Origin of the sequence: Streptomyces sp. NPDC006208 (assembly GCF_040613775.1) — a bacterium.
Lineage (GTDB): Bacteria > Actinomycetota > Actinomycetes > Streptomycetales > Streptomycetaceae > Streptomyces.
Window position 1 is genome coordinate 1 of the sequence record NZ_JBEXSW010000008.1, and the last position, 112,275, is coordinate 112,275.

Below are 112,275 nucleotides of genomic sequence, written 5' to 3' on the forward strand. Positions count from 1 at the left end.
CCGGACGCCGCGCCCGCGCCGGACGCCGCGCCCGCGCCGGACGCCGCGCCCGCGCCGGACGCCGCGCCCGCGCCGGACGCCGCGCCCGCGCCGGACGCCGCGCCCGCGCCGGATGCCGCGGCCGGGCCCGGAGCCCCCCGGCCACAGGCCGGGTCCACGGACGGATCCGGCGACCCGGGATCCGACACCGATGAGCCGAACCGACCCGATGGAGGCGACCCCGCGTGAACGACGCTCTCGACGTCGCCTTCCGGCTTCTCGTCGTCTTTGCCGTGTTCATGGTCTTCCCCCTGGTCATCGGGCAGACCGAGCACAAGGTGATGGCCCATATGCAGGGCCGCCTCGGCCCCATGTACGCGGGCGGCTTCCACGGCTGGGCCCAGCTCGTCGCCGACGGCGTGAAGTTCGCGCAGAAGGAGGACGTGGTTCCGGCCGCCGCCGACCGCCGCATCTTCCAACTCGCGCCTGCCGTCGCCCTTCTTCCGTACCTCCTCGTACTGGTCGCGATCCCGATCGGCCCGAGCGAGGGCGCGGTCGGTCAGGTCGTCGACGCCGGCATCTTCTTCGTGCTCGCCGTCATGGGCGTCGGGGTGCTCGGCTCGCTGATGGCAGGCTGGGCCTCGGCCAACAAGTTCTCCCTTCTCGGCGGACTGCGCACCGCCGCCCAGCTGCTGGCGTACGAGCTGCCCATGCTGCTCACCGCCGCCTCGGTCGCGATGGCGGCCGGCACGGTCTCGCTCCCCGGCATCCTGAACGCCTTCGAGTGGTGGTGGCTGCCCTGGCAGATCGTGGGCGCCATCGTCTTCTTCGTGGCCGGCCTCGCCGAACTGCAGCGTCCGCCCTTCGACATGCCGGTCGCCGACTCCGAGATCATCTTCGGTGCGTACACCGAGTACACCGGCCTGCGCTTCGCGCTGTTCCTGCTCGCCGAGTACGCGGGCATCGTCGTCCTGTGCGGTCTGACCACCGTGCTCTTCCTGGGCGGCTGGCACGGCCCGTTCGGGGCCGAGGGCCTCGGCTGGGTGTGGACCCTGCTCAAGTCGGCCGTACTCGCCTTCATCGTCATCTGGCTGCGCGTCACCTATCCCCGGATGCGTGAGGACCAGCTGCAGAAGCTCGCCTGGACGACGCTCGTCCCGCTCGCCCTCGCCCAGATCGCCCTCACCGGCGTCGTCAAGGTGGTGATGTAGACATGGCTCCGATCCCCGGATCCGGCCTTGCCAAGGGCCTGGCCGTCACCCTGCGGACGATGACGAAGAAGACCGTCACCCAGCAGTACCCGGACGTCCTGCCCGAACTTCCGCCCCGCACCCGCGGCGTGATCGGCCTGTTCGAGGAGAACTGCACGGTCTGCATGCTCTGCGCCCGTGAGTGCCCGGACTGGTGCATCTACATCGACTCCCACAAGGAGACGATGCCGGCGGCCACCCCCGGTGGCCGGGAGCGCAGCCGCAACGTCCTCGACCGCTTCGCCATCGACTTCTCGCTGTGCATGTACTGCGGTATCTGCATCGAGGTCTGTCCTTTCGACGCGCTGTTCTGGTCCCCGGAGTTCGAGTACGCGGAGACGGACATCCACGAACTCACCCACGAGCGCGACAAGCTCCGCGAGTGGATGTGGACGGTCCCGGCCCCGCCCGCGCTCGACCCCGGCGCCGAGGAGCCGAAGGAGATCGCCGCGGCCCGCAAGGCGGCCGAGAAGCTCGTCGCCGAGCAACTCGCCGCCGAGGAGCCGGCTGGTGAAGCGACCCCGCCCGCCCCTGGAGCCACGTCGCCTGCAGGCGACAGCGGCCCCGCGTCGGGCGAGGGGGGTCCGGCATGACGCTCGCCGCAGCCGTGTCGCACGGCTTCCTCTCCCCGACCGGTGTCGAGATCGCCTTCCTGCTCGTCGGAATCGCCACCCTCGGCGCGGCGGTCATCACCGTCACGACCAAACAGCTGGTGCATGCCGCCCTCTGGCTGGTCGTGGCGCTCGGCGGGATCGCCGTCGAGTACCTCCTGCTCACTGCGGAGTTCATCGCCTGGGTGCAGGTCCTGATCTACGTCGGCTCCGTCGTCGTCCTCCTTCTCTTCGGGCTGATGCTCACCAAGGCCCCCATCGGCCGTTCCCCGGACGCCGATTCCGGCAACCGCTGGGTCGCCCTGGGGGTGGCCCTCACGGCCGCGGCCGCACTGGTCTGGGTCGTCGTCGACGCGTTCCGTACGACCTGGATCGACCTGGACGGAGTGCCCCTGGGCTCCACCAAGGTGTCCGGCGAGATCCTGTTCCGGCACTGGGTCCTGCCGTTCGAGGCGCTCTCCGTCCTGCTGCTCGCGGCGCTCGTCGGCGCGATCGTCCTGTCCCGCAAGGACCCTGAGGGGTCCGGCACGGGACGAGAGGGGGAGAACTGATGCACCTCGCCTATCCCGCTGTGCTCGCCGTCCTGCTGTTCAGCGTCGGGCTGTACGGGGTGCTCGCCCGGCGCAACGCGATCCTCGTCCTGATGTCCGTCGAGCTGATGCTCAACGCCGTCAACCTCAACCTGGTCGCCTTCGACGTCTGGCTGCGCGACACCGTGCACGCCGGCCAGGCGCTCACCCTTTTCACCATCGCCATCGCCGCCGCGGAGATCGGCATCGGTCTGGCGATCGTCCTGATGGTCTACCGCAACCGCGGCACCTCGGACGTCGACCGGCTCCGTGACACCGCAGAGACGGCGGACGGCGACGCACCCGCAGACCGCGAGGAGAAGGCCGAGGCCACCGCGTGACCACCACGACCCTCGCCGTCCTCGTTCCCCTCCTTCCGTTTCTCGGCGCTGTCGCCGGACTGCTGCTCGGCCGCACCGCCCCCGGGTTCGTACGCCCCCTCGCGGTGCTGCCCGCGCTGACCGCGGCCGCGCTCGCGATCGTCGTCGCGGTACGCCAGGACGGCGGCCGCGCGATCGACGCCTCGACCGAACTCACCCCGACCGGCTCGGTCCCGATCGACCTGGCCCTGTACATCGACGGCTTCGCCGCCCTCACCGCAGTCCTCGTCGGCATCATCGCGTCCTGCGTGCAGATCTACTCGACGGCCTACCTGCGCGACGACCCGCGCTATCCCTCCTACGCGGCACTGGTCTCCCTGTTCACCTCCGCGATGCTGCTCGTCGTCTACTCCGGCGACCTGATGGTGCTGCTGGTCGGCTGGGAGATCATGGGCATCTGCTCGTACTTCCTCGTCGGCCACTACTGGGAGACGCCCGAGGCGCGCGCCGCCTCCCTCAAGGCGTTCCTGGTCACCAAGCTCGGTGATGTCCCCTTCCTGATCGGTCTGTTCGCGCTCGCGGCCGACGCCGGCACGTTCAACATCCGCGGGATCCTCGGCGCGGTCGCGGCCGACAGCATCGAGCACCCCACCCTGATCGCGCTCCTGCTCCTCGCGGGCGTGGCGGGCAAGTCGGCGCAGTTCCCGCTGCACACCTGGCTGCCCGACGCGATGGCGGGTCCCACCCCCGTCTCCGCGCTGATCCACGCCGCGACGATGGTCGCGGCCGGTATCTACTTCGTCGCCCGGCTCCTTCCCGTCTTCGCCGCCTCCGCGGCGGCCCTGATCGTCCTCGCGGTGATGGCCGCGATCACGATGGTCGGATCGGCGCTCGCCGCCCTCGCCCAGGACGACATCAAGCGCGTCCTCGCCTACTCGACCATCGGCCAGCTCGGCTACATGTCCGGTGCCCTCGCCGTCGGCGACCGCGGCGCGGCCGTCTTCCACCTCGTGTCCCACGGCGCCTTCAAGGCACTGCTCTTCCTCGCGGCGGGCGTGATCATCCACGCCGCCGGCACCAACTCGCTCGCCGCCATGTCCCGCATGAGCGGCCTGGCCCGGCGCATCCCCGACGCGTACTGGACGATGACGATCGCCCTGCTCGCGCTCGCTGCCATCCCTCCCTTCGCCGGCTTCTTCTCCAAGGAAGCAGTCCTGGTGGCCGCCGAACACACCGCTCTCGGCGACTCCGACATCGCACCCGTGGCAGCCGGCTGGGCGGTGCTCGTCTCCGGCCTGCTCACGGCGCTGCTCACGGCCGCTTATGCGATGCGGCTGTGGCTGCTCACCTTCCGGGGCCGTGGCGCCGAGGCCCCCGACCACGGTCGCCAGCCCCTGGCCATGACCACCGTGCTCTGGGTGCTCGCCGTACCGTCACTCGCCTTCGGCCTGACCATCGGCCGCCTGCCCCGCTGGTTCGACGGCAACGACCTCGCCCCCACACTCACCACCGCCGTGCTCGGCACCGGCGTCGCCCTCGTGGGCGGGCTGATCACCTACGCCACCTGGCAGCACACGACAGCCCTCGCCGCACGCGCCCGGACCGGTCCGGCCGTCGCCCCCGTCGTCGTGGCACACCCCGACGCCGAGCCGGCGCTGGTCGAGGCGGAGGCGCTCCACCTGCCGCACCCTGCCGCGGCCCCGTACGACCCCGCCCGCCTGCTGCTCGGCCCGCTCCACCGCCACGCCGCCGCCGGGTTCCATGTGGACGCCCTCTACTCCGCCCTGTTCGTGCGCCCCGTGCGCGCGGCAGCCGAGCTCGTCCGCTTCCTCGACCGCGAGGTCGTCGACACGTATGTACGCGGCTCGGGCACCGGGGCCCGCTGGCTGGGTGCCGCCGTGCGCCGCGCCCAGACCGGCAATGTGCAGACCTATCTGAGCGTGCTGCTCGCGGGCACGGTCGTGCTGGCCATCGCCGCCGTCGTCCTGTCCAACGTCAACGCGGGGTCGTGAGCCGTGATCGATATCAGCGAGTCCGTGATGCAGTTCCTTCTCGCGTTCATCGTCGTCGGCCCGCTCATCGGCGCCGCCGCCGCGCTGCTGCCCGCCCCGCCCGGGCTGCGCGGCAGCAGCCCCGAGCAGGCCGTGCTGCGCCACGGCGTGACGGTCACCGGCGCGATTCTGCTCGCCGCGGTCGTGCTGGCCCTCGGCTTCGACCATGACAGTCCGTCGAAGATGCAGGCCACGACCGACATCAGCTGGATCCCCGCACTCGATGTGCGCATCCACATCGGTGTCGACGGCATTTCGCTCCCCCTTGTGGTCCTGACGGCGTTGCTGACCTTCCTCTGCGCGCTCTACAGCTACTTCAAGATGCCCTCCGGCCCGTCCCCGAAGGCGTTCGTCGCTCTGCTGCTCGTCCTGGAGTCCGGCACCCTCGCGACCTTCGCCGTCCTCGATCTGCTGCTGTTCTTCCTGGCCTTCGAGATCGTGCTCATCCCGATGTACTTCCTCATCGCCCGCTGGGGCGGCGAGGCGAGGCAGCCCGCCGCCTGGAAGTTCATCCTCTACACACTGCTCGGCTCGGTCGTCATGCTGCTCGGCCTCCTGCTGATCGGGCTGAAGACCGGTACCTTCGACATGGTGGCACTCGCCACTGACAACGGCCGCGATCTGACCGCATCCGTGCAGGTCATCGCAGTTCTGGCGATCGGGATCGGCCTCGCGGTCAAGACCCCGATGTGGCCGCTGCACACCTGGCTGCCCGACGCCCACACCGCTGCACCGACGGTCGGTTCGGTGCTCCTCGCCGGCGTTCTGCTGAAGATGGGTACGTACGGTTTCGTCCGTATCGTCCTTCCGATCGCACCCGACGGCATGCAGACCTTCGCCCCGTATCTCGCCGCGTTCGCCGTCGTCGGCATCATCTACGGATCCCTGGCCTGCCTCGCCCTCGCCAAGCAGGGCGCAGGCGGCGACCTCAAGCGTCTGATCGCGTACTCCTCGGTCGGCCACATGGGCTTCGTCCTGCTCGGCATCGCGACGATGACCCCGACCGGCGTCAACGGCGCGCTGTTCGCCAACATCGCCCACGGCCTGATCACCGGCCTGCTGTTCTTCCTGGTCGGAGCGGTCAAGGACCGTTACGGCAGCTCCGATCTGGACACCCTCGCCGGGGCCACCGGAGCCGCCCTGTACGGCCGTGCCCCGCGCCTGGGCGCCCTGCTCGCATTCGCCGCCGTCGCCTCGCTGGGACTGCCCGGTCTCGCCGGCTTCTGGGGTGAGATGCTCGCGCTGTTCGGCGCGTTCGACCCCGCCGAGGGTCTGAGCCGCCCGGCGTTCCTCACCTTCATGACGATCGGCGCCTTCGGCACCCTGCTCACCGCCGCGTATCTGCTCGTCGTCGTGCGCCGTGTCTGCATGGGCGCACTGCCCGCGGCCCGGGCGGCGTACGCAACCGAAGCGGCGGACGAGAAGGGGACAGCAGCCGCCCCGAGGGTCGCCGATGTCCAGGCCTACGAATTCGCCGCCTGGAGCCCGCTCGTGGCACTCACCGTTCTCGCCGGACTGTGGCCCGCGGTTCTCCTCGGCCTCACGAACCCGGCCGTGCAGAAGCTCCTCGCAGGAGGCAAGTCGTGACCGTGGCAGCCGACAGCGTCGCCAGCCTCGTCCAGTCCGTCGACTGGCTCGCCATCGCGCCGCCCACCATCACCGCGGTGGTCGCGCTCGTGATCCTGGTCGCCGACCTCTTCGTCGCCGAGCAGCGCAAACCGCTGCTGGGCGCCGTCGCGCTCGCCGGTCTCGCCGCCGCACTCGTCTCCCTCGTCCCCCTGCGCAACGGCGACCGGGAGACGTTCTGTCTGACGACGGCCCCCGATGCCTGCAGCTACACCGCCGACCACTTCACGCTGGTCATCCAGTTCCTGGTGCTCGGCGGGGCGCTGCTGACCGCCCTGCTCTCCCTCACCGACACCCGCAGGAAGCTTCCGGCGGGAGAGTTCTGGTTCCTGCTGTTGTCGTCCGCCGCCGGGGCGGCCCTGCTGCCCGCGTCCCGTGACCTCGCCACCCTCGTCGTCGCGCTCGAAGTCGCCTCCCTGCCCGCCTTCGCGCTGGTGGGCCTGCGACGCGGCGACCGGCTCTCCAGCGAAGCCGCCCTGAAGTTCTTCCTCTCCTCCGTCACCGCGACCGCCGTCACGCTGCTGGGCGTCAGCTTCGTGTACGCCGCGACGGGCACGCTGCACCTCACACAGATCGCCGCCGCGCTGCAGGACGTACCCGGTCAACTCGACACGCTCGCCAAGGCGGGCGTGGTGCTCACCCTCGTCGGCTTCGCGTTCAAGACGGCAGCAGTCCCCTTCCACTTCTGGGTGCCGGACACCTATGTGGGCGCGCCGCTGCCCATCGCCGGCTATCTCTCCGTCGTCGGAAAAGCGGTCGGTTTCACCGGCCTCATCCTGGTGACTGTCGTCGCGTTCCCCGCCTACGCCGACATCTGGGGCCCGACGATGGCCGTGCTCGCCGCCGCGACCATGACCGCCGGCAACGTCGCGGCGCTGCGCCAGTCGGCCACGCGCGAGTGGAGCGCGGTCCGGCTACTGGCCTGGTCCTCCGTGGGGCAAGCGGGATACCTGCTGGTGCCGATCGCTGCCGCCGCGTACACCAGCGACGACCAGATCGGTGCGACGGTCGCGTACGCCCTCATGTACGGCGTCGTGAACCTGGGCGCCTTCGCGGTGGCGGCGCTCGTCGCCCGTACACACCCGCTGAACCGGATCGCCGACTACCGCGGCCTGTACGCCACCCGCCCGCTGACCGCTCTGGCCATGGGCTTCTTCCTGCTCAGCCTGGCGGGTCTGCCGCCCGGCATCATCGGTCTGTTCGCGAAGGTCACCGTCTTCTCGTCGGCGGTGGAAGCGGGCCTCGGCTGGCTCGCCGTGATCATGGGCGTCAATGTCGTGATCGCTCTGTACTACTACCTGAAGTGGACGGCGATCCTCTTCCGCGCCCCGCAGCCCGCCGGGGCGGAAGCGGACGCGGAACCGCAGCCGTCCGCCCGACGGCGTGCGCCCGCCCCGGTCACCGTCGCCATCGCCCTGACGGCCGCCGCCGGTGTGGTCCTGTCCGGCTATCCCCAGCTGGTGCTGCGTTTCGCCGCGAACAGCCTGTTCTGAGTCCTCGCGGCCCGCTCACCCGAACGGCCCAGTCCGGGGTCGGGTGGGCAAGGGAACCAGCGTCCTTCGCCTGGCGTTGACCAGTACAGAAGGGTCCACTGGAAAGTGGAGCACCACGCAAAGGGTTCCCCTGCCGCACCATTTGGAGGGCGTACCGTGCACCGCCGGCACAACGGGCTGAGGACCGCCGTACTCCTCGGCGGGCTGTCCGCACTCATCCTCCTCATCGGCAGCTTCTTCGGCCGTGCGGGGCTGATCGTCGCGCTTGTCGTGGCACTCGGTACGAACGCGTACGCCTACTGGAACAGCGACAAACTGGCCCTGCGGGCCATGCGCGCACGTCCCGTCAGCGAGTTCGAGGCGCCGGCGCTCTACCGCATCGTCCGCGAGCTCTCCACCGACGCCCGTCAGCCCATGCCCCGGCTGTACATCTCGCCGACCCAGGCGCCCAATGCCTTCGCCACCGGCCGCAATCCGCGCAACGCGGCAGTGTGCTGCACCGAGGGCATCATGCGGATCCTGGACGAGCGCGAGCTGCGCGGAGTCATCGGTCACGAGCTCAGCCATGTCTACAACCGCGACATCCTCATCTCCTCGGTCGCAGGAGCCCTCGCCTCGGTGATCATGTTCCTGGTGAACTTCGCCTGGCTGATCCCCATCGGCCGTTCGGACGACGACGACGGCCCGGGCCTGCTCGGCATGTTGCTGATCATGATTCTGGGCCCGCTGGCGGCGTCCCTGATCCAGCTCGCCGTCAGCCGCTCGCGGGAGTACGAGGCCGATGCTTCGGGCGCCCAGCTCACCGGCGACCCGCTCGCGCTCGCGAGCGCGCTGCGCAAGTTGGACGCAGGCACCAAGCAGTTGCCGCTGCCTCCCGAGCCGCGCCTGGAGACGGCAAGCCATATGATGATCGCCAACCCGTTCGGACCGGGTCGTGGTCTCTCCAAGATGTTCTCCACCCACCCGCCCATGGCGGAACGTATCGCCCGCCTTGAACAGATGGCAGGTCATCGCCCGTGAAGACAATTCTGAACGTCATCTGGCTCATCCTGAGCGGCTTCTGGCTCTTCCTCGGCTACATGCTGGCCGGCCTGATCCTGTGCATCACGATCATCGGCATCCCGTTCGGCCTGGCAGCGTTCCGGATCGGCGTCTATGCCCTGTGGCCCTTCGGCTACACCACTGTGGAGCGCCTCGACGCAGGCGCACCCTCGTGCGTGGGCAACGTGCTGTGGCTGGTCCTGGCCGGCTGGTGGCTCGCGCTGGGCCACATCGTCACGGGGATCGCGCTGTGCATCACGATCATCGGCATCCCGTTCGGCGTCGCCAACTTCAAGATGATTCCGATCTCGTTGATGCCCCTGGGCCGGGAAATCGTCCCGACGGACCGCCCGTTCGCCTGACGCCGGACCACGTGGGGCGCCGCTGCCCGACGTGCTGTGGGCCCTGTTGAATCGGTGCACGGTACGGCGTCAGCCAACAGCAGCGCTCCTCCGTCGCAGGGCGTACAGTGCCGCGCCCCCCGCGATCACCCCCGCTCCCGCCACCACCGAGGACAGCGGCAGCGCGAAGGCCAGCACCAGGCAGCCCACCAGCCCGCAGCCGGCCACCACTCGCACGCGGCGGGAACTCAGCGTCCAGGCCGAGACGTTGGCAATGGCGTAGTACAACAGCACTCCGAACGACGAGAAGCCGATCGCCCCGCGTACGTCCGCCGTCGCCGCCACCACCGCGACGACGGCTCCCACAGCCAGTTCGGCGCGGTGCGGCACCTGGAACCGCGGATGCACGGCGGCCAGCGCACCCGGCAGATGGCCGTCCCGGGCCATCGCCAGCGTCGTGCGGGAGACGCCGAGAATCAGCGCGAGCAACGAACCGAGCGCCGCGACCGCGGCGCCGGCCCGCACCACCGGCACCAGCCAGGACGCGCCCGCAGCCCGGGCGGCATCGGCGAGCGGTGCCGTCGCGTGGCCCAACGCGACAGGGCCCAGCACGGAAAGGACAGCGACAGCCACACACGCATAGACCAGCAGCGCGAGACCGAGCGCCACGGGCACCGCCCGCGGGATCGTACGGGCCGGGTCCCGTACCTCCTCGCCCAGCGTGGCGATCCGTGCGTACCCGGCAAAGGCGAAGAACAACAGCCCGGACGCCTGGAGCACCCCGCCCACCGAGACGTCTTTGCCCGGCGCGAGCCGTCCCGCGTCGGCGGCGTCCGACCCGAGGCAGACCACCACGACCGCCGCCAGAACCGCCAGTACCACCGCCACGATCGCCCGCGTCAGCCACGCCGACTTCTGAACTCCCCCGTAGTTCACGGCAGTCAGCGCGACCACCGCTGCGACCGCGACGGCGTGTGCCTGTTCCGGCCATGCGTACGCCCCGACCGTCAGGGCCATCGCGGCGCACGACGCGGTCTTGCCGACGACGAACGCCCAGCCGGCCAAGTAGCCCCAGAACGGGCCCAGTCGCTCCCTGCCGTACACATACGTGCCCCCGGACGCCGGGTAGAGAGCGGCGAGCCGGGCCGACGACATGGCGTTGCAGTACGCGACGGCCGCGGCCGTCGCCAGGCCGAGCAGCAGCCCGGACCCGGCCGACCGGGCCGCCGGGCCCAGCGCCACGAAGATTCCCGCCCCGACCATCGAACCCAGACCGATCATGACCGCGTCGAAGACTCCGAGTGATCGCCGCAGCTCCCGCGTCATGGGATGCACCTTACTGTCTCCGCAACCGCGTCCGGTCCGCGCGTCGTCCTGAAGGACAACACCGTTCGAAAGGCAGGTTCACGGCATGACCTTCATCGGTTGGATCGTTCTCGGGCTGGTGGCCGGAGCCATAGCCAAGATCCTGCTGCCCGGACGCGACCCGGGCGGGCTCATCGGCACCACGGTCATAGGCGTGATCGGCGCGTCCGTCGGCGGCTGGATATCAGCGCGCTGGCTGGACCGGCCGATCACCAACGACTTCTACGACGGGGCCACGTGGGCCGCGGCCATCGGTGGCTCGCTCGTGCTGCTGATCGCGTACCGGCTCCTGTTCGGACACTCGCGCTCGCGCTGAGCCGGGCACGGTGCCGGGATCTACAGTCCGGTCTCCCGCAGGGTGATGTTCAGCCGCCCGCTGCTCATCCCCGCATCGGGATCGGCCGTCCCCGGCACCACCTTCGGCACGCCGTGAAAGGCGAAACGGGCGGGCCCGCCGAAGACGAACAGGTCCCCGGACGCCAGCTCCACGTCCGTGTACGGCCGTCCCCGCGTCTCGGTGTTCCCGAACCGGAAGACGCAGCTGTCGCCGATGCTCAGCGACACCACGGGCGCAGCGGACCGCTCCTCCTTGTCCTGATGCATCCCCATCCGCGCCGCGCCGTCGTAGAAGTTGATCAGCGCGGTGTCGGGGGTGTACTCCTGACGGCCCTGCTCCTGCCCGTACGCCGCGACCAGCGCTTCCCGCCCCAACTCCACCAGCCAGTCCGGGAATGCGGCCACCCGCGCGCCGTTCACATCGTCCGCCGTGCGGGAGTACCGGTACGGCCGCCAGTGCCAGCCGACGCACACCGTCTGTACGGACATCACTCCGCCGCCCGGCAGCACCGTGCGGCGGATCGGTACGGGCCCCCGCGCCCAGGCCCGGCAGGCCTCGACGAGCTCCCGCCGACGCTCGACCGGCAGCCAGCCGGGCACATGCACGGCGCCCGGTGCGACGACCACGCGCTCCCTGGGAAACAGGGTCCCGCTCATGACCGGGTTGTCACGAGGCCTGCGTGCCCTCGAGCTCCAGGAGCCGTTCCTTGCGCTCCAGCCCTCCCGCGTATCCGCGCAGCGCACCGTCCGCACCGATCACGCGATGGCACGGCCGGACGACCAGGAGCGGATTGCGGCCGATCGCGGTCCCCACGGCCCGGACCCCGGCCCCCGGCGTGCCGACGCGTTCGGCGATCTTCCCGTAGGTCGTCGTCTCCCCGTACGGAATCTCCTCCAGAGCCAGCCACACTCGCCGCTGGAACGGGGTTCCGCCGTCGACGTATTCGATGTCGAACCGGGTCAGCCGCCCTTCGAAGTACGCCGTCAGCTGCCTGCCGATCTCTGTGAAGGCCGCCGGATCGTCGCGCCAGCCGCCTTGGACGGCGACGCCGCCCTTCTGCCCGGGCACGGAGAGCGAGGCGAGCGCGGTACCGCCGTTCGCGGTGGCGGACTTCTCGCCCACCAGCAGCAGTGCGCCCAGCGGACTGTCGACGACCGCATACACAGTGGTCATGGCTCCGTTCCCCTCCTCGGGGTGCTCCGTGTGTCCTGACGGTCCTGTACGTCTTCTCCGTCTTCCTACGTGTCCGAGTCTGCGGCGACCTGCCGACGTAAGCTGGCGGATTTCCGACATGACGTCCAACAGGGCGGGGGCGGAGCGACCGATCCGCTCCGCCCCCGGCCGCCCCGGCGCGCCCGTCGAGATCAGCGGTAGTTCACGAACTGCAGGGCGAAGTCGAAGTCCTGCCCCTTCAGCAGCGCCTGCACGGCCTGCAGGTCGTCGCGGCTCTTCGAGCTGACCCGCAGCTCGTCGCCCTGGACCTGCGCCTTGACGCCCTTGGGGCCCTCGTCGCGGATGATCTTCGCCACCTTCTTGGCGTTCTCCTGCGAGATGCCCTCCTCGATCGAGGCGAAGATCTTGTACTCCTTGCCGGAGAGCTGCGGCTCTCCCGCATCCAGAGACTTCAGCGAGATCCCGCGCTTGACCAGCTTCGTCTGGAAGACGTCCAGGATCGCGTTGACGCGGTCCTCGGAGTTCGCCTGCATCAGGATCTTCTCGCCGGACCAGGCGATCGACGCCCCGACGTTCTTGAAGTCGTAGCGCTGCGAGATCTCCTTCGCGGCCTGGTTGAGGGCGTTGTCGACCTCCTGCCGCTCGACCTTCGAGACGATGTCGAAACTGGAGTCGGCCATGTCCTGTGGCTCCTTGTATCGGGTGCGTGAAGGCGCGGCCGGTCTGACCGGACCGCTCGGCCAAGCCTAGCCATCCCCGCGCGCCCGAAGTGCTGATCAATCCGGTGGCGGAGCACCCCCGGGCATCAGGTATCGTTTACGTCGTTGCCACGGAGCACCGCCCACAGCGGATCTGCTTCCGGCAACGCCCCATGGCGGTGTGCCCGAGTGGCCAATGGGAGCGGACTGTAAATCCGTCGGCTTAGCCTACCCAGGTTCGAATCCTGGCGCCGCCACGCTTAGAGAACCCCCTCGGACCTGCGGAAACGTAGATCCGAGGGGGTTCTGCGTTGTACGCCGCACGATCCCCGCTCAGGGTGATCTGCGGCGACTGGTAGCACCTTGTCGCGAGGGTGTCCCGGCTTTGATCAGCCTGTGTCCCCCACCTGTCCCCCGGGGGGCGGTTCCGGCGTGTGCCACTCCCTCGGCGCTGCATCGATCCGTAAGTGGACGCTGGGTTCGGCAGAGGACCTGCCTGGCATGGAGTGGGTTGCCGGCAGGTGGGGCAGGTGCCATCCGGCCCTACTGACCCGTGCGGGCCTTGCGCGCCTTGCGCCGCAGTCGGGTGAAGTGGACGGCGGAGGTGAAGGCGTGGGTGAGGAAGGTCATGGGGCCGGCTTCGGGCGAGGGCATCGCGCCGAGCTGGACCAGCACCTCGATGTTGTCGGCCTCCTGGTGCAGGGAGACCAGCCGGCCCTGGCCGTCCCAGCGCAGCAGGGTCATCTCCTCCCGGTCCACCTTGAGGCCGGTGGGCGGGACGTCGTGCAGGTCGCCGGTCTGGGTGCCGAGGAGCCGGGCCCGGCAGGCGACCTCGTTCCCTTCGGTGATCACGTCAAGGAGCTCGACCCGCAGATCCGGCATCGCCTGCCAGAGGTGCCGGAGGTGCTCCAGGAACTCCCGGTTCCCCATCACGGGGAAGTCCGGCACGTGGTACGCACAGTCCGGGACGGCCATCTCGACGAGGACGTCGGCGTCCTTGAGCTGCCAGGCGCGCTCGAAGAACTCGTACGTGGCGCTGCGCGCGTCGGGGTGCGTTGCCTGTGTGGTCATGCGGTGGTCCTCTCCTTGCTGCGGGCCGCCTTGATCTGGAGTACCGCGAACCGGCCCATCAGCTTGAAGGTGTGCGCGATCCGGCCGAGTTGACTCGCCCCCTGCGGCGGGACGACCCCGAGCTGTCGCATGACGCCGAGATAGTCGATCTGCTGCCACAGCTCGACGACCTTGCCCTGCTCGAACCGGTAGATGAAGGTCTGGTTCATCCGGATCGGCGTCCCGGTCGGCGGCAGGTCCATCATCTCGCCGAGGTGGGTGCCGGTGAGGATGGATCGGATGAAGACCCGGTCGCCCTCGCCCAGAACGCTCTGCACCTGCTCGCGGAGGTCGGGCAGCCCTGCCCGCAGGTCAAGGGAGAGCTGTTTGAACTCCTCGGGCCCGTGCACATCGGGGATCACCGGCATATGGCCGTGGAAGTCCGGCGCGAAGAACTCGTCCACCACGTCGAGCCGGGCGTGGTTCCACACCTCGTCCGACAGGTACGCCGCCAGTGCCTTGAGGCCGCGGCCGTCGGGGACTTGGGTGCCGTAGGGGCCGTGGTTCACGTCCGTTGTGTCGCCCGCGGGGCTCCTATGGTTTCCGTGGTTCCCGTGAAGACTCTGCTCCGGCATCGGGGACTCCTTCCTGCGGCTGCGCGTTCGGGGATCGGACGGCCCTGGTCGCCGGAGATCCGGTACGGCGCCGCCGGGGCGGAGGCGGCGAACTCCCGCTCGTGCACGGCCGGTTCGGGCCCCGCTGGTGCCGTACGTCGCACCAAGGACACGGACGGGCGGACTTGCGACAGAGTCGGCCTCCCCCTAGATCCGTCCGCCCCGCCCCTGGATACACCTGCGGCCGAATCCGCCGCCCTTTCCCGCCTCACCGCTATAAGGCTCCCCCGCCGCGCTCCGGCCGCCCGCGCATGATGACCGTATGAGCTGCCAGGATTCGCCCTCTCCCGAGGAAGGGCCGGCGTCCGGCCACGACCAGGTCGCCCTCGGGCCTCCGCTGGGTCTCTGTCTCGGGGTGGCGCTCGGCCTGACGCTCCGAGGGCAAGGAACGCAAGCTGCGCGGATGCATTGCGAAGGGCGGCTCCAGGACTGCTCTCCTTGGTACCCGGTCCACGCCTGATCCGCGCCGGGCGCGCGGCGTGTTTTCCCTTGCCGCGGCCTGGCCAAGGCCCAGGGTGTCCCACTCGCGGGGCGGTTGCTGTTGCGTCGGTTGAGGCGCTCCGAACTGATTTTCCGGGACTCGGCGTTGCCGGCCGTAGGTGCGGTGGAAGGCCTGCACTGCGGTCAGTCCGAGGCGGCGGGACCGGGAGACGGCTGCGTGGCGGGGGTCGAGGGCCATCAGCTCTCGGGCGGGGGCGATGCGCTCGGGGTGGAGGGTGGAATATACGTGCCACCTGCGGCCTTTCGGCCCATGACCGTCGCCTCGGCCGCGTCGTGTGGACCGTTCGGGGCACGGTGACGCTCACCTGAGTGACGGCGCGGAGTGGCGTTGCACGCCCTTACGGCGCCCTGGAAATGCCAGTATGAGGAAGCTCGCTTGGGCCGCCAGGGTCGTTTCAGCAGTGACCGGGGTCGTGCTTGCCGGGGCTGTCCTGGTCCCGTCCGCGGCCGCGGACGACGGCCCGGATGTGAGCACGCTGGGCCAAGAGCTGTCCGACAGCATCGGAGTCATGTACGGGTACGGGAAGCGGTGCAAGCCCACGCAGCGCGACGTCAGCTCCGCCCTCGCGGACGACTCGGAAAGCGGTTCGTTCGAAACGATGTTGCGCGCCACGACCGACCGCCGGGGCAACGCCTACCTCAACGACTTCCGGAATCCTGGTGACTGGATCGACCTCAAGCTCGTTCCCGGGGCTCCGGAGTGCACGGAGGATCTCGCCGTCTCCGTCACCGAGGACGACCCCGGAACCCTCTTCATCACCCTGCTGGCCGGCGATGGGTGATCCACCGGGCCCGGTGCGCGGTCTCGTCCGGAACGCCCCTGACCTCGGCGAACATTGCGACGGCGTGTGCCCCCGGGTTCACGCCCATTCCGGGCACGCCCGTCTGACAGCTCGCTGAGGTTCGGCTCCGGCAGATGCGGCGAGCCGAAGGGACAGAGATGCAGTAGGGGCCGGTCGCCCGCAGGGGACCGGCCCGTCGCATGTCTCGACTCGGTGATGGCGAGCGGGCTCCGCGAGCCGCTGCCCGGGCCTCGACCGTGGACGCACACCGGCAGGTCGCCGGCGCCCCCCACGAGAGGGGGACACTCCACAGCACTCCCGAGCGGGTCGGACTGCACCCGGACCGGTCGCCGGTCGTGCGGCTCTTCGCCCGGACGTGAGGATGTCCGATCCAGCGCATGGCATCAGAATTGGCGCTATCTACTGTTTCTGTCAGATCGGAGACAGCCCATGAGGGACCTCAAGTTTGAGCAGAAGCGCTCGCTGTCACGCCTTGAGGCGGCTGATCAGCTGACGGCGCTGGCGGCCGCGCTGAGGCAAGGTGGGGACGCCGAACTGGACCTCGGCCCCGCGAGGCTGAGCCTGCGGATTCCCGACGACCTCCGCAGTGAGGTAGAGGTCGAGGTCGGTGACGGGGAGATCGAGCTGGAGATCGAGTTCAAGTGGCCGACCGCACCCACCCGGACAGCGCCATCGCAAGCGGTGGCAGGCACAGAAGAGGCCCCGAGGAGGCGGAAGAGTGCGCCCGCCAAGCCCGGGCGGAGCAGCACCGGCACCGCCAGGAGCAGAACCGCGAAGCGGGCCGCCACAAAAGCGCCCTGAGCCGCGCCAAGGCCCTTGGGCCCAGCCGCCACGGCCCAGAACCAGGCCCGTGCTCAGAGCGATGAGCTCGGCGGGCCGAGGCGGACCGCATCGCCCGGCGTCCTCAGGTCACGGCCGCAGTCCTGCCTTGCCCGCGAGCCCGCAAGCGGCTCGAGCGCAGAGCGCTTGCGCCGAGCCGGACCTCGTGACACGGATCGTCAGCCCCACCATGCGCGCGGACCTGGCCCAGCGCCGCGGGCTTGCCCATGCCTTCTACGGGGCGGCTTGCCTCACCGGCCGACGCCTGTGCACGGGCGCATGGCGGGCGAGTGCGAGTGGGCCCGACCGGTGGGTGAGGCTGCCCCACCGCGCACTCGGACGCGGGCCGCCGCTCACCCGGCTCTCACTGACGGCCGGACCGAGCTCGGGCTGCTGTGACCGACGATCTGACGGAGGCTGGTCTCATGGCTGGATTGCCCGTGATCATTTACCCGCCATCGCCGATGGGCGGCCGCCAGGTGCGCGTGAACGGCGAGATCCTCGGACTGGCGCACAACCTCGCGGACGTGGCGGAGTTCCTGCGCCGAGCGGGGATGGTGGGACTCGACGCCGATGATGTGGCCCGGTCCGATCTGATCGATTGGCAGGGTGGCGGCCCGCTGGTGTGGGCCGAGTCACCGCCGTGACGCGACGCCGCAGCACTCCGAGAGGCCGTACGGGAGGCACGGTCCGGGCAGCGGGTGTGGAGAAGGCCCCTGCCGGGCCTTCCCATGGGACGGTCGGGCCGGCGAACGTCCACGTGGTCGCCCTGGGCCCAGGCCTGCATGATGACCGAACCCGAGCTTTCAAGGCCTGCCAGGCGCCGGCCGGCGGTGCCGCGCCCTGGGGAAGCGGTGAGCGGCGGTGTCGCCGCGCGCACCCCGTTCCGATGTGGTCCGGCGACAGACCGTAGGCTCTGCCGCATGGTGGGTACACAGCCGCGCGGGGCGGAGCGGGGGCCGGGGCGGCCGCGGGAGGAGCGGGTCACCGGGGCGGTGCTGAACGCGGTCGTCGACATGGTCACCGAACAGGGGATCGGGGCCGTCACGATGGACGCCGTCGCCGCACGGGCCGGGGTGAGCAAGCCCGCCATCTACCGGCGATGGCCCACCAAGCAGGACCTGATCATCGCTGCTGCCGAGACCCGAATCGGCGTGCTGTCGGTGCCTGACCTGGGCGACTTCCGCGCGGAGATCCGTTTCGTACTCACCTCTCGTATGGAGGCGTATCGGCTGCCGGGATCGGACCGGCTGATCGCCGGCCTGATCGGAGCGGCGGCCGAGACGGGTGCGAAGCGGGGCCAGTACGCGGAGTACACCGAGCGGATCACGAGCGAGACCAGGCGCATCCTCGAGCGCGCGATCGCCCGTGGTGAGGTGCGGCCGGACACCGATGTCCGGGGCGCGGCGACCCTGGTGGCCGCACCGCTGCTCTTCCGGTTGATCGTCGAGCAGGAGCTGCCCGACGCCGCGCTGGTGGACACACTGGTGGACCTCGTCGCCCGCGCTGTCGGTTCGGCTTCCTGACGGCTCCGGCCGCGGATTTCCGGCTCCAAAATTCATGCTGTCAGGCCCTTGCCCTGCCACACCTCAATAACGATACTTCCGGTAACGATTTTCCGGCCCCCGTTGTGGAGGACCCATGGACAGCGTCGTCACCACCCCCGCCCCCACGCTCGACAAGCCCCTGATGCACTACGGGAAGCGCACGCTCGAGCGCATCGCGCCGGGCATGAACCAGCCCGACTACCGGCTCCTGGACATCTGCCCGCTCACCCCGCACATCGGCGCCGAGGTCGAAGGCGTCGACCTCTCGCTCCCGATCGGCGAGGACCTCGCGGACGAGATCAGGCAGGCCCTGCTGGAGTGGAAGGTGCTCTTCTTCCGCGATCAGCACGCCTTCGACCCGCAGTCCCAGCTCGCGTTCGCCGGCCTGTGGGGCGTGCCGGAGTCCAACCCCTTCTTCCCCAAGGCCGAGACCGCCGGCGTCTCCCGTCTGGCCAAGGACGCCATGGCCATCGGCACCGAGAACATCTGGCACAGCGACCACTCGTTCATGGCCGCGCCGGCTCTCGGCTCCGTACTGCGTGCCGTCGAGGTCCCGTCCGCGGGCGGCGACACCATGTGGGCGGACATGTCGGCCGCGTACGACAACCTCTCCGAGTCGATGAAGTCCCGCATCGAGAACCTCACCGCGGTGCACGACTGGGTGCCGAGCTGGGGCTCGATGATGACCGAGAGCCAGATCGCCGCGCACCGTGAGAACCTGCCGGCCGTCGAGCACCCCGTGGTCGTCCGCCACCCGCGCACCGGTCGCAAGCTGCTCTACGTCAACGAGCCCTTCACCACCCGGATCGTCGGCCTGTCGGACCCCGAAGGCCGTGAACTGCTCGACGAGCTCGTCCTCCAGGCCCGTGTCCCCGAGTACCAGGTGCGCTTCCGCTGGCAGCCGGGATCCGTCGCGATCTGGGACAACATCGCCACCCAGCACTACGCGATCAGCGACTACTTCCCGCAGCGCCGTGTCATGGAGCGCATCGCGATCGCCGGCGTCCCGCTCTCCTGAACCGGCCCTTCCCCTCCCCATCCAGTCTCCGCGGAGTCCCTGTGACCGACACCGATGTCGCACCCGCTGTGCCCGCCGGCCTCCCGAAGCCCACGAGCGGATCGAGGCGCCGCGCGTGGATCGTCACCGCGCTGCTCGTCGTCTTCATGATGATCAATTTCGCCGACAAGTCCGTGCTCGGTCTTGCGGCCGATCAGATCCGTGAGGACCTCGGCCTGTCCGCGTCCGCCTTCGGACTCGCCAGCAGCGCGTTCTTCCTGCTGTTCTCGATCTGCGGTGCCACGGTGGGGCTGCTCGCCGACCGCATACGGCCCAAATGGCTGCTGCTGGCCATGGCCCTTCTGTGGTCCGTCGCCCAGGCCCCGCTGGCCGTGGGCGGAGGACTCGCGGTGCTCATCGCCTCACGTGTTCTCCTCGGCGCCGCCGAGGGGCCCGCCTTCCCCGTCGCGCAGCAGGCCACCCTGTCCTGGTTCCCCAACCACCGACGCAACCTGCCCGGGGCGCTGATCGTCCTGGGGATCACCCTGGGAGTCCTGGTCGCCGCCCCCGTACTGACCTGGGTGATCCACCACCACGGCTGGCGCTCGGCCGTCGCCGTGGTGGCCCTTGCCGGTGTGGTGTGGGCACTGCTGTGGATCCCGCTCGGCGGCGAGGGACCGTACGCGGCCACGCCGGACACCGGCTCCGGCGACGGTACGGACAACGAGGCGGGGGCCGGAACCGGGACGGGCCCGGCCCAGCGCAAGACGCCCTACCGCCGGATCCTCGCGACCCGCACCTGGATCGGTGTCACGACCGCCTACTTCGGCACCTACTGGGTCATCGCCTTCGCCCTGGTCTGGCTCCCCTCCTACCTCCAGGACGGGCTGGGCTACTCCTCGGCCGCGTCCACCCAGCTGCTGATGCTGTTCTGGGGTCTGAGCGGCGTCGTGGTGCTCGGGCAGGCGGGCCTGACCGGATGGCTGCTGCGTCGCGGGATCGCCAGCCGGTGGGCCCGCGGCGGGATCGGCGGCATCTGTCTGCTCATCGGCGCCGCGGCGTGCCTGGCCCTGCCGTCGGCACCGGCCGGTGCCGCGACCGCCGTGCTCCTGGTCGCCGGATTCGGGCTCGCCGGAGTGATGGCCAACATCGCTGTCACCACCGTCATGGAACTGGTCCCGGCCGATCGCCGCGGCGGCGCCCTGGGCATCATGAACGCCGTGGTGACCACCGCCGGTCTGATCGCCCCGACGTTGATAGGGCGCTTCGTGGACACCCATGGAAACGGGGGCTACCAGCACGCGGTCCTGATCACCGGTGGGCTGCTCCTGCTCGGCGGGATCGCCGCCCTCACCCTGATCGACCCGGCCCGCGACGCGCGCCTGCTGTCCGCGTGACGATGCGCCCTCGTCCGGTCCTTCCGGGCCCCGGGTCGTGCTCTCCGCACAGTGCGGAGCACGACCCCGCCCGCCCGACACCCGACCTTCCGCAAAGGGATGACGTGAACACCAGCGCCCTCGACACCTCCTTCCTCGACCGGACCGTGACCGAAGTTCGCCGCAAGGCCGAGTCCTGGTCCGCCACCCCGCCCACCGAGCGCATCGCCCTTTTGGAGCGGCTGCTGCCCCGCGTGGTCTCCAGAGCTCCCGAGCTGGCCGCAGCCGGCGCCCGCGCGAAGGGCTACGCGCCCGAGTCCCCGTGGGCCGCCGAGGACTGGATCGGCGGTCCGTGGGCCCTGGCGCAGAACGCCGCGGCGTATCTGCACGTCCTGCGGCGCATTGCCGCGGGCAAGGAACCGGTCGACGCCAAGGCCGTCCACGAGGAGTCAGGCCGCACCTGGGTCGACGTCTTCCCCGCCACCGGCTGGGACAGACTCCTCCTCAACGGCTTCACGGCACAGGTGTGGATGCGCCCCGGCATCTCCGCGGAGCAGGCACGCAGCCGTGCCGCGGGCGAATACCGGGGCCGGCCGGGGCGTCCGGCCGTCGCGCTGGTGCTCGGCGCCGGCAACGTCGCCGCCATCACCGCGCTGGACATCCTGCACAAGCTCTTCGCCGAGGGCCAGGTCGTCATCGCCAAGATGAATCCGGTCAACGCCTATCTGCGCCCCCACTTCGAGTACATCTTCGACGAGTTCGTCGAACGCGGCTGGGTGCGCTTCGTCGACGGCGGTGCGGCCGAGGGCGGTCATCTCGCCGGCCACGCGGACGTGGACGCCATTCATGTCACCGGCAGCGACCGCACCCACGACGCCATCGTCTGGGGCACCGACGAGGACGCCGAGCAGCGCCGCCGCGACGACCGGCCGCTCCTGGACAAGCCCTTCAGCAGCGAGCTGGGCGGCGTCAGCCCGTGCATCGTGGCGCCGGGGCCGTGGAGCGACGCCGACTTCCGCTTCCAGGCCGAACACATCGTCACCAGCAAGATGAACAACTCCGGCCACAACTGCATCGCCAGCCAGATCCTGGTGCTGCCCCGCGACTGGGACGGCACCGAGCGGCTGCTGGACGAGATCCGGCGGGTGCTGCGCGAACTGCCTCCGCGCACCGACTACTACCCGGGCGCCGCCGGGCGCCTCGCATCCGTCCTCGCGGCCCACCCGGAGGCGGAGGCCCACGGGGACGGCTGCCGGCTGCTCGTCCCCGACATCACCGACCACGACGACGTTCTCGTCACCGAAGAGGTCTTCGGCAGTGTGCTGGGCGTCGTACGCCTGCCCGGACAGGCTCCGGCCGAATTCCTGCGCCACGCCGTCGACTTCGCGAACAACACCCTCCCCGGCACCCTGGGCGCCACCCTGATCGTCCACCCCAGGACCGAGAAGACCCACCGCGACGCGGTGCGGACCGCCATCGCCGATCTGCGCTACGGCACCCTGGGCGTCAACTGCTGGTCGGCAGTCGGCTTCCTGCTCGGCTTCACGCCCTGGGGCGCCTACCCCGGGCACACCCGCCAGGACATCGGCAGCGGCATCGGCTTCGTGCACAACGCCTTCATGCTCAAGGACATCGAGAAGACCGTGCTGCGCGCGCCGTTCACGCCCGCCCCGCGCGGCCTGGTCACCGGCGACCCGTCACTGTCCCCCCGCCCGCCGTACTTCGTCACCAACCGCACCGCACTGACCACGGTGGAACGCGTCACCCGTTTCACCGCCGCACCGAGTCTGACGAAACTGCCGGCCCTCTTCGCCTCCGCGCTGCGAGGCTGAACCCCGTCCGCGCGAGGCACACGCGCGGACGCACCGCTGCGCACCGAAACTCCCCAGACCGCCCACCGCACAGCCGTGATGCTGCCGTTCCACGGCTGCGCTCCGGCGGCCACACCCTGCGATCCGTGGCTCCCACCGACACACCTACGGAGATCCCATGCTCAACCTCGCCGTCATGCTGGAGACCAGTGCCCGTGCCGTGCCCGACCGCGTCGCGGTCGTCCTGGGCGACCAGGAGCTGACCTACGCGGAGCTGGACGCCGCCGCGTGCCGCGTCGCCGGCCTGCTCCGCTCGCGCGGCATCGAGTCCGGCGACAAGGTCGCGGTGTCCTGCCCGAACCTCCCCTGGTTCCCGATCGTCTACTACGGCATCCTCAAGGCCGGCGCGGTGGTCGTCCCGCTCAACGTTCTGCTCAAGGGCCGGGAGATCGCCTACCACCTGGCCGACTCGGAGGCCAAGGCCTACTTCTGCTTCGAGGGCAGCGCCGAGCTCCCGCTCGGGCAGGAGGGCTGGTCCGGCTTCGGCGAGACGCCCGGCTGCGAGAACTTCTTCCTGATGACCGCCGCCCCCACCGAGGACTCCCCGATCACGGGCGCCGAGACCCTGACGGCGGCACTGGCCGGCCGGAGCGCCGACTTCGAGACGGTCACCACCGAGGCCGGCGACACCGCTGTCATCCTCTACACCTCCGGCACCACCGGCCGGCCCAAGGGCGCCGAGCTCACCCACTCCAATGTGACGCTCAACGTGCTGACCTGCCACAAGCTGCTCGGCGAGATCGAGCACGACGTGCATCTGATCACCCTGCCGCTGTTCCACTCCTTCGGCCAGATCGTCCAGATGAACGCCGGCCTCGCCTCAAGAGCAACACTGGTGCTGCTGCCGCGCTTCGACGCCCGATCGGCCCTGACCCTGATGCAACGCCATGCCGTCACCCTCTTCGCGGGCGTCCCCACCATGTACTGGGCCCTGCTCGAAGCGGACGCGCCCGATGTGGACCTGCCGCAGATCGCCAAGAACCTGCGGATTGCCTGCTCGGGGGCCTCGGCACTCCCGGTCGAGATCCACCGCCGGTTCGCCGAGCGGTTCGGCGTCACGATTCTGGAGGGGTACGGCCTCTCGGAGACCAGCCCGGTGGCCACCTTCTCGCCGCGTGGCGAGGAGGTGCGGCCGGGCTCCATCGGACGTCCGGTCTGGGGCGTGGAGGTGGACCTGGTCGCCAAGGACTGGACACCGGTCCAGGGTGCCGACGCGATCGGCGAGATCGTCATCCGCGGGCACAACGTGATGAAGGGCTACTACCGGCGGCCCGAGGCGACGGCCGAGGTGATCCGCAACGGCTGGTTCCGCACCGGCGACCTGGCCCGCCGGGACGCCGACGGCTGGTTCTACATCGTCGACCGGGCCAAGGACATGATCATCCGCGGTGGTTTCAACGTGTACCCGCGGGAGATCGAGGAGGTGCTGCTCACCCATCCTGCCGTGAGCATGGCCGCCGTCATCGGGGTGCCGCACGAGCGCCACGGTGAGGAGATCAAGGCCTGCGTGGTCCTCGCCCCGGGAGCCGCTCTCGCCGAGGACGAGCTGATCGCCTGGTGCAAGGACGAGATGGCGGGCTACAAGTACCCGCGCCTGGTCGAGTTCCTCAAGACCCTGCCCACCAACGCCACCGGGAAGATCCTCAAGCGCGAGCTGCGGGACGCCGGTACCGCGGACGCCGGCGCGATCGAGGGGGCCCGATGAGCACCTCGTCCGACAGCGTCGACTACGTCGTTGTCGGAGCCGGCTCGGCCGGCGCCGCGCTCGCCGGCCGGCTGACCGAGAAGGGCACGGCCTCGGTCGCCCTCCTGGAGGCGGGCGGCCCGGACAAGAAGGCGGCGGTCCACATCCCCGCCGCCTTCTCCCAGCTCTTCAAGACCGAGCTCGACTGGGACTACACGACGGTCCCGCAGACCGAACTCTCCGGGCGCCCCGTCTACTGGCCCAGGGGCCGTATGCTCGGCGGCTCCTCCTCGATCAACGCCATGATGTGGGTGCGCGGGTTCGCCGCCGACTACGACGAGTGGGGCGACCTCTGCGGCTCCGACTGGTCATGGAAGGGACTTCTTCCCTACTTCCGCCGCACGGAAAGAATCGCGGGGGCCACCGACCCGGACCACGGACGCTCCGGCACGATGAGCATCGAGCCGCAGCGCGACCCGAACCCGCACACGGCCGCCTTCCTCGACGCCGTCAGGGATCTCGGTCATGCAGTCGAGCCTGCCAACACCGCGACGCCCACCGGGTTTTCGCAGACCATGGTCAGCCAGCGGCGCGGCGCGCGGTTCAGTACCGCGGACGGTTACCTCAAGCCCGCCCGTCGCCGCTCGAACCTGCACGTCATCACGGACGCGCAGGCCACCCGTGTGCTTTTCGAGGGGCGCCGGGCAGTGGGCGTCGAGTACCGCACCGGGGGTGTCACGCGCAGGGTGCTGGCGCGCCGCGAGGTCGTCCTCTGCGGAGGCGCGGTCAACACCCCCCAACTGCTCATGCTCTCCGGCATCGGAGACGCCACCCACCTGCGTGACAGGGGAATCGACGTCCTCGTGGACGCCCCGCAGGTCGGCGCCAACCTCACCGACCACCTCATCAGCGGCCTCACCGTCGACGCCTCGGACCGGACCCTGTTCGCCGCCGAGCGTCCCCTCGAGCTCCTGAACTACCTCGCCCGCCGCCGAGGGATGCTGACGTCGAACGTCGGCGAGGCGTACGGATTCGTCCGCAGCCGGCCGGAGCTCGAACTCCCCGACATAGAAATCATCTTCGCCCCGGTGCCCTTCATCGGCGAGGGTCTCGTCAAGCCGTCCGGACACGGTGTGACGGTGGGCGCGATCCTGCTCCGGCCCCAGAGCACCGGATCGATCACCCTCGCCTCGCCGGACCCCCTCGACAAGCCGGTCATCGATCCCCGCTATCTCACGGACCCGGACGGGACCGACCGTGCGGCCCTGCTGGCGGGGCTCGACGTCTGCGAACAGATCATCGGCCGGCTCACGGCCCGCGGACTGTCATCGGGCCGCTTCCTCATGCCCTCCGGGGCCGAGCTCCTGTCCCGTGACCGGCGTGTCGCGCTCGCACTGGCCGATCATTCCCACACCCTCTACCACCCTGTCGGAACGGCACGGATGGGCCGCGACGACGCCGCCGTCGTGGACCCGCAGCTCCGGGTACGGGGGGTGGAAGGCCTGCGGGTCGCGGACGCGTCGGTCATGCCGACGATCATCCGCGGCCACACCAACGCCCCCGCCATCGTCATCGGAGAGAGGGCGGCAGATCTGCTCGGAACGAGCTGAGGCCGCCCGGTGAGTCGGGGTGCCGGTACGCGACCCGGCACCCCGGCAGGCGGACATCGTCCGGCGAAGGACAGGGCCATGTGTCGACGTCTGAGCACACCACGACGTGCGGCGGTCGGCGGAGAGGACGTGGGCGGGTCACAGCGCCGGGCGGGCCGGGGGATGGGCAGCGAGCGCGTCCGTGTGCCCGGGGCCAGGGATCGGCAGTTCGAACCACATGGCCTTGCCCGTGCCTGTGTCGGTGCTTCCCCAGTGCTCGGCCAGCATGTCGACAAGTTCTATGCCACGCCCGCCCTCCGCCTCGGCGTCGGCGATGCGGCGTGCCGGGCCGGCCGAGTCGGCATCCTCCACTTCGCAGCGGAGATGGAATCCGCGCACGCGGAGATTGAGTCGCACGGGGCCGCGCGTATGGCGCAGGGCGTTGGTGACCAGCTCGCTGACCAGGAGCTCGGCAGTGTCGGCCAGGTCGGTCATGCCCCAGTCGCCCAGTCGGGCGGTCACCACCCGTCGCGCACGGCCGACCGAGGCCAGTTCACGAGCCACGTTCCAGGACTCGTGCCGGTACCGGGCGCAGAGGGCGGGCGCGCTCAGCGGCCGCAGGGGCCCGAGGGTTCGTGACCAGAGAGTCAGATGCCGGGCGAGCCAGGACATCGAGGGGTCGTGGGCGCCCTGCCCCTGCGCGAGCGCGGATCCAGGGACACGGGTCCGCTGCCGGCGCAGCGAACGGCATGCCTTCCTGAGGCCGTCGTCCTGGGCGGCCATGCTGATCAATCCCTTCCGTGCGGCGTCCGTCCCCTCGGGGTGACAAGGATCCGTCCGTGATCGGGCCGGGTGCGCCGCTGGACCCGGCATTCATGTAGCGGGTGCTACATACCTAAATATACATGTAGCGGGTGCTACAGTAAAGGGGTGACCAAACGTGCGTAATCGGGCATGATCTGCCTGTGGGCGGAACCGGGAGTTCTCATGGCGCGCTCGGCTGACCTGGACAAGCGTGCAGATCTGCTGCACCAGGTCCGCGAGTATGTGGCCCGCAACGGGTTGGTGGACCTCTCCTTGCGCCCGCTTGCGCGGTCGCTGGGCACCAGCGACCGCATGCTCCTCTACTACTTCGGCAGCAAGGAACGACTGGTCACCGAGGCGCTGGCCGTGGACGAGCGGCGTCCTCTGCTGCGCTTCCGTGAAGTGCTTGACAGTTCCGGCGCACCTGAGGACGCCGCGGGTCTGCGGCGCTTCATGGAGAGGCTGTGGCAGCAGTTCACTGCTCCGGACCGCCGCGTCATGCTCCCCGTCACCTTCGAGGTCATGACCGCCAGCCTGCTGAACCCCCGCCGGTACGGCCCGGTCATGCACGACGTGCTCACCGAGTGGACGGACCTGCTCACCTCCGTCTTCGTCGGCATGGGCGTGCCGCACGAAGCGGCCCGCACCGAGGCCACCCTTCTGGTCGGCGCCGCCCTCGGACTGCTCCACGCGACGCTGGCCGACGGTGACTGGGACCGGGCGGACGCGGCCTTCAGTACCTTGCTGGACCGTCTGGAGCCCGGTTGGCGAGCTGCGCAGTGAAGCACGGTCGACCGAGTCGCCGGGAACACCCCACCGGGCGACCATGGAGGCAAGGCGCGGCACGCGAGAGGATCCTGCTGGAGCTGCCGGTGGTGCACACCGATGTACTGATCGTGGGCGCCGGCCCGGTCGGGCTGACCGCGGCCGCGGAACTGAGGCGGCGCGGCGTCGACTGCCGCATCATCGACAGGCTCCCCGCCCGGATGCCGTACGCGAAGGCCGTGGGAGTCCAGCCCAGGACCCTGGAGATCTGGGACCGGATGGGCATGGTGCGCACCGCCCTCGAGGCCGCCGTGCCGATGCGCGGGCAGTTGCTGTACGTCAACGGCGCCCAGCAGGCGCGTATCGACCTCAAGCTTCCGCCCGACGTCCCCTACGGCTTCGCCGCCCTGCCCCAGTACGAGACCGAGCGCGTCATCGAGGAGCACCTCGCCCTCTTCGGCACCCGGATCGAACGCGGCACCGAACTGGTGTCGTTCGCCCAGGACGGCGAGGGGGTCACGAGCCGGCTCACCACGTCCGCTGGCGGTGAGCAGGAGCTCCGGTCCCGCTTCCTCATCGGCTCCGACGGAGCGCACAGCATCGTGCGCAAGACGCTCGGGCTCACCTTCGGAGGCGGCGCCTTCCCGGACGAGTACATGCTCGCGGACGTCGAGGTGGACTGGGACCTGCCGCAGGGCTACGGCGTACGCGCCATGCACCGGAGCGACGGCACCGTCGACGACCTGCTCGTGTGCATTCCGCTGCCCGGCCGCTCCCGCTACCGCATGTCCATGCTCGTCCCGCCCGAGCTCTCCGCCGGGCGAGGGCAGGGCGAGCGGGACGATGTCGCCCATGGACTGGAAGGCAGCCGCAAACCCGGAATCGAGCACATCCAGGCGGTTCTCGACCGGCTCTCCCCGCAGCCGACCACCGCTTCGGCCATGCGCTGGTCGTCCGTCTTCCGCATCAGCCACCGAATCGTGGACCGCTACGCCGACGGGCGGGTCTTCGTCGCCGGAGACGCCGCGCACATCCACCCACCGACCGGCGCGCAGGGCATGAACACCGGCATCCAGGACGCCTACAACCTGGCCTGGAAGCTCGCTCTCGCCCTGGCGGGCACCGCGCACCCCCGACTGCTCGGCAGCTACGACGCCGAACGGCGGCCCGTCGGCGAGGAAGTCGTCGGCCGCACCGTCCGGCACGCGACCGAGGGCATCCAGGCCGACCCGGACGACCCCGAGACGATCATGATGCGTGAGGCCCAACTCCTCGTCGCCTACCGCGACAGCCCCATTGTGGGACCGGGCACCCCCGGGCTGGGCGGCCCCGACGCCGGCGACCGCGCGCCCGACTGTGGTGGCCTCACCGGCACCATCGCCACCTTCCCCATGCGGCTGTACGACGTGCTCCGCGAACGCGGCCATCTGCTGCTGCTCTACGCGGACACGGACGGGCCGGTGGCCGAGTTCGACGAACTTGCCGCGACGGCCAGGAACCTGGGCCATGGCCAGGTGGACGCGTGTGCCGTACGTGCGGCCGATGTGGATGCCGACCGCGTGCAACTGCCGGTCCTGTGTGACAGTCGGGGCGAGTTCCGGCGCGGTTACCGTGCCGAGGGTCCGACGGCGTTCCTGATCCGCCCCGACGGCTACCTGGGTGCCCGCATCACCCCTGCGGCCGGTCCCGGACTGTCCGCCCATCTCGAGCGGATCTTCCGCACCTGAGCGGCTCGGGTGCCGGTCAGGTGTGGAAAACCCAGCGGTCTCGGACCCTAGTCCGCCAGCCGGAACGCCAGCTCCATCTCCCACTTCGACATGTCCGGCTCCTCCCGCGGGTCGGTCAGATACGACTCGATCCGTCCGGCCCAGTGCTCGACCCCGTCGACGACGGTCATGTCCCATTCCAGGCCCTTGCGTTCCACCCAGACGTGCATCGCGCTGATCACGTCGAACAGCTGGTCCGGGTGGCCGATGTGCAGGACCGTCACATAGCGCCCGGCGGGCAGCACCGCGATACCGATGTCTCCCTCGGGTTCCGGTGCCGAGACGACGGGTACGCCCGCCTCGATCACCGACTCCCCTTCCATGTCGATGGTGTTGTAGCGGAAGAACGGGGGTCCTGCGAACTCCGCCCCGCGCGTGGTGAGCCAGCCGACCAGCTCGGGGAGCCGGTCGGCGATCGTGGCGAAGGCGTCCATCCGCACGGAGCCGCGGACGTAGGCGTACAGCTGTTCCCCGCGTTCGACGATCGCGGGCTGGATCTCCTGCATGGCATCCCTCATGACATCAAGGACCGTACGGCCGCCGGGAATTCATCGGTCACAACGGTGGAGGAGCGGGGGCGGTGGAAGAGCTGCAGATACGTGGGCGACGGCACGGCAACTGGCCGGAGAAGGAGGCCGGTTCAGTTGCCGGCGACGTCCTTCACGGCGACCACGACCGGGACCGAGCCGCTGATCAGTTCCAGTGTCAGCCCCACGGCGCCCGGCGACTCCACCATCTCCGCCAGCACGGCAGCGACATCGTCACGCGGCACGGTTCCGGGGCCCGTGGACGCCGCCAGTCGTACGAGTCCGGTGCCCGCGTCGTCGATGAGCCTGCCCGGGCGCAGAATCGTCCAGTCGAGGTTCGTGCGGGAGCGCACGTAGTCGTCCGCGGCGCCTTTGGCGCGCAGATAGGCGTCGAACACCTCGTCGCCCTCGTGACCGGCGTCGGCACCCATGGCCGACACCACGATGTGGCGCCGTACGCCCGCCCGTTCCGCCGCGTCGGCGAAGAGCACCGCGGCGCCCCGGTCCACCGTGTCCTTGCGTTCCGCACCGCTGCCCGGGCCCGCGCCCGCCGCGAAGACCGCCGCGCCCGCGCCCTGCAGTACCGCGGCGACCTGCTCCACCGATGCCGACTCCATGTCCATGTAGACGGGTTCGGCGCCCGCCTCCCGCAGATCGTCGCCCTGGTCCGGGCTTCGGATGATGCCCACGGCCTCGTGTCCGCCCGCCGAGAGCAGCCGCTCGAGACGGCGCGCGATCTGTCCGTGTCCTCCAGCGATGACAATGCGCATGCATACGACGGTACGTCCGAACCGCATGCCGCGCTCAGGGGCCGCGCCGTGCCCGGACACCGTGCTCTGACACCGTTCCCGCCACTGCCGTACACCACTGTCGGACACGGCGCCGCGACACCTCGCCGCGGGACCGCGTCCGGGGGCGTTGCTCAGGGCCCGAAGTCCGGCCGTCCCTGCCGCGGCAGTTCGAGCGCGACGGCCGCCGCCGAGTCGCAGTACTCGCGCACCGCGCTGGTACGCGCCACCACCCGCCCCCGGTGGATGACGATCCGGCTGTACGCGAGTGAGAGCACGCTCCCGATCCGCTCCCCGCGCACCGCGAGCAGCTCCGCGGGGAATCCCGCCTCGACCCGCACCTCCGGCAGCCCCATCACCTCCCGGGCTCCGCCGGCCACCACCCCGTACGCGTCGGGCGGCCGCATCCCGCTCTGCGAGGAGAGCAGGTACGCGGCCTCCAGCGGGTCTCCGCGGCCCACCGGGTTGGTGATGTCCCGTAGGGCACCGCTGCCCGCCGCGACGCGTACGCCCGCGGCACGCAGCAGCCTGACCGGCGCGTTGCCGCGCTGTTCCACGCCCGCGCAGCCGCCCTGAGGCAGCGAGACGACCGTGACCCCTGCCGCGGCGAGCTGGTCGGCGGCCCGGGAGGCCACCTCGCGCGGCAGCCGGGCGAGGCCCGCGCACGGGCCGATCGTCACCCCTGGCCGCAGCCCGCCGGCCATCGCGGCCAGCCGTGCGACACGGGCCGGATCGTCGCCGTTCGTGTGCAGATCGACGGGGCAGCCGTGCTCCGCAGCGACCTCCAGGACGGCTTCGACGTAACCGGTCGGATCCGGGTCGGCGTCCGGGCAGCCGCCGACCACGCCGGCACCCATCTTCACCGCGTCCCGAAGCATCGCCAGCGCGTCGGCCCCGGCGATGCCGGTCAGCAGCCGGGGCACGGCGACAGCGGTCAGATCGGCGAGCCCCCGCAGCGAACGCCGTGCCTGGAGCACCGCCTCCAGGGAGTCGAGACCCTGCACGTCCCCGATGCGCACGTGCGAGCGCAGGGCGGTCGCGCCGTGTCCGAGCTGCAGCAGCGCGGCCTCGGTGGCGCGGCGCTGGACGTCCTCGATGGCGTACGAGACGGGACCCGCGGTGTCCGCGGTGAGTGCCGTGTCGCTGTGGGCATGCGGTTCGGCGGGGGCGGGGAGCAGCAGGAATCCCGTGAGGTCCAGGCGGGAGGAGTGCGGGGGGAGGCTGCCTGCCGTACCGACCGCCTCGATGCGCCCGCTGCCGAGCCGTACGTCGACGGTTCGGCCGTCTGCCAGCCGGGCGCCGCAGAGCAGCAGCGCTGTGGTGTCCGCGGTCGCGCCGTCGGGGGGCTGCGGCTGGCTGTCGGGCATCGCGCTCCTGAGTGGGGCGGGGGCTCGTGTGCCGCTCGCGCGGCGCTCGGACGGCGTGAGGGCCGGAAAGGATCACGCAGCGTGAGTCGAGCCTAGGGGCGCGCGGAGTGCGCTTCGAGGAGGAGCGCAATAGTCGTACCGGTGTGGTCACGTGGGCGTACGGGGCGGACGGGGCGTTGCCGGAGATACGGGGTCAACGCGCCTGCGGCGGTGTGGTGACGGCGGAGCGACGGGGGGTGGCGAGTGCCCCGTACGGGGCGGCGGCCCGGGGGCCGGAAAACGGATTTGGGCGATCGGCGGCCGACCGTGTAATGTCTTCATCGCTCGCCCCAATAGCTCAGTCGGTAGAGCGTCTCCATGGTAAGGAGAAGGTCTACGGTTCGATTCCGTATTGGGGCTCTGATGTTGGTGATCCTCGCCTTCGGGCGAGGGGATCCGGCATCGCAGCGGTGTAGCTCAGTCGGTAGAGCAAGCGGCTCATAATCGCTGTGTCACCGGTTCAAGTCCGGTCACCGCTACACACAGTAGCCGATTGTGGGGTCGGTCCTCCGGTCGGCTACTCTTTATGCGTTCATCCGTCCATCCGTCCGTCCAAGGAGCACTCACGTGGCTGCCACAGACGTCCGCCCGAAGATCACGCTGGCCTGCGTGGAGTGCAAGGAGCGGAACTACATCACCAAGAAGAACCGGCGTAACAACCCGGACCGTCTTGAGATGAAGAAGCACTGCCCGCGCTGCAACTCGCACACGGCGCACCGCGAAACGCGCTGATTTCAGGCTCGTATACGAGGCCGTCCCCACTGGGGGCGGCCTCGTGTCGTTTGGTTTGTGGTCAAGTCATCAGGAGGGAGCCAGTCCATGGCGCTCGACCAGTCGTTCGTGGGGCGGACCTATCCGCCCACCGCGCCCTATGAGGTGGGCCGGGAAAAGATCCGTGAGTTCGCCGAGGCCGTGGGCGACACAAATCCCGCGTACAGCGATCCCGATGCTGCCAAGGAGCTCGGCCACTGTGATGTGATCGCGCCGCCCACTTTCGCCTTCACGATCACTTTCAAGGCTGCCGAGCAGGTTGTTCAGGATCCGCAGTTGGGGCTGGACTACAGCCGGGTGGTGCACGGCGACCAGAAGTTCGCTTACGCGCGTCCGGTACGGGCGGGGGACCGGCTGTCGGTCACCTCGACCATCGAGTCCATCAAGTCCCTTGCGGGCAACGACATCCTCGACATCCGCGGCGAGGTGCACGACGAGTCCGGCGAACTCGTGGTGACGGCCTGGACGAAGCTGGTGGCGCGCGCCGCCGAGGAGGCGTGATGGCAGCGAAGATCTCTTACGCGGAAGTCGAGGTCGGCACCGAGCTGCCGGCGCAGAGCTTTCCCGTGACCCGCGCCACGCTGGTGCGGTACGCGGGTGCGTCGGGCGACTTCAACCCGATCCACTGGAACGAGAAGTTCGCCGTCGAGGTCGGACTTCCGGATGTGATCGCGCACGGCATGTTCACGATGGCCGAGGCGGCGCGTGTGGTCACCGACTGGGCCGGCGACCCCGGTGCGGTCGTGGAGTACGGCGTGCGCTTCACCAAGCCCGTGGTCGTGCCGAACGACGACGAGGGTGCGCTGATCGAGGTCAGCGGCAAGGTCGCGGCCAAGCTGGACGACAACCGGGTCCGTGTCGACCTGACGGCGATGAGCGCCGGGCAGAAGGTGCTGGGCATGTCCCGCGCCGTGGTCCAGCTCGCCTGACAGGCCCGGACGCGGGCCACGTTGTCAGCGGGCCTACGGGTAAGGGGCGCTCTCCCAAGGGAGGGACGCCCCTTACGTGCGCTCCGATGTGGGCTGTCCGACGGATCGTCCTTGCTCGATTAGTGATTGACCACTAACTTGGTCTCCATGGCCAGGATGAGTGCAGAGGAGCGACGCGAGAGTGTCATCCGTGCCGCGATCACCGAGTTCGCGCGCGGTGGCTACAACGGCACGTCCACCGAGGCGATCGCCAAACGCGTCGGTGTCTCGCAGCCGTATCTCTTCCGGCTCTTCAAGAACAAGCGGGAGCTGTTCCTGGCGGCGGCGATGCGCTGCCTGGAGGAGACTCCCGCGGCCTTTGCCGACGCGCTGGAGGTCCGCCCGGACAGCTCGCCGCTGGAGGCGATGGCCGCCGCGTACATGACGCTCATCGACGATCGCGACAAGCTTCTGATGCAGATGCAGATGTATGTCGCCGTGGCGTCCGCCGAGGCGGCGGGCGATCACGAGTTCGGTGAGCGGATCAGGGCCGGCTGGGCCCGGATCTGGGACCAGGCGAACATCGCCTTCGCCGGGGACGGCAAGGAGACGGCCGGCTTCCTCGGCTGCGGCATGCTCGTCAATGTGCTGGTGGCGCTGGGATTCCCCGAGGATCACCGGGTCTGGTCCGGGCTCGACATGTCGGAGCTCAAGGTCGCGAAGGGTCCTCAGGCCTCGCAGGACTCGGAGGCCTCGGAGGCCTCCGGGGGGTAGGTCGCACCGCCCCCTCGCGGGGCATTCTTCTGAGCATCAAAGTTAGTCATCAATAACTAACCTCACGTCCGTATCCTCTGGGGGAGCAATGGATCAGCCGAATCAGCAGACAGCCCACCGGCCCGGCGCAGCGGTCTGGGCCCTGGTCATCACCAGCGTCGCCGGTTTCATGGCGGCTCTCGACAATCTCGTCGTCACCACCGCCCTGCCCTCCATCCGCAAGGACCTGGGCGGGGCGCTCGAAGAGCTGGAGTGGACGGTGAGCGCGTACACGCTCACCTTCGCGGTTCTGCTGATGCTGGGTGCGGCACTCGGTGACCGGTTCGGGCGGCGCAGGCTCTTCATGGTCGGTCTGACGATCTTCACCGGGGCCTCCGCGGCAGCCGCCCTGGCACCCGGCATCGACGGGCTCATCGCCGCCCGCGCCGTCCAGGGCGTCGGCGCCGCGATCATGATGCCGCTCACCCTGACCCTGCTCACCGCGGCCGTTCCGCCCGCCCGCCGCGGTGCGGCCCTCGGCATATTCAGCGCCGTCGGCGGCATCGCCGTGGCCAGCGGCCCGCTCATCGGCGGCAGCCTCACCGAGCACATCTCCTGGCAGTGGATCTTCTGGCTGAACGTCCCGATCGGCCTCGTTCTGCTGCCGCTGGCCCGGCTGCGACTGAAGGAGTCGTACGCACCGAACGCCCGACTCGACGTCCCCGGCACCCTGCTCGTCAGCGCCGGCCTGTTCGGCGTCGTGTACGCGCTGGTCAACGGCCAGGCGGACGGCTGGACGAGCGCACCGGTCCTGGGCGGTCTGATCCTCGGCGGGCTGCTGCTCATCGCCTTCGTCCTGCATCAGACACGGGCCAAGAACCCGATGCTGCCCATGCGGCTCTTCCGCAACCGCGCATTCTTCGGGATCAATGTGGCGAGCCTGCTGATGTTCCTCGGCATGTTCGGCTCGATCTTCCTGCTCAGCCAGTTCCTCCAGAGTGTGGCCGGCTACTCGCCCACCGAGGCGGGCCTGCGGATGCTCCCCTGGACCGGAATGCCGCTGATCGTCGCGCCCATCGCCGGCCATCTCTCCGACCGGATCGGCGGCCGCCCGGTCGTCGCCACGGGCCTCGCGCTCCAGGCGGTCGGCCTCGGGCTGTTCGCCCTGGTCCTCGAACCGGGTGTGTCGTACGCGACACAGCTCCCGGCCCTGATCCTCAGCGGCATCGGCATGGCCCTCTACTTCGCCCCCGCGGCCAGCGTGGTCATGTCCAGCGTCCGGCCCGCCGAGCAGGGCATAGCCTCCGGCGCGAACAACGCGTTGCGCGAGGTCGGCGGCGCTCTCGGCATCGCCGTGCTCGGAGCGGTCTTCGCCGTGCAGGGCGGTTACGAGTCGGCCGACGCGTTCACCGACGGCACCGTGCCGGCCATCTGGATCGGCGCCGGGGCCGTGGCCCTCGCCGCCCTGACCGCGCTGCTGATCCCTGGACGCCGCAAGGCGCCCGCCGGTCCGGACACCGTGGTCGACAGCGGCTTGGCCACGGGCGAGCGCGAGCGGGTCGCCGCCTGAGGCCGCCGAGCCGGGCCGTACGCCTGCGGTCCGTGGCCCCGTCCGAGCGGCGGGCCGCGGACCGTACCCTTGTCCCCGTGCAGGAACTCCACGACGCCCCCCTCGCCCCCCTGACCACCTTCCGGCTCGGCGGACCGGCGACGCGCCTCGTCACGGCCACCACCGACGACGAGGTGATCGCCGCCGTGCGCGAGGCGGACGACGCCGGTACTCCGCTGCTGATCATCGGCGGCGGCAGCAACCTGGTCATCGGTGACAAGGGCTTCGACGGCACCGCCCTGCGCATCGCGACCCGCGGCTTCGCACTGGACGGGACACATCTCGAACTGGCCGCCGGGGAGACCTGGACGGACGCGGTCGCCCGCACCGTCGAGGCGGGGCTCGCGGGCGTCGAGTGCCTGGCGGGCATCCCCGGCTCGGCCGGCGCGACCCCGATCCAGAACGTGGGTGCGTACGGCCAGGAGGTCTCCAGCACCATCACCGAGGTGGTCGCCTACGACCGCTCGACGGGGGAGAAGGTCACCCTCTCGGGCGCCGAGTGTGCGTTCTCCTATCGCCACAGCCGTTTCAAACAGCACCCGGAGCGCTTCGTCGTCCTTCGCGTCCGCTTCGCCCTGGAGGACGCGGACGGTCTGTCCGCCCCTGTGAAGTACGCCGAGACGGCACGCGCCCTCGGCGTCGAGGTCGGCGACCGCGTCCCGGCCGCCCAGGCACGCGAGACGGTGCTGAAGCTCCGCGCGGGCAAGGGCATGGTGCTCGACCCCCAGGACCACGACACCTGGTCCGCCGGGTCCTTCTTCACCAACCCGATACTCACCGCTGCCGAGTACGAGGCCTTCCTCGGGCGCGTACGCGAGCGTCTCGGCGACGGCATCGCGCCGCCCGCGTACCCCGCGGGCGACGGCCACACCAAGACGTCCGCCGCCTGGCTGATCGACAAGGCCGGCTTCACCAAGGGCTACGGCTCAGGCCCGGCGCGTATCTCCACCAAGCACACGCTCGCCCTCACCAACCGAGGGGAAGCCACCACAGAAGACCTGCTGGCGCTGGCCCGCGAGGTCGTCGCCGGGGTGCGGAAGGCGTTCGGGGTGACCCTGGTCAACGAGCCGGTGACGGTCGGCGTCAGCCTCTGACCCCCTGCGCCGCGCGCCGCCTGCACGCCACGCCGAGGCCCGCGCCGGCGTCGTCGCTCGTCGCTCGTCGCGGGCACAGTGCGGTCGCATCGGCCGCTCGGTGATCCCGCCGCTGGTTGGTCGCTGCCGACAGCCTTCCGGTCACTGCCGTCATCGGCTCGTTCAGCAGCCGGGCGGCCGTACCGAGGTCCGGTCAGCCCTGTGGCGCTGCGCCGGTTGCCACAGGGCAAGGACGGTGTCGCCGCGCCCGTGTGCGGGCGCTGCGCGAATCTCCGTTGCGGACCGCGCCGCCACGCCGCCACGCTGCTGTCATGCACACACCTCGCAGTAAGAAACGGACCGCCCCGTGCGGCTGAGGACCACCGAGTTCCGGCCGCGCCTCGACGGCCGCGAATACCGTGTCGTCCGGCCGCGCACCTCACTGCGCCGCACGACCTACACCGACTGGCGCGACCTGACCGGCGACCACGAAGGACTGTCACAGCTCGCCGGGTACTTCTCCTTCGCCGCGTACTCCCCGCACACACTGGTGCACCTCCCGCTCGGCGAGCTCGACCTTGTCCTCGGCCACCGCAGGTCACCCGGGCTGCGCGTCAGCTCCTGGCCGCAGCTGCGGCGGCGGCTCGTCCGGGGCAGGCCGCTCACCGTCACCACCGACGAGCGGCGGACCGCCGCTGACGCCGCTGCCTGGGCGGAGCAGCACGACCGTGCCAAGGACCACGACCGGTTGTTCCCGGCGCGCTACGCGCGGACGCTGTTCCTGACCGGCAGCCGTGAGGTCCTCGCATCGGCCGCGATGCGGTTCGCCCACGCCGCAGGTTTCGGCTCGCACACGAAGCCCCTCGTCATCGCGGGGCACCGGATGCCGATCAGCTCGCTCGTGAGCGAAATGCAGTTGCACTGGGACGTCGACCGCACCGAGGTGGCCATCCACTTCCGGGGGCGGCCGGAGCACTCACGCCCGGCCGTCAACGCTCCGGGTGCGGGCCGGGCGCCTCAGCCGTTCAGGAAGCCAGCCAGTCGTCGATCCCCGACAGCAGCTTGACCCGCTCCGCCTCCGGCGCCGCCGACGCCCGCACCGACTGGCGGGCCAGTTCCGCCAGTTCCGCATCGGTGAAGGCGTGGTGCCTGCGCGCGAAGTCGTACTGGGCAGCGAGACGCGAGCCGAACAGCAGCGGGTCGTCGGCACCGAGCGCCATCGGGACGCCGGCGTCGTACAGCGTCCGCAGCGGTACGTCCTCCGGCTTCTCGTACACCCCGAGCGCGACATTCGACGACGGGCACACCTCGCAGGTCACGCCCCTGTCGGCGAGCTTGCGCAGCAGCCGCGGGTCCTCGGCCGCCCGGACGCCGTGGCCGATGCGCGAGGCGTGCAGATCGTCCAGACAGTCCCGTACGGAAGCGGGGCCGGTCAACTCGCCGCCGTGCGGCGCCGCGAGCAGGCCGCCGTCGCGTGCGATGGCGAAGGCGCGGTCGAAGTCGCGCGCCATGCCCCGGCGCTCGTCGTTGGAGAGCCCGAAGCCGACGACGCCCCGGTCCGCGTAGCGCACCGCGAGCCTCGCCAGGGTGCGGGCGTCCAGCGGGTGTTTCATCCGGTTGGCCGCCACCAGCACCCGCATCCCGAGCCCGGTCTCCCGCCCGGCGCGCTCCACGGCGTCCAGGATGATCTCCAGGGCCGGGATCAGCCCGCCCAGCATCGGCGCGTACGAGGTCGGGTCGACCTGGATCTCCAGCCATCCCGAGCCGTCCCGGACGTCCTCCTCGGCGGCTTCGCGCACCAGCCGCTGGATGTCCTCGGGGCTGCGCAGGCAGGAGCGCGCGATGTCGTAGAGCCGCTGGAAGCGGAACCAGCCGCGCTCGTCGGTGGCACGCAGCTTCGGGGGCTCGCCGCCCGTCAGCGCCTCGGGCAGATGGACGCCGTACCTGTCGGCGAGCTCGAGGAGGGTGGCGGGTCGCATGGACCCCGTGAAGTGCAGATGGAGATGGGCCTTGGGCAGCAGCTTTACGTCTCGGAGGTGCTCCATTCCAGGATCCTGCCGCACCGGATCGCCGAACGGCAGCCTCTTTCCCCGATCGGGTTCTTGCCCGAACGAAGAAACGGGAACGGGCCCCGGCGGCTGCCGGGGCCCGTTCCGTGCGCAGGAGGGTCAGTCGCGGGCCTCGGCCAGCAGCTTCTGCAGCCGGGAGATGCCCTCGACCAGGTCCTCGTCGCCCAGTGCGTACGACAGCCGCAGATAACCCGGCGTGCCGAACGCCTCGCCCGGGACGACCGCGACCTCGGCCTCGTCCAGGATCAGGGCCGCCAGCTCCACCGAGGTCTGCGGGCGCTTGCCGCGGATCTCCTTGCCGAGCAGCGCCTTCACCGACGGGTACGCGTAGAACGCGCCCTCGGGCTCGGGGCAGAACACGCCGTCGATCTCGTTCAGCATCCGCACGATCGTCTGGCGGCGGCGGTCGAAGGCGGTGCGCATCTCGGCGACCGCGTCCAGGTTGCCGGAGACGGCGGCCAGCGCCGCGATCTGCGCGACGTTCGAGACGTTCGACGTGGCGTGGGACTGGAGGTTGGTCGCGGCCTTGACGACGTCCTTGGGGCCGACGATCCACCCGACGCGCCAGCCGGTCATCGCATAGGTCTTGGCGACACCGTTGACCACGATGCACTTGTCGCGCAGTTCGGGCACGAGCGTCGGCAGCGAGGAGAACGTCGCGTCGCCGTAGACGAGGTGCTCGTAGATCTCGTCCGTCAGCACCCACAGCCCGTGCTCGAGGGCCCAGCGGCCGATCGCCTCCGTGTCGGCCTCGCTGTACACCGCGCCGGTGGGGTTGGACGGGGAGACGAAGAGGACCACCTTGGTCTTCTCCGTGCGCGCGGCCTCCAGCTGTTCCACGGAGACCCGGTAGCCGGTGGTCTCGTCGGCGACGACCTCGACCGGGACACCGCCCGCCAGACGGATCGACTCGGGGTAGGTCGTCCAGTACGGCGCGGGGACGATCACCTCGTCGCCCGGATCCAGAATCGCCGCGAAAGCCTCGTAGATGGCCTGCTTGCCGCCGTTGGTCACCAGGACCTGGGCGGGGTCGACCTCGTAACCGGAGTCCCGCAGGGTCTTGTCCGCGATGGCCTTCTTCAGCTCGGGCAGACCGCCGGCCGGCGTGTAGCGGTGGTACTTCGGGTTGCGGCAGGCCTCGATGGCGGCCTCGACGATGTAGTCGGGTGTCGGGAAGTCCGGCTCACCCGCGCCGAAGCCGATCACCGGACGTCCGGCGGCCTTGAGGGCCTTGGCCTTGGCGTCGACGGCGAGGGTCGCGGACTCGGAGATCGCGCCGATGCGCGCGGAGACCCGGCGCTCGGTGGGAGGGGTTGCAGCGCTCATACGGCCATGCTCCCAGACAGGAAACGGAGGCGGCACACAGGTTTCGAGGAGCGGACATTACCGGTCACGAGAGGTCGGCCGACGGACCGTGTTCGACGCCGGGCCTGGGAACACGTACACTCACTCGTCGTTGGTCCTCACCAGCAACAGATGCTCTGCGCACTCCGTGCAGCCGGGCGGATGCGGTAGGTTGGGGGAAACAAAGGGTCGTAGCTCAATTGGTAGAGCACTGGTCTCCAAAACCAGCGGTTGGGGGTTCAAGTCCCTCCGGCCCTGCTACACACACCTCGCCAGGCTGTGTGCGCATGTACGTACATCACTGCATTCGCCGTGCGGCTCCACCGGGCGCGGCACGGCCACGACCCGGGAATCAGGTGAAACATCGTGACGGACGCCGTAGGCTCCATCGACATGCCTGATGCCGAGGACGACACGCAGGAGAAGAAGCCCCGCAAGGGCGGCAAGCGCGGCAAGAAGGGCCCGCTCGGCCGACTCGGGCTTTTCTACCGGCAGATCATCGCTGAGCTCCGCAAGGTTGTCTGGCCGACCCGGCATCAGCTGACGACGTACACGACAGTGGTGATTGTCTTCGTTGTCATCATGATCGGCCTTGTGACCGTGATTGACTATGGCTTCCAGGAAGCAGTCAAGTACGTCTTCGGCTGATCCGCGGAGGGCGCCGTGATGCGGCGCCCCTTTCGCATGTTCCACCCATCTGTATCCAGGAAGAAGCAGCCACCGTGTCTGACCCGAACCTGAACGACGCCGCCGAGGCCGGCGAGAGCTTCGAGTCCGTTGAGGACGAGCTCGACATCGTCGAGGCGGCGGACGCTGTGGAGCCGGACCAGGCTGAAGCTGCCGACGTCGAGGCCGGCGAGCCGGCCGAGGTCGCCGCCGTGCACGTCGAGGACGAGGCCACCGCACTCGCCGAGGTCGACGAGGACGAGGCCGCCCTGGCCGCCGTCGAGGAGGCCGAAGCGGCCGCCGAGGCCGGCGAGGGAGAGCCCGAGGCTCCGGCCGACCCCATCGCCGCGCTCCGCGACGAACTGCGCGGTCTGCCCGGCGAGTGGTACGTGATCCACACCTACGCGGGCTACGAGAAGCGCGTGAAGGCGAATCTCGAGCAGCGCGCCGTCTCGCTGAACGTCGAGGACTTCATCTACCAGGCCGAGGTGCCCGAGGAAGAGATCGTCCAGATCAAGAACGGCGAGCGCAAGAACGTCCGGCAGAACAAGCTCCCCGGCTATGTGCTGGTGCGCATGGACCTGACGAACGAGTCCTGGGGCGTCGTGCGCAACACCCCTGGCGTCACCGGCTTCGTGGGCAACGCCTACGACCCGTACCCGCTGACGCTGGACGAGATCGTGAAGATGCTCGCCCCGGAGGCCGAGGAGAAGGCCGCCCGTGAGGCCGCCGAGGCCGAGGGCAAGCCGGCTCCGGCCCGCAAGGTCGAGGTCCAGGTGCTGGACTTCGAGGTCGGCGACTCGGTCACCGTCACCGACGGTCCGTTCGCCACCCTGCAGGCCACGATCAACGAGATCAACGCCGACTCGAAGAAGGTCAAGGGCCTCGTCGAGATCTTCGGCCGCGAGACCCCGGTCGAGCTGAGCTTCGACCAGATCCAGAAGAACTAGCCTCCGGCACCTTCTGGAACATACGCCTCCGAACAGGTCAGACCGGCTCTCGCAGCCGTTCTGACCTGCTCGGTTTTTGGCCGCGCAGCTATACCCGTTATCGTTGTGCGGTATGCCTCCATCCGGATGATCGGGTGGCAGGCGGAAAACTCTCACTAGGACCCGGAGAGAGCAATGCCTCCCAAGAAGAAGAAGGTCACGGGGCTCATCAAGCTCCAGATCCAGGCCGGTGCGGCCAACCCGGCTCCGCCGGTCGGTCCCGCGCTCGGTCAGCACGGCGTCAACATCATGGAGTTCTGCAAGGCCTACAACGCCGCGACCGAGTCGCAGCGTGGCATGGTCGTGCCGGTGGAGATCACGGTCTACGAGGACCGTTCCTTCACCTTCGTCACGAAGACTCCGCCGGCCGCCAAGCTGATCCTCAAGGCCGCGGGTGTGGACAAGGGCTCCGGCGAGCCGCACAAGACCAAGGTCGCCAAGCTGACGCGCGACCAGGTCCGTGACATCGCCACCACCAAGATGCCCGACCTGAACGCCAACGACCTTGACGCCGCCGAGAAGATCATCGCCGGCACCGCCCGCTCCATGGGCATCACGGTCGAGGGCTGATCAGCTCACCGCCACGCGGCGTCAGCCGCATCTGGGCACAGCCCCAGTGGTAGGGCCAGGCGCTGGCCCGGACCACGACTCCACACCTGAACCAACAGGAGAAGAAGTGAAGCGCAGCAAGGCTCTCCGCAACGCGGACGAGAAGATCGACCGGGAGCGCAACTACGCCCCGCTCGAGGCCGTCCGTCTTGCGAAGGACACCGCCTCCACCAAGTTCGACGGCACCGTCGAGGTCGCCTTCCGCCTGGGCGTTGACCCGCGCAAGGCCGACCAGATGGTCCGTGGCACCGTGAACCTTCCGCACGGCACCGGTAAGACCGCCCGGGTCCTGGTCTTCGCGACCGGTGACCGTGCTGCGGCCGCGGAAGCCGCGGGCGCCGACATCGTCGGCTCCGACGAACTGATCGACGAGGTTGCGAAGGGCCGTCTGGACTTCGACGCCGTCGTCGCCACCCCGGACCTCATGGGCAAGGTCGGCCGCCTCGGCCGCGTGCTCGGTCCGCGTGGTCTGATGCCGAACCCGAAGACCGGCACCGTGACCATGGACGTCGCCAAGGCTGTCAACGACATCAAGGGCGGCAAGATCGAGTTCCGCGTCGACAAGCACTCGAACCTCCACTTCATCATCGGCAAGGTTTCCTTCGACGAGACGAAGCTGGTCGAGAACTACGCCGCGGCGCTGGAGGAGATCCTCCGTCTGAAGCCGTCCGCCGCGAAGGGCCGCTACATCAAGAAGGCGACCCTGACCACCACGATGGGCCCCGGCATCCCGCTGGACTCCAACCGCACCCGCAACCTCCTCGTCGAGGAGGACCCGGCCGCCGTCTGAATCTGACGGCAGTCGCGGGTCTCGCGTACTGAACCGGCCCCCTCGGCTCTCCGGAGCCGAGGGGGCCGGTCCGTTTTTCGGTACGTGTTGTCCGCGGCGAACGGTAGGGTCGCGAATGAATGATCGAAAATAGAGCAAGATCCCGTGGGGGGAACGTGAATTCGATGTACCGGAAGATGGCCGGAGTCGCGCTGGCCGGCGCGCTGCTGTGCGGCACGGCAGCGTGCACGGGTGAGGACGACAAGGCGTCACCCGGGGGCAAGACCTCGTCGTCCGCGCCGAAGCCCGTGGAGGTCACTCCGGCCGCCGCGATCAAGCGCGCCGCGGAGAAGAACGAGAAGATCACGTCGCTCACCTACTCGATGAGCGGCAAGGTGCCGGGGGACGGCTCGATGAAGGCCCAGGCCTCCATGAGCATGAAGCCGCTCGCGCTGCAGATGAAGATGGAGGGCGGCACGGGGGCCGACTCCGGTGAGGTCGAGATCCGCGTCGTCGGCGGAGCGATGTACATGAACGGCGGGGAGCCGCTCGAGCCCGGCAAGAACTGGATGAAGTTCGACCTCGCCGCACTCAAGGAGGCCGGCGGGGAGGACCCCATGGCGGGCCTGTCCCGCCAGGCGGAGCAGAACCCGGCCCAGGACTCCGCGGCGCTCACGGCCTCCAAGGACCTCAAGAAGGTCGGTGAGGAGACCATCGACGGCGTGAAGACCACGCACTACTCCGGCACGCTCACCCTCGACGCCATGCGGGACAGCCTCAAGGGCGAGGACGCGGCGACCAGGAAGAGCCGGGAGCAGAGCCTCAAGGACTACGAGAAGCTCGGCGCCAAGTCGCTCACGATGGACATGTGGATCGACGAGAACGACCAGACCAAGCAGTTCCGTACCCGCAGCACCACCGACAAGGGTCCGCTGGACGTGGTCATCAAGTTCCTGGCCGTCAACAAGCCGGTCACCGTGAAGGCCCCGTCCCCCGGTGAGACCGTCGACCTCGCCGAGATGATGAAGGACGCCGAGGGCGCCTGACGCAATCGGGCGGATTTGCCTGACCGCGATCCGTTCCCGTACTCTTCCACAGAAGCCAAAGACCGCTGGTCGTTGCCGTGCTCTCGTTCTCGGGGGTTCGGCGGCCGAAGGTTCCGCTGAGACGCGGACGTCCTGCGCAGGTGACTGTGGAGAGTTCCCGGACCCGTTCCGGTCGAGCTGAGCCCCGTGCGCCTGCGCCGGGGCGTTTCGTTTTGTTCAGCCCCTTCTGAGCGGTCCTCATCACCCGGAAGGAGGCCGACGCTCTATGGCAAGGCCCGACAAGGCTGCCGCGGTAGCCGAGCTCGCGGACCAGTTCCGCAGCTCGAACGCCGCCGTGCTGACCGAGTACCGGGGTCTCACCGTGGCTCAGCTCAAGCAGCTGCGCCGTTCTCTCGGTGAGAACGCCCAGTACGCCGTGGTGAAGAACACGCTGACCAAGATTGCGGCCAACGAGGCCGGGATCACTTCGCTCGACGACCAGTTCAATGGTCCGACGGCGGTTGCCTTCATCACCGGTGACCCGGTGGAGTCGGCGAAGGGTCTTCGTGACTTCGCCAAGGACAACCCGAACCTGATCATCAAGGGCGGTGTCCTTGATGGCAAGGCGCTGTCCGCCGATGAGATCAAGAAGCTTGCGGACCTCGAGTCCCGCGAGGTTCTGCTCAGCAAGCTGGCCGGTGCGTTCAAGGGCAAGCAGTCCCAGGCTGCCTCGCTCTTCCAGGCGCTCCCCTCGAAGCTCGTCCGCACCGTGGACGCGCTCCGTGCCAAGCAGGCCGAGCAGGGCGGTGCCGAGTAATTCGGCTCGCGCATTGATCAGCGCCGCCTGAGGCGCTGGTCGTAGCGGGCCGCACGCCCGCCGACATGTACATCTCGGCACCAGCCGAATTAGTTGGAAGGATCGCCCATCATGGCGAAGCTCAGCCAGGAAGACCTGCTCGCGCAGTTCGAGGAGATGACCCTCATCGAGCTCTCCGAGTTCGTGAAGGCGTTCGAGGACAAGTTCGACGTCACCGCCGCCGCCGCGGTCGCCGTTGCCGGTCCGGCCGGTCCGGCCGCCGCCGCTGAGGCCGTCGAGGAGCAGGACGAGTTCGACGTCATCCTCACCGGTGCCGGCGAGAAGAAGATCCAGGTCATCAAGGTCGTGCGTGAGCTGACCTCCCTGGGCCTGAAGGAGGCCAAGGACCTCGTCGACGGCACCCCGAAGCCGGTCCTCGAGAAGGTCGCCAAGGAGGCCGCCGAGAAGGCTGCCGAGTCCCTCAAGGCCGCCGGCGCGTCCGTCGAGGTCAAGTAAGTCCCGACCGGGTGCCTCCGGGCACATGGTCCGAGTCTGACGACTCTCGCGCCGCTGGGCGCACGCGAAGGGCGATCATCCATACGGGTGGTCGCCCTTCGGCGTACCCGCGACGGCCGCCTGTTCCGGCCGCTGCGGAGAGTATGGTGATCTTCGCCGTGCGTTCCCCACGCTGGTCAGTGACGATCCCCGCAGCAGGAATGGGCTGGGGGGCCTTGACGAACCGCACGCAGCGCGCAATTCTCAGGACGCGTCGTCACAACGATCCGTATCCGAGGCATGGATCGACGACCGAACGGGCAGTATCGATGTGCGCCACAAGGCGCAGGGGTCGCGGAGTTGAGAACAACGAGGGTTTCAAAAACCCGCACTGGACATCAGTGTGCCAAGTGGCTACACTGACCCTTTGCGCTGCCTGTTAGCTGCCCCCTGCCCGTCACCAGGGGCATGCCCATATTTGAGCATCGGCTGATTGATCGTCCTGACCTGGGCTTTCTTTATCCGTGCACAGCATGGGACCGGTACGCGCGTAGTGAGTCCGAGCCCTCGGAAGGACCCCCTCTTGGCCGCCTCGCGCAACGCCTCGACCGCGAATACGAACAACGGCGCCAGCACTGCCCCGCTGCGCATCTCCTTTGCAAAGATCAAGGAGCCCCTCGAGGTTCCGAACCTCCTTGCGTTGCAGACCGAGAGCTTTGACTGGCTGCTCGGCAATGCCGCATGGAAGGCTCGAGTCGAGGCGGCTCTCGAGAACGGACAGGACGTCCCCACCAAGTCCGGTCTGGAGGAGATCTTCGAGGAGATCTCGCCGATCGAGGATTTCTCCGGGTCGATGTCGCTGACTTTCCGCGACCACCGCTTCGAGCCTCCGAAGAACTCCATCGACGAGTGCAAGGAGCGCGACTTCACGTACGCCGCCCCGCTCTTCGTCACTGCCGAGTTCACCAACAACGAGACCGGTGAGATCAAGTCCCAGACGGTCTTCATGGGCGACTTCCCGCTCATGACGAACAAGGGCACGTTCGTCATCAACGGCACCGAGCGTGTCGTGGTGTCGCAGCTGGTCCGCTCACCGGGTGTCTACTTCGACTCCTCCATCGACAAGACGTCCGACAAGGACATCTTCACGGCCAAGATCATCCCGTCCCGGGGTGCCTGGCTGGAGATGGAGATCGACAAGCGCGACATGGTCGGTGTCCGTATCGACCGTAAGCGCAAGCAGTCCGTCACCGTCCTGCTCAAGGCGCTCGGCTGGACCACCGAGCAGATCCTCGAGGAGTTCGGCGAGTACGAGTCGATGCGCGCCACCCTGGAGAAGGACCACACCCAGGGCCAGGACGACGCGCTGCTCGACATCTACCGCAAGCTGCGCCCGGGCGAGCCCCCGACGCGCGAGGCCGCGCAGACCCTTCTTGAGAACCTTTACTTCAACCCGAAGCGCTACGACCTCGCCAAGGTCGGCCGCTACAAGGTCAACAAGAAGCTCGGCGCGGACGAGCCGCTGGACGCCGGCGTGCTCACCACCGACGATGTCATCGCGACCATCAAGTACCTGGTCAAGCTGCACGCCGGTGAGACCGAGACGGTCGGCGAGAGCGGCACCCAGATCGTCGTCGAGACCGACGACATCGACCACTTCGGCAACCGTCGTCTGCGCAACGTCGGCGAGCTCATCCAGAACCAGGTCCGTACGGGTCTGGCTCGTATGGAGCGCGTCGTGCGTGAGCGCATGACCACGCAGGACGTCGAGGCGATCACGCCGCAGACCCTGATCAACATCCGGCCGGTCGTCGCCTCCATCAAGGAGTTCTTCGGCACCAGCCAGCTGTCGCAGTTCATGGACCAGAACAACCCGCTGTCGGGTCTCACCCACAAGCGCCGTCTGTCGGCTCTTGGCCCGGGTGGTCTCTCCCGTGAGCGGGCCGGCTTCGAGGTCCGTGACGTGCACCCGTCGCACTACGGCCGCATGTGCCCGATCGAGACGCCCGAAGGCCCGAACATCGGTCTGATCGGCTCGCTCGCCTCGTACGGCCGGGTCAACGCGTTCGGCTTCGTCGAGACCCCGTACCGCAAGGTCGTCGACGACCAGGTGACCGACGAGGTCGACTACCTGACCGCCGACGAGGAGGACCGCTTCGTCATCGCCCAGGCCAACGCCGCGCTGACCGACGACATGCGCTTCGCCGAGGCGCGTGTCCTGGTCCGCCGCCGTGGCGGCGAGGTCGACTACGTCCCGGGCTCCGACGTGGACTACATGGACGTCTCGCCGCGCCAGATGGTGTCGGTCGCGACCGCCATGATCCCGTTCCTCGAGCACGACGACGCCAACCGTGCCCTCATGGGCGCGAACATGATGCGCCAGGCCGTTCCGCTCATCAAGGCGGAGGCCCCGCTCGTCGGCACCGGCATGGAGTACCGCTGTGCCACCGACGCCGGCGACGTCATCAAGGCGGAGAAGGACGGTGTGATCCAGGAGGTTTCGGCCGACTACATCACCGTCGCCAACGACGACGGCACGTACACCACGTACCGCGTCGCGAAGTTCTCGCGCTCGAACCAGGGCACCTCGGTCAACCAGAAGGTCATCGTCGCCGAGGGCGACCGGGTCATCGAGGGCCAGGTCCTCGCCGACGGTCCGGCCACCGAGAACGGCGAGATGGCGCTCGGCAAGAACCTGCTGGTCGCGTTCATGCCGTGGGAGGGTCACAACTACGAGGACGCGATCATCCTGTCGCAGCGCCTCGTGCAGGACGACGTCCTCTCCTCGATCCACATCGAGGAGCACGAGGTCGACGCCCGTGACACCAAGCTCGGCCCCGAGGAGATCACCCGGGACATCCCGAACGTCTCCGAGGAGGTCCTCGCCGACCTCGACGAGCGCGGCATCATCCGTATCGGTGCCGAGGTCGTCGCCGGCGACATCCTGGTCGGCAAGGTCACGCCCAAGGGTGAGACCGAGCTGACCCCGGAGGAGCGCCTGCTCCGCGCGATCTTCGGCGAGAAGGCCCGTGAGGTCCGTGACACCTCGCTGAAGGTGCCGCACGGCGAGACCGGCAAGGTCATCGGCGTCCGCGTCTTCGACCGCGAGGAGGGCGACGAGCTGCCGCCCGGCGTGAACCAGCTGGTTCGCGTGTACGTCGCGCAGAAGCGCAAGATCACCGACGGTGACAAGCTCGCCGGCCGTCACGGCAACAAGGGCGTCATCTCCAAGATCCTGCCGATCGAGGACATGCCGTTCCTGGAGGACGGCACCCCGGTCGACATCATCCTCAACCCGCTGGGTGTCCCGTCCCGAATGAACCCGGGACAGGTCCTGGAGATCCACCTCGGCTGGCTCGCCAGCCGTGGCTGGGACGTCTCCGGGCTCGCGGACGACTGGGCTCAGCGCCTGCAGGCCATCGGCGCCGACCAGGTCGCCCCCGGCACCAACGTCGCGACCCCGGTCTTCGACGGTGCGCGCGAGGACGAGATCGCCGGTCTCTTCGAGGCCACGATCCCGAACCGCGACGGCAACCGGCTGGTCCAGGCGTCCGGCAAGGCCAACCTGTTCGACGGCCGCTCCGGCGAGCCGTTCCCGGACCCGATCTCGATCGGGTACATGTACATCCTCAAGCTCCACCACCTGGTCGACGACAAGCTGCACGCTCGGTCGACCGGTCCGTACTCGATGATCACCCAGCAGCCGCTGGGTGGTAAGGCCCAGTTCGGTGGCCAGCGATTCGGCGAGATGGAGGTGTGGGCGCTGGAGGCATATGGCGCCGCTTACGCCCTCCAGGAGCTGCTGACCATCAAGTCCGACGACGTCACCGGTCGCGTGAAGGTCTACGAGGCCATCGTCAAGGGCGAGAACATCCCCGAGCCCGGCATCCCTGAGTCCTTCAAGGTGCTCATCAAGGAGATGCAGTCCCTGTGCCTCAACGTGGAGGTGCTGTCCTCGGACGGCATGTCCATCGAGATGCGCGACACCGACGAGGACGTCTTCCGCGCTGCGGAAGAGCTCGGAATCGACCTGTCCCGGCGCGAGCCGAGCAGCGTCGAAGAGGTCTGACGGGCCTGACGGGGGCTCTGCTGGAGCCCCCGTCGTCCCCGGACCCGTACAGACCATTGATTGAGACTCGACCCCGAAAGAGGGATTGACGACAAGTGCTCGACGTCAACTTCTTCGACGAGCTGCGGATCGGCCTGGCCACCGCGGACGACATCCGGACCTGGTCGCACGGCGAAGTCAAGAAGCCGGAGACCATCAACTACCGCACGCTCAAGCCCGAGAAGGACGGACTCTTCTGCGAGAAGATCTTCGGTCCGACCCGGGACTGGGAGTGCTACTGCGGCAAGTACAAGCGTGTGCGCTTCAAGGGCATCATCTGTGAGCGCTGTGGCGTCGAGGTCACCCGCGCCAAGGTGCGCCGTGAGCGGATGGGCCACATCGAGCTGGCCGCTCCCGTCACGCACATCTGGTACTTCAAGGGCGTTCCGTCACGTCTGGGCTACCTGCTGGACCTGGCGCCGAAGGACCTCGAGAAGGTCATCTACTTCGCCGCATACATGATCACATTCGTGGACGACGAGCGCCGCACCCGCGACCTGCCGTCGCTGGAGGCGCACGTCTCCGTCGAGCGTCAGCAGATCGAGAACCGCCGCGACGCCGACCTCGAGGCCCGCGCCAAGAAGCTCGAGACCGACCTGGCCGAGCTCGAGGCCGAGGGTGCCAAGGCCGACGTGCGCCGCAAGGTGCGCGAGGGCGCCGAGCGTGAGATGAAGCAGCTGCGCGACCGTGCGCAGCGCGAGATCGACCGTCTCGACGAGGTGTGGAACCGCTTCAAGAACCTCAAGGTCCAGGACCTGGAGGGCGACGAGCTGCTCTACCGCGAGCTGCGTGACCGCTTCGGCACGTACTTCGACGGCTCGATGGGTGCCGCGGCGCTGCAGAAGCGCCTGGAGTCCTTCGACCTCGAGGAGGAGGCCGAGCGTCTCCGCGAGATCATCCGTACCGGCAAGGGCCAGAAGAAGACCCGTGCGCTCAAGCGCCTCAAGGTCGTCTCCGCCTTCCTGCAGACCAGCAACAGCCCCAAGGGCATGGTGCTGGACTGCGTCCCGGTGATCCCGCCGGACCTGCGTCCGATGGTGCAGCTGGACGGTGGCCGCTTCGCGACCTCCGACCTGAACGACCTGTACCGCCGGGTCATCAACCGCAACAACCGTCTGAAGCGTCTGCTCGACCTCGGTGCTCCCGAGATCATCGTGAACAACGAGAAGCGGATGCTCCAGGAGGCCGTCGACGCGCTGTTCGACAACGGTCGTCGTGGTCGCCCGGTCACCGGTCCCGGTAACCGCCCGCTGAAGTCCCTGAGCGACATGCTCAAGGGCAAGCAGGGCCGCTTCCGTCAGAACCTGCTCGGCAAGCGAGTCGACTACTCGGCGCGTTCCGTCATCGTCGTCGGCCCGCAGCTGAAGCTGCACCAGTGCGGTCTGCCCAAGGCCATGGCGCTGGAGCTCTTCAAGCCGTTCGTGATGAAGCGTCTGGTCGACCTGAACCACGCGCAGAACATCAAGTCGGCCAAGCGCATGGTCGAGCGTGGCCGCACCGTCGTGTACGACGTCCTCGAAGAGGTCATCGCCGAGCACCCGGTGCTGCTGAACCGTGCGCCCACGCTGCACCGCCTCGGCATCCAGGCCTTCGAGCCGCAGCTGGTCGAGGGCAAGGCCATCCAGATCCACCCGCTCGTCTGCACCGCGTTCAACGCGGACTTCGACGGTGACCAGATGGCCGTGCACCTGCCGCTGTCCGCGGAGGCGCAGGCCGAGGCCCGCATCCTGATGCTGTCCTCGAACAACATCCTCAAGCCGGCCGACGGCCGTCCCGTCACCATGCCGACCCAGGACATGGTGCTGGGCCTCTTCTTCCTCACCACGGACGAGGAGGAGCGCAAGGTCATCGGCGAGGGCCGGTCCTTCGGTTCCACGGCCGAGGCGATCATGGCGTTCGACGCCCGCGAGCTCTCGCTCCAGGCGAAGGTCGACATCCGCTTCCCCGTCGGCACCATCCCGCCGCGCGGCTGGGTCCCCCCGGTCGCCGAGGAGGGTGCTGGATCCGACAGCGACTCCGGCGCGGGCGAGTGGCAGCAGGGTGACAGCTTCCGGCTGCGCACGACCCTGGGCCGCGCGCTCTTCAACGAGCTGCTGCCCGAGGACTACCCGTTCGTCGACTACTCGGTGGGCAAGAAGCAGCTCTCCGAGATCGTCAACGACCTGGCCGAGCGCTACCCCAAGGTCATCGTGGCCGCGACGCTCGACAACCTGAAGGCGGCCGGTTTCTTCTGGGCCACCCGCTCCGGTGTCACCGTCGCCATCTCCGATGTCGTCGTGCCCGAGGCGAAGAAGGCGATCGTCGCCTCGTACGAGGCTCAGGACGAGAAGGTCCAGAAGCAGTACGAGCGCGGTCTGATCACCAAGGAAGAGCGCACCAACGAGCTCATCGGCATCTGGACGCGTGCGACCAACGAGGTCGCCGACGCGATGAACGCGAACTTCCCGAAGACCAACCCCATCTTCATGATGGTCAACTCGGGTGCTCGCGGAAACATGATGCAGATGCGTCAGATCGCCGGTATGCGTGGTCTGGTGTCCAACGCCAAGAACGAGACCATCCCGCGTCCGATCAAGGCGTCCTTCCGCGAGGGCCTGTCCGTGCTGGAGTACTTCATCTCCACGCACGGTGCCCGTAAGGGTCTGGCGGACACCGCCCTGCGTACCGCCGACTCGGGTTACCTGACCCGTCGTCTGGTGGACGTCTCGCAGGACGTCATCATCCGCGAAGAGGACTGTGGCACCGACCGCGGCCTCAAGCTGCGGATCGCCGAGAAGAGCGCCGAAGGCGTGCTGCGCAAGGCGGAGGACGTCGAGACCTCCGTGTACGCACGCATGCTCGCCGAGGACGTCGTCGTCGACGGCAAGGTCATCGCGCCGGCCAACGTCGACCTCGGTGACGTGCTCATCGACGCGCTGGTCGCCGCGGGTGTCGAGGAGGTCAAGACCCGCTCGGTCCTGACCTGTGAGTCCGCGGTCGGCACCTGTGCGTACTGCTACGGCCGTTCGCTCGCCACCGGCAAGCTGGTCGACATCGGTGAGGCGGTCGGCATCATCGCCGCCCAGTCCATCGGTGAGCCCGGTACCCAGCTGACGATGCGTACCTTCCACACCGGTGGTGTGGCCGGTGACGACATCACCCAGGGTCTGCCGCGTGTCGTCGAGCTCTTCGAGGCCCGTACCCCGAAGGGTGTCGCCCCGATCTCCGAGGCCGCCGGCCGCGTGCGGATCGAGGAGACCGAGAAGACCAAGAAGATCGTCGTCACTCCGGACGACGGCAGCGACGAGACGGCGTTCCCGATCTCGAAGCGTGCGCGTGTGGAGGTCGCGGAGGGCGACCACGTCGAGGTGGGCCAGAAGCTCACCGCGGGTGCCACCAACCCGCACGACGTGCTGCGCATCCTCGGCCAGCGGGCCGTTCAGGTCCACCTGGTCGGCGAGGTCCAGAAGGTCTACAACTCGCAGGGTGTGTCGATCCACGACAAGCACATCGAGATCATCATCCGGCAGATGCTGCGCCGCGTGACGATCATCGAGTCCGGCGACGCGGAGCTGCTGCCGGGCGAGCTCGTGGAGCGCTCGAAGTTCGAGACCGAGAACCGTCGTGTGGTCACCGAGGGCGGTCACCCCGCCTCCGGCCGTCCGCAGCTGATGGGTATCACCAAAGCCTCGCTGGCGACCGAGTCGTGGCTGTCGGCGGCGTCCTTCCAGGAGACGACCAGGGTCCTGACCGACGCGGCGATCAACGCCAAGTCGGACTCCCTGATCGGCCTCAAGGAGAACGTCATCATCGGTAAGCTCATCCCGGCCGGTACGGGCCTGTCCCGCTACCGCAACATCCGGGTCGAGCCGACCGAGGAGGCCAAGGCCGCGATGTACTCGGCCGTCGGCTACGACGACATCGACTACTCGCCGTTCGGCACCGGCTCCGGCCAGGCCGTTCCGCTGGAGGACTACGACTACGGTCCGTACAACCAGTAAGGCGCATGTCTGACGAAGGGCGGTCACCCCGTGCGGGGTGACCGCCCTTCGGCGTGTCCGGGGAAGAGCGGCAGATTCCCGGAGAGGCGGCGTCAGCGCCGCGAGCTGGTGCCCGCGGTGCGGACGTGCCGTTGACCGGCTCCGGGCGGAGGGCGGGGTGCGCTGCGGGGGAGGGCTGCAGAGGCCCGTACGGGCGGGACCGGCGCCCCGTGGGCGTCCGCTGCCGACGCGGTGCACCGGGGGCGTGAGGGGCAGCACCAGCGCCGCGGGTGTGCACGGGGCCGGACCGGCACCCGCACGGCGCGTGCGCGGCGCGTCCCGCGCGCGTCGGCAGGGGCTGTGCGGTCGGCCGCTGTGGCATCGCACCGCCCGGCAGGGCACGGGGGTGGCCGGCAGCCTCAGACAGCGGCGTGGCCGAGCCGAGGCCCTGTCGGCGGAAGACGTCGCTGACCACGCGCAGCGCGTACTTCGCCGAACCGGCCTTCTGGTGGACCTCCAGGCCGGTCCCCGCCGATCAGCTCCAGCCGGCGCGCCGGACGGGCGCCGTCTGGTCCCGTCCGCTCGCGGTGACTCGCACCGGCCGGCAGGACGGTGTCCCCAGGCCCGGACACGGCGGCTGCTCGGGGGTGCCGGAGCCGCTGGACGCGGACGAGGGCCCTGTCGGTACGACGCCGGCACACAGTCCTCCGTTGTCACGGTGAGTGATCAACCTACTGAAGACAGGTGTCTGAAAACCCGGGCGACCGGGGCAGGCTCGCGAACGGAAGGTTCCGGCGACGAATCGCCGTAGGAAGTCCGGCGTGTCGCGGCTGCCTGCATTTGTTTTGACCGAACTCGGTGAGGTAGGTACGCTCAGACCTTGTGCCTGGGGTGTGCCTGGGCTCGTGTGCGTGTCCTCAACCGCATGACGGGTTCAAGACCGGCCACCGTAATCTGCGCCTTTTCCGTCCTGCGGCGGGGGTCAGCAGCATTCGACACACCCGACCGCGTGGGTCGGCGACGTTCCAGGTTAGCTTCACTGACGGCACACAGAAACCGGAGAAGTAGTGCCTACGATCCAGCAGCTGGTCCGTAAGGGCCGGCAGGACAAGGTCGAGAAGAACAAGACGCCCGCACTCGAGGGTTCCCCTCAGCGTCGCGGCGTCTGCACGCGTGTGTTCACGACCACCCCGAAGAAGCCGAACTCGGCCCTGCGTAAGGTCGCGCGTGTGCGTCTGACCTCCGGCATCGAGGTCACGGCCTACATTCCGGGTGAGGGACACAACCTGCAGGAGCACTCCATCGTGCTCGTGCGTGGTGGCCGTGTGAAGGACCTGCCGGGTGTTCGCTACAAGATCATCCGCGGTTCCCTCGACACCCAGGGTGTCAAGAACCGCAAGCAGGCCCGCAGCCGCTACGGCGCCAAGAAGGAGAAGTAAGAATGCCTCGTAAGGGCCCCGCCCCGAAGCGCCCGGTCATCATCGACCCGGTTTACGGTTCTCCTCTGGTGACCTCGCTGATCAACAAGATCCTGCTCAACGGCAAGCGTTCCACCGCTGAGCGCATCGTCTACGGCGCCATGGAAGGCCTCCGTGAGAAGACCGGCGCTGACCCGGTCATCACGCTGAAGCGCGCCCTCGAGAACGTCAAGCCGTCTCTCGAGGTCAAGTCCCGCCGTGTCGGTGGTGCCACCTACCAGGTCCCGATCGAGGTCAAGCCCGGTCGCGCCTCCACCCTCGCGCTGCGCTGGGTCGTGGGTTACTCCCGCGCCCGCCGTGAGAAGACCATGACCGAGCGCCTCATGAACGAGCTGCTGGACGCCTCCAACGGCCTCGGCGCTTCGGTCAAGAAGCGCGAGGACACGCACAAGATGGCCGAGTCCAACAAGGCCTTCGCGCACTACCGCTGGTAGTCGCAACCCACATCGAGACCGAGAGAAGACTGAAGCCTTATGGCTACCACTTCACTTGACCTGGCCAAGGTCCGAAACATCGGGATCATGGCCCACATCGACGCGGGCAAGACGACGACCACCGAGCGGATCCTGTTCTACACCGGTGTCTCCTACAAGATCGGTGAGGTCCACGACGGCGCTGCCACGATGGACTGGATGGAGCAGGAGCAGGAGCGCGGCATCACCATCACGTCCGCCGCGACGACCTGTCACTGGCCGCTCGAGGACGTCGACCACACCATCAACATCATCGACACCCCGGGTCACGTCGACTTCACCGTCGAGGTGGAGCGTTCGCTCCGCGTCCTCGACGGCGCTGTGACCGTGTTCGACGGTGTCGCCGGTGTGGAGCCCCAGTCCGAGACCGTCTGGCGTCAGGCGGACCGTTACGGCGTTCCGCGTATCTGCTTCGTCAACAAGCTCGACCGTACGGGCGCCGAGTTCCACCGCTGTGTCGACATGATCAAGGACCGCCTCGGCGCGACCCCGATCGTGATGCAGCTGCCGATCGGTGCCGAGGCCGACTTCAAGGGCGTCATCGACCTGGTTCGTATGAAGGCCCTGGTCTGGTCCGCCGAGGCGGCCAAGGGCGAGATGTACGACGTCGTCGACATCCCGGCCACGCACGCCGAGGCTGCCGAGGAGTACCGCGGCAAGCTCGTCGAGACGGTCGCCGAGAACGACGAAGAGATCATGGAGCTGTACCTCGAGGGCCAGGAGCCTTCCGAGGAGCAGCTGTATGCCGCGATCCGTCGTATCACCATCGCCTCCGGCAAGTCGAAGGACGTCACGGTCACCCCGGTGTTCTGTGGCACCGCGTTCAAGAACAAGGGCGTTCAGCCCCTGCTCGACGCGGTCATCCGCTACCTGCCCTCCCCCCTGGACGTCGAGGCCATCGAGGGCCACGACGTCAAGGACGCGGACGTCGTCGTCAAGCGCAAGCCGTCCGACGACGAGCCGCTGTCGGCGCTGGCGTTCAAGATCATGAGCGACCCGCACCTCGGCAAGCTCACCTTCGTCCGGGTCTACTCGGGCCGCCTGGAGTCCGGCACCGCGGTGCTGAACTCCGTCAAGGGCAAGAAGGAGCGCATCGGCAAGATCTACCGCATGCACGCGAACAAGCGTGAGGAGATCGAGTCGGTGGGCGCCGGCGACATCGTCGCCGTCATGGGCCTGAAGCAGACCACCACGGGTGAGACGCTGAGCGACGACAAGAACCCGGTGATCCTGGAGTCCATGGACTTCCCGGCGCCGGTCATCCAGGTCGCGATCGAGCCCAAGTCCAAGGGCGACCAGGAGAAGCTGGGTGTTGCCATCCAGCGTCTCGCGGAGGAGGACCCCTCCTTCCAGGTCCACTCGGACGAGGAGACCGGCCAGACCATCATCGGTGGCATGGGCGAGCTGCACCTCGAGGTGCTGGTCGACCGTATGCGCCGTGAGTTCAAGGTCGAGGCGAACGTCGGCAAGCCGCAGGTCGCGTACCGCGAGACGATCCGCAAGGGCGTCGAGCGTCACGACTACACGCACAAGAAGCAGACCGGTGGTACCGGTCAGTTCGCCAAGGTGCAGATCGCGATCGAGCCGATCGAGGGCGGCGACGCCTCGTACGAGTTCGTGAACAAGGTCACCGGTGGCCGTATCCCGAAGGAGTACATCCCTTCGGTGGACGCCGGTGCGCAGGAGGCCATGCAGTTCGGCATCCTGGCCGGCTACGAGATGACGGGCGTCCGCGTCATTCTTCTCGACGGTGGCTACCACGAGGTCGACTCCTCCGAGCTCGCGTTCAAGATCGCCGGTTCGCAGGCCTTCAAGGAGGCCGCGCGCAAGGCTTCGCCCGTGCTCCTCGAGCCGATGATGGCCGTTGAGGTCACCACGCCCGAGGACTACATGGGTGAGGTCATCGGCGACATCAACTCCCGCCGTGGCCAGATTCAGGCCATGGAGGAGCGCATGGGCGCCCGGATCGTCAAGGGTCTGGTGCCGCTCTCGGAGATGTTCGGCTACGTCGGAGACCTCCGCAGCAAGACCTCGGGTCGCGCAAGCTACTCGATGCAGTTCGACTCCTACGCCGAGGTTCCCCGGAACGTCGCCGAGGAGATCATCGCGAAGGCCAAGGGCGAGTAACTCTCCCGAGTACACGCTTTAGGCTTGTCACCGGAGCCTGCTGGGGCATTCCATCCGATTCCCGGATGGAATGCCCCGGGCCCCGGCATCCCAGCAAAGATCACCTGGCGCCGATGAGTAAGGCGTACAGAACCACTCCACAGGAGGACCCCAGTGGCGAAGGCGAAGTTCGAGCGGACTAAGCCGCACGTCAACATCGGCACCATCGGTCACATCGACCACGGTAAGACGACCCTCACGGCCGCCATTACCAAGGTGCTGCATGACGCGTTCCCGGACCTGAACGAGGCCTCGGCCTTCGACCAGATCGACAAGGCGCCCGAAGAGCGTCAGCGTGGTATCACCATCTCCATCGCGCACGTCGAGTACCAGACCGAGTCGCGTCACTACGCCCACGTCGACTGCCCCGGTCACGCGGACTACATCAAGAACATGATCACCGGTGCTGCCCAGATGGACGGCGCCATCCTCGTGGTCGCCGCCACCGACGGCCCGATGCCGCAGACCAAGGAGCACGTGCTCCTGGCCCGCCAGGTCGGCGTTCCGTACATCGTCGTCGCCCTGAACAAGGCCGACATGGTGGACGACGAGGAGATCCTGGAGCTCGTCGAGCTCGAGGTGCGTGAGCTCCTCTCCGAGTACGAGTTCCCGGGCGACGACCTGCCGGTCGTCAAGGTCTCGGCGCTCAAGGCGCTCGAGGGCGACAAGGAGTGGGGCCAGTCGGTCCTGAACCTGATGGCCGCCGTCGACGAGGCGATCCCGCAGCCCGAGCGTGACGTCGACAAGCCGTTCCTGATGCCGATCGAGGACGTCTTCACGATCACCGGTCGTGGCACCGTCGTCACCGGCCGTATCGAGCGTGGTGTCCTCAAGGTCAACGAGACCGTCGACATCGTCGGTATCAAGCAGGAGAAGACCACCACCACGGTCACCGGCATCGAGATGTTCCGCAAGCTGCTCGACGAGGGCCAGGCCGGTGAGAACGTCGGTCTGCTCCTCCGTGGCATCAAGCGCGAGGACGTCGAGCGCGGCCAGGTCATCATCAAGCCCGGTTCGGTCACGCCGCACACCGAGTTCGAGGCCCAGGCCTACATCCTGTCGAAGGACGAGGGTGGCCGTCACACCCCCTTCTTCAACAACTACCGCCCGCAGTTCTACTTCCGTACCACGGACGTGACCGGCGTGGTGACCCTCCCCGAGGGCACCGAGATGGTCATGCCGGGCGACAACACCTCCATGACCGTCGCGCTGATCCAGCCGGTCGCCATGGAGGAGGGCCTGAAGTTCGCCATCCGTGAGGGTGGCCGGACCGTCGGCGCCGGCCAGGTCGTCAAGATCACCAAGTAATTGCTGATCGTTTGACCTGGCAGCTCGCTGAGCTGCAAGAAGGGCCCCGCACCGAGAGGTGCGGGGCCCTTCGTCGTGTCGCCGTACCTGCTCAGCCGGCGGTGCCGGTCCGCGGCGCCCAGGTCCATGGGTGGGCGTCCGGGCCCAGTCCGACGAGGGTCGCCCCCTCGGTCGTGACCCGCAGGGCCGGCACGTCCAGCGCCAGGGGCCCGTTCGTACGCGTCAACAGCTTCCCTGCGTGGTGCAGTTGGATCCGGCCGCGCAGATCCCGGCCGAGCAGCAGGGATCCTTCCCGGCTGCCGGCCGCGACGACCGGCCCGTATCCGTCGAAGCGCACGGCCGGCAGCTGCTCGCCGTCGGCGCTGATGGCGAGCAGCTCGGGTGAGGCCGTGCCGCGGCCGTCATCAGGGAACTCCGGCTGCCACGGCCGCTCCGAACGGTAGAACAGCCGGACCGAACCGTCCGGGTCCGGCAGCGCGGCGGGGGCCTCGACGGCGAGCGGCAGCCCGCTGTCCCGGCGGTGCGTCAGGGGACCGCCGGGGTGGTCCTGCGTCCAGTGATGGACGCCGGTGCGGCCCGCGCCGAAGACATGGACACGGCCCTCGGTGTCCACCATGGTCGTCAGGGCGTCCTGGGTCTCGCCGCCGCCGAGGTCCTGCCAGCCGCTCCAGCTGCCGTCCGCCTCCCGGACCCGTGTGCTGACGCCCTTGTCCGCGTTGCGCACGAACAGATGCACGCGGCCGTCGGGAGCGGTTGCCGCCACGGGGACGCCGATCCGACGCCCCCGGTCATCGATCCGCTCCGGGTTGCCGAGCCCTCTCCACGCGAGGAACGGGCCGCCCGCCGAACGCTGTTCCAGCAGCACGATCTCGCGGGAGTTGGTCCCGCCGTGTCCGCTGATCGCCTCGAACCGCAGCCCGAACAGCAGTTGGCGGCCGTCCTCCAGCACGGCCGTGCCGAGGGTCGGGGCGAGCGGTCCGCCGCCGAGGTCGTCGGGAGCGCCCCAACGCCCGGTGCCGCGCCCGGTCTCGCGCCAGCGCACGGCGCGCAGCCCGAGCACGCCGTACGCGGCGAGCCTGCCGTCCGGCTCGGCGGACACGGCGGTGCGGGTGCCCGGGTAGCGGTGGTGGGTGGAGCGGACCCAGCCCTTCTTGTTCAGGAGCGGACGTTTGCCGCCGACGCCGTAGTCACCGCAGCCGCCCGCGTTGCCGCAGTCCCAGCCGGCGTCACCGCCGTACGGCACGAGGTTCGCGGCCTTCCGGTCGAGCACGGCCGGCGGGAGGTTCTTGGGCCAGTGGCGGTTGTAGTAGCCGCGGAAGGCGGTGGCGGCGAAGCCGGGCACCTCGCCGCCGTCCTGCGTGGACTCGGCGACCCAGTGCACCAGGGCGGCCCAGCTGAAGCAGGCCACGGCCGTGTGGTCGGGGTGGTCGGAGTAGCCGGGCTGCTCGCTGTCCCTCTTGCGGGTCGCCTCGTCGCTGTGCTGGATGTCCGGGTCGGGGTCGAGTGTCTGCACGACGGTGGGCCGGTAGCGGTCCAGCAGCCCGACGAGGACGTCGATGAGCTGGTCGTAGTCGTACGAGCCGGCCTTCCGCACCGGGGAGTCGTCGGCGACGACGGTCGGCAGCTGCAGCCCCCGGTCCCGCCACAGGCTCGGGATGCCGAGGCGGCGGCCGTCGGGCGTGTGCATGGCGAGATTGAGGAAGATCAGCTCGACGCTGCGGCCGCCGTTGGCGAGCGTGTTGATCTCGGCCCGCTGGTCGCCGCGGAGTGCGACGACGCCCTTGTGCCAGTCGGTGAACTTGTCCAGGCCGAGCAGCGTGGCATAGGCCTGGCGCAGGCCCTGGTGCCGGGCCGACGAGTACGCGTTCTTGTCGGGGGCCGGCTTCGGCTCTCCCGGGGGCCGGTTGATGCCGTTGGCCTCGCCCGCGGTGACGTACACACAGACCAGCGGCACTCCGGAGTCCAGCATCTGCTGGGCGTCCGGGTTCATGAAGTACAGGTCGTCGTCCGGGTGCGCCAGGAACTGCATCAGCTGTGCGCGCCGCGATCCGGCTATGGGAATGCCGGGCGCGGGATCGGCCACGGGTCCGCCGCGGCGCGGGGCGGGCACGGTGCAGGAGGTGACGGCGCCGGCGGCGCCGGTCGCCAGGAGGGCGGTGAGCGCGGCGACGACACTGCGGCGCCGGGGGGCTCTTGGGCGGGGCGCCGCCCCGGACCGCTGCCCGCCGCCGGACGTCTGGCCGTGAGGTGCTCTCACGATTCCGGGCAGCGCAAGGCCGGCTTCGTCGTTCATGGGTGCTCCGTCCGCTTCCCCCGCAGCGGGCGGGCCGTGTCATGCCCCCGTCTGCGTACCGTGATCAGTCCAGGCGACGGACAGGCTGGTCGGAGCCGTCCCGCGCTCAGTCAGACGGAAAGCGGGCAGGCGGGGTTGCCTCGGGGTGTGTGATGTCCGAAGGGGGGCCGGCCTTGCCGCCGAAGAGGGCTGTCGGTCCGTCAATTCGGCTTCGGAGCGGCGGTGGTCGAGGAGGACGGCCGCCGGTCATCGCAGGGTCGGGACCTCGCCTCCCGCCACGGCGGTGAGGGTGGCGCCGCGCAGGCCCCGCAGCCAGAGTTCGGCGATCTCGGCGATACGGGTGCTCTCGGGCGGGGTGGCGCCGAGGCCGATGGCGTACCGGGCCGGGTCGGTGGTGAAGGGGCGCGGCCAGGCGTGGGCGTCCGGGACACCGGCCTCCTCCAGGGCGGTGAGCAGCGCGCGCATCCGGCCCCGTACACGGCCCTCGTCGGGGCCCGGGGGCACGGTGGCGACCGCCCAGGCCGCGTGGCGGCGGTGCAGGGGCGGCGGGGAGAGCAGCTCGGGCCACGGGTCGGCGGCCGACTCCAGGACCTCCCACGCCCGGAACAGCTCCTGGGTGAGCAGGTCCCGGCCGCCCGCCGTCACCTGGTCCGTGCAGGACCGGACCGGCTGGGTCGGCGTCATGACGGTGACCGGCAGAGGGGATGCCGGGCCACCGACCGGCTCGCGCCAGTCCCAGGCCGCCCATGTCGCGAAGAACTGCCGCAGCAGGCCGGCCGGCAGCAGACCAGGGGCCGCACGGACGGTGTGCGCCGCGAGCACGGCCCAGGCCAGGCCCGGCAGCCCTCCGAACGGAGCCGAGTCCAGGCCACGGGCCTTCGCCCAGGCCTTGACCTCCCGGGCCAGCCGGGTGAAGGCGGTCCGATGGCCGACGGCCAGGCCGAGCACGGCGTCCGCGTCGCTGACCGAGCTCAGCGCGGTGGCGGCCGCCCCGCCCAACTCGGTGCGGCGGTCGACCGCTTGAGCCGGGTCCATCGCCCCGGTGGCCACGACGACCAGGTCCACGCCCAGACCGTCGACCTCGAGCCGCAGACCGGGAACTCTCGCCCCGACCACCTCGCGCAGCCCGGTCGCCCCCGGCAGCGCCGCCGCGACCCGGGCCCGTACCTCGGCGAGATCGGCCTCGCCCGGCAGAGCCACCACGAGGTCCAGGTCCGCGCCTGGCAGGGCGCATCCCATGCGCCGGGAGCCGACGACATGGACGATTCCGCCGCCGAGCGCCTCCGAGACCCGCCGCGTGATCGATTCGGCGTGGGCCTCGCCCGCGGGTGCCCCGGCACCCGGGCCGTTCTCGGGTGCGTGGTCCGCGGTCGGTACATGTGCCGCTCCGGTGGCCGGGCTCGGGGGGCCTGCGGATGTACGGCCCGAGGCCGTCGGCACGTCGGTTGTGCCCGTGCCCGTGTTGCCGCTGCCGCGTGTGCGAGCCGTGCGGCTGCTTGCGTGGCCCGCGGCCTGCGCGTCGGCCGTGCCGGTGGGCGCGCCCCCGCCCGGTGCGGGGGTGCCGGCCCCCGCCGTCCCGGTGTCCGAAGCCTCTCGCGGCGTGGCTTCCCCGTCCGCTGCCCGGCCCCCGCCCCGGGTGCCGAAGACGGCGTCGGCGCGCGCGGCAGTCAGCCCGCCGTCCGCGATGCCGCGGTCGCCGGGCGCGGCGGCCGGAGGGTCCGCAAGCCAGCGCACCTCGCCCGTTCCCAGTGCGACCGTCGCCCGTACGCACATCGGCTCGTCGCCACGGCGGGACAGCAGAACCAGCTTCCCGACCTGGGCCGTCATACCGTCGAGCAGGGCGGCACAGTGGGCGGCGAGCCGGTGAGGATCCCGGGTCCGGCCCAGGGAGAGGTGCGGAGTGAAGCCCTCGGCGCGGCCCCCGCAGCGCGGGAACCGCTGCTCCAGTGCGTGGTGCAGCCGGGCCCAGGGCTCCTGGCCGTCCGCGGCCGGGTCGAGCCAGACGGTGGAGTCCTCCCGGTGCCTGAACCAGTCCACCCCGTCCAACGTGGCAGTGAACGCCGGTGTCTCGGCCGCGGCCGCGGCGAGCAGCGGGGCCGCCCGTTCGAAGTCGGACTCCGGTACGAAACCGAAGAGCACGTTGACATGCGGCGGCCAGCGGTGGATCTGGCGATCGTGTTCCCTGCGGATGTGCTGGATGGGCGGCCACAGCTCCTGCGGGGGAATCCAGGCCACGGCCGTACGGGCCGTCGACCGTACGGCGAGGACACCGCCCGGCTCGTAGCCGTCCAGGCTCAGATACGCCTCGACGCCGTAGTGATCGGAGACGTACAGCCCGTCCGCCTCCGGTGCGTCCCCTCGCAGCAGCGCCTCGTCGGTCCGCAGCCTCTGCGCGCGCAGCAGCACCCGGTCCAGCCGTGAGGCCCGCCCCGACAGGGAGGACACCGCGGCCAGCGGGTTGACGCCCGGGTCGAAGGTCGGCGTACGGTCGCCGGCCCCGTGCACCTCGCTCCACGCGTCCCGCATCCCGAGCGTCGTCTCCGGGGCGTCGCCGCCGTCGTTGAAGTCGCCCATCAGCACCAGGTCGCCCTCGACACCCGCCAACCCCTCGGCGAGCCGGGTCAGTTCGGCGGTGCGCCGGGCCGGGCCGTTCTCGGAGTGGTCACTGCTCAGATGCGTCGCGGCGATAGTGAGGGGACCCGCGGCCGTGTCGACGACGAGCGCGGCGACCGCCTTGTGGGGGCCGAGGACATGCAGGCCCGCTTCCCGTACGGGAAGCCGGCTGAGCAGCAGCACCCCGCTGTGGTCGACGTCCTTCCCGGCCGGATCGGTGGAGAGCGTGCAGCCGCCCTGTACCCAGGGCTCCCGCAGCAGCAGAGTGAGCAACTGCGGCTCGACCTCCTGCAGTGCGATGACGTCGGCGTCGGCGTCACGCAGGGCGGCCAGGAGCAGGGGGCGTCGCCGGGCGGTGTCGATGCGGTCGCTGTCGTACCGGTCCCACAGCGTGTTCCAGGTCAGTACGCGCAGACCCGCCGAGGCCGGTACCCCTCGGGGTGCCCGCGCCGGGACCCACTCGCCCCGTACGAAGGCGTACGGCGTCCTGGCCGCGAAGAAGGGCGCGCGCAGCAGCCTCGGGTCCCGTACCCGCCCCGCGTCCGTCGCGTCGATACGGTCCACACCGGCTGTCCGGTCCCAGACCACCTCGCCGTCCGCCTCGAAGAACAGCACCCGGTGCCACGGGATCTCGCCGCCGGGTACGAACGCGGGCAGCGGCATCCGCTTGGGCGCGGCCCCGCGCTGGTTGATGCCCAGCACGAACCGGGCCGGGTCGAAACGGGAGTCCCAGCGGACCCGGTGGTAGATCTCCTCGCTGGTACGCACCGCTATGCCTCCTCCTCGACGGTTCCGCTCGCGCCGATGTACCAGGTGCGGTGCGCCTGGCCGGGGTACGGCGGGACGAACCTGTGCAACTGCGCGCCGAGCACCTCCGGCGGCACCGGGTGCGCCCGGCCCGCGTTGCGCCGGGTCAGCTCGTCCGCGTCGGCCAGCACCACCGCGTGCGTGGTCAGCGCGTCACGGCGGTGCGCGACCGCGTGCACCAGGGAACGCTGGTGCGGGTTGAGGGAAGTGGCGTCCCACACCACGGTCCCACCTTCGGCCAGTGCGGTGTCGAGCCGGTCGAGACCGGCGCGCAGGACATCCGTGTTGGCCTTCTGGTCGGCGCGCGAGCCGCGGGCCTCGCGCAGGTCGTCCAGCGACACATGGGTATCGACGCCGGGGAGCGCGCGGGCGAAGCTGCTCTTCCCGCTGCCCGACGGCCCGACCATGTGGATCAGCTTCGGGAACCGACCGGACCGCCACCGCCAGGTCGCCGCGACGGCCTCCTCGACGGTCGCGATCCGGCCCTGTGCGTACGCCTCGCGCGCCTCGGCCCGGCACCGGTCGGCCGCGTCTGCGTCCACGGCCGCGAACGCGTCCCGCAGCCCCTCCAGCCCCCCGGCCTCCTCCGCGTGCAGCGCGGACCAGTCGACCTGCTCGCGCGCGTCGGCGTCGGGTGCGAGCGCCCCCGCCAGGGCGTGCAGCACCCCGAGATCCACGGCCCAGGACATCCGTACGAGACCGGTCCTGCGCTGTTCGTCGGGGTAGGGACGGTGCAGCCGGGTGTGCAGCCCGACCAGGTCGGCGACGCGTCGGGCCGCCGGCATGCCCAGCGGGGCGGCCAGCCGGGCCGCGAGCGAACCCCGACGGCTGCGGTGCAGCAGCGCGGCGAGCACCCCCGTGAGCCGCTCGTCCCCGGACCGCCCCAGTACGTCGAGCGCCGCGGCCGTCTCGGCCGCGGCCGCCGCGTTCCCGTCGGTCACGCCCACGGCGTCCATCAGCGCGGCGGCATCGGGCACGGACCCGGACCGTACGGCCCACAGCGCGGCGGCGGGACCGAGGCCGTTCTCCACCACGGCGGCATGCATCCAGTGCTTATCGGTCTGGACGTGTCCCGGACGTACCCACTTGGCGACCCGCAGTCCGAAGTCCGCCGCGCCGAAGCCCTCGACGGTCCGCACGACGTATCCCTCCTGCCGCGCGGTGTCGAGCTTCAGCGCCCGCAGGGTCCGCTCGGCCTGCCGGTCGAAGGCCCCGCGCCACAGCACGGCGGGCACGGGAATCCCCACGCCGCGCAGGAACGCCACGGTCCGGTCCCAGTCCAGACAGCGGCCCGCGCCGTCCCAGACCGAGAACCCGTAGAACAGGCTGTCCAGGTCCTCGTACGCGATCGAATGCCGGGCGTACATGTTCTCCCCGCACACCCGCCATCCGTCCGGAATGCCGTGCCCGATACGCCCCTGCATGGCTTTGACCCAGGCGCGGGAGGGATGGTGCCCGGAGTCCAGCGACCGGGCGTGCAGCCCGTCGGCGTAGAGCGTCGTGTTCTCGCCGTCGAGCTTCTCGGTGACGACGACCTCGCGGCCGTGGAACCCGGACAGGTCCACGACGCGCACGTCGTCCGACGCGGCACCGGGCGACCACAGCAGGTGCGGTGTGCGCGGATAGTGCGTGCGCATGACGGATCGGCCCCCCGTGACGTTGACGTGCCCGGTCACTGTAGGAGCGCGGGGGAGAGGGGATCGACCCAATATTGCCGCCGGTGATGCATTACGTGATCATCACGGCATGGAGGCCGGCTCTTGCCCGCCTTTTATTTTATTTGTGGAATGTTCACGACAGAACAACAGGGGGAGGGCGCAGGACGTGGGCACGAGCGACCCGGAGAAGCGGCACGGCGACGGGCGGGCCATCTCCGACGAGGAGTGGGCGCGGTTCGTCCGTGAGGCGGAAGCGGGGGGTGGCGCGCCGAAGGAGCCGTCGGCCCGCGCCCGGATGGTCACCGAGCGGCTGCGCGCGCAGGACCAGGCGGCCGCCCGGCGCGAGCGGCGCCGCTGGGGGCGGAGGCCGAAGCCCGCCGGGCAGCCGGAGGGCCGGCGGCCCGGGCCGGCCTGGCAGGCGATGAACGGGAGGGCGGGGAAGCGCCGAAGCGTCACCTCTCTGGTCGTCGTGCTCGCTCTGGTCGGAGTCGCCGCGGTCGCGGTCCGGCCCGAGCTGGTCACCGACCGTCTGCCGGACGGCGGCGAGAGCGACGTGGCGGCGCCGCTCGCGCAGGAGACGGCGCGCCCGACGGCCGCGCCGTCCGAGGATCCGTTTCCGGACCGGCCGACGCTCAAGGACCCCTTCCGGGGCTCACCCGCCGTCCGCTGGGCGGACGGCGCCGCCGGCATCGTGCTGCCCGAGGCGAAGGCCGTGGGCGGGATGAGCAAGGCGCAGGTCGCGCACGCGCTCCGCAGCACCAAGGAGGTGCTCGTTGCCGCCAATCTCGACCCGGCGACGCTCCGGGGGGAGCGGCCGGAAGAGGCGCTGGAGCTGCTGGACCCACTGCAGGAGGACGGGCGCGGCCGGCTGGAGAAGGCACTGCGCGAGCCGAGTGAGCGCCAGGACCCGCTGGTCATGTTCAGCCGCTTCGACCCGGGCCATGTGCGGCTCGTGGGTGATGTGGTCAAGACCCGCGGCCGGACGACCTTCGGCAAGGGTGACCGCAGTGGTGAGGTGCGGGTGCACGCCGACTACACCTTCGTCTATCCGCTGGTGAAGGCGGAGCCGGGCTCGACGGACGTGGCGCGGAGCGTGGTCCGCCGGCACCTGACGTTCGTCCTGTACGACCCGGCGAAGGTGGTGAGCACCCAGGGCAAGCTGAACGTGCTCACGTGGGATTCGAGCGTCGGGAACTCCGCCTGCGGCAGGGACGGCGGCTTCTACCGGCCGCAGTTCACGGAGGATCTCGTCGGGGAGCCCGCCCCGTCGGGACCGGATGTCGACCCGTACGACCGCAGCAGGGACCTCGCGGACACGCCGCAGGAGTGCGGAACGGTCACCAGGACCTGACCATGCGGTGGCAGGTGGCCCCTCCGGACACGCACGAGCAGGTCGGCGGAAGCCGTCGGACGCCGAAGAGTGGTTCCGGCGGCCCGGAGCGCAGGCCAGGGCGGCCTGTTGAGGAGCCGGGTACGCGAGCCGCAGTTTGACACGCTACCGGGGAGGGGTAGCCTCTTCCGCTCGATTGGCCAGGGCTACGCCCCGTGTGGCAGACTGTCCGGGTTGCTCGGTTGAGTGCCGATGCTGCGCGCCTCCCGCCGGGAGGACCGGAAGCGAGTCCCACAGTACTCGTCGACCCCACGCGGGTCGGACGTACGGGAATCTTCCGGGAAGTGTCAGCGGGGTACCGACCAGGCACTCGGTGGGTGTTCTTCCCCCGATGCGCGGCCCAGGCCCGCACCCCCTTGGTTGGGAAATCCTTCGGGAGATCTTCGTAGAGGGAGTGCGACACGCCCGACCGCGTGGGTCGGAGAAGATCGAAGGACCCGCCGGGTTCCAGAGCGTTTCACTAGACAAAGGACTACTGAGTAGCCATGGCGGGACAGAAGATCCGCATCCGGCTCAAGGCCTACGACCACGAGGTCATCGACTCCTCGGCGAAGAAGATCGTCGAGACGGTGACCCGCACTGGTGCGTCGGTCGCAGGCCCGGTGCCGCTGCCCACTGAGAAGAACGTGTACTGCGTCATCAAGTCGCCGCACAAGTACAAGGACTCGCGCGAGCACTTCGAGATGCGCACGCACAAGCGCCTGATCGACATCCTCGACCCCACGCCCAAGACCGTTGACTCGCTGATGCGCCTGGACCTTCCGGCCGGCGTTGACATCGAGATCAAGCTCTGAGAGGCGCGGAAGAGATGGCTAAGCAGATCAAGGGTGTCCTGGGCGAGAAGCTCGGCATGACCCAGGTCTGGGACGAGAACAACCGTGTCGTCCCGGTGACCGTCGTCAAGGCCGGGCCCTGCGTCGTTACCCAGGTCCGTACGAATGACACCGATGGCTACGAGTCGGTCCAGATCGCCTTCGGCGAGATCGACCCGCGCAAGGTGAACAAGCCCCTCAAGGGCCACTTCGCCAAGGCCGACGTGACCCCCCGCCGCCACCTGGTGGAGCTCCGCACCCCTGACGCCAGCGAGTACACGCTGGGCCAGGAGATCACTGCCGAGGTGTTCGAGTCCGGCGTCAAGGTTGACGTCACGGGCAAGAGCAAGGGCAAGGGCTTCGCCGGTGTCATGAAGCGTCACAACTTCAAGGGCCTCGGCGCCGGTCACGGCACCCAGCGCAAGCACCGCTCTCCCGGTTCCATCGGTGGCTGCGCCACCCCGGGCCGTGTGTTCAAGGGCCTCCGCATGGCGGGCCGCATGGGCAACGAGCGGGTCACCACCCAGAACCTGACCGTTCACGCCGTTGACGCGGAGAAGGGCCTGCTGCTCATCAAGGGCGCGGTTCCTGGTCCGAACGGCGGCCTCGTCCTGGTCCGTACCGCGGCCAAGGGGGCCTGAGGTAACCGATGAGCACCATTGACATCCTTTCGCCGGCAGGCGACAAGGCCGGGACCGTCGAGCTCCCCGCGGAGATCTTCGACGCCAAGGTCAGCATTCCGCTGATCCACCAGGTCGTTGTCGCACAGCTGGCCGCTGCCCGCCAGGGCACGCACAAGACCAAGACCCGCGGCGAAGTCCGTGGTGGCGGCAAGAAGCCGTACCGCCAGAAGGGCACCGGCCGCGCCCGCCAGGGTTCGACCCGTGCGCCGCAGTTCGCCGGCGGTGGCGTCGTCCACGGCCCGCAGCCGCGTGACTACTCGCAGCGGACCCCGAAGAAGATGAAGGCCGCCGCCCTGCGCGGTGCCCTCACCGACCGGGCCCGCAACGCCCGTATCCACGTCGTCACCGGCGTGGTCGAGGGTGACATCTCCACCAAGGCCGCCAAGACGCTGTTCGGCAAGATCTCGGAGCGCAAGAACCTGCTCCTGGTCGTCGAGCGCTCCGACGAGGCCGCGTGGCTGTCCGCCCGCAACCTGCCCCAGGTGCACATCCTGGAGCCGGGCCAGCTGAACACGTACGACGTGATGCGATCCGACGACGTGGTCTTCACCCAGGCCGCCCTCGAGTCCTTCGTGTCTGGCCCCAAGGCCGTTGAGACCGAAGGGAGCGAGGCCTGATGTCCGAGGCCACGATCACGAGCAAGACCTTCTCGGACCCGCGTGACGTTCTCGTCAAGCCGGTTGTCTCGGAGAAGAGCTACGCCCTGCTCGACGAGAACAAGTACACGTTCATCGTCGCGCCCGGCTCCAACAAGACCCAGATCAAGCAGGCCGTCGAGGCGGTCTTCTCGGTCAAGGTCACCGGGGTCAACACGATCAACCGCCAGGGCAAGCGCAAGCGCACCAAGGCTGGTTTCGGCAAGCGCAAGGACACCAAGCGCGCCATCGTGACCCTCGCTGAGGGCGACCGTATCGACATCTTCGGCGGTCCGACCGCCTAAGGGCGGTCTGGATCGTCCGGAATCGGACGAGGACTGAGAAATGGGTATCCGCAAGTACAAGCCGACGACCCCGGGCCGTCGTGGCTCCAGCGTCGCCGACTTTGTCGAGATCACGCGGTCCACGCCGGAGAAGTCGCTGGTCCGCCCCCTGCACAGCAAGGGCGGCCGTAACAACACCGGTCGTGTGACCGTCCGTCACCAGGGCGGTGGCCACAAGCGCGCCTACCGCGTGATCGACTTCCGTCGTCACGACAAGGACGGCGTGCCGGCCAAGGTCGCTCACATCGAGTACGACCCCAACCGCACCGCGCGCATCGCGCTCCTGCACTACGCGGACGGCGAGAAGCGCTACATCATCGCCCCGCGTGGCCTGAACCAGGGCGACCGGATTGAGAACGGCCCCGGTGCCGACATCAAGCCCGGCAACAACCTGGCGCTGCGCAACATCCCGGTCGGTACGACCATCCACGCCATCGAGCTGCGGCCCGGCGGCGGCGCGAAGTTCGCCCGCTCCGCGGGTGCCTCCGTGCAGCTGCTGGCGAAGGAGGGCGCCATGGCGCACCTCCGTATGCCGTCCGGCGAGATCCGCCTGGTCGACGTGCGCTGCCGCGCCACCGTCGGCGAGGTCGGCAACGCCGAGCAGTCGAACATCAACTGGGGCAAGGCCGGCCGTCTGCGCTGGAAGGGCGTTCGCCCGACCGTCCGCGGTGTGGCCATGAACCCGGTCGACCACCCGCACGGTGGTGGTGAGGGCAAGACCTCCGGTGGTCGCCACCCGGTCAGCCCGTGGGGTCAGAAGGAAGGTCGTACGCGTTCTCGCAAGAAGGCGAGTGACAAGTACATCGTCCGCCGCCGCAAGACGAACAAGAAGCGCTAGGAGCGGGTTTAGATGCCGCGCAGTCTCAAGAAGGGGCCCTTCGTCGACGACCACCTGATCAAGAAGGTGGACGCCCAGAACGAAGCAGGCACCAAGAACGTCATCAAGACCTGGTCCCGTCGCTCGATGATCATCCCGGCCATGCTGGGCCACACGATCGCGGTGCACAACGGCAAGACCCACGTCCCGGTGTTCGTCACCGAGTCGATGGTCGGCCACAAGCTCGGCGAGTTCTCGCCGACTCGCACCTTCCGCGGCCACGTCAAGGACGACCGGAAGTCGAAGCGCCGCTAAGGCGGGGTGGAACGACTAATGACTTACACCGAAGGGACAACCATGGAAGCCAGGGCCCAGGCGCGGTACATCCGCGTCACGCCCATGAAGGCCCGCCGCGTGGTGGACCTCATCCGTGGCATGGATGCCACGGAGGCTCAGGCGGTCCTGCGTTTCGCCCCGCAGGCCGCGAGCGTGCCGGTTGGCAAGGTGCTGGACAGCGCCATCGCCAACGCTGCACACAACTACGACCACACCGACGCCTCTTCGCTGGTCATCAGCGAGGCGTACGTGGATGAGGGCCCGACCCTGAAGCGGTTCCGTCCGCGTGCTCAGGGCCGTGCCTACCGGATCCGTAAGCGGACCAGCCACATCACCGTGGTCGTCAGCAGCAAGGAAGGAACCCGGTAATGGGCCAGAAGGTAAACCCGCACGGGTTCCGGCTCGGCATCACCACGGACTTCAAGTCCCGGTGGTACGCCGACAAGCTGTACAAGGACTACGTCAAGGAAGACGTCGCCATCCGTCGGATGATGACGTCCGGCATGGAGCGCGCCGGCATCTCGAAGGTTGAGATCGAGCGCACCCGTGACCGCGTGCGGGTGGACATCCACACCGCGCGTCCCGGCATCGTCATCGGCCGCCGTGGCGCCGAGGCCGACCGCATCCGCGGCGACCTCGAGAAGCTCACGGGCAAGCAGGTCCAGCTGAACATCCTCGAGGTCAAGAACCCCGAGGTCGACGCTCAGCTCGTGGCCCAGGCCGTTGCCGAGCAGCTGTCCTCCCGCGTCTCCTTCCGCCGCGCCATGCGTAAGAGCATGCAGTCGGCCATGAAGGCGGGCGCCAAGGGCATCAAGATCCAGTGTGGTGGCCGTCTCGGCGGCGCCGAGATGTCCCGCTCGGAGTTCTACCGCGAGGGTCGTGTGCCGCTGCACACGCTGCGCGCGAACGTCGAGTACGGCTTCTTCGAGGCCAAGACCACCTTCGGCCGCATCGGTGTGAAGGTCTGGATCTACAAGGGCGACGTCAAGAACATCGCCGAGGTCCGCGCCGAGAACGCCGCTGCCCGTGCCGGCAACCGTCCGGCCCGTGGCGGCGCTGACCGCCCGGCCGGCCGTGGTGGCCGTGGTGGCGAGCGTGGCGGTCGCGGTCGCAAGCCGCAGCAGGCTCCGGCTGCCGAGGCCCCCAAGGCCGACGCTCCCGCCGCCGCTCCGGCTGCTGAGAGCACCGGAACGGAGGCCTGACCGACATGCTGATCCCCCGTAGGGTCAAGCACCGCAAGCAGCACCACCCGAAGCGGCGCGGTATGGCCAAGGGTGGTACGACGGTTGCGTTCGGCGAGTACGGCATTCAGGCCATGACTCCGGCGTACGTGACCAACCGCCAGATCGAGGCGGCTCGTATCGCGATGACCCGCCACATCAAGCGTGGCGGCAAGGTCTGGATCAACATCTACCCGGACCGCCCGCTGACCAAGAAGCCTGCCGAGACCCGCATGGGTTCCGGTAAGGGTTCCCCGGAGTGGTGGGTCGCGAACGTGCACCCGGGCCGGGTCATGTTCGAGCTGTCCTACCCGAACGAGAAGATTGCACGTGAGGCTCTGACTCGCGCGGCTCACAAGCTGCCGATGAAGTGCCGGATCGTCAAGCGCGAGGCAGGTGAAGCGTGATGTCGGCCGGTACCAAGGCGTCCGAGCTGCGCGAACTGGGCAACGAGGAGCTTGTTGCCAAGCTCCGCGAGGCCAAGGAAGAGCTGTTCAACCTCCGCTTCCAGGCGGCGACGGGTCAGCTCGAGAACCACGGTCGGCTGAAGGCCGTCCGGAAGGACATCGCGCGGATCTACACCCTGATGCGTGAGCGCGAGCTGGGCATCGAGACGGTGGAGAGCGCCTGATGAGCGAGAGCAACGTGACCGAGAACAAGGAAGCACGCGGATTCCGCAAGACCCGTGAGGGTCTGGTCGTCAGCGACAAGATGGACAAGACCGTCGTCGTCGCCGTCGAGGACCGTGTGAAGCACGCGCTGTACGGCAAGGTCATCCGCCGTACGAACAAGCTCAAGGCGCACGACGAGCAGAACGCTGCCGGCGTCGGCGACCGCGTCCTCATCATGGAGACGCGTCCGCTGTCGGCGACGAAGCGCTGGCGCATCGTCGAGATCCTCGAGAAGGCCAAGTAATTACTTGAAGGGGTAACCCTTCGAGTCAGTTCCGCCAGGCTCGGTCGGGGCTGTCCAGTACAGCCCCGGCCGGGAACCGGCAGACAAACAGGAGATAGACGTGATCCAGCAGGAGTCGCGACTTCGCGTCGCCGACAACACTGGTGCCAAGGAGATCCTTTGCATCCGTGTTCTCGGTGGCTCGGGTCGCCGCTACGCGGGCATCGGTGACGTCATCGTCGCCACCGTCAAGGACGCGATCCCCGGTGGCAACGTGAAGAAGGGTGACGTCGTCAAGGCGGTCATCGTTCGCACCGTCAAGGAGCGCCGCCGCCAGGACGGCTCGTACATCCGCTTCGACGAGAACGCCGCTGTCATTCTCAAGAACGACGGCGACCCTCGTGGCACCCGTATCTTCGGCCCGGTCGGCCGTGAGCTGCGCGAGAAGAAGTTCATGAAGATCATCTCGCTCGCGCCGGAGGTGCTGTAAGCATGAAGATCAAGAAGGGCGACCTGGTTCAGGTCATCACCGGCAAGGACAAGGGCAAGCAGGGCAAGGTCATCGCGGCCTTCCCCCGCGAGGACCGTGTCCTGGTCGAGGGTGTCAACCGGGTCAAGAAGCACACCAAGGCCGGTCAGACCGCTCGCGGTTCGCAGACCGGTGGCATCGTCACGACCGAGGCCCCGATCCACGTGAGCAACGTTCAGCTCGTCGTGGAGAAGGACGGCAACAAGGTCGTCACGCGCGTCGGTTACCGCTTCGACGACGAAGGCAACAAGATCCGCGTTGCCAAGCGGACGGGTGAGGACATCTGATGGCTACCACCACGACTCCGCGTCTGAAGACGAAGTACCGCGAGGAGATCACGGGCAAGCTGCGTGAGGAGTTCTCGTACGAGAACGTCATGCAGATCCCCGGCCTCGTCAAGATCGTGGTCAACATGGGTGTGGGCGACGCCGCCCGCGACTCCAAGCTGATCGAGGGCGCCATCAAGGACCTCACCACGATCACCGGCCAGAAGCCGGCCGTCACCAAGGCCCGTAAGTCCATCGCGCAGTTCAAGCTGCGTGAGGGCCAGCCGATCGGTGCCCACGTCACGCTCCGTGGCGACCGCATGTGGGAGTTCCTGGACCGCACCCTGTCGCTCGCGCTTCCGCGCATCCGCGACTTCCGTGGCCTGTCCCCCAAGCAGTTCGACGGCCGTGGCAACTACACCTTCGGTCTCACGGAGCAGGTCATGTTCCACGAGATCGACCAGGACAAGATCGACCGCGTCCGGGGTATGGACATCACCGTGGTGACCACGGCGACCAACGACGCTGAGGGCCGTGCGCTTCTCCGTCACCTCGGCTTCCCGTTCAAGGAGGCGTAAGCGAGATGGCGAAGAAGGCTCTGATTGCCAAGGCTGCTCGTAAGCCCAAGTTCGGTGTGCGTGCGTACACCCGCTGCCAGCGCTGCGGCCGTCCGCACTCCGTCTACCGCAAGTTCGGCCTGTGCCGCGTGTGCCTTCGTGAGATGGCTCACCGTGGCGAGCTGCCGGGCGTGACCAAGAGCTCCTGGTAATTCCCTACTTGGGAATGACCGGAGTCTCTCGGTAAGCACTGGGTCGGCGGAGCGCCCCTTCCCCATGCCGTAGGCTTGTGGGGTTGGGCGTCCGCCGCCCTACCGACTTACTACGCCGTAGGTCCCCGCGCCGCACCCGTCCCGCCCCTGTGTGGGGAGAGGGATGGCGCATACAGGAAACCCCGGCGAGAGAGGCCGAAGGCCAATTCATGACCATGACTGATCCCATCGCAGACATGCTTACGCGTCTGCGAAACGCGAACTCGGCGTACCACGACACCGTGGCGATGCCGCACAGCAAGATCAAGTCTCACATCGCGGAGATCCTCCAGCAGGAGGGCTTCATCACGGGCTGGAAGGTCGAGGACGCCGAGGTCGGCAAGAACCTCGTTCTCGAGCTGAAGTTCGGCCCGAACCGTGAGCGCTCCATCGCGGGCATCAAGCGGATCTCCAAGCCCGGTCTGCGGGTTTACGCGAAGTCCACCAACCTGCCCAAGGTCCTCGGCGGCCTCGGCGTGGCGATCATCTCCACGTCGCACGGTCTCCTGACCGGTCAGCAGGCAGGCAAGAAGGGCGTAGGTGGGGAAGTCCTCGCCTACGTCTGGTAGTCGGGAACGGAGGAATAGCTCATGTCGCGTATTGGCAAGCTGCCCATCCAGGTTCCCGCCGGTGTGGACGTCACCATCGATGGCCGCACGGTCACTGTGAAGGGTTCCAAGGGCTCCCTCACGCACACCGTTGCCGCGCCGATCGAGATTGTTAAGGGCGAGGAGGGCGTTCTGAACGTCACCCGTCCCAACGACGAGCGTCAGAACAAGGCCCTGCACGGCCTGTCCCGCACGCTGGTGGCGAACATGATCACCGGTGTGACCCAGGGATACACCAAGGCGCTCGAGATCAGCGGTGTCGGTTACCGCGTCGCCGCGAAGGGCTCCAACCTGGAGTTCCAGCTCGGTTACAGCCACCCGATCCTGGTGGAGGCCCCCGAAGGGATCTCCTTCAAGGTCGAGTCGCCGACCAAGTTCTCGGTCGAGGGCATCGACAAGCAGAAGGTCGGCGAGGTCGCCGCGAACATCCGCAAGCTGCGCAAGCCCGACCCGTACAAGGCCAAGGGCGTGAAGTACGCGGGCGAGGTCATCCGCCGCAAGGTCGGAAAGGCTGGTAAGTAAGCCATGGCATACGGCGTGAAGATTGCCAAGGGCAAGGCCTACAAGGGCGCTTCCCTGAAGCGTCGCCACATCCGCATCCGCAAGAAGGTCTCGGGTACCCCGGTGCGTCCGCGCCTGGTCGTCACCCGGTCCAACCGCGGCATCACGGCTCAGGTCATCGACGACCTCGCGGGGCACACCCTCGCGTCGGCGTCCACCCTGGACTCGTCCATCCGCGGCGGCGAAGGCGACAAGTCGGCGAAGGCGAAGCAGGTCGGCCAGCTCGTGGCCGAGCGTGCCAAGGCCGCCGGAGTCGAGGCTGTCGTGTTCGACCGTGGCGGCAACCAGTACGCCGGGCGCATCGCCGCCCTGGCGGACGCCGCCCGCGAAGCCGGCCTGAAGTTCTGAGCCGGTTCCGTAGCTCAGCGGAAAACGAAGAGAGGTAATTCCAATGGCTGGACCCCAGCGCCGCGGAAGCGGTGCCGGTGGCGGCGAGCGGCGGGACCGGAAGGGCCGTGACGGCGGCGCAGCTGCCGCCGAGAAGACCGCTTACGTTGAGCGCGTTGTCGCGATCAACCGTGTCGCCAAGGTTGTGAAGGGTGGTCGTCGCTTCAGCTTCACCGCGCTGGTCGTGGTGGGCGACGGTGACGGCACCGTGGGTGTCGGTTACGGCAAGGCCAAGGAGGTGCCGGCCGCCATCGCCAAGGGTGTTGAGGAGGCCAAGAAGCACTTCTTCAAGGTCCCCCGTATCCAGGGCACCATCCCGCACCCGATCCAGGGTGAGAAGGCTGCGGGCGTCGTCCTGCTCAAGCCGGCTTCCCCCGGTACCGGCGTTATCGCCGGTGGCCCGGTGCGTGCCGTGCTCGAGTGCGCCGGCGTTCACGACATCCTGTCGAAGTCCCTGGGCTCCGACAACGCGATCAACATCGTGCACGCGACCGTGGCGGCCCTGAAGGGCCTGCAGCGTCCCGAGGAGATCGCGGCTCGCCGTGGTCTGCCGCTCGAGGACGTCGCCCCCGCGGCTCTGCTGCGTGCACGTGCGGGAGCGGGTGCGTAATGGCTCGCCTCAAGATCACGCAGACGAAGTCGTACATCGGCAGCAAGCAGAACCACCGCGACACCCTGCGTTCGCTCGGGCTCAAGCGCCTGAACGACGTGGTCGTCAAGGAGGACCGTCCCGAGTTCCGCGGCATGGTGCACACCGTCCGCCACCTCGTGACGGTCGAGGAGGTCGACTGACATGGCGGAGCAGAACCCGCTGAAGGTCCACAACCTCCGTCCCGCCCCCGGTGCCAAGACCGCCAAGACCCGTGTCGGTCGTGGTGAGGCGTCGAAGGGTAAGACGGCCGGTCGTGGTACCAAGGGCACCAAGGCCCGTTACCAGGTTCCGGAGCGCTTCGAGGGTGGGCAGATGCCCCTCCACATGCGTCTCCCGAAGCTCAAGGGCTTCAAGAACCCGTTCCGCACCGAGTACCAGGTCGTGAACCTGGACAAGCTGGCCGCCCTGTACCCGCAGGGTGGCGAGGTCACCGTTGCCGACCTGGTCGACAAGGGCGCCGTGCGCAAGAACAGCCTCGTCAAGGTCCTGGGCCAGGGCGAGATCTCCGTGGCACTGCAGGTGACGGTCGACGCCGTCTCCGGCTCCGCCAAGGAGAAGATTGCCGCCGCCGGCGGCACCGTCACCGAGCTCGTCTGAGACGACTCGATGGCCTGAACATCCAGCCGGGGATGCCTCTCAAATGGGGCATCCCCGGTTGGTCGTTCCAAGGGGGGCAGGGTCGCCGGTAAGGTGGCGTGCACTGTTGCTGTTATTCACCCGGGGGCCCGCCCCCGGGACCCCGGCCGCGCGGCGTGTCCGCAGGGGTGCACCGTGCGGTCGATTGCCTGATTCGTATTCGTCGATCCTCAAGACCGTCACCTCTGACGCAGAAGCGCGGGGGTCGCAGGAGGCACCGTGCTCACCGCGTTCGCCCGGGCGTTCAAGACGCCCGACCTGCGCAAGAAGCTGCTGTTCACGCTCGCCATCGTCGTTCTGTACCGCCTCGGGTCCCACATCCCGGTTCCGGGCGTGAGTTATCAGAACGTACAGATCTGTGTGGAAGCGGCCCAGAAGGGCAACAACAGCCTGTTCGGGCTGGTGAACATGTTCAGTGGCGGTGCGCTGCTGCAGATCACCATCTTCGCGCTCGGCATCATGCCGTACATCACGGCGAGCATCATCCTGCAGCTGCTGACGGTGGTCATTCCACGGCTGGAGGCCCTCAAGAAGGAGGGTTCGTCCGGCACCGCGAAGATCACCCAGTACACGCGCTACCTCACGGTGGCTCTCGCCGTGCTGCAGGGCACCGGCCTGGTGGCCACCGCCCGCAGCGGTGCGCTCTTCAGCGGTTGCCGGGTCGCTCAGGAGATCGTCCCGAACCGCTCGATCTTCACGACCGTGGTCATGGTCATCACCATGACCGCGGGCACCGCCGCCGTCATGTGGCTCGGTGAGCTGATCACCGACCGCGGTATCGGCAACGGCATGTCGATCCTGATGTTCATCTCGATCGCCGCCGGCTTCCCCGGTGCCCTGTGGGCCATCAAGGAGAGCGGCAAGCTCGCCAAGGGCTGGATCGAGTTCAGCACGGTCATCCTGATCGGCTTCGTGATGGTGGCCCTCGTCGTCTTCGTCGAGCAGGCCCAGCGCCGCATCCCCGTGCAGTACGCGAAGCGCATGATCGGCCGCAGGTCCTACGGCGGTACGTCCACTTACATCCCGCTCAAGGTGAACCAGGCGGGTGTGATTCCCGTCATCTTCGCCTCGTCGCTGCTCTACATCCCGGCGCTCGTCGCACAGTTCTCCAGCTCGAACGCAGGCTGGAAGACCTGGATCGAAGCCCACTTCGTCAAGGGTGACCACCCCTACTACATCGCTACGTACTTCCTTCTGATCGTGTTCTTCGCCTTCTTCTATGTGGCGATCTCGTTCAACCCCGAGGAAGTCGCGGACAACATGAAGAAGTATGGTGGCTTCATCCCGGGTATCCGGGCTGGTCGACCTACTGCCGAGTACCTGAGCTACGTGCTCAACAGGATCACTTGGCCGGGCTCGCTGTACCTGGGTCTGATTGCTCTTGTCCCGACGATGGCGTTGGCAGGCTTCGGAGGCGCGAACCAGAACTTCCCGTTCGGCGGGACGAGCATCCTCATCATCGTGGGTGTGGGTCTGGAGACCGTGAAGCAGATCGAGAGCCAGCTCCAGCAGCGCAATTACGAAGGGTTCCTCCGCTGATGCGAATCGTCCTCGTCGGACCGCCCGGTGCCGGGAAGGGAACGCAGGCCGCGTACCTTGCCAAGAACCTGTCGATCCCGCACATCTCCACGGGCGACCTGTTCCGCGCCAACATCTCGCAGGGCACGGAGCTGGGCAAGCAGGCAAAGGCGTTCATGGACGCCGGCAACCTTGTCCCCGACGAGGTGACGATCGGGATGGCCAAGGACCGGATGGCACAGCCCGACGCCGATCACGGGTTTCTGCTCGACGGCTTCCCGCGCAACGTGAGCCAGGCCGAGGCACTCGACGTGATGCTGAAGGGCGAGGGCCTCAAGCTGGACGCCGTCCTCGACCTGGAGGTCCCCGAGGACGAGGTCGTCAAGCGGATCGCCGGACGGCGGGTGTGCCGCAACAACAGCGCGCACGTCTTCCACGTGTCGTACACGCCGCCGACGACCGAGGGCGTCTGCGACGAGTGCGGCGGCGAGCTGTACCAGCGCGACGACGACTCCGAGGAGACCGTGCGCAAGCGGCTCGAGGTCTACCACACGCAGACCGAGCCGATCATCGACTACTACAAGGCCCAGGGCCTGGTGGTCACCATCTCCGCGCTGGGCAAGGTCACCGATGTGACCGCCCGGGCCATGGAGGCGCTGCAGGTGGACAAGGCCGCCCAGGCCTGAGCCGCCGGCAGCAGCACAGACGCAGAGAGTACGGCCGCGGTGTCCGAAGGACGCCGCGGCCGTATTGTTGATAGGCCCCTCCCACGACCCAGAAAGGCGTCCACCGCAATGGTGCAGATCAAGACCCCCGAGCAGATCGCGAAGATGCGCGAGGCGGGACTTGTCGTCGCCGCCATCCACGCGGCCACCCGTGAGGCCGCGGTGCCGGGCGCCACCACCCGCGACCTGGACGAGGTCGCGCGGAAGGTGATCTCCGACCACGGTGCGAAGTCCAACTTCCTGGGGTACGGCGGGTTCCCCGCGACGATCTGCACCTCCGTCAACGAGGTGGTCGTCCACGGCATCCCGGACGACAAGACCGTTCTCAAGGACGGCGACATCATCTCCATCGACGCCGGCGCGATCATCGACGGCTGGCACGGGGACGCGGCGTACACGGCGTTCGTGGGCAGCGGCCATGCCCCGGAGCTCATCGAACTCTCCCGGGTCACCGAGGAGTCGATGTGGGCCGGTATCGCCGCGATGAAGAACGGCAGCCGGCTCGTCGACATCTCCCGCGCCATCGAGACCTACATCCGCCGCCAGCCGAAGCCGGGCGGTGGCCGGTACGGGATCATCGAGGAGTACGGCGGCCACGGCATCGGCACCGAGATGCACATGGACCCGCACCTGCTGAACTACGTCTCCAAGAAGCGCGGCCGCGGCCCGAAGCTGGTCCCCGGCTTCTGCCTGGCGATCGAGCCGATGGTCTCCCTCGGCACGCCGCACACCGAGGTCCTGAAGGACGACTGGACCGTCATCACGACGGACGGGACCTGGTCCTCGCACTGGGAGCACTCGGTGGCACTGACGGAGGAGGGCCCGCTGGTGCTGACCTCGCCGGACTGCGGCCGGGCGAAGCTGGCCGAGCTGGGCGTGACCGCCGCCCCGGATCCCCTGGCGTAATGATCTCCACGCATGGGCAGACTTGCCGGATTCGTCATTTCGATGGCCCTGACGTAGACTGATGCGTCGGCTCTCGTGCACCCGTGTGTCCGCACTCGGGGAGAGTCGATCAAGGTAGCCGATTCGAAAGGCGAAGCGTGGCCAAGAAGCAAGGTGCCATCGAAATCGAGGGCACCGTGATCGAGTCCCTCCCGAACGCCATGTTCAAGGTGGAACTCCAGAACGGTCACAAGGTCCTCGCGCACATCTCCGGCAAGATGCGGATGCACTACATCCGAATCCTTCCGGACGACCGGGTCGTGGTGGAGCTGTCTCCGTACGACCTGACGCGTGGCCGGATCGTCTACCGGTACAAGTAGATCTTGTCGCGCCCCGGGAGCGGGGTGGCGGCACTGACCCGGAGAACCTCACATCCCATGAAGGTCAAGCCGAGCGTCAAGAAGATCTGCGACAAGTGCAAGGTGATCCGCCGTCACGGCCGGGTCATGGTCATCTGCGACAACCTGCGCCACAAGCAGCGCCAGGGCTGACGCACGCCGACCTGCACCTCGCAGTTCTTCGCGCGACGTAAGTAATTCGTACATACGCAGTGCCCGTCCAAGCCACGGCTGACGACACCTCCGGCGGGGGCCGGGGACCCGGGCGTACCACCTCTCTCCCAGGCGGGGAGCGGTCGGCGGTCGGGAGCGGTACTGCGGAAGACCCCCGAACACACAGGAGCCATTGAATGGCACGCGTTTCCGGTGTTGACATCCCGCGCGACAAGCGTGTGGAGGTCGCACTCACCTACGTCTTCGGTATCGGCCGCACCCAGTCGAAGGCGACTCTCGCCGCGACCGGTGTGAACCCGAACACCCGCGTTCGTGACCTGGCCGAAGAGGACCTGGTCAAGATCCGCGAGTACGTGGACGCCAACCTCAAGACCGAGGGTGACCTCCGTCGCGAGATTCAGGCCGACATCCGCCGCAAGGTCGAGATCGGCTGCTACCAGGGTCTGCGTCACCGCCGCGGTCTTCCGGTCCACGGTCAGCGCACCAGCACGAACGCTCGTACCCGCAAGGGCCCGCGTCGCGCCATCGCCGGCAAGAAGAAGCCGGGCAAGAAGTAGTCCGCAGCAGGACGCTGCGGGATTCGGGGGGCGACCCCCGAGCACCCGCACAGCCAGCGGTCTTCGCTGTAGGACCGACCACCTCCGTAGGAGTTAAGACATGCCCCCCAAGGGACGTCAGGGCGCTGCCAAGAAGGTGCGCCGCAAGGAAAAGAAGAACGTCGCTCACGGCCACGCGCACATCAAGAGCACGTTCAACAACACGATCGTTTCGATCACGGACCCGAGCGGCAACGTGATCTCCTGGGCCTCCGCCGGCCACGTCGGCTTCAAGGGCTCGCGCAAGTCCACCCCCTTCGCCGCGCAGATGGCCGCCGAGTCGGCCGCCCGCCGCGCGCAGGAGCACGGCATGCGCAAGGTCGACGTCTTCGTCAAGGGTCCCGGCTCCGGCCGTGAGACCGCGATCCGCTCCCTCCAGGCCACGGGCCTCGAGGTCGGCTCGATCCAGGACGTCACCCCCACGCCGCACAACGGCTGCCGTCCCCCCAAGCGGAGGCGCGTCTGACCTCAGATGCGTGAGCATCTGTGGCTGATGTGGGATTCGGGCGGTACGCCCCTTCGGGGTCGTATCGCCCGTACCCTTGCAGTAGTGCAGTAGTTTTGAATACCGGGCCATCGCCCGGTGGGTCGGGCGTCAAATAGTGGGCGCCCCCGACTGAAGGAATCACACCATGCTTATCGCTCAGCGCCCCTCGCTGACCGAAGAGGTTGTTGACGAGTACCGCTCGCGGTTCGTCATCGAGCCCCTGGAGCCGGGCTTCGGCTACACGCTCGGCAACTCTCTGCGCCGTACGCTCCTCTCCTCGATCCCGGGTGCGGCGGTCACGTCCATCCGCATCGACGGTGTCCTGCACGAGTTCACCACCGTGCCGGGCGTCAAGGAGGACGTCACCGACCTCATCCTGAACATCAAGCAGCTGGTCGTCTCCTCCGAGCACGACGAGCCGGTCGTGATGTACCTGCGCAAGCAGGGCCCGGGTCTGGTCACCGCCGCCGACATCGCGCCGCCGGCCGGTGTCGAGGTGCACAACCCCGACCTGGTCCTCGCGACGCTCAACGGCAAGGGCAAGCTGGAGATGGAGCTGACCGTCGAGCGCGGTCGCGGTTACGTCTCCGCCGTGCAGAACAAGCAGGTGGGCCAGGAGATCGGCCGTATCCCGGTCGACTCCATCTACTCCCCGGTGCTCAAGGTCACGTACAAGGTCGAGGCGACCCGTGTCGAGCAGCGCACCGACTTCGACAAGCTGATCGTCGACGTCGAGACCAAGCAGGCCATGCGCCCGCGTGACGCCATGGCGTCCGCCGGTAAGACCCTGGTCGAGCTGTTCGGTCTGGCCCGCGAGCTCAACATCGACGCCGAGGGCATCGACATGGGCCCGTCCCCGACGGACGCCGCCCTGGCCGCCGATCTGGCGCTGCCGATCGAGGAGCTCGAGCTCACCGTTCGGTCGTACAACTGCCTCAAGCGCGAGGGCATCCACTCCGTGGGTGAGCTCGTGGCCCGCTCCGAGGCCGACCTGCTCGACATCCGCAACTTCGGTGCGAAGTCGATCGACGAGGTCAAGGCGAAGCTGGCCGGCATGGGCCTGGCCCTCAAGGACAGCCCGCCCGGATTCGACCCGACCGCTGCCGCCGACGCCTTCGGCGCCGACGACGACGCGGACGCGGGCTTCGTGGAGACCGAGCAGTACTGAGCCGTACGCCACGGCTGAGGCACTGACCTCACTGCCGGACGGGTTTGATCTTCAAGCCCGTCCGGCGGCGTGAACGCTTCCGGCGGGCGGCCGTCCGTCGGTAACTGACACCGGTACCTGATACGGCCGGTGCAGATCACAAGGAGAAACACCATGCCGCGTCCCACCAAGGGAGCCCGTTTCGGCGGCAGCGCCGCGCACGAGCGTCTGCTTCTCGCGAACCTCGCGAAGTCGCTGTTCGAGCACGGCCGCATCACCACGACCGAGGCCAAGGCCCGCCGCCTGCGTCCGGTCGCCGAGCGCCTGATCACCAAGGCGAAGAAGGGCGACATCCACAACCGTCGCCTGGTGCTGCAGACGATCACGGACAAGGGCATCGTCCACACGCTCTTCACCGAGATCGCGCCGCGTTACGCCGAGCGCCCGGGCGGCTACACCCGCATCACCAAGATCGGCAACCGTCGTGGCGACAACGCCCCGATGGCTGTGATCGAGCTGGTCGAGGGTGAGATCGCGAAGAAGGCGACCGTCGCCGAGGCCGAGGCCGCCACCAAGCGTGCGGTCAAGGAAGACGCCCTCAAGAAGGACGAGGCCGTCGAGGCGAAGGCCGACGAGGCTGCCGAGGCTCCGGCCGAGGAGTCCAAGGACGCCTGAACCGCGTTCTGAAGGCTGACGGGCGGGCCCGTATCCCCTCGGGGGTACGGGCCCGTTCCGCTTGTGTGCGAGGTTGAGAGGATGGATCGCGTGAGCGACGAGGCGGAGCCCGGCTTCGTACGGGTGCGGCTGGATCTTTCGTACGACGGCAAGGAATTCTCCGGCTGGGCCAAGCAGGCCCGCGGGCAGCGGACCGTGCAGGGCGAGATCGAGGACGCGCTGCGTACGGTGACCCGTTCGTCCCGGACGTACGAGCTGACGGTCGCCGGGCGTACGGACGCCGGTGTGCATGCCCGCGGCCAGGTCGCACACGTCGATCTGCCCGAGGACGTATGGGCCGAGCACCAGGAGAAGCTGCTGCGCCGGCTCGCAGGACGGCTCCCGCACGATGTGCGGGTCTGGAAGGTCGAGGAGGCCCCGGCCGGGTTCAACGCGCGCTTCTCGGCGGTCTGGCGGCGGTACGCGTACCGGGTGACCGACAATCCGGGCGGGGTGGATCCGCTGCTGCGCGGTCATGTCCTGTGGCACGACTGGGCGTTGGACGTCGAGGCCATGAACGCCGCCGCAGCGCAGCTGGTGGGGGAGCACGACTTCGCGGCGTACTGCCGCAAGCGCGAAGGCGCGACGACCATCCGCACGCTGCAGCAGCTGTCCTGGGAGCGTGACGCGTCCGGGGTTCTCACGGCGACCGTGCGGGCGGACGCCTTCTGCCACAACATGGTGCGTTCGCTGGTCGGCGCGCTGCTTTTCGTGGGCGACGGGCACCGGCCGGTGGACTGGCCGGCGAAGGTGCTGGCCGCGGGGGTACGGGACTCGGCCGTCCATGTGGTGCGTCCGCACGGGCTCACGCTGGAGGAAGTCGGCTACCCCGCCGACGAGTTGCTGGCCGCCCGCAGCCGGGAGGCCCGCAACAAACGGTCGCTGCCCGGCTCAGCCGGCGGGTGCGGAGGCTGCGGCTGAGGCCTGTGCCTCGCCGCGGCGCCTGATCTGACGGAACGTGAACTCCGCCAGGTCGTCGCCCGTCTGGAAGGCCTTGGAGTCCCCCTTGGTGACGGACTTGGCCTTCGTGTAGCCGGTGATGGTGAAGTAGGCGTACCGGCCGTAGGAGTTGGACACCCGGCGGCACACCGTACCGGTCTTGCAGAAGGCGGGGACGCCCTTGCCGGCCAGCGGAGCGATGCTCCCGGACGCCTGCTGCACCGCCTTTTTGGCCTTCGCCTCGTTCTCGAAGGTGGCGACGCCGACGGTGACGGCAATGCCACTCGCGCTGTAGGTGGCTCGGAAGACCTGGTCGCAGCCGTTGTTCTCGAGGACCGAACCGAGCGCATCCTTGGTGGCGGACGCGCAGTCGCCGGTGCGGGACGTGGAGCCCTTGGCGTAGACGCGGTCGCCCATCGTCAGCTTCTTGCCGGGGAAGAGGCTGTCGACGCTCAGCGGCGCCGTGTCCTTCTTCCGGTCGGAGATGAACTCCTTGGGGTTCGGCGGGGGCAGGGGGTCCACGGAGGCGAACGACGGCTCGGCCTGCGTGGTGTCCTGCGGCAGCTCGGGCGGGCCGGGCAGCGTGCTGGTGACGCTGCCCGTGGCGCTGTTGCCGCTGTCCTTGTTGGACGAGACGATCGCGGTCGCGACCGCGCCGGCTATGACTGCGGTCGCGAGAGCGCCGCCGCCGACCATCATCAGGCGTTTACGGCGGGTACGGGCGGCGGAGGCGTCGGCGAGCGCGGCCCAGTCGGGCGTGTTCGCGTCGTCGTCGGCGCGCCGCGTCCCGAACGGATCGAACGTGTCCGCGCCCGAGTTGTACGCGTTACGGCTCCCGTAGGGGCGCTGACCTCCGTACGGGTCCTGCGTTCCGTACGGATCCTGATTCTGTCCACCGGGGCCCCACTGAGGTCCCCCTTGCCCAAAGCTCATGCCGCGCATCCTAAACCTGTTGGGCGAAGGCGTCCCCGGCGGTGAGACTGGGCCGCATGGGACATGTAGAAGCGGCGCATCTGGAGTACTGCCTACCGGACGGGCGGGTGCTCCTCGGTGATGTGTCGTTCCGGGTGGGCGAGGGAGCGGTCGCGGCCCTGGTGGGAGCCAATGGCGCGGGGAAGACCACGCTGCTGCGGCTGATCGCCGGAGAGCTGCAGCCGCACGGCGGATCGGTGGGTGTCAGCGGCGGGCTGGGTGTGATGCGGCAGTTCGTCGGATCGGTGCGCGACGAGCGCACCGTCCGGGATCTGCTGGTGTCGGTCGCGCAGCCGCGGATCCGTGAGGCGGCGGCCGCGGTCGACGCCGCGGAGCACGCGATCATGACCGTCGACGACGAGTCCGCGCAGATGGCGTACGCGCAGGCGCTGAGCGACTGGGCCGAGGCGCGGGGGTACGAGGCCGAGACCGTCTGGGACATGTGCACGATGGCCGCGCTGGGGATGCCGTACGACAAGGCACAGTGGCGGCAGGTGCGGACCCTCTCGGGCGGTGAGCAGAAGAGGCTCGTGCTGGAGGCGCTGCTGCGGGGGCCCGACCAGGTCCTGTTGCTGGACGAGCCGGACAACTACCTGGACGTGCCCGGCAAGCGGTGGCTCGAGGAACAGCTGAAGGAGACCCGCAAGACGGTCCTGTTCGTCTCCCACGACCGCGAGCTGCTGGCACAGGCGGCGGAGCGGATCGTCGCCGTGGAGCCGGGGCCGGCCGGGTCGGACGTCTGGGTCCACGGCGCGGGCTTCGCGACCTTCCACGAAGCGAGACGGGAACGGTTCGCGCGCTTCGAGGAGCTCAAGCGGCGCTGGGACGAGGAGCACGCCCGGCTCAAGGCGCTGGTGCACCGGCTCCGGCAGCAGGCGGCGATCAGCCCCGACATGGCGTCGCGGTACCGGGCGATGCAGACGCGTTTCAAGAAGTTCGAGGAGGCGGGCCCGCCGCCGGAGCCGCCGCGCGAGCAGGACATCAGGATGCGGCTGAAAGGCGGCCGGACCGGTGTGCGGGCGCTGACCTGCACGGGTCTTGAGCTCTCGGGCCTGATGAAGCCGTTCTCCCTGGAGGTCTTCTACGGGGAACGGGTGGCGGTGCTCGGCTCGAACGGCTCCGGCAAGTCGCACTTCCTGCGGCTGCTGGCGGGCGAGCAGGTGGCCCACGCGGGCGAGTGGAAGCTGGGCGCGCGCGTGGTACCGGGCCACTTCGCCCAGACCCATGCGCACCCCGAGCTGCTCGGGCGGACGCTCGTCGACATCCTGTGGACGGAGCACGCGAAGGACCGGGGCGGGGCGATGTCGGCCCTGCGGCGGTACGAACTGGAGCGCCAGGGCGACCAGCCCTTCGAGAAGCTGTCGGGCGGCCAGCAGGCGCGCTTCCAGATCCTGCTGCTGGAGCTGTCGGGCACGACGGCGCTGCTGCTGGACGAGCCGACGGACAACCTGGACCTGGAGTCGGCGGAGGCGCTCCAGGCGGGCCTGGAGGCGTACGAGGGCACGGTGCTGGCCGTCACCCACGACCGCTGGTTCGCCCGCTCCTTCGACCGGTACCTGGTGTTCGGCTCGGACGGGATGGTCCGGGAGACGGCGGAGCCGGTGTGGGACGAGCGAAGGGTGCAGCGGTCGCGGTGACCTCGGGCGGTCGGCGGGGTGGGGCAGGGCAGCCCGGCCCCTGCGGCGATCGAGGACCGGCGCGACCCGGTAAGGGGGCACGGCACCGTCCGGGAACCTCAGCCCTCCCGGCGTTCGCACAGCGAGGCCCGAGGCGGCGCCCCAGCGGGTGCGTCCCGGGTCCGGGGCCGTGACGGGTGGACCGGTCAGAGAGCCGCTCTGCGCTGCCGGCAGGCAGGGCCCGGGAGGCTCGGCCCCTCCGGCTCCGAGGAGCGGGTCCTGCGCGGTGCACCGGGGTGCAGCCCGGGCCCCGCGTGGGTAGGGGTGAGCCGTCGAGCAGCGATGTGATCCCCGGGGGGCGGACATGCAGGGCGACGGTGTGGCGGACGCGGTCCGCCCGGGCCGCAGATTCGGGGCGTTCACGGTGCTGGACGAGCTCGCCGGCGGCGGCATGGGGCGCATCTATCTCGCCCGCTCCCCGGGCGGCCGTGTCGTCGCGGTGAAGACGCTGATCACCGACAGCCGGGACGACCGCCGCCGCTTCGCCCGTGAGGTCGTGCTCGCCCAGCGCGTCCAGGGCGTGTTCACCGCGAGCGTGGTGGCGGCCGACGCGGAGGCCGCGGTGCCGTGGATGGCCACCGAGTACGTCCCCGCCCCGTCCCTGCGCGAACTGGTGGAGGGATGCGGGACGCTGGGCGCGAGCGCGCTGTACTGGGTGGCGGCCGGGATGGCGGAGGCACTGGTCTCCATCCATGCCGCCGGCCTCGTGCACCGGGACGTGAAGCCGTCGAACGTCCTGCTGCCCGTCGAGGGCCCGCGGGTGATCGACTTCGGGATCTCGCAGGCCCATGACGTGACCCGGACCCAGACCGCGCTCGGCACGGTCGCCTACGCCTCGCCCGAGCAGGCCCGTGGTGAGGAGACCACCGCCGCGTCGGACGTCTACTCGCTCGGGGCGACGCTCTTCTGTCTCGCCGTCGGCCGGGCCCCCTACCGCGACGGCGGCGCGGGACCGGCCATGGAACAGCTCGTCCGCACGGCGACGGGCGACCTGGACGTCTCCGGGCTGCCGGCCGAGCTGGAGGGGCTGGTCCTGCCGTGCCTGGCTCTGGACCCGGCGGACCGGCCCGCCCCGGCGGAGATCCTCGCGTACTGCGCGGTCCGGCTCGGCGAGCGCCCGGACGCCCGCGGCGGAGAGGACTGGCTGAGCGGGGCGTGGGTCGAGGCGATCGAGCGGCACCGGGATCAGCGCGTCCGGGCGGTGGAGGACGCCCGCCGGCGTATCGACCCGGACGCGGCCACCGCCGGGGTTCCGCTGCCCCGCCCGACCGGTCGCCTGGACGCGCCGACCGCGGCACCGGCGCCACGGGTGCGGCGGACCCGGCTCACGTGGACTGCCGGAGCAGGAGCCGTGGTGCTCGTAGGGCTCGCGGTGCTCCTGGCCGTACGCCCCTGGGAGGGCGGCGGAAAGGCGGCCGCGGGCCTGCCGGACGAGCCCGTACGCATCCTGGAGGTGGAGAGCGAGTCTCCCGGGGTGTGCCCCACGGACTCCCCGGACCTGCCTTTGACGCAGTCGCCCGCGCCCGCCGGCCGGTCCTTCACCTCGGACCAGCGCCAGAACTGCGTCATCGCCTCGACGGCCCCCGGGATGACCGTCAACCGGTTCAAAGAGGTCAGCGCCTACAAGGAGAAGCCGCCAGGGCGTGAGGGCTGGTCCGTCCGCGTCACCTTGAAGGACGCCGACCGCGTGAAGTTCGCCGAGCTGACCGGGAAGATCGCCGGCCGCAGCCTGCCGGTGGACGATCCGGCGGGCAAGCTGGCGTTCGTCCAGGGTGACAACCGGCTGCTGGTCAGCGTTTCGATCCGGGACCCGCTGACTGCCGGGACCGCCGTCATCGCCGTGGGGCTCAAGGAGAATGAGGCCCGGTTCCTTGCCCAGGCCCTCGGCGCGCCCTGATCCCCGGCCCGCCGGGCACCAGCCGTTTTGACCCGCGCAGGGCCACGCGGGTATTCTTCTGGTTCGTTATGCGTATTGGCTTGCTCTATCTCACGTGAGGGGCCCTTACGCCGGTCCACCGGGCCGATGACCAGCGGCAGGCACTCGGGTTGCGTCCCCGTAGCGCCGCCAAGGCTGTCGTGATCGTCCGGGTGGCCTTGTCAGGACCTGTTCTCCTGCCCTCACGGGCCGGGAGATACCCACTCACTGAAGAAGCGAAGGCTACGACCGTGCGTACGTACAGCCCCAAGCCCGGCGATGTGACGCGCCAGTGGCACATCATCGACGCGCAGGACATCGTCCTGGGCCGTCTGGCGACCACCGCCGCAACCCTTCTCCGGGGCAAGCACAAGCCGATCTACGCGCCGCACGTTGACACTGGTGACTTCGTCATCATCATCAACGCGGACAAGGTGCACCTTTCCGGCAACAAGCGGACCCAGAAGATGGCGTACCGCCACTCCGGTTACCCGGGTGGTCTGCGTTCCGTCCGCTATGACGAGCTGCTCGCGAAGAACCCCGAGAAGGCCGTCGAGAAGGCCGTCAAGGGCATGCTCCCCAAGAACACCCTGGGCCGTCAGATGCTCTCGAAGCTGAAGGTCTACGCGGGCGAGAACCACCCGCACGCTGCTCAGCAGCCGGTCCCGTTCGAGATCACCCAGGTCGCGCAGTAGTTCCGGCCACCCCCTAAGACGAAAAGAAATCTGAGGAGCATCGTGGCCGAGACCACCGCCGAGACCCCGCTCGAGGGCGAAGAGACCTACGCCGAGGTCACCACCTTCGAGTCCGACGCCCCCGTCGAGGGCGAGTACACCTCCGAGTCCATGGCGTCCCGCTTCGGCGACCCGCAGCCGGCTGCCGGCCTGGGTCGTCGCAAGAACGCCATTGCCCGCGTCCGGATCGTCCCGGGCACCGGCAAGTGGAAGATCAACGGTCGCACCCTTGAGGACTACTTCCCCAACAAGGTGCACCAGCAGGAAGTCAACGAGCCCTTCAAGGTGCTCGAGCTCGACAACCGCTACGACGTCATCGCCCGCATCTCGGGTGGCGGCGTCTCCGGTCAGGCCGGCGCCCTGCGCCTCGGCGTGGCCCGCGCGCTGAACGAGGCGGACGTGGACAACAACCGCGGCCCCCTGAAGAAGGCCGGCTTCCTTTCCCGCGACGACCGTGCGGTCGAGCGCAAGAAGGCCGGTCTCAAGAAGGCCCGCAAGGCCCCGCAGTACAGCAAGCGCTAAATCGCACGCTGGCCTGTACAGCTTGTACGGCTATTCGTTCGCCCCGGCGGCACTCCGTGCTGCCGGGGCGTTCGTTTATTGACTCGACAGCCTCGGGCGTATAACGGTTCGAGCATTCACCATTCTCGGAGGACAACAGTGGGACGACTCTTCGGAACGGACGGTGTACGCGGTGTCGCCAATGCCGATCTGACGGCAGAGCTCGCGCTCGGCCTGTCGGTCGCTGCGGCACATGTGCTGGCCGAGGCGGGCACCTTCGCCGGCCATCGGCCGACCGCGGTGGTCGGGCGCGATCCCCGTGCCTCCGGAGAGTTCCTGGAGGCCGCCGTCGTGGCGGGCCTCGCGAGCGCAGGTGTCGACGTGCTGCGCGTCGGTGTGCTGCCCACCCCCGCGGTGGCGTATCTGACCGGCTCGCTGGGCGCCGATGTCGGCGTGATGCTGTCCGCCAGCCACAACGCCATGCCGGACAACGGCATCAAGTTCTTCGCCCGCGGCGGCCACAAGCTGGCCGACGAGCTCGAGGACCGTATCGAGCAGGTCTACGAGCAGCACCGGACCGGAGAGCCGTGGGAGCGGCCGACAGGCGCCGGAGTGGGCCGTGTGACGGACTACGACGAGGGCTTCGACAAATACGTCGCCCACCTCATCGCCGTCCTTCCCAACCGCCTCGACGGGCTGAAGGTCGTCCTCGACGAGGCGCACGGCGCGGCGTCCCGGGTCTCTCCGGAAGCCTTCGCCCGGGCCGGTGCGCAGGTCGTCACGATCGGTGCGGAGCCCGACGGTCTCAACATCAACGACGGCTGCGGCTCGACCCACCTGGGCCTGCTGAAGGCCGCGGTCGTCGAGCACCGCGCCGACTTCGGAATCGCTCACGACGGCGACGCGGACCGGTGCCTGGCCGTGGACGCCGACGGCAACGAGATCGACGGTGACCAGATCCTGGCGGTGCTGGCGCTCGCCATGCGCGAGGCCGGGATGCTGCGCGGGGACACCGTCGTCGGCACCGTCATGTCCAACCTCGGCTTCAAGCTGGCCATGGAGCGCGAGGGCGTGAAGCTCGTGCAGACGGCGGTCGGTGACCGTTACGTCCTGGAGGCGATGAAGGCTGAGGGCTTCGCGCTCGGCGGCGAGCAGTCCGGGCACGTCATCGCCCTCGATCACGCGACGACCGGCGACGGCACCCTCACCGGCCTGATGCTGGCGGCCCGTGTCGCGGCGACCGGCCGCCCGCTGGCCGAACTGGCCGGGGTGATGGAGCGGCTGCCACAGGTGCTGGTCAACGTCCCGGACGTGGACAGGTCGCGGGTGGACACCTCTCCGGAGCTGGCCCAGGCCGTCGCCGAGGCGGAGCGGGAGCTGGGCGTGACGGGCCGCGTGCTGCTGCGTCCGTCCGGCACCGAGCCGCTGGTCCGGGTGATGGTCGAGGCCGCGGACATCGACCAGGCGCGCAGCGTGGCGGGCCGGCTGGCCGATGTGGTGAAGTCCGCACTGGGCTGACCTCCGCGTGGCCGGGCGTACGCAGGGGCCGGCCCCCGCGTACGCCCCGCCGGGGTCGTTTTCCGGCGGGACCCGGGCAGCGCCGTTCGAGGTAACGACGGGTGTCGCGGAGCGGGGCCCGCAGGCGTGGGTCCTACGTTCGGCTGGCATGACGTACGTATCGAGTGATCACGCATCAGGCCCCACGCGTCGCACGGCGCTCGCCGGGCTCGTCGCAGGGGCCGGAGCCGCGCTGTCCGCCGGGTGCAGCCCCTCGGGTGCGGCGCCGGCGAATGCGCCCACCCCCAGCCGTACGGCGTCGGCCTCTGCTCCCGCGGGCGGTCCCACGCCCGGGGCGATGACCTTGTTCAAGGACCCTGCGTACAACTTCAGCGGGCTCCTCGCCCTGGGCGGCTCCGGCTCCGGCGCCGGTGAGGTGGGCGAAGTACTCACCGCCGTCAACGCGATCAACAAGGCCGGCCTCTCCGCGCAGACGTATGTCGAGACCTTCAGGAAGCTCGGCGACCAGCTGATGGAGGCGCCCGAGGGTGGCGGCAAGCCCGGAGACCAGACCACGCGCTTCCGTGCGCTGCGGGCCGCGCAGTACTACGGCCAGGCGCTGTTCTTCGTCCTCGGCTCCGACGACCCCGGCAGTGAGGAGCAGCGGTACAAGGACGGACGGGGCGCCTGGGACACGTTCTGCGACCGGTGCGACCCGGTGCCGGTGAAGGCCAAGGTCCCGTACGGCAGTACTCCGCTTCCGGTCTGGTTCTTCCGGCCGGACGAGTCCACCACGCGCCGCCCCACCGTGATCCTCACCAACGGCAGCGACGGACAGAACGTCGACATGTGGACCTACGGCGTCCAGGCCGCGCTGGATCGCGGCTGGAACGCCCTGGTGTACGACGGGCCCGGTCAGGGACAGCTTCTTTTTGTGGACCAGGTGGTCTTCACCCCGACGTGGGAGAAGGTCGTCAGCCCACTCGTCGACTGGCTCGCCGCCCGCCCCGACGTCGACAAGGACAAGATCGCGATCACCGGACTGAGCATGGGAGGTGATCTGGCCCCGCGGGCCGCCGCCTTCGAGGACAGGATCGCCGCCCTGGTGGCCATGCCCGGCTGCCTGTCGCCCTGGCTGGGCTTTCCTCCGGAGCTCCGGGAGATCCTCACCCCGAGCAAGACGGAGACCAACAACATCTGGAACAAGGAGGTCGTCCCCGAGTTGCCTCCGCCCGTCGCCGCGACGCTGAAGAAGCGCTTCGAGCCGTTCTCCGTCCCGGCGATGCTCGCCGCCCGCGAGGGCAAGATGTTCACCGACTTCTACACGCCCGCCAAGCTCGTCGCATCGCTCGACATCACGTCCGTCGTGGGCCGTATCAAGATGCCCACACTGGTCCTCGACTACGACTACGAGCAGTTCTATCCCGGCCAGCCGCGCGAGATGTTCGACAAGCTGACGGCTCCCAAGGACTACGTGAAGCTCACCACGGCCGAAGGCGCCCAGCTGCACTGCTCCCCGATGGCCCCGCAACTGCACTGCGAGGTCGTCTTCGACTGGCTGCGGGAGACTCTCGGGGCGGGCAGCTAGAGGTGCGTCAGAGCTTCGCGGTGCGCCGGCGCTGAATCGCCCAGTGCACCTTCTGGAGCAGCAGGGTCAGTGTGCCTGCCAGCACGATGCCCAGCAGGTTCAGCAGCAGCTGCTCGGTCGAGCCCCATGCCTGCTTGTACTCGGCGTAGCTGAAGGCGACTGCGGCGTTCGCCGCCGCCGGGACCGTGGTCACCGAGATCGCGACCCCGACCAGGGCGCCCGACTTCGCCGAGGTCAGCGAGAGCATGCCGGCGGCGCCCGCGAGCAGAGCGACGATGAACGAGAACTCGTCCGGGGCGTAGATGAAGCTCGTGTTGGGACGCTCGGCATCCAGCTTCGCCCTGGAGAACAGATCCAGCGCATCCATGAAGTAGCTGAAGCCCACGGTGACCAGTATGGCGGCGGCGAAGCCCACGATCAGCGCCTGGAACGAGCGCCAGGCCAGCCGCGGGGCGCGCTGGACCAGGGCCGTACACATCCCGGCCAGTGGGCCGAACTCCGGGCCGACCGCCATTGCGCCCACGATCAGGATGGCGTTGTCGAGGACCACACCGCAGGCCGCGATCATCGTCGCGAGGGTGAGAAAGGCGATGTAGGTGCCGCTGAGCGTGGACTCCTCGTGGGTGGCGTCCTCCAGGTGCTCCCACAGCACCGCGTCCGCACCCTCGCCCGGCGCCTCCTTCTCGGCCTTGTCGGCGCGTCTGGAGAGCGAGAGGCCGATGTCCTCGACGGCGATCGAGCCGCTCTCGTCGATGCCCAGTGCACGCAGCTCGCCGATCAGCTCGTCACCGGCCTCCCGTGCCACATCGCACAGCACCAGGTCGCCCCGGGGGTTGCGGGCCGCGCCGGGTACCACGGCGAGATGGGCCGTGCCGACGGTCTTCTCGATGAGGGAGACCACCTCGGCCGTACGGTTGCCCGGGGTGATCAGGCGAAAGTGCAGCACGCGCAGCGACTCCTACAGCTTGCGCAGCGACAGGCGCTGCACCTTGTGGTCGGGACCCTTGCGGAGCACCAGCGTGGCCCGGCCGCGGGTCGGCGCCACATTCTCGAGCAGATTGGGCCTGTTGATGGTGCGCCACATGGTGCGCGCGTAGTCCAGGGCCTCCTCCTCGGACACCTGGGTGTACTTCCTGAAGTACGAGAAGGGGTTCTGGAACGCCGTCTCGCGCAGCTTGCGGAAACGGTTGAGGTACCAGGTCTCGATGTCCTCCGGCCGTGCGTCGACGTACACGCTGAAGTCGAAGTAGTCGGCGAGCCCGACCCGGGTGCGCCCGTCGGAGCCGGGCAGGGCCGGCTGCAGGACGTTGAGTCCCTCGACGATGAGGATGTCCGGGCGGCGTACGGTCAGGCGCTCGTCCGGGACGATGTCGTAGATCAGATGCGAGTAGACGGGTGCGGTGACCTCGTCCTTCCCGGCCTTGATGTCGGCGACGAACCGGGTCAGCGCCCGGCGGTCGTACGACTCGGGGAAGCCTTTGCGCGACGTCAGGCCGCGGGCCTGGAGCTCCTTCATCGGCAGCAGGAAGCCGTCGGTGGTGACGAGTTCGACGCGCGGGTGCTCGGGCCAGCGGGCCAGCAGGGCCTGCAGCAGACGTGCGACGGTGGACTTGCCGACCGCGACGGAACCGGCGACGCCTATGACGAACGGGGTGCCGCGCTGGGCGCCGTGCCCGTTGCCGGCGTCACCGAGGAACGTGTTGAGGGCGCCCCGCAGCTCGGCCGTGGCCTGCACATACAGGTTGAGCAGCCGGGAGAGCGGCAGATAGACGTCGCGGACCTCGTCCAGGTCGATGACGTCACCGAGGCCGCGCAGCCGCTCGACCTCCTCGGCCGTGAGGGGCAGCGGCGTTTTCTCGCGCAGGGCGCTCCACTCCGCGCGGGTGAGGTCGACATACGGCGTCGACGGAGGCTCGGCCCGGCGGTGGGCGCTTCGTGGCGGCGAAGAGATCACACGGTCATTGTCGTGCGTGCGGGGCGCGTGTGGTGGGTGGGATCCATCACGCGACGGGTCCCGGCTCCGCCCGGAGTGTCAGTGGCGCACGTCACAGCCGCGGGGGAGGCGGGCGCCGTCCGACGTCCGCGAACCCCGGGGACGAGGACGTACCGGGCGAAGGCCCGATCCCGGCCGCTCGGTCCGGTCCCGCTCGTCCGGGCCCACGTGTCCGGTGCCAACCTTTGGCCATGGCGTTCCTGGCTGAGCTGGATGTGGCCCTGTACGGCTGCCTCGACGGTGACGATGCGGGCTTCCCCGTTCCCTCCTTTCCTTCGAGCACGACTGGAGCACGCCGTTTCCGGCGGCCGGTGTGACGGTCCCTTTCACGAGGGAGCCCGGCGAGCCGAAGCACAGGCCGGATGTGTACGGGTACCCCCGGATGAGGGACCGGGTCTGCAACCGGCTCGCCTTCGATGTGCTGACCCGGTGCGCCGGCCCGGACATCCGCACTCTCGCCCGTGGGGTGCTGGGGGACGCGCCGCTGTTCGTCGTGCAGGCCGCGGCCGTCATCGACGCTGTCGTGGACAGGGAGGCGTCGCTCATCGACACCTGCGAGACGTACGAGGCACTCCGCTTCCCTGCGTTCCGCCGGAGCATGGCCGACGCCGTCGCCTCCCGGGTGTTCCGCGTCCCCGGGACGTCAGCGATGTGTTCGTCGGCGACACGTCCGGCAGGCCCTGACGGACGCCGGTGTCACGGGGCTGAGGTTCGTGCGGGTCGACTGGGCACCGTCCTGATCCGGCGGCAGCTGTCCGTGCCGAGCCGGGTTCCGGGTCGTAGGCTGCCGACATGTGCGGAATCGTGGGTTACGTCGGCGGACAGTCGGCGCTCGATGTGGTCATCGCCGGGCTCAAGCGGCTCGAGTACCGCGGCTACGACTCGGCCGGGGTCGCGGTGCTCGCAGATGGCGGGCTCGCCGCGGCGAAGAAGGCGGGCAAGCTCGTCAATCTGGAGAAGGAGTTGACGGAGCGGCCACTGCCGAGCGGGTCCACCGGGATCGGGCACACCCGATGGGCCACGCACGGCGGACCGACCGACGCCAACGCACATCCCCATCTGGACAACGCGGGCCGCGTGGCCGTCGTGCACAACGGGATCATCGAGAACTTCGCGGCCCTGCGTGCCGAGTTGGCCGAGCGAGGACACGACCTGGCGTCCGAGACCGACACCGAGGTCGTGGCGCACCTGCTCGCCGAGGCGTTCTCGTCGGCGGGGGACCTGGCCGAGTCGATGCGGCAGGTGTGCCGGCAGCTGGAGGGTGCCTTCACGCTGGTCGCCGTGCATGCCGACGAACCGGATGTGGTCGTGGGCGCGCGACGGAACTCCCCGCTGGTGGTGGGCGTTGGAGACGGTGAGTCCTTCCTTGCGTCGGACGTGGCCGCGTTCATCGCCCACACGCGGTCCGCGATCGAGCTGGGGCAGGACCAGGTGGTGGAGCTCCGCCGGGACGGCGTGATGGTCACCGACTTCGAGGGGCGGCCCGCCCAGGTGCGGTCGTACCACGTGGACTGGGACGCTTCCGCGGCCGAAAAGGGGGGCTATGACTACTTCATGCTCAAGGAGATCGCCGAGCAGCCCAAGGCGGTCGCCGATACGCTGCTGGGCCGGATCGACGCGGCCGGCTCGCTGAGGCTCGACGAGGTACGGATCCCGGTGTCCGTGCTGCGCGAGGCCGACAAGGTCGTCATCGTCGCCTGCGGGACGGCGTTCCACGCGGGAATGATCGCCAAGTACGCCATCGAACACTGGACCCGTATCCCGTGCGAGGTGGAGCTGGCGAGCGAGTTCCGCTACCGGGACCCGATTCTGGACCAGCGCTCGCTGGTGATCGCGATCTCGCAGTCCGGCGAGACCATGGACACCCTGATGGCGGTGCGGCACGCGCGCGAGCAGGGCGCCAGGGTGCTGGCCATCTGCAACACCAACGGGTCCACGATCCCGCGGGAGTCGGACGCCGTGCTGTACACGCACGCGGGTCCCGAGGTCGCGGTCGCCTCGACCAAGGCGTTCCTGACACAGCTGGTCGCCTGCTATCTGGTCGCGCTGTATCTGGGGCAGGTCCGCGGCACCAAGTGGGGCGACGAGATCCATGTCGTCGTCCGGGACCTGGCGCACATCTCCGGCGAGGTCGAGCGGGTGCTGGAGACGATGGAGCCGGTGCGGGAGCTGGCACGCTCGCTGGCGGACAAGAACACGGTGCTTTTCCTGGGGCGGCACGTGGGCTATCCGGTGGCGTTGGAGGGTGCGCTGAAGCTCAAGGAGCTCGCGTACATGCACGCGGAGGGGTTCGCGGCCGGTGAGCTCAAGCACGGGCCGATCGCGCTGATCGAGGAGGACCTTCCGGTGGTGGTCGTCGTGCCGTCACCGCGTGGGCGCTCGGTGCTGCACGACAAGATCGTCTCCAACATCCAGGAGATCCGGGCACGCGGGGCGCGGACGATCGTGATCGCGGAGGAGGGGGACGAGACGGTCGTGCCGTATGCGGACCATCTGATCTGGATCCCGGCGACGCCGACGCTGCTGCAGCCCATGGTCGCGGCCGTGCCGTTGCAGGTCTTCGCCTGCGAGCTGGCGACGGCGCGCGGCAACGAGGTGGACCAGCCGAGGAATCTGGCGAAGTCGGTGACCGTGGAGTGAGCGCGTGATCATTGGGGTGGGGATCGATGTCGCGGAGATCGACCGGTTCGCCGAGTCGATGAGGCGCACGCCGGCGATGGCGAAGCGGCTCTTCCTGGACCGCGAGTTGCTGCTGCCGAGCGGCGAGCGGCGGGGATATGCCTCGCTCGCTGCCCGGTTCGCCGCGAAGGAGGCACTGGCCAAGGCTTTGGGTGCGCCGGCCGGGCTGCTGTGGACGGACGCGGAGGTGTACGTCGAGGACACCGGCCGGCCCCGGCTGCGGGTCCGCGGCACGGTCGCCGAGCGGGCATCCGAGCTCGGTGTGCGGTCCTGGCACGTGTCGCTCAGTCACGACGCCGGCGTGGCCTCGGCCGTGGTGATCGCTGAGGGGTAGGACACCGTACGGGGCAAGGTCCGCTCGCCGCTGCGGAACACCGGGGGAGGGGCCGGCCGGGCCGTTGCCGCCAGGGGCAGTCAAACCGGCGCGGCGCGCGGTCACTTGAGTCGCACGGCGCGCGCAGCAGGCGCGTGCGGCAGACTCGGGGGCATGCGTACTGCGTACAGCGTGGAGACCGTGCGGCACGCCGAGGCCCAGCTGATGGCCCGCCTCCCGGAGGGTGCCCTCATGCAGCGGGCGGCCGCCGGACTCGCGGCGGCCAGTGCGGCACTGCTGGGCCGGGTGTACGGCGCCCGGGTGGTCCTTCTCGTCGGCAGCGGCGACAACGGCGGCGACGCCCTGTACGCAGGGTCCCGGCTCGCCCGCCGCGGCGCCGGCGTCGAAGCCGTGCTCCTCGCCCCCGACCGCGCCCATCCCGCCGCCCTCGCCGACTTCCTCCGTGCGGGCGGCCGGGTCACGGACGACCCGTTCGAGGTGCTGGCCGTCGCCGATCTCGTCCTGGACGGCATCACCGGCATCGGCGGCCACGGCGGACTGCGCCCCGATGCCGTCCCCGTGGCCCGAGCCGCCCGCGGCTCGAACGCCGTCGTCGTCGCCGTCGACCTGCCGAGCGGCGTCGAGGCGGACTCCGGCGAGGTGCGCGGCGAGGCGCTGCGCGCGGACGCCACCGTCACGTTCGGTGCGCACAAGCCGGGCCTGCTGATCGACCCGGCCCGGGAGTACGCGGGCACGGTCCGCCTCGTCGACATCGGCCTCGACGACCACCTGCCGGGTCTGCCCGAGCTCGAGGCGCTGCAACACGTGGACGTGGCCCGGATGTTGCCCGTCCCGGCCGCGGAGAGCGACAAGTACCGGCGCGGGGTCGTCGGGGTCGCCGCCGGTTCCGCGCGCTATCCGGGCGCGGCCGTGCTCGCGGTCGCCGGTGCGCTGCGCGGCGGGGCGGGGGCCGTGCGGTACGTCGGCCCGGCCGCCGATGCCGTGATCGCGCGCTTCCCGGAGTGCCTCGTGCACGCCGGGCCCCCGGCCAGGGCGGGCCGGGTCCAGGCCTGGGTGGTCGGCCCGGGGCTCGGCGAGGACAGCGAGCCCGTGCGGGACGTGCTGGCCTCGGACGTTCCCGTGCTCGTGGACGCCGACGGGCTGCGGCTGATGGATGCAGTGACGGTGCGGGAGCGGGCGGCCCGGGGCGTACCCACGCTGCTGACCCCGCATGCCGGGGAGGCGGCCGCGCTGCTGGGTGTGGAGCGCGCGGAGGTGGAGGGGGCAAGGCTCGCCGCCGTGCGGGAGTTGGGGGCGCGTTTCGGGGCGACCGTGCTGCTCAAGGGGTCCACGACACTGGTCGCCGCGCCGGACGGCGGGAGATCACCGGTCCGGGTCAATCCCATGGGCACGCCGTGGCTGGCCACCGCAGGCAGCGGCGATGTGCTCTCCGGTCTGGCCGGATCGCTGCTGGCGGCAGGCCTGGACGCACGCGACGCCGGTTCCGCGGCGGCATATCTGCATGGGCTGGCCGCCCGTCACGCGTCGGCGCACGGCGCGCCGATCACGGCGTACGAGGTGGCCTCGGCCCTCCCGTCCGCCTGGCATGACGTGCGTGAATAGGGCCGCGTAGCGGGTAGGGGACGGGGCCGTCCGAGTGACCAAGCCGACCGTCTGCCGAACGAATCCCGCCGCACGGCTCTGAGACACTGGGCGCGATGAGCCAGACACCACCGACGCAGGCAGCACCGACGCAGGCCGGACCCCAGACGTCCTTGCCGCGGACAGCGCCCCTGCGGGCCCGTGCAGAGATCGACCTCGCGGCCCTGCGCGCCAATGTGCGCGTGCTGCGCGACCGCGCGCCCCACGCTGCGCTGATGGCCGTGGTGAAGTCCGACGCGTACGGACACGGCATGGTGCCGTGCGCCCGCGCGGCGCTCCAGGCCGGCGCCACCTGGCTCGGCACCGCCACTCCGCACGAGGCGCTCACGCTGCGCGCCGCCGGTATCAGGAGCCGGATCATGTGCTGGCTGTGGACGCCCGGCGACCCCTGGCGCGAGGGCATCGAAGCCGATCTGGACATGTCGGTGAGCGCCCTGTGGGCGCTGACCGAGGTCACCGCGGCGGCCCGGGACGCGGGCCGGCCCGCCCGCATCCAGCTGAAGGCCGACACCGGACTCGGCCGCAACGGCTGCCAGCCCGCCGACTGGCCCGAGCTCGTCGCGGCCGCCCGCAGTGCCGAGGAAGCCGGACTGGTCCGCGTCACCGGCCTGTGGTCCCACTTCGCCTGCGCCGACGAGCCGGGGCACCCCTCGATCGCCGCTCAGCTGAACGTGTTCCGCGACATGGTCACGTACGCCGAGAAGGCGGGCATCGAACCCGAGGTCCGGCACATCGCCAACTCCCCGGCCACGCTCACGCTGCCCGACGCGCACTTCGACCTCGTGCGGACCGGCATCGCCATCTACGGCGTCTCGCCCAGCCCCGAGCTGGGAACCCCCGCCGACTTCGGGCTGCGCCCGGTCATGACGCTCGCGGCATCCGTCGCGCTGGTCAAGCGCGTCCCGGCGGGCCACGGCGTCAGCTACGGCCACCACTACATCACCTCCGACGAGACGACGCTCGGACTCGTCCCCATCGGCTACGCGGACGGCGTTCCCCGCCATGCCTCCGGCCGCGGGCCGGTCCTGGTCGGCGGGTCCTGGCGGCGGGTGGCCGGGCGGGTGGCGATGGACCAGTTCGTCGTCGATCTCGGTGGGCAGCAGGTCCCGGAAGGCTCGGAAGCGGTGCTGTTCGGTCCTGGCGACCGGGGCGAGCCGAGTGCGGAGGACTGGGCGCAGGCGGCGGACACCATCGCGTACGAGATCGTCACGCGCATCGGCACGAGGATTCCCCGCGTCTATCTGAACGAGCTGAACGAGCTGAACGAGCTGAACGGACTGAACGGACTGCGCGAGCCGGCCGGCATGCACGAGGGCTTCGGCGACCACGACGACGAGTAGGAGAGGCACGGTGAGCGAGACCAGTACGGGGGACGTGGCCGAGGCCGCTGCGGCGGTGGCCACGGGCAACTGGCGCCGGGCGGGCATCGCCGGTGCGGCGATAGGTGTGATCGCGGCCGGTGCGGCCGCGGGTGTCGCGCTCGAACGGCTCACCGTCGGCCGCGGCATGCGCATGAAGGCACGTCTCGCCCTGGATGCGGCCGGGCCTTACGGCGCACTGCGCGGCGTGCCCGGTAAGGCGGTCGCCGACGACGGCACCGAGCTGTACTACGAGGTGGACGAGCTCGACCCGGACGCGGCAGCGCCGCGCCGCAGGCGGCTCTTCGGGCGCAAGGCACCGGCGCCGGTCACCGTGGTCTTCAGCCACGGCTACTGCCTCAACCAGGACTCCTGGCACTTCCAGCGGGCCGCGCTGCGCGGCCTGGTACGCACGGTGCACTGGGACCAGCGCAGCCACGGCCGCTCGGCCCGGGGTGCCTCGGAGGCGGGCCACGACGGGAGCCAGGTCTCCATCGACCGGCTGGGCCGGGACCTGAAGACCGTCATCGACGCGGCTGCGCCCACCGGCCCGCTGGTGCTGGTCGGCCATTCCATGGGCGGCATGACGATGATGGCGCTGGCCGCGCACTACCCGGAGCTGGTGCGGGACCGTGTGGCCGGAGCCGCGTTCGTCGGCACCTCGTGCGGGAAGCTCGGCGAGGTCAGCTACGGCCTGCCGGTGGCCGGCGTGAACGCCGTGCGTCGCGTCCTGCCGGGCGTGCTGCGGGCGCTCGGCTCTCAGGCCGAGCTGGTCGAGCGGGGCCGACGGGCCACCGCCGACCTGTTCGCGGGCCTCATCAAGCGGTACTCGTTCTCCTCGAAGGACGTGGACCCGGCGGTGGCCCGCTTCGCCGAACGGATGATCGAGTCGACCCCGATCGATGTGGTCGCCGAGTTCTACCCGGCTTTCGCCGAGCACGACAAGTCCGAGGCGCTCACCGCGTTCCTGGACCTGCCGGTGCTGGTGCTCGCCGGAGACAAGGACCTGGTCACGCCGAGTTCGCACAGCGAGGCGATCGGGGACCTGCTGCCGGAGGCGGAGCTGGTGATCGTGCCGGACGCCGGGCATCTGGTGATGCTGGAGCATCCCGAGGTGGTCACCGACCGGCTGGCGGACCTGCTCGCCCGCACCGGGGCGGTGCCCGCAACGGGTAACGTCGGCTCGTATGGAAGCACCGCACAGCCCGGTGGCTGAGACACCGGCCGCCCGTTCCACCCGCATGCTGGTCGAATCCCCCGAGCAGATGCAGGAGTTGGGGCGCAGACTCGCGAAGCTGCTGCGCCCCGGCGACCTGGTGATGCTCACGGGTGAGCTCGGCGCGGGCAAGACGACGCTGACCCGGGGCCTCGGCGAGGGCCTCGGTGTGCGCGGCGCGGTCACGTCCCCGACGTTCGTGATCGCCCGTGTGCACCCGTCGCTGACGGGGGGCCCTGCCCTGGTCCACGTGGATGCGTACCGCCTCGGCGGCGGCCTCGACGAGATGGAGGACCTGGACCTGGACGTCTCGCTGCCCGAGTCGGTGGTGGTCGTGGAATGGGGCGACGGGAAGGTCGAGGACCTGACGGACGACCGCCTGCACGTGATCATCCACCGGGTGGTGGGCAATACCGAGGACGAGCGGCGCGAGGTGACGCTGAGCGGCTACGGGCCGCGGTGGGCGTCATTGGACCTGACGGTCGCGTAGGCCCCTGGCGGGCGGGCTCCTTTCCGGGCCGATTTCCACCGGCCGGGCGGCGATCCGGCCGGGTGGGGTTCCCCCGCACGACATCTGGGGGAGTCCGAGGACACTCCTCCCACGGCCTGCGGCGAGGTACCCCCACCGCAGGCCGTACCGGGTTCGGGGCTTGCCCTCGTTCGCTGCCACAGGCGGCAAGGAACAGAACGGATCTCTCGCCGGTCATCGCTGCCTCCACCCGTCGGCTGCTGTGGGCGTTCCCGCCGTCGGCCCGCCCGCTGAACGACGCCCTGGCCGAGCCCAGGCACGGCAGGCCGCCACCCTGCCCGCCGAACACGGTGAGCAACAAGATCCAGCCTTGTGAGGGTCCCCCGACGCAGTCCGGGGATCGAGGCGCGGGGTTCGGGGCGGAGCCCCGACCACAGCGTCATGCGCATGCAGCGTCGTAGGGTCCCCCGGACGGAGTCCGGAGGGGTTGAGGCGCAGGGGGCCTGGGGGCGGAGCCCCCCGGTGTGAACCGCCACCGTGTCCTGTAGACGTTCCGACAAGACGTCGGGAAAATGTTGCGCAGGTCCCGCCATGCGTGATGACATGGTACCGAGACCTGGTTAGGTCTACCTAACCAAGCCTGCCCCCGGCAGCCCCCAGGAGGCATCCATGTCGGCATCGGAGCGCGAACCGCAGTCGCACAAGCACCAGTCGTCGCACGAGCCCGCGATCCCGATGCCGGTGCGCCCGTTGCCGTCGACCCTGTCGATGCGAGATCTCCTGGCGTCCTGCGCCGCGGCGACCGCGGTCTCCACTCCGCCCCGCGAGCACGGTCCGGAACACCGTCCGGAGCACCGGGCGCCCCGTCGCAACGCCGCCTGATTCGCCGGGCACCGCCTGATTCGTACGCACGACCCCTTACGGGTGCTGCGCTACGGGACGACGACGACCTTCCAGCCGATCGCCGCGAACACCCACATCGCGTCCCCGTCCGCACGTTTCATCCGCACGCCGCCCGTCTTCCTCTCCGGGTCCGGCGACTCCATCGAGCCGTCGACCGCGGCGCTGAAGCCGATCGAGATGTCGTCGACGCTCGCGAAGCGCACCACATGCTCGATCGGAACGCCGTCCGAGCCGGCCACCCTCCCCGAGCGCGAGGTCACCTCGTACGTACCGGGCCTGGGGTGGATCGTCGAGGGCATGACCTCGAAGGTGCGCTCCAGCTTGCCGCCCTTGCCGATCAGCCACACCCGCCGTTCGCCCAGCGAGTACACGACCCGGATCCCCGTGCCCGAGTTCGCGGGCACCGCGAGCGGGTCCCTGGGCTTCTGCTTGGTGGTGCCGGAGGGCTCGGCCGAGGGGGCGGCGACCGGGTTCCTCGGCTTGCCGAGGTGGTCGGGGGCACTCGCAGACGCCTGGTAGGCGAGGAATCCGACGACGGTCAGCGCCGCTGCCGTGAGCCCGGCCACGATCCCCGAGCTGCTCCGTGCCACCGTGCCCACCTTTCAAACGTACGTCTGTGGGGTGACGGTAGCAGCAGCCGTACCGTTCGACGGGGCGCCGTGCCCCCTCCGCCGGAGCCGTAGGCTGTTTGCGTGCTCTTGCTCGCCATGGATACCGCCACGCCCGCCGTCACCGCCGCCCTGCACGACGGCAGCTCCGTCGTCGCCGAGTCCAGCCGGGTGGACGCGCGCCGCCACGGGGAGCTGTTGCTGCCCGCCGTCGACGCCGTCCTCGCGGAGGCGGGTGTGAAGCTCGACGCCGTCACCGGCATCGTCGTCGGCGTCGGCCCCGGCCCGTACACGGGCCTGCGCGTCGGCCTGGTGACCGCCGCCACGTTCGGCTCGGCGCTCGGCGTGCCCGTGCACGGCGTGTGCACGCTGGACGGGCTGGCGTACGCCTCCGGCCTCGACGACGGCCCGTTCGTCGTGGCAACGGACGCGCGCCGCAAGGAGGTCTACTGGGCGCGCTACGAGCATGCCCGCAGCCGCGTCACCGATCCCTGCGTCGACCGTCCTGCCGACATCGCAGAACAGGTCGCCGGCCTGCCGGCCGTCGGTGCGGGCGCGCTCCTGTACCCCGAGACGTTCCAGGACACCCGGGGCCCCGAGCATGTCTCCGCCGCGGCCCTCGCCGCCCTCGCCGCCGAGAAACTCGCTTCCGGCGCGGACTTCCTGCCGCCACAGCCGCTCTACCTGCGCCGCCCCGACGCCCAGGTGCCCAAGAACTACAAGGTGGTCACTCCGAAGTGAGCACCGCCGCCCTGCGTGAGATGCGCTGGTGGGACATCCAGCCGGTGCTGGAGCTCGAGCACGAGCTGTTCCCCGAGGACGCCTGGTCGGTCGGCATGTTCTGGTCCGAACTCGCGCACTCCCGAGGCCCGCAGTCCACCCGCCGCTACATCGTGGCCGAGGACGGCGACGGCCGGATCGTCGGGTACGCGGGACTCGCGGCCGCCGGCGGTCTCGGGGACGTACAGACCATCGCCGTCGATCGCAGCCAGTGGAGCACCGGCCTCGGCTCCCGGATGCTCACCGATCTGCTGCAGCACGCCACCGCCTTCGAGTGCGACGAGGTGCTCCTCGAAGTGCGCGTGGACAACACCCGGGCCCAGAAGCTGTACGAGCGCTTCGGCTTCGAGCCCATCGGATTCCGCCGCGGCTACTACCAGCCGGGCAATGTCGACGCCCTCGTCATGCGCCTCCACGTACAAGGAACTGAGACTCACTGATGGCTGACGAACCGCTCGTACTCGGCATCGAGACCTCCTGCGACGAGACCGGCGTCGGCATCGTCCGCGGTACGACCCTGCTCGCCGACGCGGTCGCCTCCAGTGTGGACACACACGCCCGCTTCGGCGGTGTGGTGCCGGAGATCGCCTCCCGCGCGCATCTCGAGGCGATGGTGCCCACCATCGAACGCGCCCTGAAGGACGCGGGTGTCTCCGCTCGCGACCTCGACGGCATCGCGGTCACCGCCGGACCCGGCCTCGCGGGTGCGCTGCTGGTCGGCGTATCGGCGGCGAAGGCGTACGCATACGCGCTGAACAAGCCGCTGTACGGCGTCAACCACCTCGCCTCGCACATCTGTGTCGACCAGCTGGAGCACGGCCCGCTGCCCGAGCCGACGATGGCGCTGCTGGTCTCCGGCGGGCACTCGTCGCTGCTGCTCGCGCCCGACATCACCTCCGACGTACGGCCCATGGGCGCGACGATCGACGACGCGGCGGGCGAGGCCTTCGACAAGATCGCCCGCGTGCTGGACCTGGGCTTCCCCGGCGGTCCGGTGATCGACCGGCTGGCGAAGGAGGGCGACCCGAACGCGATCGCCTTCCCGCGCGGACTGAGCGGATCGCGCGACCCGGCGTACGACTTCTCCTTCTCCGGGCTCAAGACGGCCGTGGCCCGCTGGATCGAGGCCAAGCGCGCGGCGGGCGAGGAGGTGCCGGTACGGGATGTGGCGGCGTCCTTCCAGGAGGCCGTGGTCGACGTGCTGACGCGCAAGGCGGTGCGCGCCTGCAAGGACGAGGGTGTGGACCATCTGATGATCGGCGGCGGAGTGGCGGCCAACTCCCGGCTGCGGGCGCTCGCCCAGGAGCGCTGCGAGCGGGCCGGCATCCGGCTGCGCGTGCCGCGCCCGAAGCTGTGCACGGACAACGGCGCGATGGTCGCGGCCCTGGGCGCGGAGATGGTGGCCAGGAACCGGCCGGCCTCCGACTGGGAGCTGTCGGCGGACTCGTCGCTGCCGGTGACGGAGTCGCACGTACCGGGCGCGGACCACGTCCACGACCACGATCACGTGCACGAGATCAGTAAGGACAACCTCTACTCATGACCGTGGTCGCCCTGATGTGGGAGGCGCGCGCCGTCCAGGGCCGGGGCGCGGAACTGCTGGAGTGGGCCCGCGCCCAGGACCTGGCGCGCGAGCCTCTGCGCCGCGAGACGTTCCGCGCGGCGCAGGACAGGGTGCTGGTGATCACCTGGTGGGAGGCTCCGGACGCGAGCGCCGAGCTGCCCGAACTCCCCGAACCGGCGGCGGACCTGATCACCCGGCCGGTGCACCGCTGGCGGTTCGAGTCGCTCGACTGACGCTCCCGGGGGGCAGGTACTCGAGCGCCCGGACGGCCAGAACTCGGCCTCATCCTGACGAGGCGCGGGCGGAGCCGGCGCGGGCCGGCTGACTGTTGTCGCGCGGATCTTCTCGGATGGTGCCCGTGAAAGATCCCGGAAGAATCTTGGCGGGGGTGTCGATCCCGCCGCCTCCCGTTCGACGCAGGGGTGAGAGGCGGGGAACAGCCCCGCTTTCCCGACCCGAGGAGTCACCATGCCGCGTTTCCTGTCGATGGTTCGTGTCAACGAGAGCGAGCTCTCCACCGAGGAGTTCCCCGAGGACTTCAACGAGCGCATGGGTGCGCTGCTGGAGGAGATCACCAAGGCCGGCGTCATGCTCGACACGGCCGGGCTCACCCCGACCTCCGACGGCACCCGCGTGCACTGGTCCGACGGCAAGCTGAGCTACACCGACGGGCCCTTCACCGAGACCAAGGAAGTCGTCGGCGGCTACGCCATCATGCAGTGCAAGGACAAGGCCGAGGCCCTCGAATGGGCCAAGCGCTTCCTGGAGATCCACCCGGAGAACTGGCACGTCACCTGCGAGGTCCGCCAGATCGCCGAGGGCTGACCCGGCCGCGCTTGCCCCGTCCCGGTACGGCTGCTCTGATGGGTGGCCGTGACGGCAGCAAGCGCGACCGAGACGGTCGAAGCGGTGTTCAGGATCGAGTCCGCGCGGATCATCGCCGGTGTCGCACGCATCGTGAGGGACGTGGGCATCGCCGAGGAACTCGCGCAGGACGCCCTGGTCGCCGCGCTGGAGCAGTGGCCGGAGTCGGGTGTCCCGGACAAGCCGGGAGCCTGGCTCATGGCCACCGCCAAGCACCGCGCGATCGACCTCGTACGCCGCAAGGAGACGTACGCCCGCAAGCTCGCCGAGGTCGGGCGTGCTCTGGAAGACGTATCGCCGCCGCCCGAGCCGTCGGAGCCCGACGACATCGACGACGACCTGCTGCGGCTGATCTTCACCGCGTGCCATCCGGTGCTCGCCACCGGCGCCCGGATCGCGCTCACGCTGAGACTCCTCGGCGGTCTGACCACCGGGGAGATCGCCCGTGCCTTCCTCTCCTCCGAGTCCACGGTCGCCCAGCGCATCGTCCGCGCCAAGCGGTCGCTGGCCAAGGCGGGCGTCCCCTTCGAGGTCCCCTACGGCTCGGACCGTGCCGCGCGACTCGACTCGGTGCTGGAGGTCATCTACCTGATCTTCAACGAGGGTTACTCGGCCACCGCCGGGGACGACCTCGTGCGCCCCGCCCTCTGCGAGGACGCCCTGCGCCTCGCCCGGGTCCTCCAGGGACTGATGCCGGCCGAGTCCGAAGTGCACGGTCTGGCCGCGCTGCTGGAGCTCCAGGCCTCCCGCATCCCGACCCGCACGGGACCGTACGGCGAGCCCGTCCTGCTCGCCGACCAGAACCGCTCCCGCTGGAACCGCCTGCTGATCCGCCGGGGCATCGAGTCCCTGCACCACGTGGGCCCCGGCCCGTACGGCCCGTACGCCCTCCAGGCGGCAATCGCTGCCTGCCACGCGCAGGCGGTGACGTACGAGGACACGCACTGGGCGACGATCGCCGCCCTGTACGGGCAGCTGGTGGCGCTGATTCCGTCCCCCGTGGTGGAACTGAACCGGGCAGTGGCCGTGTCCATGGCCGAGGGACCTGAAGCGGGTTTGGAGCTGGTCGACGCTCTCGTCGACGAACCGGCCCTGAAGGACTACCACTTGCTGCCGAGCGTCCGGGGTGACCTGCTGGAGCGGCTGGGGCGTACGGACGAGGCGCGCGCCGAGTTCGAGCGGGCGGCGTCCCTGACCCGCAACGCACGGGAGAGGGAGCTGCTCCTGGAAAGAGCCTCACGCTCCGTGTCCGGTCCCTAGCCTGGGGTGCATGACCGAGACGGCACAGCTCAAGCAGACACCGTCCGCGTGGCGGCACTGCGGGCAACAGTTACAGATGTGGCGCCAGGACGCGGGGGGTTCGTGCCAGGCGCTGGGGGAGGCGGCCGGGTACACCGAGGGCACGATCCGGGCGATGGAGGTGGGGCGGCGCAGACCGACGGCGCGGCTGCTGGCGGTGGCCGACGATCTGTACGGGGCGCGGGGCAAGTTGAAGGCCTTGGAGAAGTTCCTGGTGCCGGATCCGTTCCCGCCGCGGGCGGCGGAGTTCATGGAGCGGGAGGCGCATGCGATTGCGCACCAGTCGTACGAGCCCATTCGGATCCCGGGCCTGCTCCAGACCGAGCGCTATGTGCGGGCCCTCTTCGCCACCCACTGCCCGCCGATCGACGACGAGACGGTCGAGCACCGCGTCGCCGCGCGCATCGAGCGCGGATTGATGCCGGCCCGCAGGCCGACCGCGTACTTCAGCTTCGTGATCGAGGAGAGCACGCTGAGACGCCCCATGGGCAGCCCTGAAGTGATGAAGGAGCAGTGTGAACACCTGCTGGCCATGGGCAGGTTGCGCAATGTGGACATTCAGGTGATGCCGACGTCGCAGGGCTCGCATCCGGGCAACGACGGCCCGATTGTGCTTCTCGAATCGCCGGATCATGAGCACCATGTGTTCGAGGAGGGCCAGTCGGTCAGTCACCTGACGGGCGAGCCCGAAACGGTCAGCAGCCTGACCCAGCGACTCGGCATGATCCGTATGCAGGCTCTCGGGCCCGAGGAGTCCGCTGAGGTCATCAAGAGAGAGGCCGAGGTGTGGTGAAAACCGGGCTCGTGTGGTTCAAGTCGAGCTACAGCGACAGCGAAGGCGGCAACTGCGTCGAGGTCGCCCTCGCCTGGCGCAAGTCCACGCACAGCGACAGTGAGGGCGGCGCCTGCGTCGAGGTCGCCACCGGCCCCGACACCGTCCATGTCCGGGACTCGAAGCTCACGTCGAGCCCCGAACTCGCCGTACCGGCCCGCGCCTGGTCCGAGTTCGTCGCGCACGTCGGGGCTTGAGCTTCGGGACGCGGGATTCGAGACGCTTCAACAAGGATTGGGTGGGGGGATCGTTCCCGCCCACCCACCCCTAACTGGCCCGCACACCAGGCGAGATGACTTTTCGTGATCGAGTCGCGACGTACGGCCATGGCCGTGTAGCGTGCGCAGCAAAGAACGACCCCCATGCGGTGCTACCAACACCACACAGGGGTCTGACCTACAAGATCGTTAAGGCCCGATCTCATGGCTACTCAGCAGCTTAATCCTGCCCTGCGCCCGCCCGCGCACCCCATGGCCAATCCCGGCTACGGCAAGCGGCTCGCCCCCTCCCAAAACCCACGCCGCGCCGACGACTTCGCACATCTGCCCAGGCGTGAGGCGGAGGTCGCCGACTACATCGACCGGCAGGCCGAGGGCGCGGACATCTCGGTGAAGACGCTCGCCAAGCACGTTCCCGGCTACGGCCAGTGCGCGATGGGCACGATCCTCAAGGGCCTTTCCGCCGCCGGTCACTACCGCCGAATCCGCCAGTGCGTGACGAGCGGGTCCGGCACGAACCACTGGGTGTGGCGCTCCTACTGGTCCCGTACCGCCCGCGAGGACGCCTGGTGGGCCCGCTTCGCGGCGGGCGAGCTCGGGGCCTCGACCATCCCGGCCTCGCTGGCGCGCTCGGCGGCGTACGACCTGCTGGCCCGCCTCGGCCGTATCGAGGCGCGCCTGACGCTCTCCGCGCCGGAGTGCGCGGCGCTGGAGGCGGCGGCCGGGGTGTGGTTCGAGCGGGGAGCGAGCGAGACGCAGCTCCTGTCGGCGCTCACGGCCGGGCTCCCGGCGCACGTCTCCCACCCGTACGGCTTCGTCCGCCGCCGTCTGCTGGACAAGCTCCCACCGGAGCCGCCGGCGCCGCGCATGGTCATGGAGTGCACGGAGTGCGGCGTCCCGGCGGACCCGGCGT

General features: G+C 69.5%; 114 protein-coding genes, 4 tRNA genes and 1 pseudogene (1 of these 119 only partly in view). 100 read left to right on the top strand and 19 right to left on the bottom strand.

What is annotated here, in order from left to right; all coding sequences use genetic code 11:
* The 10 genes and pseudogenes from ABZ208_RS07985 to ABZ208_RS08030 form a co-directional block, all read left to right on the top strand.
* Positions 1–228 (top strand): annotated as a pseudogene (locus ABZ208_RS07985) (hypothetical protein); the annotation flags it as partial.
* Entirely contained in the window at positions 225–1,190 is a 966-nt protein-coding gene (locus ABZ208_RS07990) for a complex I subunit 1 family protein (RefSeq protein ID WP_356908697.1), read from the top strand. The pseudogene ABZ208_RS07985 and the gene ABZ208_RS07990, both read left to right, overlap by 4 nt.
* A gap of 2 nt (positions 1,191–1,192) precedes the next feature.
* On the top strand, positions 1,193–1,822 hold the full coding sequence (locus tag ABZ208_RS07995) for a 4Fe-4S binding protein (RefSeq protein ID WP_356908698.1): 630 nt from the start codon (positions 1,193–1,195) through the stop codon (positions 1,820–1,822).
* A complete protein-coding gene (locus tag ABZ208_RS08000) occupies positions 1,819–2,391 on the top strand; it encodes an NADH-quinone oxidoreductase subunit J (protein WP_356908699.1) in 573 nt (190 codons plus the stop codon). The genes ABZ208_RS07995 and ABZ208_RS08000 overlap by 4 nt, the downstream gene beginning before the upstream one ends.
* The gene (gene nuoK / locus ABZ208_RS08005; protein ID WP_356908700.1) at positions 2,391–2,750 is read left to right on the top strand and encodes an NADH-quinone oxidoreductase subunit NuoK; all 360 of its coding nucleotides are present in this window, start codon (positions 2,391–2,393) and stop codon (positions 2,748–2,750) included. The genes ABZ208_RS08000 and nuoK overlap by 1 nt, the downstream gene beginning before the upstream one ends.
* Positions 2,747–4,741, top strand: coding sequence for an NADH-quinone oxidoreductase subunit L (locus ABZ208_RS08010; protein WP_356908701.1), 1,995 nt, complete (start codon positions 2,747–2,749; stop codon positions 4,739–4,741). Before nuoK ends, ABZ208_RS08010 begins: the two co-directional genes overlap by 4 nt.
* 3 nt (positions 4,742–4,744) lie before the next feature.
* The gene (locus tag ABZ208_RS08015; RefSeq protein ID WP_356908702.1) at positions 4,745–6,367 is read left to right on the top strand and encodes an NADH-quinone oxidoreductase subunit M; all 1,623 of its coding nucleotides are present in this window, start codon (positions 4,745–4,747) and stop codon (positions 6,365–6,367) included.
* Complete coding sequence (locus ABZ208_RS08020) at positions 6,364–7,899, top strand: NADH-quinone oxidoreductase subunit N (protein ID WP_356908703.1); 1,536 nt, start codon at positions 6,364–6,366, stop codon at positions 7,897–7,899. The genes ABZ208_RS08015 and ABZ208_RS08020 overlap by 4 nt, the downstream gene beginning before the upstream one ends.
* Positions 7,900–8,055: 156 nt before the next feature.
* Positions 8,056–8,919 carry a zinc metalloprotease HtpX gene (gene htpX / locus ABZ208_RS08025; protein WP_356908704.1) on the top strand — a complete coding sequence of 288 codons (864 nt, stop codon included), beginning with the start codon at positions 8,056–8,058 and terminating at the stop codon, positions 8,917–8,919.
* Positions 8,916–9,302, top strand: coding sequence for a YccF domain-containing protein (locus ABZ208_RS08030; protein WP_356908705.1), 387 nt, complete (start codon positions 8,916–8,918; stop codon positions 9,300–9,302). The genes htpX and ABZ208_RS08030 overlap by 4 nt, the downstream gene beginning before the upstream one ends.
* A 69-nt stretch (positions 9,303–9,371) precedes the next feature.
* On the opposite strand, the gene ABZ208_RS08035 is transcribed toward ABZ208_RS08030, so the two are convergent.
* A complete protein-coding gene (locus tag ABZ208_RS08035) occupies positions 9,372–10,607 on the bottom strand; it encodes an amino acid permease (RefSeq protein WP_356908706.1) in 1,236 nt (411 codons plus the stop codon).
* A gap of 85 nt (positions 10,608–10,692) precedes the next feature.
* Here ABZ208_RS08035 and ABZ208_RS08040 point away from each other — a divergent pair, with 85 nt between their 5' ends.
* The gene (locus tag ABZ208_RS08040; protein WP_328397691.1) at positions 10,693–10,962 is read left to right on the top strand and encodes a GlsB/YeaQ/YmgE family stress response membrane protein; all 270 of its coding nucleotides are present in this window, start codon (positions 10,693–10,695) and stop codon (positions 10,960–10,962) included.
* Positions 10,963–10,982: 20 nt separating this feature from the next.
* Here ABZ208_RS08040 and ABZ208_RS08045 read toward each other — a convergent pair whose 3' ends face one another.
* From ABZ208_RS08045 to ABZ208_RS08055, 3 genes are all read right to left on the bottom strand, one after another.
* On the bottom strand, positions 10,983–11,639 hold the full coding sequence (locus tag ABZ208_RS08045; protein WP_356908707.1) for an alpha-ketoglutarate-dependent dioxygenase AlkB: 657 nt from the start codon (positions 11,637–11,639) through the stop codon (positions 10,983–10,985).
* A gap of 10 nt (positions 11,640–11,649) precedes the next feature.
* Positions 11,650–12,156 carry a methylated-DNA--[protein]-cysteine S-methyltransferase gene (locus tag ABZ208_RS08050; protein ID WP_356908708.1) on the bottom strand — a complete coding sequence of 169 codons (507 nt, stop codon included), beginning with the start codon at positions 12,154–12,156 and terminating at the stop codon, positions 11,650–11,652.
* Positions 12,157–12,347: 191 nt separating this feature from the next.
* On the bottom strand, positions 12,348–12,836 hold the full coding sequence (locus ABZ208_RS08055) for a YajQ family cyclic di-GMP-binding protein (RefSeq protein ID WP_328397685.1): 489 nt from the start codon (positions 12,834–12,836) through the stop codon (positions 12,348–12,350).
* A 193-nt stretch (positions 12,837–13,029) separates the two neighbouring features.
* Here ABZ208_RS08055 and ABZ208_RS08060 point away from each other — a divergent pair.
* Positions 13,030–13,111: transfer RNA gene (locus ABZ208_RS08060), tRNA-Tyr, on the top strand.
* Between the two features lie 286 nt (positions 13,112–13,397).
* On the opposite strand, the gene ABZ208_RS08065 is transcribed toward ABZ208_RS08060, so the two are convergent.
* Positions 13,398–13,925 carry an ester cyclase gene (locus tag ABZ208_RS08065; protein ID WP_356908709.1) on the bottom strand — a complete coding sequence of 176 codons (528 nt, stop codon included), beginning with the start codon at positions 13,923–13,925 and terminating at the stop codon, positions 13,398–13,400.
* Entirely contained in the window at positions 13,922–14,473 is a 552-nt protein-coding gene (locus ABZ208_RS08070) for an ester cyclase (protein WP_356908710.1), read from the bottom strand. Before ABZ208_RS08070 ends, ABZ208_RS08065 begins: the two co-directional genes overlap by 4 nt.
* Before the next feature lie 968 nt (positions 14,474–15,441).
* On the opposite strand from ABZ208_RS08070, the gene ABZ208_RS08075 reads away from it, so the two are divergent.
* The 9 genes from ABZ208_RS08075 (at position 15,442) to ABZ208_RS08115 (ending at position 25,786) form a co-directional block, all read left to right on the top strand.
* The gene (locus ABZ208_RS08075; protein ID WP_356908711.1) at positions 15,442–15,861 is read left to right on the top strand and encodes a hypothetical protein; all 420 of its coding nucleotides are present in this window, start codon (positions 15,442–15,444) and stop codon (positions 15,859–15,861) included.
* 450 nt (positions 15,862–16,311) lie between these two features.
* Positions 16,312–16,683, top strand: coding sequence for an amphi-Trp domain-containing protein (locus tag ABZ208_RS08080; protein WP_356908712.1), 372 nt, complete (start codon positions 16,312–16,314; stop codon positions 16,681–16,683).
* A gap of 443 nt (positions 16,684–17,126) precedes the next feature.
* Positions 17,127–17,348 (top strand): hypothetical protein, encoded by a 222-nt coding sequence (locus ABZ208_RS08085; RefSeq protein WP_328397671.1) that lies wholly within the window; start codon positions 17,127–17,129, stop codon positions 17,346–17,348.
* A gap of 276 nt (positions 17,349–17,624) precedes the next feature.
* Positions 17,625–18,227 carry a TetR/AcrR family transcriptional regulator gene (locus ABZ208_RS08090; protein ID WP_356908713.1) on the top strand — a complete coding sequence of 201 codons (603 nt, stop codon included), beginning with the start codon at positions 17,625–17,627 and terminating at the stop codon, positions 18,225–18,227.
* Between the two features lie 115 nt (positions 18,228–18,342).
* Positions 18,343–19,266 carry a TauD/TfdA family dioxygenase gene (locus ABZ208_RS08095; RefSeq protein ID WP_356908714.1) on the top strand — a complete coding sequence of 308 codons (924 nt, stop codon included), beginning with the start codon at positions 18,343–18,345 and terminating at the stop codon, positions 19,264–19,266.
* A gap of 41 nt (positions 19,267–19,307) precedes the next feature.
* Entirely contained in the window at positions 19,308–20,642 is a 1,335-nt protein-coding gene (locus tag ABZ208_RS08100; protein WP_356908715.1) for an MFS transporter, read from the top strand.
* A 104-nt stretch (positions 20,643–20,746) separates the two neighbouring features.
* A complete protein-coding gene (locus ABZ208_RS08105) occupies positions 20,747–22,453 on the top strand; it encodes an aldehyde dehydrogenase family protein (RefSeq protein WP_356908716.1) in 1,707 nt (568 codons plus the stop codon).
* Between the two features lie 157 nt (positions 22,454–22,610).
* Complete coding sequence (locus tag ABZ208_RS08110; RefSeq protein ID WP_356908717.1) at positions 22,611–24,197, top strand: long-chain fatty acid--CoA ligase; 1,587 nt, start codon at positions 22,611–22,613, stop codon at positions 24,195–24,197.
* Entirely contained in the window at positions 24,194–25,786 is a 1,593-nt protein-coding gene (locus tag ABZ208_RS08115; protein ID WP_356908718.1) for an FAD-dependent oxidoreductase, read from the top strand. Before ABZ208_RS08110 ends, ABZ208_RS08115 begins: the two co-directional genes overlap by 4 nt.
* 138 nt (positions 25,787–25,924) lie before the next feature.
* On the opposite strand, the gene ABZ208_RS08120 is transcribed toward ABZ208_RS08115, so the two are convergent.
* The gene (locus ABZ208_RS08120) at positions 25,925–26,437 is read right to left on the bottom strand and encodes an ATP-binding protein (protein ID WP_356908852.1); all 513 of its coding nucleotides are present in this window, start codon (positions 26,435–26,437) and stop codon (positions 25,925–25,927) included.
* Positions 26,438–26,752: 315 nt separating this feature from the next.
* Here ABZ208_RS08120 and ABZ208_RS08125 point away from each other — a divergent pair, with 315 nt between their 5' ends.
* Together ABZ208_RS08125 and ABZ208_RS08130 are read left to right on the top strand one after the other, a co-directional pair.
* Complete coding sequence (locus ABZ208_RS08125) at positions 26,753–27,352, top strand: TetR/AcrR family transcriptional regulator (RefSeq protein WP_356908719.1); 600 nt, start codon at positions 26,753–26,755, stop codon at positions 27,350–27,352.
* Between the two features lie 89 nt (positions 27,353–27,441).
* Entirely contained in the window at positions 27,442–29,061 is a 1,620-nt protein-coding gene (locus ABZ208_RS08130) for an FAD-dependent monooxygenase (protein WP_356908720.1), read from the top strand.
* 47 nt (positions 29,062–29,108) lie between these two features.
* On the opposite strand, the gene ABZ208_RS08135 is transcribed toward ABZ208_RS08130, so the two are convergent.
* The 3 genes from ABZ208_RS08135 to ABZ208_RS08145 form a co-directional block, all read right to left on the bottom strand.
* Entirely contained in the window at positions 29,109–29,618 is a 510-nt protein-coding gene (locus tag ABZ208_RS08135; RefSeq protein ID WP_356908721.1) for a GyrI-like domain-containing protein, read from the bottom strand.
* 122 nt (positions 29,619–29,740) lie between these two features.
* Entirely contained in the window at positions 29,741–30,397 is a 657-nt protein-coding gene (locus tag ABZ208_RS08140) for an SDR family oxidoreductase (protein ID WP_356908722.1), read from the bottom strand.
* Between the two features lie 152 nt (positions 30,398–30,549).
* Positions 30,550–31,782: an amidohydrolase family protein gene (locus ABZ208_RS08145; RefSeq protein ID WP_356908723.1), complete on the bottom strand. Its 1,233-nt coding sequence runs from the start codon at positions 31,780–31,782 to the stop codon at positions 30,550–30,552.
* 326 nt (positions 31,783–32,108) lie between these two features.
* Here ABZ208_RS08145 and ABZ208_RS08150 point away from each other — a divergent pair.
* The 9 genes from ABZ208_RS08150 to ABZ208_RS08190 all read left to right on the top strand — a co-directional run bounded on the left by ABZ208_RS08150 (position 32,109) and on the right by ABZ208_RS08190 (position 38,001).
* Positions 32,109–32,181, top strand: a tRNA-Thr gene (locus tag ABZ208_RS08150).
* A 46-nt stretch (positions 32,182–32,227) separates the two neighbouring features.
* Positions 32,228–32,300 (top strand) — tRNA-Met (locus tag ABZ208_RS08155).
* A gap of 88 nt (positions 32,301–32,388) precedes the next feature.
* Entirely contained in the window at positions 32,389–32,553 is a 165-nt protein-coding gene (rpmG, locus tag ABZ208_RS08160; protein WP_003956487.1) for a 50S ribosomal protein L33, read from the top strand.
* 87 nt (positions 32,554–32,640) lie between these two features.
* A complete protein-coding gene (locus ABZ208_RS08165) occupies positions 32,641–33,093 on the top strand; it encodes a MaoC family dehydratase N-terminal domain-containing protein (RefSeq protein WP_356908724.1) in 453 nt (150 codons plus the stop codon).
* Positions 33,093–33,521, top strand: a complete 429-nt coding sequence (locus tag ABZ208_RS08170) for a MaoC family dehydratase (RefSeq protein ID WP_356908725.1) — start codon at positions 33,093–33,095, stop codon at positions 33,519–33,521. The genes ABZ208_RS08165 and ABZ208_RS08170 overlap by 1 nt, the downstream gene beginning before the upstream one ends.
* Before the next feature lie 147 nt (positions 33,522–33,668).
* Positions 33,669–34,274, top strand: coding sequence for a helix-turn-helix domain-containing protein (locus tag ABZ208_RS08175; RefSeq protein ID WP_356908726.1), 606 nt, complete (start codon positions 33,669–33,671; stop codon positions 34,272–34,274).
* Positions 34,275–34,362: 88 nt separating this feature from the next.
* The gene (locus ABZ208_RS08180) at positions 34,363–35,823 is read left to right on the top strand and encodes a DHA2 family efflux MFS transporter permease subunit (protein WP_356908727.1); all 1,461 of its coding nucleotides are present in this window, start codon (positions 34,363–34,365) and stop codon (positions 35,821–35,823) included.
* A gap of 77 nt (positions 35,824–35,900) precedes the next feature.
* Positions 35,901–36,956 carry a UDP-N-acetylmuramate dehydrogenase gene (locus ABZ208_RS08185; protein ID WP_356908728.1) on the top strand — a complete coding sequence of 352 codons (1,056 nt, stop codon included), beginning with the start codon at positions 35,901–35,903 and terminating at the stop codon, positions 36,954–36,956.
* Positions 36,957–37,302: 346 nt separating this feature from the next.
* The gene (locus tag ABZ208_RS08190; protein WP_356908729.1) at positions 37,303–38,001 is read left to right on the top strand and encodes a hypothetical protein; all 699 of its coding nucleotides are present in this window, start codon (positions 37,303–37,305) and stop codon (positions 37,999–38,001) included.
* On the opposite strand, the gene ABZ208_RS08195 is transcribed toward ABZ208_RS08190, so the two are convergent.
* A complete protein-coding gene (locus ABZ208_RS08195) occupies positions 37,961–38,980 on the bottom strand; it encodes an adenosine deaminase (RefSeq protein WP_356908730.1) in 1,020 nt (339 codons plus the stop codon). The genes ABZ208_RS08190 and ABZ208_RS08195 overlap by 41 nt on opposite strands.
* A 123-nt stretch (positions 38,981–39,103) precedes the next feature.
* Entirely contained in the window at positions 39,104–40,330 is a 1,227-nt protein-coding gene (locus ABZ208_RS08200) for a pyridoxal phosphate-dependent aminotransferase (RefSeq protein WP_356908731.1), read from the bottom strand.
* A 203-nt stretch (positions 40,331–40,533) separates the two neighbouring features.
* On the opposite strand from ABZ208_RS08200, the gene ABZ208_RS08205 reads away from it, so the two are divergent.
* From ABZ208_RS08205 to tuf, 14 genes are all read left to right on the top strand, one after another.
* Positions 40,534–40,606: transfer RNA gene (locus ABZ208_RS08205), tRNA-Trp, on the top strand.
* A gap of 108 nt (positions 40,607–40,714) precedes the next feature.
* Positions 40,715–40,996: a preprotein translocase subunit SecE gene (gene secE, locus ABZ208_RS08210; protein ID WP_356908732.1), complete on the top strand. Its 282-nt coding sequence runs from the start codon at positions 40,715–40,717 to the stop codon at positions 40,994–40,996.
* A gap of 74 nt (positions 40,997–41,070) precedes the next feature.
* The gene (nusG, locus tag ABZ208_RS08215) at positions 41,071–41,964 is read left to right on the top strand and encodes a transcription termination/antitermination protein NusG (protein WP_356908733.1); all 894 of its coding nucleotides are present in this window, start codon (positions 41,071–41,073) and stop codon (positions 41,962–41,964) included.
* Between the two features lie 174 nt (positions 41,965–42,138).
* Positions 42,139–42,573, top strand: a complete 435-nt coding sequence (gene rplK / locus ABZ208_RS08220) for a 50S ribosomal protein L11 (protein WP_003956479.1) — start codon at positions 42,139–42,141, stop codon at positions 42,571–42,573.
* A 106-nt stretch (positions 42,574–42,679) separates the two neighbouring features.
* Positions 42,680–43,402: a 50S ribosomal protein L1 gene (rplA, locus tag ABZ208_RS08225; RefSeq protein ID WP_356908734.1), complete on the top strand. Its 723-nt coding sequence runs from the start codon at positions 42,680–42,682 to the stop codon at positions 43,400–43,402.
* 164 nt (positions 43,403–43,566) lie between these two features.
* The gene (locus ABZ208_RS08230; protein WP_356908735.1) at positions 43,567–44,427 is read left to right on the top strand and encodes an LppX_LprAFG lipoprotein; all 861 of its coding nucleotides are present in this window, start codon (positions 43,567–43,569) and stop codon (positions 44,425–44,427) included.
* Between the two features lie 265 nt (positions 44,428–44,692).
* A complete protein-coding gene (gene rplJ / locus ABZ208_RS08235) occupies positions 44,693–45,223 on the top strand; it encodes a 50S ribosomal protein L10 (protein WP_356908736.1) in 531 nt (176 codons plus the stop codon).
* Between the two features lie 111 nt (positions 45,224–45,334).
* Complete coding sequence (gene rplL, locus ABZ208_RS08240) at positions 45,335–45,718, top strand: 50S ribosomal protein L7/L12 (RefSeq protein WP_356908737.1); 384 nt, start codon at positions 45,335–45,337, stop codon at positions 45,716–45,718.
* Positions 45,719–46,280: 562 nt separating this feature from the next.
* Positions 46,281–49,766 carry a DNA-directed RNA polymerase subunit beta gene (gene rpoB, locus ABZ208_RS08245; protein ID WP_328397622.1) on the top strand — a complete coding sequence of 1,162 codons (3,486 nt, stop codon included), beginning with the start codon at positions 46,281–46,283 and terminating at the stop codon, positions 49,764–49,766.
* Positions 49,767–49,861: 95 nt separating this feature from the next.
* Entirely contained in the window at positions 49,862–53,785 is a 3,924-nt protein-coding gene (locus ABZ208_RS08250) for a DNA-directed RNA polymerase subunit beta' (protein ID WP_356908738.1), read from the top strand.
* A gap of 1,046 nt (positions 53,786–54,831) precedes the next feature.
* Positions 54,832–55,203: a 30S ribosomal protein S12 gene (gene rpsL / locus ABZ208_RS08255; RefSeq protein WP_003948652.1), complete on the top strand. Its 372-nt coding sequence runs from the start codon at positions 54,832–54,834 to the stop codon at positions 55,201–55,203.
* A 2-nt stretch (positions 55,204–55,205) separates the two neighbouring features.
* The gene (gene rpsG, locus ABZ208_RS08260; protein WP_006347241.1) at positions 55,206–55,676 is read left to right on the top strand and encodes a 30S ribosomal protein S7; all 471 of its coding nucleotides are present in this window, start codon (positions 55,206–55,208) and stop codon (positions 55,674–55,676) included.
* Between the two features lie 39 nt (positions 55,677–55,715).
* Positions 55,716–57,842, top strand: a complete 2,127-nt coding sequence (gene fusA, locus ABZ208_RS08265) for an elongation factor G (RefSeq protein WP_356908739.1) — start codon at positions 55,716–55,718, stop codon at positions 57,840–57,842.
* Positions 57,843–57,995: 153 nt separating this feature from the next.
* Positions 57,996–59,189: an elongation factor Tu gene (gene tuf, locus ABZ208_RS08270; protein WP_356908740.1), complete on the top strand. Its 1,194-nt coding sequence runs from the start codon at positions 57,996–57,998 to the stop codon at positions 59,187–59,189.
* 91 nt (positions 59,190–59,280) lie between these two features.
* Here the strand turns inward: tuf and ABZ208_RS08275 are convergent, their stop codons facing one another.
* The 3 genes from ABZ208_RS08275 to ABZ208_RS08285 form a co-directional block, all read right to left on the bottom strand.
* A complete protein-coding gene (locus ABZ208_RS08275) occupies positions 59,281–61,482 on the bottom strand; it encodes a PIG-L family deacetylase (protein WP_356908741.1) in 2,202 nt (733 codons plus the stop codon).
* A 246-nt stretch (positions 61,483–61,728) separates the two neighbouring features.
* Complete coding sequence (locus ABZ208_RS08280) at positions 61,729–64,863, bottom strand: poly(A) polymerase (protein ID WP_356908742.1); 3,135 nt, start codon at positions 64,861–64,863, stop codon at positions 61,729–61,731.
* 2 nt (positions 64,864–64,865) lie between these two features.
* The gene (locus ABZ208_RS08285; protein WP_356908743.1) at positions 64,866–66,539 is read right to left on the bottom strand and encodes an RNA ligase family protein; all 1,674 of its coding nucleotides are present in this window, start codon (positions 66,537–66,539) and stop codon (positions 64,866–64,868) included.
* Between the two features lie 187 nt (positions 66,540–66,726).
* Here ABZ208_RS08285 and ABZ208_RS08290 point away from each other — a divergent pair, with 187 nt between their 5' ends.
* The 32 genes from ABZ208_RS08290 (at position 66,727) to truA (ending at position 85,703) form a co-directional block, all read left to right on the top strand.
* The gene (locus tag ABZ208_RS08290) at positions 66,727–67,911 is read left to right on the top strand and encodes a hypothetical protein (protein ID WP_356908744.1); all 1,185 of its coding nucleotides are present in this window, start codon (positions 66,727–66,729) and stop codon (positions 67,909–67,911) included.
* Between the two features lie 524 nt (positions 67,912–68,435).
* On the top strand, positions 68,436–68,744 hold the full coding sequence (gene rpsJ, locus ABZ208_RS08295) for a 30S ribosomal protein S10 (protein ID WP_003948644.1): 309 nt from the start codon (positions 68,436–68,438) through the stop codon (positions 68,742–68,744).
* A gap of 14 nt (positions 68,745–68,758) precedes the next feature.
* Positions 68,759–69,403, top strand: coding sequence for a 50S ribosomal protein L3 (rplC, locus tag ABZ208_RS08300; protein WP_328397605.1), 645 nt, complete (start codon positions 68,759–68,761; stop codon positions 69,401–69,403).
* Between the two features lie 8 nt (positions 69,404–69,411).
* Entirely contained in the window at positions 69,412–70,062 is a 651-nt protein-coding gene (gene rplD / locus ABZ208_RS08305) for a 50S ribosomal protein L4 (RefSeq protein WP_356908745.1), read from the top strand.
* Positions 70,062–70,385 (top strand): 50S ribosomal protein L23, encoded by a 324-nt coding sequence (gene rplW / locus ABZ208_RS08310; protein WP_328397601.1) that lies wholly within the window; start codon positions 70,062–70,064, stop codon positions 70,383–70,385. The genes rplD and rplW overlap by 1 nt, the downstream gene beginning before the upstream one ends.
* Positions 70,386–70,425: 40 nt before the next feature.
* Positions 70,426–71,262, top strand: a complete 837-nt coding sequence (gene rplB / locus ABZ208_RS08315) for a 50S ribosomal protein L2 (RefSeq protein ID WP_328397599.1) — start codon at positions 70,426–70,428, stop codon at positions 71,260–71,262.
* A 12-nt stretch (positions 71,263–71,274) separates the two neighbouring features.
* On the top strand, positions 71,275–71,556 hold the full coding sequence (rpsS, locus tag ABZ208_RS08320) for a 30S ribosomal protein S19 (RefSeq protein ID WP_166628878.1): 282 nt from the start codon (positions 71,275–71,277) through the stop codon (positions 71,554–71,556).
* A 42-nt stretch (positions 71,557–71,598) separates the two neighbouring features.
* Complete coding sequence (rplV, locus tag ABZ208_RS08325; RefSeq protein ID WP_004571827.1) at positions 71,599–71,946, top strand: 50S ribosomal protein L22; 348 nt, start codon at positions 71,599–71,601, stop codon at positions 71,944–71,946.
* Complete coding sequence (gene rpsC / locus ABZ208_RS08330) at positions 71,946–72,779, top strand: 30S ribosomal protein S3 (RefSeq protein WP_328397597.1); 834 nt, start codon at positions 71,946–71,948, stop codon at positions 72,777–72,779. The genes rplV and rpsC overlap by 1 nt, the downstream gene beginning before the upstream one ends.
* Before the next feature lie 5 nt (positions 72,780–72,784).
* Positions 72,785–73,204: a 50S ribosomal protein L16 gene (gene rplP, locus ABZ208_RS08335; RefSeq protein ID WP_005313579.1), complete on the top strand. Its 420-nt coding sequence runs from the start codon at positions 72,785–72,787 to the stop codon at positions 73,202–73,204.
* Positions 73,204–73,428, top strand: a complete 225-nt coding sequence (gene rpmC / locus ABZ208_RS08340; RefSeq protein ID WP_017949657.1) for a 50S ribosomal protein L29 — start codon at positions 73,204–73,206, stop codon at positions 73,426–73,428. The genes rplP and rpmC overlap by 1 nt, the downstream gene beginning before the upstream one ends.
* On the top strand, positions 73,428–73,712 hold the full coding sequence (gene rpsQ / locus ABZ208_RS08345) for a 30S ribosomal protein S17 (RefSeq protein ID WP_264246571.1): 285 nt from the start codon (positions 73,428–73,430) through the stop codon (positions 73,710–73,712). The genes rpmC and rpsQ overlap by 1 nt, the downstream gene beginning before the upstream one ends.
* Before the next feature lie 100 nt (positions 73,713–73,812).
* On the top strand, positions 73,813–74,181 hold the full coding sequence (rplN, locus tag ABZ208_RS08350) for a 50S ribosomal protein L14 (protein ID WP_003956455.1): 369 nt from the start codon (positions 73,813–73,815) through the stop codon (positions 74,179–74,181).
* A 2-nt stretch (positions 74,182–74,183) separates the two neighbouring features.
* Complete coding sequence (gene rplX / locus ABZ208_RS08355) at positions 74,184–74,507, top strand: 50S ribosomal protein L24 (RefSeq protein WP_019888758.1); 324 nt, start codon at positions 74,184–74,186, stop codon at positions 74,505–74,507.
* The gene (gene rplE / locus ABZ208_RS08360) at positions 74,507–75,064 is read left to right on the top strand and encodes a 50S ribosomal protein L5 (protein WP_328397586.1); all 558 of its coding nucleotides are present in this window, start codon (positions 74,507–74,509) and stop codon (positions 75,062–75,064) included. Before rplX ends, rplE begins: the two co-directional genes overlap by 1 nt.
* Positions 75,065–75,069: 5 nt before the next feature.
* Positions 75,070–75,255 carry a type Z 30S ribosomal protein S14 gene (locus ABZ208_RS08365; protein ID WP_003956452.1) on the top strand — a complete coding sequence of 62 codons (186 nt, stop codon included), beginning with the start codon at positions 75,070–75,072 and terminating at the stop codon, positions 75,253–75,255.
* Positions 75,256–75,464: 209 nt separating this feature from the next.
* Positions 75,465–75,863 carry a 30S ribosomal protein S8 gene (rpsH, locus tag ABZ208_RS08370; protein WP_018528360.1) on the top strand — a complete coding sequence of 133 codons (399 nt, stop codon included), beginning with the start codon at positions 75,465–75,467 and terminating at the stop codon, positions 75,861–75,863.
* Positions 75,864–75,884: 21 nt separating this feature from the next.
* Positions 75,885–76,424 (top strand): 50S ribosomal protein L6, encoded by a 540-nt coding sequence (gene rplF / locus ABZ208_RS08375; RefSeq protein ID WP_356908746.1) that lies wholly within the window; start codon positions 75,885–75,887, stop codon positions 76,422–76,424.
* Positions 76,425–76,427: 3 nt separating this feature from the next.
* Positions 76,428–76,811: a 50S ribosomal protein L18 gene (gene rplR / locus ABZ208_RS08380; protein WP_328397579.1), complete on the top strand. Its 384-nt coding sequence runs from the start codon at positions 76,428–76,430 to the stop codon at positions 76,809–76,811.
* A gap of 43 nt (positions 76,812–76,854) precedes the next feature.
* Positions 76,855–77,460 carry a 30S ribosomal protein S5 gene (gene rpsE / locus ABZ208_RS08385; protein WP_005313527.1) on the top strand — a complete coding sequence of 202 codons (606 nt, stop codon included), beginning with the start codon at positions 76,855–76,857 and terminating at the stop codon, positions 77,458–77,460.
* Positions 77,460–77,642: a 50S ribosomal protein L30 gene (rpmD, locus tag ABZ208_RS08390; protein ID WP_005313525.1), complete on the top strand. Its 183-nt coding sequence runs from the start codon at positions 77,460–77,462 to the stop codon at positions 77,640–77,642. Before rpsE ends, rpmD begins: the two co-directional genes overlap by 1 nt.
* Position 77,643: 1 nt before the next feature.
* Positions 77,644–78,099 (top strand): 50S ribosomal protein L15, encoded by a 456-nt coding sequence (gene rplO / locus ABZ208_RS08395; RefSeq protein WP_100108609.1) that lies wholly within the window; start codon positions 77,644–77,646, stop codon positions 78,097–78,099.
* A 258-nt stretch (positions 78,100–78,357) separates the two neighbouring features.
* Positions 78,358–79,677, top strand: a complete 1,320-nt coding sequence (secY, locus tag ABZ208_RS08400) for a preprotein translocase subunit SecY (RefSeq protein ID WP_356908747.1) — start codon at positions 78,358–78,360, stop codon at positions 79,675–79,677.
* The gene (locus ABZ208_RS08405; RefSeq protein ID WP_356908748.1) at positions 79,677–80,342 is read left to right on the top strand and encodes an adenylate kinase; all 666 of its coding nucleotides are present in this window, start codon (positions 79,677–79,679) and stop codon (positions 80,340–80,342) included. The genes secY and ABZ208_RS08405 overlap by 1 nt, the downstream gene beginning before the upstream one ends.
* 108 nt (positions 80,343–80,450) lie before the next feature.
* On the top strand, positions 80,451–81,287 hold the full coding sequence (map, locus tag ABZ208_RS08410) for a type I methionyl aminopeptidase (RefSeq protein WP_356908749.1): 837 nt from the start codon (positions 80,451–80,453) through the stop codon (positions 81,285–81,287).
* A 137-nt stretch (positions 81,288–81,424) separates the two neighbouring features.
* Positions 81,425–81,646, top strand: a complete 222-nt coding sequence (gene infA, locus ABZ208_RS08415; protein WP_003956442.1) for a translation initiation factor IF-1 — start codon at positions 81,425–81,427, stop codon at positions 81,644–81,646.
* Between the two features lie 57 nt (positions 81,647–81,703).
* A complete protein-coding gene (rpmJ, locus tag ABZ208_RS08420) occupies positions 81,704–81,817 on the top strand; it encodes a 50S ribosomal protein L36 (RefSeq protein ID WP_003956441.1) in 114 nt (37 codons plus the stop codon).
* A gap of 197 nt (positions 81,818–82,014) precedes the next feature.
* Positions 82,015–82,395 (top strand): 30S ribosomal protein S13, encoded by a 381-nt coding sequence (rpsM, locus tag ABZ208_RS08425; RefSeq protein ID WP_004946638.1) that lies wholly within the window; start codon positions 82,015–82,017, stop codon positions 82,393–82,395.
* A 100-nt stretch (positions 82,396–82,495) separates the two neighbouring features.
* Positions 82,496–82,900 carry a 30S ribosomal protein S11 gene (rpsK, locus tag ABZ208_RS08430; protein ID WP_003956432.1) on the top strand — a complete coding sequence of 135 codons (405 nt, stop codon included), beginning with the start codon at positions 82,496–82,498 and terminating at the stop codon, positions 82,898–82,900.
* A gap of 166 nt (positions 82,901–83,066) precedes the next feature.
* Positions 83,067–84,089, top strand: a complete 1,023-nt coding sequence (locus ABZ208_RS08435) for a DNA-directed RNA polymerase subunit alpha (RefSeq protein ID WP_003956430.1) — start codon at positions 83,067–83,069, stop codon at positions 84,087–84,089.
* A gap of 153 nt (positions 84,090–84,242) precedes the next feature.
* Positions 84,243–84,743, top strand: a complete 501-nt coding sequence (rplQ, locus tag ABZ208_RS08440) for a 50S ribosomal protein L17 (RefSeq protein ID WP_356908750.1) — start codon at positions 84,243–84,245, stop codon at positions 84,741–84,743.
* A gap of 90 nt (positions 84,744–84,833) precedes the next feature.
* Positions 84,834–85,703: a tRNA pseudouridine(38-40) synthase TruA gene (gene truA / locus ABZ208_RS08445; protein WP_356908751.1), complete on the top strand. Its 870-nt coding sequence runs from the start codon at positions 84,834–84,836 to the stop codon at positions 85,701–85,703.
* Here the strand turns inward: truA and ABZ208_RS08450 are convergent.
* On the bottom strand, positions 85,674–86,654 hold the full coding sequence (locus tag ABZ208_RS08450; RefSeq protein ID WP_356908752.1) for a hypothetical protein: 981 nt from the start codon (positions 86,652–86,654) through the stop codon (positions 85,674–85,676). The genes truA and ABZ208_RS08450 overlap by 30 nt on opposite strands.
* 56 nt (positions 86,655–86,710) lie before the next feature.
* On the opposite strand from ABZ208_RS08450, the gene ABZ208_RS08455 reads away from it, so the two are divergent.
* The 6 genes from ABZ208_RS08455 (at position 86,711) to ABZ208_RS08480 (ending at position 94,604) form a co-directional block, all read left to right on the top strand.
* A complete protein-coding gene (locus tag ABZ208_RS08455; RefSeq protein WP_356908753.1) occupies positions 86,711–88,330 on the top strand; it encodes an ATP-binding cassette domain-containing protein in 1,620 nt (539 codons plus the stop codon).
* Positions 88,331–88,673: 343 nt separating this feature from the next.
* Positions 88,674–90,266: a protein kinase gene (locus ABZ208_RS08460; RefSeq protein ID WP_356908754.1), complete on the top strand. Its 1,593-nt coding sequence runs from the start codon at positions 88,674–88,676 to the stop codon at positions 90,264–90,266.
* A 269-nt stretch (positions 90,267–90,535) separates the two neighbouring features.
* A complete protein-coding gene (gene rplM / locus ABZ208_RS08465) occupies positions 90,536–90,979 on the top strand; it encodes a 50S ribosomal protein L13 (RefSeq protein WP_356908755.1) in 444 nt (147 codons plus the stop codon).
* A 42-nt stretch (positions 90,980–91,021) separates the two neighbouring features.
* Complete coding sequence (gene rpsI, locus ABZ208_RS08470) at positions 91,022–91,540, top strand: 30S ribosomal protein S9 (RefSeq protein WP_328397555.1); 519 nt, start codon at positions 91,022–91,024, stop codon at positions 91,538–91,540.
* Positions 91,541–91,678: 138 nt separating this feature from the next.
* Positions 91,679–93,037, top strand: coding sequence for a phosphoglucosamine mutase (glmM, locus tag ABZ208_RS08475; RefSeq protein WP_356908756.1), 1,359 nt, complete (start codon positions 91,679–91,681; stop codon positions 93,035–93,037).
* A 337-nt stretch (positions 93,038–93,374) separates the two neighbouring features.
* Positions 93,375–94,604 carry an alpha/beta fold hydrolase gene (locus ABZ208_RS08480; RefSeq protein ID WP_356908757.1) on the top strand — a complete coding sequence of 410 codons (1,230 nt, stop codon included), beginning with the start codon at positions 93,375–93,377 and terminating at the stop codon, positions 94,602–94,604.
* A 7-nt stretch (positions 94,605–94,611) separates the two neighbouring features.
* Here ABZ208_RS08480 and ABZ208_RS08485 read toward each other — a convergent pair whose 3' ends face one another.
* Entirely contained in the window at positions 94,612–95,550 is a 939-nt protein-coding gene (locus ABZ208_RS08485) for a DUF389 domain-containing protein (RefSeq protein WP_356908758.1), read from the bottom strand.
* A 12-nt stretch (positions 95,551–95,562) separates the two neighbouring features.
* The gene (gene coaA, locus ABZ208_RS08490; RefSeq protein ID WP_356908759.1) at positions 95,563–96,558 is read right to left on the bottom strand and encodes a type I pantothenate kinase; all 996 of its coding nucleotides are present in this window, start codon (positions 96,556–96,558) and stop codon (positions 95,563–95,565) included.
* An 831-nt stretch (positions 96,559–97,389) separates the two neighbouring features.
* Between coaA and glmS the strand changes: the two genes are divergently transcribed.
* From glmS to ABZ208_RS08525, 7 genes are all read left to right on the top strand, one after another.
* Positions 97,390–99,237 (top strand): glutamine--fructose-6-phosphate transaminase (isomerizing), encoded by a 1,848-nt coding sequence (gene glmS / locus ABZ208_RS08495; RefSeq protein WP_356908760.1) that lies wholly within the window; start codon positions 97,390–97,392, stop codon positions 99,235–99,237.
* A 4-nt stretch (positions 99,238–99,241) separates the two neighbouring features.
* Positions 99,242–99,610 (top strand): holo-ACP synthase, encoded by a 369-nt coding sequence (locus ABZ208_RS08500; RefSeq protein ID WP_328397541.1) that lies wholly within the window; start codon positions 99,242–99,244, stop codon positions 99,608–99,610.
* Positions 99,611–99,763: 153 nt separating this feature from the next.
* Positions 99,764–101,212, top strand: coding sequence for an NAD(P)H-hydrate dehydratase (locus ABZ208_RS08505; protein ID WP_356908761.1), 1,449 nt, complete (start codon positions 99,764–99,766; stop codon positions 101,210–101,212).
* A gap of 152 nt (positions 101,213–101,364) precedes the next feature.
* Positions 101,365–102,591, top strand: a complete 1,227-nt coding sequence (gene alr, locus ABZ208_RS08510; RefSeq protein WP_356908853.1) for an alanine racemase — start codon at positions 101,365–101,367, stop codon at positions 102,589–102,591.
* Between the two features lie 10 nt (positions 102,592–102,601).
* Positions 102,602–103,825: an alpha/beta hydrolase gene (locus ABZ208_RS08515; protein WP_356908762.1), complete on the top strand. Its 1,224-nt coding sequence runs from the start codon at positions 102,602–102,604 to the stop codon at positions 103,823–103,825.
* Positions 103,797–104,315 carry a tRNA (adenosine(37)-N6)-threonylcarbamoyltransferase complex ATPase subunit type 1 TsaE gene (gene tsaE / locus ABZ208_RS08520; protein ID WP_328397535.1) on the top strand — a complete coding sequence of 173 codons (519 nt, stop codon included), beginning with the start codon at positions 103,797–103,799 and terminating at the stop codon, positions 104,313–104,315. The genes ABZ208_RS08515 and tsaE overlap by 29 nt, the downstream gene beginning before the upstream one ends.
* Before the next feature lie 648 nt (positions 104,316–104,963).
* Positions 104,964–105,176, top strand: a complete 213-nt coding sequence (locus ABZ208_RS08525; protein WP_356908763.1) for a hypothetical protein — start codon at positions 104,964–104,966, stop codon at positions 105,174–105,176.
* A gap of 50 nt (positions 105,177–105,226) precedes the next feature.
* Here the strand turns inward: ABZ208_RS08525 and ABZ208_RS08530 are convergent, their stop codons facing one another.
* Positions 105,227–105,787 (bottom strand): hypothetical protein, encoded by a 561-nt coding sequence (locus ABZ208_RS08530; protein WP_356908764.1) that lies wholly within the window; start codon positions 105,785–105,787, stop codon positions 105,227–105,229.
* Positions 105,788–105,889: 102 nt separating this feature from the next.
* On the opposite strand from ABZ208_RS08530, the gene tsaB reads away from it, so the two are divergent.
* The 9 genes from tsaB to ABZ208_RS08575 all read left to right on the top strand — a co-directional run.
* Positions 105,890–106,546, top strand: coding sequence for a tRNA (adenosine(37)-N6)-threonylcarbamoyltransferase complex dimerization subunit type 1 TsaB (gene tsaB / locus ABZ208_RS08535; protein ID WP_356908765.1), 657 nt, complete (start codon positions 105,890–105,892; stop codon positions 106,544–106,546).
* Between the two features lie 20 nt (positions 106,547–106,566).
* Positions 106,567–107,025: a ribosomal protein S18-alanine N-acetyltransferase gene (rimI, locus tag ABZ208_RS08540; RefSeq protein WP_356908854.1), complete on the top strand. Its 459-nt coding sequence runs from the start codon at positions 106,567–106,569 to the stop codon at positions 107,023–107,025.
* Positions 107,025–108,128: a tRNA (adenosine(37)-N6)-threonylcarbamoyltransferase complex transferase subunit TsaD gene (gene tsaD, locus ABZ208_RS08545; RefSeq protein ID WP_356908766.1), complete on the top strand. Its 1,104-nt coding sequence runs from the start codon at positions 107,025–107,027 to the stop codon at positions 108,126–108,128. The genes rimI and tsaD overlap by 1 nt, the downstream gene beginning before the upstream one ends.
* Complete coding sequence (locus tag ABZ208_RS08550; protein WP_356908767.1) at positions 108,125–108,382, top strand: hypothetical protein; 258 nt, start codon at positions 108,125–108,127, stop codon at positions 108,380–108,382. Before tsaD ends, ABZ208_RS08550 begins: the two co-directional genes overlap by 4 nt.
* A gap of 235 nt (positions 108,383–108,617) precedes the next feature.
* Positions 108,618–108,974, top strand: coding sequence for a YciI family protein (locus ABZ208_RS08555; protein WP_356908768.1), 357 nt, complete (start codon positions 108,618–108,620; stop codon positions 108,972–108,974).
* 48 nt (positions 108,975–109,022) lie between these two features.
* Positions 109,023–110,273, top strand: a complete 1,251-nt coding sequence (locus ABZ208_RS08560; protein WP_356908769.1) for a DUF6596 domain-containing protein — start codon at positions 109,023–109,025, stop codon at positions 110,271–110,273.
* Between the two features lie 10 nt (positions 110,274–110,283).
* A complete protein-coding gene (locus ABZ208_RS08565; protein ID WP_356908770.1) occupies positions 110,284–111,105 on the top strand; it encodes a DUF5753 domain-containing protein in 822 nt (273 codons plus the stop codon).
* The gene (locus ABZ208_RS08570; protein WP_356908771.1) at positions 111,102–111,341 is read left to right on the top strand and encodes a DUF397 domain-containing protein; all 240 of its coding nucleotides are present in this window, start codon (positions 111,102–111,104) and stop codon (positions 111,339–111,341) included. Before ABZ208_RS08565 ends, ABZ208_RS08570 begins: the two co-directional genes overlap by 4 nt.
* 225 nt (positions 111,342–111,566) lie before the next feature.
* Positions 111,567–112,275, top strand: the 5' portion of a protein-coding gene (locus ABZ208_RS08575) for a hypothetical protein (RefSeq protein WP_356908772.1). The gene runs 119 nt beyond the window's last position; the window shows 709 of its 828 coding nt (coding positions 1–709); its start codon is at positions 111,567–111,569; its stop codon lies beyond the right edge, outside the window.

Excerpts from the sequence above, each read along its gene's own strand:
- ABZ208_RS07995 (WP_356908698.1), top strand. The coding sequence starts at position 1,193 with ATGGCTCCGATCCCCGGATCCGGCCTTGCCAAGGGCCTGGCCGTCACC.
- ABZ208_RS08000 (WP_356908699.1), top strand. The coding sequence starts at position 1,819 with ATGACGCTCGCCGCAGCCGTGTCGCACGGCTTCCTCTCCCCGACCGGT.
- nuoK (WP_356908700.1), top strand. The coding sequence starts at position 2,391 with ATGCACCTCGCCTATCCCGCTGTGCTCGCCGTCCTGCTGTTCAGCGTC.
- ABZ208_RS08035 (WP_356908706.1), bottom strand. The coding sequence starts at position 10,607 with ATGACGCGGGAGCTGCGGCGATCACTCGGAGTCTTCGACGCGGTCATG.
- ABZ208_RS08040 (WP_328397691.1), top strand. The coding sequence starts at position 10,693 with ATGACCTTCATCGGTTGGATCGTTCTCGGGCTGGTGGCCGGAGCCATA.
- ABZ208_RS08045 (WP_356908707.1), bottom strand. The coding sequence starts at position 11,639 with ATGAGCGGGACCCTGTTTCCCAGGGAGCGCGTGGTCGTCGCACCGGGC.
- ABZ208_RS08050 (WP_356908708.1), bottom strand. The coding sequence starts at position 12,156 with ATGACCACTGTGTATGCGGTCGTCGACAGTCCGCTGGGCGCACTGCTG.
- ABZ208_RS08055 (WP_328397685.1), bottom strand. The coding sequence starts at position 12,836 with ATGGCCGACTCCAGTTTCGACATCGTCTCGAAGGTCGAGCGGCAGGAG.
- ABZ208_RS08065 (WP_356908709.1), bottom strand. The coding sequence starts at position 13,925 with ATGACCACACAGGCAACGCACCCCGACGCGCGCAGCGCCACGTACGAG.
- ABZ208_RS08075 (WP_356908711.1), top strand. The coding sequence starts at position 15,442 with ATGAGGAAGCTCGCTTGGGCCGCCAGGGTCGTTTCAGCAGTGACCGGG.
- ABZ208_RS08080 (WP_356908712.1), top strand. The coding sequence starts at position 16,312 with ATGAGGGACCTCAAGTTTGAGCAGAAGCGCTCGCTGTCACGCCTTGAG.
- ABZ208_RS08085 (WP_328397671.1), top strand. The coding sequence starts at position 17,127 with ATGGCTGGATTGCCCGTGATCATTTACCCGCCATCGCCGATGGGCGGC.
- ABZ208_RS08090 (WP_356908713.1), top strand. The coding sequence starts at position 17,625 with ATGGTGGGTACACAGCCGCGCGGGGCGGAGCGGGGGCCGGGGCGGCCG.
- ABZ208_RS08095 (WP_356908714.1), top strand. The coding sequence starts at position 18,343 with ATGGACAGCGTCGTCACCACCCCCGCCCCCACGCTCGACAAGCCCCTG.
- ABZ208_RS08110 (WP_356908717.1), top strand. The coding sequence starts at position 22,611 with ATGCTCAACCTCGCCGTCATGCTGGAGACCAGTGCCCGTGCCGTGCCC.
- ABZ208_RS08115 (WP_356908718.1), top strand. The coding sequence starts at position 24,194 with ATGAGCACCTCGTCCGACAGCGTCGACTACGTCGTTGTCGGAGCCGGC.
- ABZ208_RS08120 (WP_356908852.1), bottom strand. The coding sequence starts at position 26,437 with ATGTCCTGGCTCGCCCGGCATCTGACTCTCTGGTCACGAACCCTCGGG.
- ABZ208_RS08125 (WP_356908719.1), top strand. The coding sequence starts at position 26,753 with ATGGCGCGCTCGGCTGACCTGGACAAGCGTGCAGATCTGCTGCACCAG.
- ABZ208_RS08135 (WP_356908721.1), bottom strand. The coding sequence starts at position 29,618 with ATGAGGGATGCCATGCAGGAGATCCAGCCCGCGATCGTCGAACGCGGG.
- ABZ208_RS08140 (WP_356908722.1), bottom strand. The coding sequence starts at position 30,397 with ATGCGCATTGTCATCGCTGGAGGACACGGACAGATCGCGCGCCGTCTC.
- ABZ208_RS08145 (WP_356908723.1), bottom strand. The coding sequence starts at position 31,782 with ATGCCCGACAGCCAGCCGCAGCCCCCCGACGGCGCGACCGCGGACACC.
- ABZ208_RS08165 (WP_356908724.1), top strand. The coding sequence starts at position 32,641 with ATGGCGCTCGACCAGTCGTTCGTGGGGCGGACCTATCCGCCCACCGCG.
- ABZ208_RS08170 (WP_356908725.1), top strand. The coding sequence starts at position 33,093 with ATGGCAGCGAAGATCTCTTACGCGGAAGTCGAGGTCGGCACCGAGCTG.
- ABZ208_RS08175 (WP_356908726.1), top strand. The coding sequence starts at position 33,669 with ATGGCCAGGATGAGTGCAGAGGAGCGACGCGAGAGTGTCATCCGTGCC.
- ABZ208_RS08180 (WP_356908727.1), top strand. The coding sequence starts at position 34,363 with ATGGATCAGCCGAATCAGCAGACAGCCCACCGGCCCGGCGCAGCGGTC.
- ABZ208_RS08195 (WP_356908730.1), bottom strand. The coding sequence starts at position 38,980 with ATGGAGCACCTCCGAGACGTAAAGCTGCTGCCCAAGGCCCATCTCCAT.
- ABZ208_RS08200 (WP_356908731.1), bottom strand. The coding sequence starts at position 40,330 with ATGAGCGCTGCAACCCCTCCCACCGAGCGCCGGGTCTCCGCGCGCATC.
- rplK (WP_003956479.1), top strand. The coding sequence starts at position 42,139 with ATGCCTCCCAAGAAGAAGAAGGTCACGGGGCTCATCAAGCTCCAGATC.
- ABZ208_RS08230 (WP_356908735.1), top strand. The coding sequence starts at position 43,567 with ATGTACCGGAAGATGGCCGGAGTCGCGCTGGCCGGCGCGCTGCTGTGC.
- rplJ (WP_356908736.1), top strand. The coding sequence starts at position 44,693 with ATGGCAAGGCCCGACAAGGCTGCCGCGGTAGCCGAGCTCGCGGACCAG.
- rplL (WP_356908737.1), top strand. The coding sequence starts at position 45,335 with ATGGCGAAGCTCAGCCAGGAAGACCTGCTCGCGCAGTTCGAGGAGATG.
- rpsG (WP_006347241.1), top strand. The coding sequence starts at position 55,206 with ATGCCTCGTAAGGGCCCCGCCCCGAAGCGCCCGGTCATCATCGACCCG.
- fusA (WP_356908739.1), top strand. The coding sequence starts at position 55,716 with ATGGCTACCACTTCACTTGACCTGGCCAAGGTCCGAAACATCGGGATC.
- ABZ208_RS08275 (WP_356908741.1), bottom strand. The coding sequence starts at position 61,482 with ATGAACGACGAAGCCGGCCTTGCGCTGCCCGGAATCGTGAGAGCACCT.
- ABZ208_RS08285 (WP_356908743.1), bottom strand. The coding sequence starts at position 66,539 with ATGCGCACGCACTATCCGCGCACACCGCACCTGCTGTGGTCGCCCGGT.
- rpsJ (WP_003948644.1), top strand. The coding sequence starts at position 68,436 with ATGGCGGGACAGAAGATCCGCATCCGGCTCAAGGCCTACGACCACGAG.
- rplC (WP_328397605.1), top strand. The coding sequence starts at position 68,759 with ATGGCTAAGCAGATCAAGGGTGTCCTGGGCGAGAAGCTCGGCATGACC.
- rplD (WP_356908745.1), top strand. The coding sequence starts at position 69,412 with ATGAGCACCATTGACATCCTTTCGCCGGCAGGCGACAAGGCCGGGACC.
- rplW (WP_328397601.1), top strand. The coding sequence starts at position 70,062 with ATGTCCGAGGCCACGATCACGAGCAAGACCTTCTCGGACCCGCGTGAC.
- rplB (WP_328397599.1), top strand. The coding sequence starts at position 70,426 with ATGGGTATCCGCAAGTACAAGCCGACGACCCCGGGCCGTCGTGGCTCC.
- rpsS (WP_166628878.1), top strand. The coding sequence starts at position 71,275 with ATGCCGCGCAGTCTCAAGAAGGGGCCCTTCGTCGACGACCACCTGATC.
- rplV (WP_004571827.1), top strand. The coding sequence starts at position 71,599 with ATGGAAGCCAGGGCCCAGGCGCGGTACATCCGCGTCACGCCCATGAAG.
- rpsC (WP_328397597.1), top strand. The coding sequence starts at position 71,946 with ATGGGCCAGAAGGTAAACCCGCACGGGTTCCGGCTCGGCATCACCACG.
- rplP (WP_005313579.1), top strand. The coding sequence starts at position 72,785 with ATGCTGATCCCCCGTAGGGTCAAGCACCGCAAGCAGCACCACCCGAAG.
- rpmC (WP_017949657.1), top strand. The coding sequence starts at position 73,204 with ATGTCGGCCGGTACCAAGGCGTCCGAGCTGCGCGAACTGGGCAACGAG.
- rpsQ (WP_264246571.1), top strand. The coding sequence starts at position 73,428 with ATGAGCGAGAGCAACGTGACCGAGAACAAGGAAGCACGCGGATTCCGC.
- rplX (WP_019888758.1), top strand. The coding sequence starts at position 74,184 with ATGAAGATCAAGAAGGGCGACCTGGTTCAGGTCATCACCGGCAAGGAC.
- rplE (WP_328397586.1), top strand. The coding sequence starts at position 74,507 with ATGGCTACCACCACGACTCCGCGTCTGAAGACGAAGTACCGCGAGGAG.
- ABZ208_RS08365 (WP_003956452.1), top strand. The coding sequence starts at position 75,070 with ATGGCGAAGAAGGCTCTGATTGCCAAGGCTGCTCGTAAGCCCAAGTTC.
- rpsH (WP_018528360.1), top strand. The coding sequence starts at position 75,465 with ATGACCATGACTGATCCCATCGCAGACATGCTTACGCGTCTGCGAAAC.
- rplF (WP_356908746.1), top strand. The coding sequence starts at position 75,885 with ATGTCGCGTATTGGCAAGCTGCCCATCCAGGTTCCCGCCGGTGTGGAC.
- rplR (WP_328397579.1), top strand. The coding sequence starts at position 76,428 with ATGGCATACGGCGTGAAGATTGCCAAGGGCAAGGCCTACAAGGGCGCT.
- rpsE (WP_005313527.1), top strand. The coding sequence starts at position 76,855 with ATGGCTGGACCCCAGCGCCGCGGAAGCGGTGCCGGTGGCGGCGAGCGG.
- rpmD (WP_005313525.1), top strand. The coding sequence starts at position 77,460 with ATGGCTCGCCTCAAGATCACGCAGACGAAGTCGTACATCGGCAGCAAG.
- rplO (WP_100108609.1), top strand. The coding sequence starts at position 77,644 with ATGGCGGAGCAGAACCCGCTGAAGGTCCACAACCTCCGTCCCGCCCCC.
- ABZ208_RS08405 (WP_356908748.1), top strand. The coding sequence starts at position 79,677 with ATGCGAATCGTCCTCGTCGGACCGCCCGGTGCCGGGAAGGGAACGCAG.
- map (WP_356908749.1), top strand. The coding sequence starts at position 80,451 with ATGGTGCAGATCAAGACCCCCGAGCAGATCGCGAAGATGCGCGAGGCG.
- rpmJ (WP_003956441.1), top strand. The coding sequence starts at position 81,704 with ATGAAGGTCAAGCCGAGCGTCAAGAAGATCTGCGACAAGTGCAAGGTG.
- rpsM (WP_004946638.1), top strand. The coding sequence starts at position 82,015 with ATGGCACGCGTTTCCGGTGTTGACATCCCGCGCGACAAGCGTGTGGAG.
- rpsK (WP_003956432.1), top strand. The coding sequence starts at position 82,496 with ATGCCCCCCAAGGGACGTCAGGGCGCTGCCAAGAAGGTGCGCCGCAAG.
- ABZ208_RS08435 (WP_003956430.1), top strand. The coding sequence starts at position 83,067 with ATGCTTATCGCTCAGCGCCCCTCGCTGACCGAAGAGGTTGTTGACGAG.
- rplQ (WP_356908750.1), top strand. The coding sequence starts at position 84,243 with ATGCCGCGTCCCACCAAGGGAGCCCGTTTCGGCGGCAGCGCCGCGCAC.
- ABZ208_RS08450 (WP_356908752.1), bottom strand. The coding sequence starts at position 86,654 with ATGAGCTTTGGGCAAGGGGGACCTCAGTGGGGCCCCGGTGGACAGAAT.
- ABZ208_RS08455 (WP_356908753.1), top strand. The coding sequence starts at position 86,711 with ATGGGACATGTAGAAGCGGCGCATCTGGAGTACTGCCTACCGGACGGG.
- ABZ208_RS08460 (WP_356908754.1), top strand. The coding sequence starts at position 88,674 with ATGCAGGGCGACGGTGTGGCGGACGCGGTCCGCCCGGGCCGCAGATTC.
- ABZ208_RS08480 (WP_356908757.1), top strand. The coding sequence starts at position 93,375 with ATGACCTTGTTCAAGGACCCTGCGTACAACTTCAGCGGGCTCCTCGCC.
- glmS (WP_356908760.1), top strand. The coding sequence starts at position 97,390 with ATGTGCGGAATCGTGGGTTACGTCGGCGGACAGTCGGCGCTCGATGTG.
- ABZ208_RS08505 (WP_356908761.1), top strand. The coding sequence starts at position 99,764 with ATGCGTACTGCGTACAGCGTGGAGACCGTGCGGCACGCCGAGGCCCAG.
- tsaE (WP_328397535.1), top strand. The coding sequence starts at position 103,797 with ATGGAAGCACCGCACAGCCCGGTGGCTGAGACACCGGCCGCCCGTTCC.
- ABZ208_RS08525 (WP_356908763.1), top strand. The coding sequence starts at position 104,964 with ATGTCGGCATCGGAGCGCGAACCGCAGTCGCACAAGCACCAGTCGTCG.
- rimI (WP_356908854.1), top strand. The coding sequence starts at position 106,567 with ATGCGCTGGTGGGACATCCAGCCGGTGCTGGAGCTCGAGCACGAGCTG.
- tsaD (WP_356908766.1), top strand. The coding sequence starts at position 107,025 with ATGGCTGACGAACCGCTCGTACTCGGCATCGAGACCTCCTGCGACGAG.
- ABZ208_RS08550 (WP_356908767.1), top strand. The coding sequence starts at position 108,125 with ATGACCGTGGTCGCCCTGATGTGGGAGGCGCGCGCCGTCCAGGGCCGG.
- ABZ208_RS08555 (WP_356908768.1), top strand. The coding sequence starts at position 108,618 with ATGCCGCGTTTCCTGTCGATGGTTCGTGTCAACGAGAGCGAGCTCTCC.
- ABZ208_RS08565 (WP_356908770.1), top strand. The coding sequence starts at position 110,284 with ATGACCGAGACGGCACAGCTCAAGCAGACACCGTCCGCGTGGCGGCAC.